This is a genomic window from Bacterioplanoides pacificum (assembly GCF_042648445.1).
GTDB lineage: Bacteria > Pseudomonadota > Gammaproteobacteria > Pseudomonadales > Oceanobacteraceae > Bacterioplanoides > Bacterioplanoides pacificum.
The window spans coordinates 1-115,343 of the sequence record NZ_JBHRYB010000015.1 but is presented as its reverse complement, the minus strand read 5'-3'; the positions used below and the strand labels follow the sequence as shown (position 1 = coordinate 115,343).

103 protein-coding genes, 1 tRNA gene and 1 other RNA gene (1 of these 105 running past the window's edge) are annotated in these 115,343 nt (G+C 50.3%); 36 read left to right on the top strand and 69 right to left on the bottom strand.

Going from position 1 to position 115,343, the window contains the following annotated elements; genetic code table 11:
• From ACFOMG_RS15455 to fliS, 36 genes are all read right to left on the bottom strand, one after another.
• Positions 1 to 618 carry the 5' portion of a protein phosphatase CheZ gene (locus ACFOMG_RS15455; RefSeq protein ID WP_376867943.1) on the bottom strand. The gene continues 168 nt to the left of window position 1, outside the view, so only the first 618 of its 786 coding nucleotides appear in the window; it begins with the start codon at positions 616 to 618; its stop codon lies beyond the left edge, outside the window.
• Positions 619 to 633: 15 nt separating this feature from the next.
• A complete protein-coding gene (gene cheY / locus ACFOMG_RS15450; RefSeq protein WP_449237035.1) occupies positions 634 to 1,008 on the bottom strand; it encodes a chemotaxis response regulator CheY in 375 nt (124 codons plus the stop codon).
• 200 nt (positions 1,009 to 1,208) lie between these two features.
• Positions 1,209 to 1,940, bottom strand: coding sequence for an RNA polymerase sigma factor FliA (locus ACFOMG_RS15445; RefSeq protein ID WP_449237034.1), 732 nt, complete (start codon positions 1,938 to 1,940; stop codon positions 1,209 to 1,211).
• 3 nt (positions 1,941 to 1,943) lie between these two features.
• Positions 1,944 to 2,762 carry a MinD/ParA family protein gene (locus tag ACFOMG_RS15440; RefSeq protein WP_376867940.1) on the bottom strand — a complete coding sequence of 273 codons (819 nt, stop codon included), beginning with the start codon at positions 2,760 to 2,762 and terminating at the stop codon, positions 1,944 to 1,946.
• Between the two features lie 6 nt (positions 2,763 to 2,768).
• Positions 2,769 to 4,115, bottom strand: coding sequence for a flagellar biosynthesis protein FlhF (gene flhF, locus ACFOMG_RS15435; RefSeq protein ID WP_376867938.1), 1,347 nt, complete (start codon positions 4,113 to 4,115; stop codon positions 2,769 to 2,771).
• 48 nt (positions 4,116 to 4,163) lie between these two features.
• Complete coding sequence (gene flhA / locus ACFOMG_RS15430; RefSeq protein WP_376867936.1) at positions 4,164 to 6,371, bottom strand: flagellar biosynthesis protein FlhA; 2,208 nt, start codon at positions 6,369 to 6,371, stop codon at positions 4,164 to 4,166.
• A 75-nt stretch (positions 6,372 to 6,446) separates the two neighbouring features.
• Positions 6,447 to 7,598 carry a flagellar biosynthesis protein FlhB gene (flhB, locus tag ACFOMG_RS15425; RefSeq protein WP_376867934.1) on the bottom strand — a complete coding sequence of 384 codons (1,152 nt, stop codon included), beginning with the start codon at positions 7,596 to 7,598 and terminating at the stop codon, positions 6,447 to 6,449.
• 3 nt (positions 7,599 to 7,601) lie between these two features.
• Positions 7,602 to 8,378, bottom strand: a complete 777-nt coding sequence (gene fliR, locus ACFOMG_RS15420; RefSeq protein ID WP_376867933.1) for a flagellar biosynthetic protein FliR — start codon at positions 8,376 to 8,378, stop codon at positions 7,602 to 7,604.
• 6 nt (positions 8,379 to 8,384) lie between these two features.
• Entirely contained in the window at positions 8,385 to 8,654 is a 270-nt protein-coding gene (gene fliQ, locus ACFOMG_RS15415) for a flagellar biosynthesis protein FliQ (RefSeq protein WP_376867931.1), read from the bottom strand.
• Between the two features lie 8 nt (positions 8,655 to 8,662).
• A complete protein-coding gene (fliP, locus tag ACFOMG_RS15410) occupies positions 8,663 to 9,436 on the bottom strand; it encodes a flagellar type III secretion system pore protein FliP (protein ID WP_376867929.1) in 774 nt (257 codons plus the stop codon).
• The gene (gene fliO / locus ACFOMG_RS15405; protein WP_376867927.1) at positions 9,433 to 9,849 is read right to left on the bottom strand and encodes a flagellar biosynthetic protein FliO; all 417 of its coding nucleotides are present in this window, start codon (positions 9,847 to 9,849) and stop codon (positions 9,433 to 9,435) included. Before fliO ends, fliP begins: the two co-directional genes overlap by 4 nt.
• Positions 9,824 to 10,396 carry a flagellar motor switch protein FliN gene (fliN, locus tag ACFOMG_RS15400; RefSeq protein ID WP_376867926.1) on the bottom strand — a complete coding sequence of 191 codons (573 nt, stop codon included), beginning with the start codon at positions 10,394 to 10,396 and terminating at the stop codon, positions 9,824 to 9,826. Before fliN ends, fliO begins: the two co-directional genes overlap by 26 nt.
• A gap of 12 nt (positions 10,397 to 10,408) precedes the next feature.
• Complete coding sequence (gene fliM, locus ACFOMG_RS15395; RefSeq protein ID WP_376867924.1) at positions 10,409 to 11,377, bottom strand: flagellar motor switch protein FliM; 969 nt, start codon at positions 11,375 to 11,377, stop codon at positions 10,409 to 10,411.
• A 10-nt stretch (positions 11,378 to 11,387) separates the two neighbouring features.
• Entirely contained in the window at positions 11,388 to 11,921 is a 534-nt protein-coding gene (locus ACFOMG_RS15390; RefSeq protein ID WP_376867922.1) for a flagellar basal body-associated FliL family protein, read from the bottom strand.
• A gap of 214 nt (positions 11,922 to 12,135) precedes the next feature.
• A complete protein-coding gene (locus ACFOMG_RS15385) occupies positions 12,136 to 13,377 on the bottom strand; it encodes a flagellar hook-length control protein FliK (protein ID WP_376867920.1) in 1,242 nt (413 codons plus the stop codon).
• Between the two features lie 58 nt (positions 13,378 to 13,435).
• Positions 13,436 to 13,786, bottom strand: coding sequence for an Hpt domain-containing protein (locus ACFOMG_RS15380; RefSeq protein WP_376867918.1), 351 nt, complete (start codon positions 13,784 to 13,786; stop codon positions 13,436 to 13,438).
• A complete protein-coding gene (locus tag ACFOMG_RS15375) occupies positions 13,786 to 15,489 on the bottom strand; it encodes an ATP-binding SpoIIE family protein phosphatase (RefSeq protein WP_376867917.1) in 1,704 nt (567 codons plus the stop codon). The genes ACFOMG_RS15380 and ACFOMG_RS15375 overlap by 1 nt, the downstream gene beginning before the upstream one ends.
• Positions 15,490 to 15,504: 15 nt before the next feature.
• Positions 15,505 to 15,810 (bottom strand): STAS domain-containing protein, encoded by a 306-nt coding sequence (locus ACFOMG_RS15370; protein ID WP_376867915.1) that lies wholly within the window; start codon positions 15,808 to 15,810, stop codon positions 15,505 to 15,507.
• A gap of 58 nt (positions 15,811 to 15,868) precedes the next feature.
• A complete protein-coding gene (locus ACFOMG_RS15365) occupies positions 15,869 to 16,906 on the bottom strand; it encodes a protein-glutamate methylesterase/protein-glutamine glutaminase (RefSeq protein ID WP_376867913.1) in 1,038 nt (345 codons plus the stop codon).
• An 8-nt stretch (positions 16,907 to 16,914) separates the two neighbouring features.
• Positions 16,915 to 17,568 carry a chemoreceptor glutamine deamidase CheD gene (gene cheD, locus ACFOMG_RS15360; RefSeq protein WP_376867911.1) on the bottom strand — a complete coding sequence of 218 codons (654 nt, stop codon included), beginning with the start codon at positions 17,566 to 17,568 and terminating at the stop codon, positions 16,915 to 16,917.
• Positions 17,565 to 18,395, bottom strand: coding sequence for a CheR family methyltransferase (locus ACFOMG_RS15355; RefSeq protein WP_376867909.1), 831 nt, complete (start codon positions 18,393 to 18,395; stop codon positions 17,565 to 17,567). Before ACFOMG_RS15355 ends, cheD begins: the two co-directional genes overlap by 4 nt.
• A gap of 23 nt (positions 18,396 to 18,418) precedes the next feature.
• Positions 18,419 to 20,782, bottom strand: a complete 2,364-nt coding sequence (locus tag ACFOMG_RS15350) for a methyl-accepting chemotaxis protein (protein ID WP_376867907.1) — start codon at positions 20,780 to 20,782, stop codon at positions 18,419 to 18,421.
• Positions 20,783 to 20,839: 57 nt separating this feature from the next.
• A complete protein-coding gene (locus tag ACFOMG_RS15345; protein ID WP_376867906.1) occupies positions 20,840 to 21,394 on the bottom strand; it encodes a chemotaxis protein CheW in 555 nt (184 codons plus the stop codon).
• Positions 21,351 to 23,456, bottom strand: coding sequence for a chemotaxis protein CheA (locus ACFOMG_RS15340; protein ID WP_376867904.1), 2,106 nt, complete (start codon positions 23,454 to 23,456; stop codon positions 21,351 to 21,353). The genes ACFOMG_RS15345 and ACFOMG_RS15340 overlap by 44 nt, the downstream gene beginning before the upstream one ends.
• Before the next feature lie 5 nt (positions 23,457 to 23,461).
• Complete coding sequence (locus tag ACFOMG_RS15335) at positions 23,462 to 23,824, bottom strand: response regulator (RefSeq protein ID WP_376867902.1); 363 nt, start codon at positions 23,822 to 23,824, stop codon at positions 23,462 to 23,464.
• 29 nt (positions 23,825 to 23,853) lie between these two features.
• On the bottom strand, positions 23,854 to 24,141 hold the full coding sequence (locus tag ACFOMG_RS15330) for an STAS domain-containing protein (RefSeq protein ID WP_376867901.1): 288 nt from the start codon (positions 24,139 to 24,141) through the stop codon (positions 23,854 to 23,856).
• Between the two features lie 122 nt (positions 24,142 to 24,263).
• The gene (fliJ, locus tag ACFOMG_RS15325; RefSeq protein ID WP_376867900.1) at positions 24,264 to 24,719 is read right to left on the bottom strand and encodes a flagellar export protein FliJ; all 456 of its coding nucleotides are present in this window, start codon (positions 24,717 to 24,719) and stop codon (positions 24,264 to 24,266) included.
• Positions 24,716 to 26,059, bottom strand: coding sequence for a flagellar protein export ATPase FliI (fliI, locus tag ACFOMG_RS15320; RefSeq protein WP_376867898.1), 1,344 nt, complete (start codon positions 26,057 to 26,059; stop codon positions 24,716 to 24,718). The genes fliJ and fliI overlap by 4 nt, the downstream gene beginning before the upstream one ends.
• The gene (locus ACFOMG_RS15315; RefSeq protein ID WP_376867897.1) at positions 26,052 to 27,014 is read right to left on the bottom strand and encodes a FliH/SctL family protein; all 963 of its coding nucleotides are present in this window, start codon (positions 27,012 to 27,014) and stop codon (positions 26,052 to 26,054) included. Before ACFOMG_RS15315 ends, fliI begins: the two co-directional genes overlap by 8 nt.
• Positions 27,015 to 27,045: 31 nt before the next feature.
• On the bottom strand, positions 27,046 to 28,080 hold the full coding sequence (fliG, locus tag ACFOMG_RS15310; protein WP_376867895.1) for a flagellar motor switch protein FliG: 1,035 nt from the start codon (positions 28,078 to 28,080) through the stop codon (positions 27,046 to 27,048).
• The gene (gene fliF, locus ACFOMG_RS15305) at positions 28,073 to 29,782 is read right to left on the bottom strand and encodes a flagellar basal-body MS-ring/collar protein FliF (protein WP_376867893.1); all 1,710 of its coding nucleotides are present in this window, start codon (positions 29,780 to 29,782) and stop codon (positions 28,073 to 28,075) included. Before fliF ends, fliG begins: the two co-directional genes overlap by 8 nt.
• A gap of 14 nt (positions 29,783 to 29,796) precedes the next feature.
• Positions 29,797 to 30,180 carry a flagellar hook-basal body complex protein FliE gene (fliE, locus tag ACFOMG_RS15300; protein WP_376867891.1) on the bottom strand — a complete coding sequence of 128 codons (384 nt, stop codon included), beginning with the start codon at positions 30,178 to 30,180 and terminating at the stop codon, positions 29,797 to 29,799.
• Between the two features lie 136 nt (positions 30,181 to 30,316).
• Positions 30,317 to 31,672, bottom strand: coding sequence for a sigma-54-dependent transcriptional regulator (locus ACFOMG_RS15295; protein WP_376867889.1), 1,356 nt, complete (start codon positions 31,670 to 31,672; stop codon positions 30,317 to 30,319).
• 17 nt (positions 31,673 to 31,689) lie between these two features.
• Positions 31,690 to 32,907 (bottom strand): sensor histidine kinase, encoded by a 1,218-nt coding sequence (locus ACFOMG_RS15290; protein ID WP_376867887.1) that lies wholly within the window; start codon positions 32,905 to 32,907, stop codon positions 31,690 to 31,692.
• Between the two features lie 213 nt (positions 32,908 to 33,120).
• Complete coding sequence (locus ACFOMG_RS15285; RefSeq protein ID WP_376867886.1) at positions 33,121 to 34,581, bottom strand: sigma-54 dependent transcriptional regulator; 1,461 nt, start codon at positions 34,579 to 34,581, stop codon at positions 33,121 to 33,123.
• A 263-nt stretch (positions 34,582 to 34,844) separates the two neighbouring features.
• Positions 34,845 to 35,303 carry a flagellar export chaperone FliS gene (gene fliS / locus ACFOMG_RS15280; RefSeq protein ID WP_376867884.1) on the bottom strand — a complete coding sequence of 153 codons (459 nt, stop codon included), beginning with the start codon at positions 35,301 to 35,303 and terminating at the stop codon, positions 34,845 to 34,847.
• A gap of 291 nt (positions 35,304 to 35,594) precedes the next feature.
• On the opposite strand from fliS, the gene ACFOMG_RS15275 reads away from it, so the two are divergent.
• Positions 35,595 to 37,619, top strand: coding sequence for a methyltransferase domain-containing protein (locus tag ACFOMG_RS15275; RefSeq protein WP_376867882.1), 2,025 nt, complete (start codon positions 35,595 to 35,597; stop codon positions 37,617 to 37,619).
• 228 nt (positions 37,620 to 37,847) lie between these two features.
• Here the strand turns inward: ACFOMG_RS15275 and ung are convergent, their stop codons facing one another.
• The 3 genes from ung to prfB form a co-directional block, all read right to left on the bottom strand.
• Positions 37,848 to 38,528 carry a uracil-DNA glycosylase gene (gene ung / locus ACFOMG_RS15270; protein WP_376867881.1) on the bottom strand — a complete coding sequence of 227 codons (681 nt, stop codon included), beginning with the start codon at positions 38,526 to 38,528 and terminating at the stop codon, positions 37,848 to 37,850.
• Positions 38,529 to 38,648: 120 nt separating this feature from the next.
• On the bottom strand, positions 38,649 to 40,187 hold the full coding sequence (gene lysS / locus ACFOMG_RS15265) for a lysine--tRNA ligase (protein WP_376867879.1): 1,539 nt from the start codon (positions 40,185 to 40,187) through the stop codon (positions 38,649 to 38,651).
• Between the two features lie 395 nt (positions 40,188 to 40,582).
• A protein-coding gene (gene prfB / locus ACFOMG_RS15260) for a peptide chain release factor 2 (protein ID WP_376867878.1) occupies positions 40,583 to 41,678 on the bottom strand; the annotation gives its coding sequence in 2 pieces (ribosomal slippage) (positions 40,583 to 41,605 and positions 41,607 to 41,678; 1,095 coding nt in all).
• A 277-nt stretch (positions 41,679 to 41,955) separates the two neighbouring features.
• Between prfB and ACFOMG_RS15255 the strand changes: the two genes are divergently transcribed.
• The 6 genes from ACFOMG_RS15255 to ACFOMG_RS15230 all read left to right on the top strand — a co-directional run bounded on the left by ACFOMG_RS15255 (position 41,956) and on the right by ACFOMG_RS15230 (position 47,398).
• Entirely contained in the window at positions 41,956 to 42,150 is a 195-nt protein-coding gene (locus ACFOMG_RS15255; protein ID WP_376867876.1) for a (2Fe-2S)-binding protein, read from the top strand.
• Positions 42,151 to 42,310: 160 nt separating this feature from the next.
• A complete protein-coding gene (locus tag ACFOMG_RS15250; RefSeq protein WP_376867874.1) occupies positions 42,311 to 43,330 on the top strand; it encodes a GlxA family transcriptional regulator in 1,020 nt (339 codons plus the stop codon).
• Positions 43,331 to 43,431: 101 nt separating this feature from the next.
• On the top strand, positions 43,432 to 45,723 hold the full coding sequence (locus tag ACFOMG_RS15245) for a CCXG family PEP-CTERM protein (RefSeq protein WP_376867873.1): 2,292 nt from the start codon (positions 43,432 to 43,434) through the stop codon (positions 45,721 to 45,723).
• The gene (locus ACFOMG_RS15240) at positions 45,720 to 46,178 is read left to right on the top strand and encodes a YbaN family protein (RefSeq protein ID WP_376867871.1); all 459 of its coding nucleotides are present in this window, start codon (positions 45,720 to 45,722) and stop codon (positions 46,176 to 46,178) included. Before ACFOMG_RS15245 ends, ACFOMG_RS15240 begins: the two co-directional genes overlap by 4 nt.
• A gap of 29 nt (positions 46,179 to 46,207) precedes the next feature.
• On the top strand, positions 46,208 to 46,897 hold the full coding sequence (locus tag ACFOMG_RS15235) for a phosphatase PAP2 family protein (protein ID WP_376867869.1): 690 nt from the start codon (positions 46,208 to 46,210) through the stop codon (positions 46,895 to 46,897).
• Positions 46,898 to 47,113: 216 nt separating this feature from the next.
• Positions 47,114 to 47,398: a hypothetical protein gene (locus ACFOMG_RS15230; RefSeq protein ID WP_376867868.1), complete on the top strand. Its 285-nt coding sequence runs from the start codon at positions 47,114 to 47,116 to the stop codon at positions 47,396 to 47,398.
• 291 nt (positions 47,399 to 47,689) lie between these two features.
• Here the strand turns inward: ACFOMG_RS15230 and pnp are convergent, their stop codons facing one another.
• From pnp to rlmE, 14 genes are all read right to left on the bottom strand, one after another.
• Positions 47,690 to 49,792 (bottom strand): polyribonucleotide nucleotidyltransferase, encoded by a 2,103-nt coding sequence (pnp, locus tag ACFOMG_RS15225; protein ID WP_376867866.1) that lies wholly within the window; start codon positions 49,790 to 49,792, stop codon positions 47,690 to 47,692.
• A gap of 296 nt (positions 49,793 to 50,088) precedes the next feature.
• Positions 50,089 to 50,358 carry a 30S ribosomal protein S15 gene (rpsO, locus tag ACFOMG_RS15220; RefSeq protein ID WP_376867864.1) on the bottom strand — a complete coding sequence of 90 codons (270 nt, stop codon included), beginning with the start codon at positions 50,356 to 50,358 and terminating at the stop codon, positions 50,089 to 50,091.
• A 79-nt stretch (positions 50,359 to 50,437) separates the two neighbouring features.
• Positions 50,438 to 51,403, bottom strand: a complete 966-nt coding sequence (truB, locus tag ACFOMG_RS15215; RefSeq protein ID WP_376867862.1) for a tRNA pseudouridine(55) synthase TruB — start codon at positions 51,401 to 51,403, stop codon at positions 50,438 to 50,440.
• Positions 51,404 to 51,408: 5 nt separating this feature from the next.
• Positions 51,409 to 51,810 (bottom strand): 30S ribosome-binding factor RbfA, encoded by a 402-nt coding sequence (gene rbfA, locus ACFOMG_RS15210; RefSeq protein ID WP_376867861.1) that lies wholly within the window; start codon positions 51,808 to 51,810, stop codon positions 51,409 to 51,411.
• 90 nt (positions 51,811 to 51,900) lie between these two features.
• A complete protein-coding gene (infB, locus tag ACFOMG_RS15205; RefSeq protein WP_376867860.1) occupies positions 51,901 to 54,651 on the bottom strand; it encodes a translation initiation factor IF-2 in 2,751 nt (916 codons plus the stop codon).
• Positions 54,652 to 54,676: 25 nt separating this feature from the next.
• Positions 54,677 to 56,173, bottom strand: a complete 1,497-nt coding sequence (gene nusA / locus ACFOMG_RS15200) for a transcription termination factor NusA (protein WP_376867858.1) — start codon at positions 56,171 to 56,173, stop codon at positions 54,677 to 54,679.
• Positions 56,174 to 56,195: 22 nt separating this feature from the next.
• Positions 56,196 to 56,705, bottom strand: a complete 510-nt coding sequence (gene rimP / locus ACFOMG_RS15195; protein ID WP_376867857.1) for a ribosome maturation factor RimP — start codon at positions 56,703 to 56,705, stop codon at positions 56,196 to 56,198.
• A 258-nt stretch (positions 56,706 to 56,963) separates the two neighbouring features.
• Positions 56,964 to 57,049 (bottom strand) — tRNA-Leu (locus tag ACFOMG_RS15190).
• A 17-nt stretch (positions 57,050 to 57,066) separates the two neighbouring features.
• Positions 57,067 to 57,474 carry a preprotein translocase subunit SecG gene (gene secG, locus ACFOMG_RS15185; protein WP_376867856.1) on the bottom strand — a complete coding sequence of 136 codons (408 nt, stop codon included), beginning with the start codon at positions 57,472 to 57,474 and terminating at the stop codon, positions 57,067 to 57,069.
• Between the two features lie 2 nt (positions 57,475 to 57,476).
• Positions 57,477 to 58,223 carry a triose-phosphate isomerase gene (gene tpiA, locus ACFOMG_RS15180; RefSeq protein WP_376867854.1) on the bottom strand — a complete coding sequence of 249 codons (747 nt, stop codon included), beginning with the start codon at positions 58,221 to 58,223 and terminating at the stop codon, positions 57,477 to 57,479.
• Between the two features lie 87 nt (positions 58,224 to 58,310).
• Positions 58,311 to 59,645: a phosphoglucosamine mutase gene (gene glmM, locus ACFOMG_RS15175; protein ID WP_376867853.1), complete on the bottom strand. Its 1,335-nt coding sequence runs from the start codon at positions 59,643 to 59,645 to the stop codon at positions 58,311 to 58,313.
• Between the two features lie 63 nt (positions 59,646 to 59,708).
• Complete coding sequence (gene folP, locus ACFOMG_RS15170; RefSeq protein ID WP_376868079.1) at positions 59,709 to 60,500, bottom strand: dihydropteroate synthase; 792 nt, start codon at positions 60,498 to 60,500, stop codon at positions 59,709 to 59,711.
• Between the two features lie 182 nt (positions 60,501 to 60,682).
• Positions 60,683 to 62,608: an ATP-dependent zinc metalloprotease FtsH gene (ftsH, locus tag ACFOMG_RS15165; protein WP_449237033.1), complete on the bottom strand. Its 1,926-nt coding sequence runs from the start codon at positions 62,606 to 62,608 to the stop codon at positions 60,683 to 60,685.
• A gap of 120 nt (positions 62,609 to 62,728) precedes the next feature.
• Positions 62,729 to 63,349, bottom strand: coding sequence for a 23S rRNA (uridine(2552)-2'-O)-methyltransferase RlmE (gene rlmE / locus ACFOMG_RS15160; RefSeq protein WP_376867850.1), 621 nt, complete (start codon positions 63,347 to 63,349; stop codon positions 62,729 to 62,731).
• Positions 63,350 to 63,439: 90 nt separating this feature from the next.
• Between rlmE and yhbY the strand changes: the two genes are divergently transcribed.
• Positions 63,440 to 63,748 carry a ribosome assembly RNA-binding protein YhbY gene (gene yhbY, locus ACFOMG_RS15155; protein ID WP_376867849.1) on the top strand — a complete coding sequence of 103 codons (309 nt, stop codon included), beginning with the start codon at positions 63,440 to 63,442 and terminating at the stop codon, positions 63,746 to 63,748.
• Positions 63,749 to 63,777: 29 nt separating this feature from the next.
• Here yhbY and ACFOMG_RS15150 read toward each other — a convergent pair whose 3' ends face one another.
• Positions 63,778 to 64,158: a hypothetical protein gene (locus tag ACFOMG_RS15150; protein WP_376867848.1), complete on the bottom strand. Its 381-nt coding sequence runs from the start codon at positions 64,156 to 64,158 to the stop codon at positions 63,778 to 63,780.
• A gap of 158 nt (positions 64,159 to 64,316) precedes the next feature.
• Between ACFOMG_RS15150 and ACFOMG_RS15145 the strand changes: the two genes are divergently transcribed.
• Together ACFOMG_RS15145 and fabA are read left to right on the top strand one after the other, a co-directional pair.
• Positions 64,317 to 65,435, top strand: coding sequence for a beta-ketoacyl-ACP synthase III (locus ACFOMG_RS15145; protein ID WP_376867847.1), 1,119 nt, complete (start codon positions 64,317 to 64,319; stop codon positions 65,433 to 65,435).
• Positions 65,436 to 65,592: 157 nt separating this feature from the next.
• Positions 65,593 to 66,108: a 3-hydroxyacyl-[acyl-carrier-protein] dehydratase FabA gene (gene fabA / locus ACFOMG_RS15140; RefSeq protein ID WP_376867845.1), complete on the top strand. Its 516-nt coding sequence runs from the start codon at positions 65,593 to 65,595 to the stop codon at positions 66,106 to 66,108.
• A 73-nt stretch (positions 66,109 to 66,181) separates the two neighbouring features.
• Here the strand turns inward: fabA and greA are convergent, their stop codons facing one another.
• From greA to carA, 3 genes are read right to left on the bottom strand one after another with little or no spacing between them, the layout of a single operon-like run.
• A complete protein-coding gene (greA, locus tag ACFOMG_RS15135; RefSeq protein WP_376867844.1) occupies positions 66,182 to 66,658 on the bottom strand; it encodes a transcription elongation factor GreA in 477 nt (158 codons plus the stop codon).
• A 39-nt stretch (positions 66,659 to 66,697) separates the two neighbouring features.
• Entirely contained in the window at positions 66,698 to 69,919 is a 3,222-nt protein-coding gene (gene carB / locus ACFOMG_RS15130) for a carbamoyl-phosphate synthase large subunit (RefSeq protein ID WP_376867842.1), read from the bottom strand.
• Between the two features lie 12 nt (positions 69,920 to 69,931).
• The gene (carA, locus tag ACFOMG_RS15125) at positions 69,932 to 71,074 is read right to left on the bottom strand and encodes a glutamine-hydrolyzing carbamoyl-phosphate synthase small subunit (protein WP_376867840.1); all 1,143 of its coding nucleotides are present in this window, start codon (positions 71,072 to 71,074) and stop codon (positions 69,932 to 69,934) included.
• A 579-nt stretch (positions 71,075 to 71,653) separates the two neighbouring features.
• On the opposite strand from carA, the gene ACFOMG_RS15120 reads away from it, so the two are divergent.
• A complete protein-coding gene (locus tag ACFOMG_RS15120) occupies positions 71,654 to 72,262 on the top strand; it encodes a TetR/AcrR family transcriptional regulator (protein ID WP_376867838.1) in 609 nt (202 codons plus the stop codon).
• A gap of 76 nt (positions 72,263 to 72,338) precedes the next feature.
• On the opposite strand, the gene dapB is transcribed toward ACFOMG_RS15120, so the two are convergent.
• From dapB to grpE, 4 genes are all read right to left on the bottom strand, one after another.
• Entirely contained in the window at positions 72,339 to 73,142 is an 804-nt protein-coding gene (dapB, locus tag ACFOMG_RS15115) for a 4-hydroxy-tetrahydrodipicolinate reductase (protein ID WP_376867836.1), read from the bottom strand.
• Between the two features lie 179 nt (positions 73,143 to 73,321).
• The gene (gene dnaJ, locus ACFOMG_RS15110; protein WP_376867834.1) at positions 73,322 to 74,452 is read right to left on the bottom strand and encodes a molecular chaperone DnaJ; all 1,131 of its coding nucleotides are present in this window, start codon (positions 74,450 to 74,452) and stop codon (positions 73,322 to 73,324) included.
• A gap of 191 nt (positions 74,453 to 74,643) precedes the next feature.
• The gene (gene dnaK / locus ACFOMG_RS15105; RefSeq protein ID WP_376867832.1) at positions 74,644 to 76,560 is read right to left on the bottom strand and encodes a molecular chaperone DnaK; all 1,917 of its coding nucleotides are present in this window, start codon (positions 76,558 to 76,560) and stop codon (positions 74,644 to 74,646) included.
• A gap of 130 nt (positions 76,561 to 76,690) precedes the next feature.
• Positions 76,691 to 77,299 (bottom strand): nucleotide exchange factor GrpE, encoded by a 609-nt coding sequence (gene grpE, locus ACFOMG_RS15100; protein WP_376867830.1) that lies wholly within the window; start codon positions 77,297 to 77,299, stop codon positions 76,691 to 76,693.
• Positions 77,300 to 77,510: 211 nt separating this feature from the next.
• On the opposite strand from grpE, the gene recN reads away from it, so the two are divergent.
• From recN to ACFOMG_RS15070, 6 genes are all read left to right on the top strand, one after another.
• Complete coding sequence (recN, locus tag ACFOMG_RS15095; RefSeq protein WP_376867828.1) at positions 77,511 to 79,205, top strand: DNA repair protein RecN; 1,695 nt, start codon at positions 77,511 to 77,513, stop codon at positions 79,203 to 79,205.
• Between the two features lie 140 nt (positions 79,206 to 79,345).
• Positions 79,346 to 80,536: a hypothetical protein gene (locus ACFOMG_RS15090; protein WP_376867827.1), complete on the top strand. Its 1,191-nt coding sequence runs from the start codon at positions 79,346 to 79,348 to the stop codon at positions 80,534 to 80,536.
• Positions 80,537 to 80,749: 213 nt separating this feature from the next.
• Entirely contained in the window at positions 80,750 to 82,306 is a 1,557-nt protein-coding gene (locus ACFOMG_RS15085; protein WP_376867825.1) for a hypothetical protein, read from the top strand.
• Positions 82,307 to 82,560: 254 nt separating this feature from the next.
• Positions 82,561 to 82,872 (top strand): hypothetical protein, encoded by a 312-nt coding sequence (locus ACFOMG_RS15080; protein ID WP_376867823.1) that lies wholly within the window; start codon positions 82,561 to 82,563, stop codon positions 82,870 to 82,872.
• A 119-nt stretch (positions 82,873 to 82,991) separates the two neighbouring features.
• Positions 82,992 to 86,630 (top strand): beta strand repeat-containing protein, encoded by a 3,639-nt coding sequence (locus tag ACFOMG_RS15075; RefSeq protein WP_376867822.1) that lies wholly within the window; start codon positions 82,992 to 82,994, stop codon positions 86,628 to 86,630.
• Positions 86,631 to 86,808: 178 nt separating this feature from the next.
• On the top strand, positions 86,809 to 88,578 hold the full coding sequence (locus ACFOMG_RS15070; protein ID WP_376867820.1) for a hybrid sensor histidine kinase/response regulator: 1,770 nt from the start codon (positions 86,809 to 86,811) through the stop codon (positions 88,576 to 88,578).
• Between the two features lie 4 nt (positions 88,579 to 88,582).
• On the opposite strand, the gene ACFOMG_RS15065 is transcribed toward ACFOMG_RS15070, so the two are convergent.
• Positions 88,583 to 89,245: a response regulator gene (locus tag ACFOMG_RS15065; RefSeq protein ID WP_376867818.1), complete on the bottom strand. Its 663-nt coding sequence runs from the start codon at positions 89,243 to 89,245 to the stop codon at positions 88,583 to 88,585.
• 103 nt (positions 89,246 to 89,348) lie between these two features.
• Positions 89,349 to 89,753, bottom strand: a complete 405-nt coding sequence (gene fur, locus ACFOMG_RS15060; protein WP_376867817.1) for a ferric iron uptake transcriptional regulator — start codon at positions 89,751 to 89,753, stop codon at positions 89,349 to 89,351.
• Positions 89,754 to 89,885: 132 nt separating this feature from the next.
• On the opposite strand from fur, the gene ACFOMG_RS15055 reads away from it, so the two are divergent.
• Complete coding sequence (locus ACFOMG_RS15055) at positions 89,886 to 90,308, top strand: outer membrane protein assembly factor BamE (RefSeq protein ID WP_376867815.1); 423 nt, start codon at positions 89,886 to 89,888, stop codon at positions 90,306 to 90,308.
• A gap of 3 nt (positions 90,309 to 90,311) precedes the next feature.
• On the opposite strand, the gene ACFOMG_RS15050 is transcribed toward ACFOMG_RS15055, so the two are convergent.
• The 3 genes from ACFOMG_RS15050 to ACFOMG_RS15040 all read right to left on the bottom strand — a co-directional run bounded on the left by ACFOMG_RS15050 (position 90,312) and on the right by ACFOMG_RS15040 (position 92,542).
• Positions 90,312 to 90,647: an RnfH family protein gene (locus tag ACFOMG_RS15050; protein ID WP_376867813.1), complete on the bottom strand. Its 336-nt coding sequence runs from the start codon at positions 90,645 to 90,647 to the stop codon at positions 90,312 to 90,314.
• Positions 90,634 to 91,071, bottom strand: a complete 438-nt coding sequence (locus ACFOMG_RS15045; RefSeq protein WP_376867812.1) for a type II toxin-antitoxin system RatA family toxin — start codon at positions 91,069 to 91,071, stop codon at positions 90,634 to 90,636. Before ACFOMG_RS15045 ends, ACFOMG_RS15050 begins: the two co-directional genes overlap by 14 nt.
• Before the next feature lie 109 nt (positions 91,072 to 91,180).
• Positions 91,181 to 92,542, bottom strand: coding sequence for a sodium-dependent transporter (locus tag ACFOMG_RS15040; protein ID WP_376867811.1), 1,362 nt, complete (start codon positions 92,540 to 92,542; stop codon positions 91,181 to 91,183).
• 278 nt (positions 92,543 to 92,820) lie between these two features.
• Here ACFOMG_RS15040 and smpB point away from each other — a divergent pair, with 278 nt between their 5' ends.
• Positions 92,821 to 93,300 (top strand): SsrA-binding protein SmpB, encoded by a 480-nt coding sequence (gene smpB, locus ACFOMG_RS15035; RefSeq protein WP_376867809.1) that lies wholly within the window; start codon positions 92,821 to 92,823, stop codon positions 93,298 to 93,300.
• Between the two features lie 117 nt (positions 93,301 to 93,417).
• Positions 93,418 to 93,777, top strand: a transfer-messenger RNA (tmRNA) gene (gene ssrA / locus ACFOMG_RS15030).
• Positions 93,778 to 93,871: 94 nt separating this feature from the next.
• On the opposite strand, the gene ACFOMG_RS15025 is transcribed toward ssrA, so the two are convergent.
• Together ACFOMG_RS15025 and ACFOMG_RS15020 are read right to left on the bottom strand one after the other, a co-directional pair.
• Positions 93,872 to 94,873 (bottom strand): phage integrase, encoded by a 1,002-nt coding sequence (locus ACFOMG_RS15025; protein ID WP_376867807.1) that lies wholly within the window; start codon positions 94,871 to 94,873, stop codon positions 93,872 to 93,874.
• Positions 94,873 to 95,592, bottom strand: a complete 720-nt coding sequence (locus tag ACFOMG_RS15020; protein ID WP_376867806.1) for a helix-turn-helix domain-containing protein — start codon at positions 95,590 to 95,592, stop codon at positions 94,873 to 94,875. The genes ACFOMG_RS15025 and ACFOMG_RS15020 overlap by 1 nt, the downstream gene beginning before the upstream one ends.
• 380 nt (positions 95,593 to 95,972) lie before the next feature.
• On the opposite strand from ACFOMG_RS15020, the gene ACFOMG_RS15015 reads away from it, so the two are divergent.
• The 15 genes from ACFOMG_RS15015 to ACFOMG_RS14945 all read left to right on the top strand — a co-directional run bounded on the left by ACFOMG_RS15015 (position 95,973) and on the right by ACFOMG_RS14945 (position 110,932).
• The gene (locus tag ACFOMG_RS15015; RefSeq protein ID WP_376867804.1) at positions 95,973 to 97,214 is read left to right on the top strand and encodes a phage/plasmid replication protein, II/X family; all 1,242 of its coding nucleotides are present in this window, start codon (positions 95,973 to 95,975) and stop codon (positions 97,212 to 97,214) included.
• Positions 97,215 to 97,229: 15 nt separating this feature from the next.
• Positions 97,230 to 97,511, top strand: coding sequence for a single-stranded DNA-binding protein (locus ACFOMG_RS15010; RefSeq protein ID WP_376867802.1), 282 nt, complete (start codon positions 97,230 to 97,232; stop codon positions 97,509 to 97,511).
• A 126-nt stretch (positions 97,512 to 97,637) separates the two neighbouring features.
• A complete protein-coding gene (locus tag ACFOMG_RS15005) occupies positions 97,638 to 97,790 on the top strand; it encodes a major capsid protein (protein ID WP_376867801.1) in 153 nt (50 codons plus the stop codon).
• Positions 97,791 to 97,981: 191 nt separating this feature from the next.
• Entirely contained in the window at positions 97,982 to 99,097 is a 1,116-nt protein-coding gene (locus tag ACFOMG_RS15000; protein WP_376867800.1) for a hypothetical protein, read from the top strand.
• Positions 99,090 to 99,362 carry a DUF2523 domain-containing protein gene (locus tag ACFOMG_RS14995; RefSeq protein ID WP_376867799.1) on the top strand — a complete coding sequence of 91 codons (273 nt, stop codon included), beginning with the start codon at positions 99,090 to 99,092 and terminating at the stop codon, positions 99,360 to 99,362. Before ACFOMG_RS15000 ends, ACFOMG_RS14995 begins: the two co-directional genes overlap by 8 nt.
• 2 nt (positions 99,363 to 99,364) lie before the next feature.
• On the top strand, positions 99,365 to 100,282 hold the full coding sequence (locus tag ACFOMG_RS14990) for a zonular occludens toxin domain-containing protein (protein WP_376867798.1): 918 nt from the start codon (positions 99,365 to 99,367) through the stop codon (positions 100,280 to 100,282).
• Positions 100,283 to 100,380: 98 nt separating this feature from the next.
• The gene (locus ACFOMG_RS14985; RefSeq protein ID WP_376867796.1) at positions 100,381 to 100,767 is read left to right on the top strand and encodes an HNH endonuclease; all 387 of its coding nucleotides are present in this window, start codon (positions 100,381 to 100,383) and stop codon (positions 100,765 to 100,767) included.
• A 111-nt stretch (positions 100,768 to 100,878) separates the two neighbouring features.
• On the top strand, positions 100,879 to 101,196 hold the full coding sequence (locus ACFOMG_RS14980) for a hypothetical protein (RefSeq protein WP_376867795.1): 318 nt from the start codon (positions 100,879 to 100,881) through the stop codon (positions 101,194 to 101,196).
• Positions 101,197 to 101,577: 381 nt separating this feature from the next.
• Entirely contained in the window at positions 101,578 to 102,825 is a 1,248-nt protein-coding gene (locus tag ACFOMG_RS14975; RefSeq protein ID WP_376867793.1) for an integrase domain-containing protein, read from the top strand.
• A gap of 154 nt (positions 102,826 to 102,979) precedes the next feature.
• Positions 102,980 to 103,384, top strand: coding sequence for a hypothetical protein (locus tag ACFOMG_RS14970; RefSeq protein WP_376867792.1), 405 nt, complete (start codon positions 102,980 to 102,982; stop codon positions 103,382 to 103,384).
• 128 nt (positions 103,385 to 103,512) lie between these two features.
• The gene (locus ACFOMG_RS14965; RefSeq protein WP_376867790.1) at positions 103,513 to 104,784 is read left to right on the top strand and encodes a TolC family protein; all 1,272 of its coding nucleotides are present in this window, start codon (positions 103,513 to 103,515) and stop codon (positions 104,782 to 104,784) included.
• Between the two features lie 74 nt (positions 104,785 to 104,858).
• Positions 104,859 to 106,274 carry an efflux RND transporter periplasmic adaptor subunit gene (locus tag ACFOMG_RS14960; RefSeq protein ID WP_376867788.1) on the top strand — a complete coding sequence of 472 codons (1,416 nt, stop codon included), beginning with the start codon at positions 104,859 to 104,861 and terminating at the stop codon, positions 106,272 to 106,274.
• Between the two features lie 63 nt (positions 106,275 to 106,337).
• Positions 106,338 to 106,589: a hypothetical protein gene (locus tag ACFOMG_RS14955; protein WP_376867786.1), complete on the top strand. Its 252-nt coding sequence runs from the start codon at positions 106,338 to 106,340 to the stop codon at positions 106,587 to 106,589.
• Positions 106,574 to 109,798, top strand: coding sequence for an efflux RND transporter permease subunit (locus ACFOMG_RS14950; RefSeq protein ID WP_376867785.1), 3,225 nt, complete (start codon positions 106,574 to 106,576; stop codon positions 109,796 to 109,798). The genes ACFOMG_RS14955 and ACFOMG_RS14950 overlap by 16 nt, the downstream gene beginning before the upstream one ends.
• A 183-nt stretch (positions 109,799 to 109,981) precedes the next feature.
• Entirely contained in the window at positions 109,982 to 110,932 is a 951-nt protein-coding gene (locus tag ACFOMG_RS14945; protein WP_376867784.1) for a cation diffusion facilitator family transporter, read from the top strand.
• A 322-nt stretch (positions 110,933 to 111,254) separates the two neighbouring features.
• Here the strand turns inward: ACFOMG_RS14945 and ACFOMG_RS14940 are convergent.
• A protein-coding gene (locus ACFOMG_RS14940; protein WP_376867783.1) for an IS3 family transposase occupies positions 111,255 to 112,366 on the bottom strand; the annotation gives its coding sequence in 2 pieces (ribosomal slippage) (positions 111,255 to 112,129 and positions 112,129 to 112,366; 1,113 coding nt in all).
• 287 nt (positions 112,367 to 112,653) lie between these two features.
• Here ACFOMG_RS14940 and ACFOMG_RS14935 point away from each other — a divergent pair.
• Positions 112,654 to 115,176, top strand: coding sequence for a heavy metal translocating P-type ATPase (locus ACFOMG_RS14935; RefSeq protein WP_376867781.1), 2,523 nt, complete (start codon positions 112,654 to 112,656; stop codon positions 115,174 to 115,176).
• The last annotated feature ends 167 nt before the right edge of the window (positions 115,177 to 115,343 follow it).

Here is a 115,343-nt window from a genome sequence, read left to right as displayed (position 1 = left end):
ATCAACATGGCCGGCCATAGCCACCAGATTTACCAGACGGATCTCCACATCCCTTACCAGCTCTGCCACTTTATGAATGACTTGTCCGGTAAGGTCCTGAAAGTCCTGCGCCAGCATGATGTCGGATAGCTGTCCCTGCAGTTTATGAGACTGTAATGCGCTGTCTTTCAGAAACGAATTAATGGATTTCGATAAAGCCCGGAATTCATCCGGCTTCAGTTCTTTATTGAGAAAACGCTGCCACTGGTGTGACAACTCCTCTGCCCGACTGTTGATATCAGACGCCAACGGCAGACTGGCATCGACCAGATCCATAGTGCGATTGGCCGACTTATCCGTCATTTCAACAACATAGGCCAGCTTGTCGGTTGCATGTTCAATTTCTGAGCCTGCTCCCACAGAGTCAATTCTCAGATTTTTGATGGATTCATGCAGCGCCCGCGTCAGTCGGCCAATTTCGTTATAAAGCGTTTGATCCCGCAGTTGATTCAGGTCGTTTACTAACGCAACGGCTTTCCCCAAATCGCCACTTTCCAGCTGTAGCAGCATATTTTCTGCCAGCGATTTGATTTCCGAGCCTACTGCAGCGTCATCCGTATTTGATTTGATGTCTGCCATCGGTTCGCCTTCCCGTCAGCCTTCGACGCGTTCAAAAATTTTATCAATTTTTTCTTTCAGAACGGCCGCAGTAAAAGGCTTCACAACATAACCATTCACGCCAGCCTGGGCTGCCGCTACGATTTGGTCGCGTTTGGCTTCTGCCGTTACCATCAGTACCGGCAGGGTTTTAAGGCGCTCATCTGCGCGCACTTTTTTCAACAGATCCAGGCCCGTCATTCCCGGCATGTTCCAGTCGGTTACCAGAAAATCAAAGTCACCGTTTTGCAACATCGGGAGCGCCGTGGTGCCATCATCCGCTTCCGCGGTGTTGGTAAACCCCAGATCACGCAGTAAATTTTTGACAATACGCCTCATCGTAGAAAAATCATCAACGATGAGAATCTTCATATTTTTGTCCAAAACGACCTCCACTAGTCGACTTTGTATATTCCAAGTCGTTACTAAGAATTAGTGTAGACCCTGTTATCGCTTTATCCAGAAAGAGATTGTGGCAATAGCGGATATCGGGAAATAATTTATCAGGAACCCGACATTACTCAGGTTTCCTTCAAAATCAGGGAGTTAGAGAAGTGAAACAAAGTAGAAAATCAGTTAAGCCAATCGGATAACCGGGCACGCAGACGGGCAGCAGCCTGGCTGTGTAACTGACTCACACGACTCTCACTTACCCCAAGCACGGCCCCGATCTCTTTCAGGTTCAGTTCTTCGTCATAATATAACGCCAGCACCAGCTGCTCTCGCTCAGGCAGGCCCTTAATCGCTTCAGCCAGGTGTTGCTGGAAAGCCCCTCGCTCGATGCCTTCCAGCGGATTCGGATTTTCTCCGGCAAACACATCAGCGCCAGCGTCATTTTTTTCCAGCACTTCTTCATAGCTGAATAAACGGCAACCGGCACTGTCCTGCAGAATAGCGTGATATTCCTGCTGTGAGATGCCCAGATGTTCCGCCACCTCACCGTCTTCAGCATCCCGCCCTTTGATACTTTCAACCTGCTTAATCGCTTCGGAGATGCGCCGGCTGTTGCGATGCACAGAACGTGGCGCCCAGTCTCCACGACGAATTTCGTCCAGCATCGAGCCACGGATACGAATACCGGCATAAGTCTCAAAACTGGCACCTTTGCCCCCATCATACTTACGCGATGCTTCCAGCAGGCCAATCATACCCGCCTGAACCAGGTCTTCCAGCTGCACACTCTCAGGCAAACGCCCCAACATATGATGAGCGATGCGCTTCACTAAGGGAGCGTGCTGGCGCACCAGCTCGTCCGCGTTATTATTCTGAACTTCGGTATACACCAGACAACTTCCAGCTACCACAAATCAAGCCCCGGTTTCCTGTACCAGGCGGTCAACAAAAAACTCCAGATGACCGCGAGGAGTCGATGGCAACGGCCAGGAATCCACTTTTTTAGCCAGCGCCCGGAAAGCCGTCGCAGCCTTCGAGCGCGGGTACGCATCCACAACGGCTTTTTGCCGCTGCACCGCCCGTTTAACGGCATCATCCTGAGGAATAGCGCCGACATATTGCATCGCTACATCGAGAAAACGGTCGGTTACCTTGGTCAGCTTACCAAATAACGCGTTACCTTCCTGTGGAGAGCGCACCATGTTGGCAATAATACGGAAACGGAATACACCGTAATCACGATTCAGCAATTTAATCTGAGCATACGCATCGGTGATTGATGTCGGTTCATCAGTGACCACCATCAGAACCTCCTGAGCAGCCCGCACAAAACTCATGACGGTATCGGAAATACCGGCGGCCGTATCAACAATCAACACGTCAACATCATCGCCAATATCACTGAATGCCTGAATCAGACCCGCGTGCTCCATACTGTTCAGCTGAGACAACTTCTGAGTTCCTGAGGACGCCGGAACAATACGAATACCACCCGGGCCACGCACCATCACTTCGCGCAGGTCACATTCACCCTGCAGTACATTTTCGATGGTTTTATTGGAGCTGATACCTAACAGAACATCGATATTGGCGAGGCCCAGATCGGCATCCAATACGACGACGCGCCGGCCCATTTCGGCCAGTGCAATTGCCAGGTTCACCGATACATTACTTTTGCCAACACCACCTTTACCACCGGTGACAGCGATTACTTGTACGGGATGCCTAGACATTCTCGATTATGCTCCTTGTTGGAAACGGGATTGAGTGGCCAGATGCATCGCATCCGCTGCCTGCCAGCGGGTACGTGCCATTCTTGCCATTTGTTCAGCCAGCTGCACCAGTTTAGCGGCATCCGGATAATGCACATCATCCGGTATATGCGGCCCATCAGTAACCAGTGTCACCGGCAGCTTGGTTAACGCTGCCACACTCATCGCCGGGCCCAGACTGAAACACTCATCCAGTTTGGTAAATACACAGCCGACCAGGCCAGCTGCTTTAAAATGTTCGTAGTTTTCCTGCAGGCAACGCCCCTGACTGGTCAGAGGCAGTACCAGCAATTTTTTCAGGCCAGCACCCGTTCTTTTAAGCATAGACAATTGTGTCTGAAAATGTGGGTCCTGACTGGCTAAACCGGCACTATCAATCAGTACCAGCTTTTTATTCTGGGTTTTCAGCAGCGCCGCTTTAAGATCTTTTTCGTTACCGACCTTATGCAACTCCACACCTAATAAACGGGAAAAAGTGCCAATCTGATCATGAGCAGCAACGCGGTAGTTATCGAGCGTGATCAGGGCAACGGAGTCAGCCCCGTGGTGAATCACAAACTGCGCCGCCAGCTTACCAATGGTTGTGGTTTTCCCGGCACCGGTCGGACCAACCAGCGCATAACGACCACCGCGTTCAAATAACTCCGGCGCCGCCACCGGTAAATCACGGGCAATCAGTTTCAGCGCCTGTTGCCAGGCCTGCTCCACCGATTGCTCATCACTGATCTGGCTGGCGATGCGATCCGCCCAGGCGGGCTCCAGGCCAACATCCTGACACCGCTGCCACAACTGCGATTGTTGCCAGGTCAGCGGTCGGCTGGTATCCCAGGCACTGCCCTGGTGGCTGACCATCCAGTTTTTGAGCTCACGTAATTCACCACTCATCGCGTGAATAACATTATTGTAGTGTGCCTCACGCCCGGCCTGATCCACGGCATCATCACCACTTTCCAGCCCGGCTTGTGGCGCGCGATCATCGCTGTAACGTTTGTCTTTTAAGCCCTGCAGCACATCTTTCAGGCCCGCCGACGAGCTGACATCCGATTGCCGGGCATAATCCAGCCGCTGCTCACGTTCCTGACTGCCCTGCTGACGGCTGGCTTTGGCTGCCTCCAGCTCACGCTGTAATTCCAGCTGACGCTCTACCTCCGGATTTTCGGTGCTTTCTCCGGTCTGGTAATCCAGCGCTGCCACCACCTCAAAACCATCGTCGACTTTTTTGCTCGACATAATGACCGCATCAGCCCCCAGCTCCTGCGACACCTTGCGCAGCGCGAGTTGCATATTAGCAGCGACGAAGCGTTTTACTTTCATAGTCAGACTCCGGTCATCCAGCGGTTCATTAACAACCTATTCGTTACATCAATTATTCTGAGCGCCTACGTTGGCAACAATCGTAATGCTCTTGTTATCCGGTATTTCCTGATACGCCAGCACAGTCAGAGACTCAATGCCGTTACGGATAAACTCAGCCATCGCAGCCCGCAGTTGCGAGGTCACCAGCAACACCGCCGGACGACCCGCGACTTCCTGCTCCTGAGCCGCTTCTGCAAGAGAGCGTTGCAGGTTTTCTGCCATACCCGGTTCGAGGATCAAACCGTATTGCGCGCCTTGCTGTGCACTCTGCTGAAGAGTCTTAAGCAACAACTGTTCCAGCCCTGGTTCCAGCGTGATGACCGGCAGCTCATCCTCATTACCAAAGACGTTTTGGACAATCATGCGGGATAACGCCAGACGAGCGGCAGACACCATGGTGGCGGTATCTTGACTCTGACCGCCCATATTCGCCAAAGACTCGGCGATTGAACGCAGGTCACGTACCGGCACTCCTTCTTTTAACAGTGACTGCAGTACATTCAGCAACTGGCTGACACTGACGGTATTCGGCACCAGTTCTTCCGCCAGTTTCGGGGAGGTTTTAGCCAACATATCCACCAGCTTCTGCACATCTTCGTGGCCGATCAGCTCGTGTGCGTGCTTCTGTAATTTCTGATTAATATGAGTCGCCACCACAGTACTGGCATCCACCACGGTATAACCCAGCGTCTGGGCACGATCCTTTTGTTCCGCATCGATCCAGAAAGCTTCCAGGCCAAAAGCCGGATCACGAGTTGCCAAACCATCAATTTTGCCAAACACCTGGCCCGGATTAATCGCCAGCTCACGCTCGGGGTAAATCTCCGCTTCGGCCAGCGTCACCCCCATCAGGGTTACCCGGTATTGATTCGGCATCAGATCCAGATTGTCGCGGATATGCACCGACGGCATCAGAAAACCCAGATCCTGCGATAACTTACGCCGCACGCCCTTGATGCGATTGAGTAACTGCCCACCCTGATTTTTATCCACCAATGGGATCAGACGGTAACCCACCTCCAGGCCAACCCGGTCAACCGGTTCCACGTCATCCCAGCCCAGTTCTTTCACTTCCATTTGTTTGATTGCGGCTTCCGCCTGCTGCTGTGGCGCCGCCAGCGCATTGCCCGCCTCAGCACCGGCACCCGCAGCCGCCACTCTGGGCTGAGTACCAAAGCGCTGGGCGATGGCGTCGCCCAGCTTGCCACCTTCTTTTTTCCAGTGAGATAAATACGCCGCTGCCGCTGCCGCAAACGCGGCACTGAGAAATACAAAGTGTGGCATCCCTGGCACCACCCCCATCAGAAACAACAGCCCGGCCGTTACTCCCAGGGTTCTGGCAGAACCAAACACCTGGCCCATCACCTGGTCACCCATGCCTTCTTCACTGCCATTACGAGTCACCATGATGGCAGTGGCAGTCGACAATAACAGCGACGGAATCTGTGCCACCAGGCCGTCACCAATCGCCAGTAAACTGTACGCGGCGATGGCATCTCCAAACCCCAGCGCGTGCTGGCCCATGCCAATCGCCAGACCACCGACGACGTTGATAATCAGAATCAGAATGCCGGCAACCGCATCGCCTTTGACGAATTTACTGGCGCCGTCCATAGAACCGTAAAAATCGGCTTCGGCAGCAATGTCGGCACGCCGGGTTTTGGCTTCATCGGCTTCAATCAGGCCCGCGTTCAGGTCGGCATCAATGGCCATTTGTTTACCTGGCATAGCATCCAGAGTAAAACGGGCACTGACTTCAGACACCCGGCCGGCACCTTTGGTCACCACCACAAAATTGATAATCACGAGAATGGTGAACACCACTAAACCCACCGCGTAATTCCCGCCAATCAGCACTTCACCAAAGGCTTCGATCACTTTACCGGCAGCATCGCCGCCTTCATGGCCGTACAACAGCACTACCCGGGTAGACGCCACATTCAGCGCCAGCCGTAACAAGGTAGCCACCAGCAAAATGGTAGGGAAAATAGCAAAATCGAGGGGGCGCTGGGCATAGACACTCACCAATAACACCACGATCGACAGTGTGATATTAAAGGTGAAAAACATATCCAGCATAAATGGCGGTAACGGCAGGGTCATCATTCCCAGTAAGACCAGCACCATAACCGGAATACCGAGGTTGCCCTGCCCTAACAGCCCAACTGCCTGCTTCAGCTGTCCTGTTACCTGTTGCCGCGAAGTGACCGCCATATTGTTGCCCGTCAGAAAAACATCATTGCAACGACTACTGCAAAAAGCTTTCCTAAAATGTCCGGTTACGACAAATTATTCACTACTGGCATCCGGATCCACGCGCAAATCACGGGGGATCGGCATGTCCGGCTGGCGTTCAGGTTTGGCTCCCTGACCTTTAACGAACATATCCATCTGATAGATATACGCCAGTACCTGAGCCACTGCGACGTACAGACCTTCGGGGATTTCCTCACCCACCTTGCCATGGGTAAACAACGCCCGTGCCAGGGGTGGCGCCTGCATCTGAGCAACATTATGCTGTTTAGCAATTTCACGGATTTTCAGTGCCACCTGATCACTGCCCTTCGCAACCATCACCGGTGCCTGCATCGCCTCAGCCGAATATTTCAGTGCCACGGCGTAATGAGTTGGGTTAGTGATAACAACATCCGCATCCGGCACATCCGCCATCATGCGGCGCTGAGCCACCTCACGCTGTAATTGCCGGATTTTACTTTTAACTTCAGGCTTGCCTTCCGTTTCTTTGAACTCATCCTTAATTTCCTGCATCGACATACGCAGCTTTTTAGTGTGGCTGTAGATTTGCCAGGGCACATCAGCAATAGCGATCAACAGGGTGGAAAAACACAAAAAAATAACCGACCAGAGAATGATGTCTACTGTATGAGCAACCGCCGGCCGTAACGGTTCCTGACGAATCGACATTGCCTCATCAAAATACAGCCACAACACCAATACTGCGACGCCCCCCACAACCAGCACTTTAGCCCAGGCTTTAATCAACTCGACCAGCGAGTTCATAGAAAACATACGCTTCAGGCCACTCAGTGGATTCAGCCGGTCCAGTTTTGGGGTGATCGCTTTGGTCGAAAATAACCAGCCACCCACCCCCAAAGGGCCGGCAAAAGCAGCAATTAACACCAATACCAGCCACGGAGCCAGCGCCAGCGTAGCCTGCCAGACCGCCGCTGCCAGCTGATTCGACATTACCCGGGGGTCAAACAACGCATCACGCTCCAGCGCAAAGCTGGCACGGGCAATGGCATTAATCTGTTCCGCCATCCAGGGTCCAAAGGCCAACAGGCCCAGCGCTCCGATAACCAGCACCAGCGTGGTCGCCAGTTCTTTCGAACGGGGAACCTGACCTTCCTCTCTGGCTTTATCAAGGCGCCGGGTGGTGGGTTCCTCGGTTTTTTCCTGACTGGAATCTTCTTCGGCCATACGCTATTGCAACGTCAGTTTTTTCAGGAATTCAAACAGGCTGTCCATATACTGCTGAAAGCCCGTCGCCATTTCACCAACACTCAGCCACATGATAAATAAACCAACAATCATAGTGACCGGAAAACCCAGGGCGAAAATATTTAACTGTGGTGCCGCCCGGGTCATTACCCCAAACGCCAGGTTAACAATCAGTAGCGCCGCCAGAGCCGGCAATGCAATCACCAGTGCTGCAGAGAACATCCAGCCGCTCCAGCGCACGATCAGACCAAAATCATCCGCGCCAAAACCCTGCATTCCTACCGGGAGCGTGGAAAAACTGTCGATCAGAATTTCAATCAGCACCAGATGACCATTCAGCGAAATAAACACCAGGCTGACCAGAAATAAAAACCACTGTGATATCACCACCACCGACGCTCCCTGACTGGGATCAACGGTTGTTGCAATCCCCAGGCCGGTTTGCATAGCAATCAACTGGCCGGTTATAACAAATACCTGGGTCAGCATTTCGACGATAAAACCCATGGCAATGCCGATTAACAGCTGCTGCAAAATAATGATAAAAGAGGCCAGTGAGATCGCATCCACCTTCGGCATCGGCGGTAACACAGGTACAACGGCCAGTGTGATGGCGACCGCCAGAAAAATCCGTACCCGCTGAGACACCATACGGCTGCCAACCAACGGCATCACCATTAATAAACCCGATATACGTGCAAACGGGTAGATATAACGGCTGATCCAGTGGCTAACGTCCAGCGCATCAATTTCTAGCATCCGGGGTCAGCCAATAATAAAAGGAATGTTCATATAAATCTGACGGGTGAAATCCAGCACCATGCTCACCGCCCAGGGCCCGAACGCCATAATCGCCAGCAAAGTAACAACCAGCCTTGGCAGAAAACTCAGCGTTTGTTCGTTGATCTGAGTGGCGGCCTGAAACGTACTCACAACCAGACCAATAATCAGACTGGGAACAATCATCGCAACCACAATCACCAGGACGATATACAAAGCATGGGTGAATAAATCACCGATTTCTGCCGGTGTCATACGACCTCCTAAACCGTTCCGAAACTGTTGGCCAGCGTTCCCATAATCAACGCCCAGCCATCAATTAACACAAACAACATAATTTTAAACGGCAGTGAAATAATAATCGGTGACAGCATCATCATCCCCATCGCCATCAGAATACTGGCGACCACCAGGTCGATAATCAGGAAAGGAATAAAGATCAGGAAACCAATCTGAAATGCGGTTTTCAGTTCGCTGGTAATAAATGCCGGAATAAGAATATGAATTGGTGTTTCATCCGGGCTGGCGATGTTCTTTTCACCACTGATACGGATAAACAGATTCAGATCTGTTTCTCGGGTTTGTGCCAGCATAAACTCATGTAAAGGCTTCACCGCCCGTTCCGCCGCTTCCAGCGGAGTGATCTGTTCGGCCAGATAGGGCTGAACCGCATCAACATTAATAATACGGAACACCGGCATCATAATAAACAGCGTCAGAAATAACGACAGTCCTAACAGAATCTGGTTAGAAGGCGTTTGTTGTAAGCCCAGTGCCTGACGCAAAATCGCCATGACCACAATAATCCGGGTAAACGAAGTCATCATGATCAGCAACGACGGCAATACCGTCAGCACCGTCATGATTGCCAGCACCTGAATGGTTATGCTGTATTCACCGCCAGAATCATTGGCTTCGTATATCAGGGCAGGAATTCCCAGATACGATTTCTGAGGCTCACCCTCGGCAGCAAACGCCGGTACAGACAGGCATAAAAGAACGATAGCAACAAGCCGGATAACAACCGATTTATTCATGAGCGAATCGCTTTTTTTAACAGCTCAGAAAAAGCCATTTTGTGGTTATCGTTTTCCTCCGTCAGCGGTGTCTCCAGCTCGGTCAGGCAGGTAATCTGCTGCGGTGTGATACCAACAACTAATTGCTTATCCCCCACCTGTATCACCGCAATTTTTTCTTTTATGCCCAGCGGTAATACGCCAAGTGTTTTAAGCTGAGCACTGCCAGCATGCCCCTGAAATGCGCGGGTTTTTCCCGCCAGCCAGGCCAGCAATACAATCAGACCAACAATCAATAGTAAAAACACAATCACCTTGGTTGCCGAGGCCATTGGGTCAATGGCCAGTGTATTCGCCTGATCACTTTCAGCCGCCCGTACCACCAGCGGCATTAAAAAAAAGCCCGCTTTAACGCAGGCGCTGAATACGTTCACTCTGGCTCACCACATCCGTCAGGCGGATACCAAATTTATCATTGACCATAACCACCTCACCGTGGGCGATCAGAGTCCCGTTAACCATCACATCCAGTGGTTCACCGGCCAGCCGGTCAAGCTCGACCACCGATCCCTGATTCAGTTGCAGCAGGTTGCGGATCGGAATCTGAGTCGACCCCACCTCCATAGAAATCCGCACCGGGATATCCAGAATGACATCCAGTTCAGGACCATCGGCGTCAATTTCTTTCCGCAAAGAACGGTCATCCTGCAACGGGTCTAGTGCCATTCTCTGAACGTCATCAGCTTCTTCGGCATCGTCACCGCCTTCACCGGCTTCCGCCATCGCGGCCGCCCAGTCATCTTCTGCATTATCGCCATCACCGGATTCTTCCATCGCCGCGGCCCATTCATCTGCCAGCGCCTGATCACCAGATGCCTCTTCCATACCGTCAGCAACACTGTCCGCCAGCGCATCGGCATCGGACGCCGGTGTGGTATTCGGTTCTTCGGGCGTTTGGTCCGGGTTATTTTCATCACTCATAAACTGTCTCCATCAACGCCGTCTGTGACTCACCTGATCGATAATTTTTACCGCCAGGTTTTCATTTGATATCCCCATTTTTCCGCGAAAAACAGGAATACCATTCGCTTCTAATACAAATTCTTCCGGCATATCGACCGGGATAATATCGCCGGCCTGCAGCTCTGCCACTTCGCGTAAAGTAATCTGACGATCCACTAACGTGCCATGCACCGGCACCCGCGCATCCATAATGTCGTCGCGCAAAGATTGGGTCCAGCGTTCATCAATATCATCAATATCACTTTGTACACCAGCATCCAGTACTTCCCGGATCGGCTCAATCATGGAATAAGGAATGGTAACGTGGAAATCCCCACCGCCACCGTCGAGTTCAATATGAAACGTACTGACCACCACCACTTCGCTGGGGCTGACAATATTCGCCATCGCCGGATTCACTTCTGAGCCGACGTATTCAAACTCCACCGGCAATACCGGTTGCCAGGCTTCTATCATGTCGTTAAATATCTGGCTCAGTACCAGCTGTACCACACGTACTTCGGTAGGAGTAAATTCACGGCCTTCAATTTTGGCGTGACGACCATCACCGCCAAAAAAGTTATCCACCAGTTTAAAAACCAGTTTGGCATCCATGATAAATAAAGCTGTGCCTCGCAGCGGGCGCATTTTCACCAGATTCAGACTGGTTGGTACGTACAGGGTATGTACGTATTCACCAAACTTCATAATCTGAACCCCACCGGATGCCACGTCGGCACTGCGTCGCAAAAAATTAAACATACTGATACGGGTATAGCGGGCAAATCGTTCGTTGATCATTTCCAGCGTTGGCATACGGCCACGCACAATGCGGTCGTTGCTGGTCAGGTCATACGATTTGACACCCGCTTCATCAATATCCTCTTCCGGTTCGATATCACCATCATCGACCCCGTGAAGAAGCGCATCAATTTCATCCTGCGACAGTAAATCTTGCACGCATCAATTCCTACTGCATTACAAAGTTAGTAAATAACACGGCTTCAACACCTTCGCTGCCGGCTTCCCGCTGCATTGCACCGTCCAGATGCTGCTGCAGTTTCTTCTGCAGTGCCACACGACCTTCTGCCGTGCGTAACTGATCAAATTCCTGCTCACCGATAATGCGGATAACATCATTGCGAATCATCGGCTCATGCAATGTCAGGGCATCAACTATTTCCTGTTTGCGGGTCATCACTTCGATGCTGACCTGCAGAAAACGTTGCCTTGGCCCCACCTGAAAACTCACAACAAATTCCGGTTTAAGCACTACGTATTGCGCCGGACCTTCCGGTTCTTCGGCCACAGATTCTTCGGCAACGGTTTCGCTGGTCTCACTGTCGGCATCACCAGCGCTGAGAAAAAACCAGGTAGCGCCAACAGCGATGGCAACCAGCAATAACACACCAACGATGATCAGAATCAGCTTTTTTTTGCCTCCGCCAGCGCCACCGGCTTCTTCGGTTGCACCATCCAGTTTTAAGTCCTGCTCTGCAGCCATGACACTTTTCTCCCGTCTTACGTCAAATTAGCAATAGCCGTGCCAGCGTTTTTCGTCAAAAAAACGACAAAGCCGCGGATTTCGTTGCATTTAGTTTAGAAGATTCTGCAATAAGCGCTGGGGAGTCAGAGGAATTTTATGAATATTTGAGAGCCACCGGACAGTGGCTCTGCGGGGTCAGTACGAACGGATATACAGCCGCTAACCCGACCGCTCAGGCATAGGCATCCAATAACGACCGGGATTCCTGAGCCGGACTGACAGTTTCACCGGCCGATTCACCGGCAGCCAGCACCGCGGCTTCCGCCGCCGGGTTATCGTCAGTTCCCTGACCATCCCCCTGTGACTGACCCTCCTGGTTAGTCTGCTGCTGACTGACGTCAAAGCCGGCTAACTCCAGTCCTTGCTCAGCCAGCGCTTCGCGCAGGCGCTGAGCATTGGCTTCAAGAACATCGCGCACTTGTGGATTCTGCGCTTGTACCTGAACACTGGCCTGATCCTGGTTCACCTGCAGCTTAATCTCCAGCGATCCTAACTCCGGCGGATCCAGATGTATTTCTGCCTGCTGCACATTGTCTGCCACCATCGTCAGAATACGGCTGCCCATCGCAGGTGCCCAGCGCTCTTTGTCACGGCCAAACTCCAGCCGCTCTTTGTTGTCTGTTAACTGTTGTTGCTGCTCAAGTTGTTCGGCTTCCGCTTCCGTTACCAATACCGAATCCCCCAGCACCGTTGCTTCTGTCTGGGCAGCAGGAGGCTGAACAGCCACTGACACGACCGCTGGCTGCGTATCTGTCATTGCTGCCGGAGACGGCGTTGCCGTTCTGAGCGGCTCATTCACACTTTGGTTGTCAGCTTTAATCCGGGTTACCTGTCGACCCTGTGCATCCGCATCAGCACCTTCGTTCAGGAGTTCAGCTTCTGCCGCAGTCTCATCCCCGGCCACGCCGTCCGCCAGTGCTTTCCCGGCGCCTGGTACCACGCCCGGTACCACACCTTTCACTAACGCAGCCTTGTCAGCGGTTGCAACTGCCGGTGACTGAGTAGTAGCGGCTGATGTCAGCGGTCTGACAGCAGCGCCCACCGGGACAGCAGCCCCGGACAGAGTTAACACAGTCGCGCCATCATCCGCTTGCTGAGATTCGGGAATCGCTTCCATGCCAGGAAGTTCAGCCGCCAGACGTTTGCTCGCACTGGTTGCTTCACGGATCCCGGCTAACAAACCAGCTGGCTGTAATGCCGTGAAATCGATCGCCGTTTGTTGCGGCAACGGTTGTCCTTCCGGCGGCAAAGATTCGACCGTTTGGTCACTGGCTGTTAACGCCGTTGTCAGACCATCCAGCAACGACGAAAAATCACTGTCAGCCGCGTCACCAGCGGCAGACAGAGGAGTTTGTAACGTAGAAAAAGAAGGTAACAGACTGAATAAGCCCTGACTGACATCGGTCGGGTTCATGCCGCTCTCCATTAATATAAAATGACCTGAAGAGTAATCAGCAACAGTCGGGCCAGTTTCAGAGGGATAATTGAGATTGCAGGAAGTTTTTAACCCAGCGGTATTCACCGACTATCTGATCCAGCGTTTGCTCCAGCCCATCCAGCTGCTCGTCACGGCCAGCCTGCTCCAGTTGCCGGCAAAGTTCCGTTAACGTCACTGCACTGATATTACTGCTGGCACCTTTAAAGCTATGCGCTAATTCCCGCAACTCAGCAGCATCAGCGGCTGTTAACGCTTGTTGTAACTGCGGTAAACGTCGGTCGGAATCTTCGATATAGACCTGGATCAGGTCATCAAATTCATCTTCCATAACATCTTTCAGCATTTCGAAGGATTCGAGATCAAAATGATCTGCTGCAGATTCCATCAATGGGTCCTCTTATCAGGGCTGACTGGCCAGCGTATCACGGCTTCCACAATATTGCCTTTGCCAAGATAATTCAACGATTCACACACCTGACTGATCAACGGAATCCCACGTCCGGAATACGGGTTTTTCTGCCCCTGAATACCGCCATAATCAAATCCTGTACCGCTGTCTTCAATGCGAATTGTCAGAGCACCGGAACGGCCATCTCCCTGGTGACTGAGCGTAATATGGATATGGCCCTGCTGTAACGCCTGCAGTTGTTTTTCGCGCTCCCGATAATACTGCACAAAACCATCCGCGCTGTTTTTCAGAGACGAGTCCAGCCCTAAAACACCGTGCTCAAAGGAGTTGGAGAACAGTTCAGCCATCACGGTATACAACTGCCCCCCCATCGCCCGCAGACCCGGAACTTCCATCATAATATGAATCATCAGTGGTAGTGGATTGAAGTTTTTCAGGGTATCCGGGCCTAAGCGGTATTCCATTTCCCAATCAATGGGCCCGGATAACGGGCCGGAGTCCAGATGCATGTCCAGATCGGTACGGATACTGTCCTGCAGCATCCGGACTTCAATCAATGTCGTATCGTCGTCACGTTCACTACCGGCGGTAAATTGCGCCAGCTGTTGCTGAATCTGTTCAAATACGTCCAGCTCGGCATGGGCATGATCAAAAATATGACGCAGCCGCTGTTCACCGAACATTTCACCGTTCTGGTTACGAGCTTCAAGAATTCCATCCGACCACAAAAATAACCGGTCTCCCTCGGCCATCGGGAATTCCGTCAGATCGTCATTAAATTGTTCATTACTGAGCACCCCGAGAGGCAAATAGCGTGATGTCAGTGTTTCCACTTTGCCGTTATTACGTAACAAATAACAGTCCGGCACACCGCCCATCCAGACACTGGCATTTTTACGTTCAATATTCAGATCCACCACGACTGCACAACAAAAAAAACCCACCGGCAATATGCCTTTTAACTTCAGGTTAATTTCGCGCAGAATTTCACGGATGGCAAAACCCTTGGCTGTCATGCCATAAAAAATTTCTGCCAGAGGCATAGCCCCGATCGCCGCCGGCAAACCATGCCCGGTAAAATCCCCCAGCAATACATGCATTCCACCAGCGGGTTTTTTGGCAGCCAGCAATACATCACCGTTAAAAACCGACAAAGGTGACAACATATAACGAATATTATCAGCCGACAGACAACCATCGTGCGCTACGTTGTCGAACACCGCTTTGGCAACCTGCTGTTCATGCATCAGGTGTTCATTATTACTGGCTATCATATCGCGCTGATGCTGCAGCGTCTGATGCATCTGGCGCATGCGCGAAAAAGAGCTGATCTTAGCCTGAAGAATGGTGGGGTTATACGGTTTACTGAGAAAGTCATCGCCACCGCTGCCAAGACAGTCGGCCAGGCTTTGAGCATCGGTTAATGAGGTAAGAAAAATAATCGGGACAAAATCTTCACCGGCATTGGCTTTAATATGGCGGGTTGCCTCCTTGCCATTCATTTCCGGCATCATGACATCCATCAGGATCAGATCCGGACGAAAGCTGCTGTAGCCCTCAATTGCTTCAACACCGTTAGCAACCTCATACACTTCATGTCCCTGGTTGCGAACGATGCGAGACAGCACCATACGATCTATCTGATTATCATCGGCGATCAGTATTCTGATGGCATCCATACACCTGTATTCCGGCTACTGGATTTTAAACAACTGTTCGAAATTGGAAATCGTCAGTATTTTCCTAACATCCTGATTGCAGTTAACGATGGTCACATCCGCACTGTCACCGCCCGCGTGATCACGCAGCAGCAGTAACATCCCCAGCGCAGAGCTATCGAGATAAGACGTGCCACCCATATCCACGGTGTAGCAGTTCACCTGTGAAGACACCCCCTCATAAGCATCACGAAATTCCTGATGTGCACTGAAATCAAAGCGACCATCAATTTTAATAGTCAGTTCGCGCCCATTCCCTGCGAGAGAAGCCTGAACCGTCATCGGTTACCTCCAGCAAATATTTTTGTTCCTTTTATTTTTAGCACAAAGCTGGCGATTGTCATGCTTGTTGCGCGGCTTCGAGCATCCGGCCAGCAATTTTCGGCAGTGCAATCAGGTGATCGACTGCACCAGCCTCACTGGCAGCTCCGGGCATTCCCCAGACCACGCTGGTTGCTTCATCCTGAGCAATCGTCAGCGCTCCGCTATCATGCATCCGTTTCATGGCCTCTGCACCATCCCGTCCCATTCCAGTCAGCATAACTGCAACTATTTTCTTAGCTGAGACAACATCCGCAAAGGCATCGAACATGACGTCAACCGACGGCTTATGACGATTCACCCGTTCAGCGTCGCTCAGCTGACAAACAATGCGGTGCTGCTCTCGCCGGAAGGTCAGGTGGCGATTGCCTTTGGCGATGATGACCCGGCCGGCACACACTTCCAGGCCATCCCGGGCTTCCAGCACTTCCATCGGCAATGCTGCGTCCAGCCGCATCGCAAACGAGGCACTGAACACTTCCGGAATATGCTGGGTGATCACAATCGGCGGACAGTTGGCAGGGACTTCATTTAATACTTCACGGATGGCTTCGGTGCCACCGGTCGAGGCGCCGATACAAATCAGTTTGTGGTACTCGGCTGCGGAAGTCTGACGCACCCGGGGGATAGTATTGCCGGTGTACGGTCTGACCCGGGCACGGGCCGCCATCAGAACTTTTTCTTTCAGGTTTGCAGCAAACTGCGAAAACTCTTCTTCACTCCGCGCCCTGGGCTTTTCCAGAAAGTCCACGGCACCGATTTCCAGTGCCTCAAGGGTTTCCGGCGCACCACTTTCCGTCAGTGTTGATACCATCACCACTGGCATAGGACGCAAGCGCATCAGATTCAGTAAAAACTGCAGACCGTTCATACGAGGCATCTCAACATCCAGCGTCAGTACATCCGGATTGAGACGTTTGATTTTGTCGCGGGCTATATACGGATCAGCCGCCATCCCCACAACTTCAATTTCATCGCTGGCTGAAAAAACATCGGCCAGCATGTTACGAATCAGTGCCGAATCATCAACAATCAGCACCCTGATTTTATCTGTCATGTCATCTCTCAGAACAGGTCGATACTACCTGCCGCTGCTGCGGGTGGTTGTTCCACAGTTTTCTGATATTCCGTTTCACGTTTCACCAGGGTGTCGTTATTCAGCTGTTTAATACGGCGAACTTTTACACAACCGGTATCCGGAAAATACAGTACCTTACGGGCAAAAATATCACCAACATCTGCTGCCGTCACTTTCAGACCTTCATTAGCCAGATAGTTATAGGCAAACAGAATATTGCGCTGACCAATGTCCGTCATCGACGCAATCATCTGGCCACCACCAAACAATTTGACCTCAAGATTTTCGCGTTTTCCACCACGCTTAAGAATTTCATTAATCAGGTATTCCATCGCCCAGTTACCATAACGCGACGCATGTGTTAACGGATTTGAACCCCAGATATCCGACGAGAACTCCCCCTGAGCCGGCAGCATAAAATGATTCATACCACCAATCCCACGGACCTTATCGCGAATGCACGCTGCAATGCAGGACCCCAGCACCGTCACCACCATTTCACCGTGGGTAGACACGTAGAATTCACCGGGCAGAATCTTGGCAGCCCAGACATTGTGTACCGAATCCCAATAACGATTAACGTACTCAAAACCGGCACTCGCCGGCGGCTGTACAGATCTGGGGGTGCTCAGATTACTCATTGAATTTTCCGGTAAATGGTATTACCCAGACTTTCAAACCGCTGTGAAATACCGTTCAGGTTTTCCGAATGACCAATAAACAAATGACCACCAACCGGCAACATCTCAGCATAACGATCAAACAGAGTTTTCTGAGTATCTTTGTTAAAATAAATCACCACATTGCGGCAGAAAATAATGTCGAACGGCCCTTTCATCGGCCAGCTCTCAAGCAGGTTCAGACGCTTAAAGGTGACCAACTGGCGCAACTCTTCCTTGATCTGAACCGAACGCCCGTCACCACTGCGGCGGAAAAAACGTTTCATTAGCTGAGGGTCGATACTATCGGTGTGTTCAGCCGGATAAATACCAGCTTTACCGGTGGCCACAACATTAGAATCCAGATCGGTTGCCAGCAATTTAATATCCCAGTCTGGCGAAAAACCACACTGTTTCAGTGTCATCGCAATAGAATAGACCTCCTGGCCAATAGAACAGCCGGCAGACCAGATACGCAGCCGCTTACTGTGCTGATTAGCGGATTTAAGAGCGGGAAATAATTCGTCCTGCAGATAACTGAAATGATGCGCCTCGCGAAAAAACGACGTCAGATTAGTCGTCAGCGCATTAATAAACTCTGAAGCTTCGGTATCATGATGCTGCTGCAGATAATTCAGATAAGCATCAAACGTGGTTATTTTCAGCGCCCGCAGACGACGGGCAATGCGGCTGTACACCATATCACGCTTATGTTGCGCCAGTACGATGCCGCTGTATTCCATCGCCAGAGAGGAGATGCGCTCAAAATCAGCCTGAGTCATAGTAAACTCGCGTTCATCCGCTGCCATGGTTGTTTCCGCACCCACCGCCGTCAGAATTCCTGCCACTCGTCATCATCATCTTCACTGAACGAGATTCCGCCCTGTGAGCTGGCGGCCGGTACCGCTGCCAAACCGGCAGGCTTATTAGCCACCGCTGCCGGAGCAGCCGGAGCTGGTGCCGTCAGGCCTTCAATGTTGAAAAACTCCATCATCTGCATCATCGACTGTGCCTGTTCCGCCATAGCTTCACCGGCTGCCGATGCCTGTTCAACCAGTGCCGCATTCTGCTGCGTCATTTCATCCATCTGGGCCACCGCACTGTTCACCTGTTCGATGCCTGACGATTGTTCACGCGCTGCGATACTGATCTCACCAATCATATCCGACACCCGATCCACCGACTGAATAATATCGTTCAGTGTTTTACCGGATTCATTCACCAACGCCGTTCCGGCATCCACTTTATCGACACTGTCGCGAATCAGGTCCTTAATTTCCCGTGCTGCGCCGGCAGAGCGTTGCGCCAGATTGCGCACTTCACCGGCTACTACAGCAAAGCCCCGTCCCTGTTCGCCGGCCCGGGCCGCTTCCACCGCGGCATTCAGAGCCAGCAGGTTTGTCTGGAAAGCAATCTCATCGATTACACCGATGATATCGGCAATTTTTTTACTGGCCTGGTTAATATCTTCCATCGCATTAACCGCCTTACTCACCACTTCACCACCCGACTGAGCTTTATTTTTTGCCGAATTAGCCAGCTCATTGGCGTGAATTGAGTTATCGCCGGTTTGTTTTACCGCACTGGTCATTTCTTCCATACTGGAAGCGGTTTCTTCCAGACTCGAAGCCTGGGACTCTGTGCGTCTACTCAGATCAGCATTGCCCTGCGCAATTTCACTGGCGCCGGTAGAAACGGTCGCGGCAGCCTCGCGGATACGGGTAATGATTTCAGTCAGACGCTCTACCGTACTGTTGGCATCCTGTTTCAGCTTATCAAATGCACCTTCATATTCAGCATCAATGGTGCGGTTAAGGTTGCCGTGCGCCAGGGCATCAAATACCCGGATAGTGTCTGACACCACACTGTCAGCGATCCCCAATAATTTGTTCAGCCCCTCGGCCAGATTCAGGAAGAAGCCATGTTTATCACTCAGATCAATACGCTTAGACAAATCCCCGAGCGCAGCCGCTTCAACAATGCAATCAATTTCGCGTTCTGCCGATACTTCATCAGTACGGTCTTTCCACTCAACGATCGTACCAATACGTTCGTTATTATCATTAAAAATAGGATTGGCAATCAGTCCGAACGTACGGCCACCCACGTTAATTTCGGTGCGGTATTCATCCGCCAGTGCGGCCAGCATCTGGCGCTGATGAGCTGGTTTTTTGTGAAAGACGTCAATATTCTTTCCCACCAGTTCACTGGCATCAAAACCGGGGATATCACGGCGGATATCGGCCTCCGCATTCTGCATCATTTCCAGCACAGCGCTATTCATATACACAATGTGCAGATCATTATCGGCAATCATGGCATTGGTCGATACCACGTCCAGCGCCTGTTTTACCCGGGCATTGTCATTAGCGATCAGTTTAGCGGCATTCTCTTCTGCCAGTTTTTGAGTGATATCCTGCCATTCAATCACAGTCCCCAAACGCTCCCCCTGGATATTGGCCCAGGGGGAGGCGATCAGTGAAAACGTTAAACTCCCGACCTTGATCTGAGTGCTCAGCGGATCATTCAGAGCCGCAATCATTGAACGCTGGTGTTCCGGTTTTTTATGAAATTGATCGACACTGCTGCCAATCAGCTCATTAACACGAAATTCAGGAAACACTTCCCGTATCTGTTGCTCCCGCTCCGACAACACTCTCTGCAGCTGATCATTCATGTAAACAATGACCATATCGGTATCCGCCAGCATGACATTGGTCTGACAGATTTTCAGCGCGTTAGCGATATTACTGTTACTGCGATTAACTAATTCTGCCTCCTTCTGTTCAGTAATATCGTAGGCACACTTGATGACTTTATAGGGGCGACCGGCCTCATCCAGAACCGGGTTATAAGATGCCTGAATCCAGACATCTTTTTCATTCTTTCCAAGTCGTTTGAATTCACCGCTGAAAAAATTACCACGATTCAGCTCATTCCAGAATTCCAGGTATTCGGCACTGGCAGCATATCCGGGCTCAACAAACATGCGGTGATGTTGCCCCTGAATTTCATGCAGATGATAGCCCATTACAGCAAGAAAATTGGCGTTAGCTGTGATAATAGTGCCGTCCATATTGAACTCAATCATAGCCTGACTTTTATCCAGAGCGGCAGTCTGGGCACGCAGCTCTTTAATTAAGGCTGCATCTTTTTCAGCCTGTTCACCAGAAAAAAGTGTTTTGAATATACTCATAGCCAAGCCCTTCAGGTTCTTGCTGCCCGGTAAATTCCGGTATAAATCACATTATTTTTACTGTTCGGTTAAACAGCTTTCGAGTTCCTGAGCTTCAAATTTCAGAAGCTTTTCGACATCCAGAAGGATAATCATCTTTTCATTAATCGTAGCCAGACCACGTATAAACACTGAGTTTTTATCTTCACTGAGTTCCGGTGGGCGGCGTGCTTCCTGATCAGAAATCGCATAAACATCCGAAACGGCGTCGACAACAATTCCCATAACACGCTCACCTTTTTCCGACTGATATTTAAGAATAATAACAACAGTCACCGGGCTGTATTCGACCACATCCAAGCCAAATCGGGAGCGCAAATCCATTATTGGTACAATGGTTCCGCGTAAATTGATCACCCCTTTGATATACGCGGGCGCATTCGGTATCAGTGTTGATTCTTCCCAGCCACGGATTTCCTGAACGGCCAGAATATCGACGCCATATTCTTCCCCTGCCATGATGAAGGTCAGGTACTGTTGTTCGGCATCACTATTAGTGATGACCTGATCATTTGTTATTTCCATAATTTCAGGCTGCCTTCCCGGAGTTATTGCTGCTACCTGGAGTATCATATCCCCGGCCAATGCTTGATATATCGATGATCAGCGCGACGGTGCCATCACCAAGAATTGTTGCTCCGGAAATTCCGTCAACACGCTGATAGTTTTGTTCCAGGCTTTTAATTACAACCTGTTGCTGACCTAATAAATCATCAACAACCAGTCCGATTTTTTCGTTATCACTTTCAACCACCACCAGCATCTGTTCATCACAGTCTTCTGCTGAGCGCTCCAGGCTGAAAACTTCATCCAGTCTGATAATCGGAATGTACTCATCACGCAACTGCATCACCTGACGGCTGCCCGTGATGTTATTAATAAACTTCTTATCCAGCTGAATAGATTCCACAATGGAAACCAGTGGGAAGATATACGTTTCATCTGCTACTTTGACCAGCTGCCCGTCCAGAATCGCCAGTGTCAACGGCAGACGAATTGTAAAAGTCGATCCTTCTCCGGCCACCGAAGTCACATCAATGGTGCCATTCAGCTCATTAATATTCCGGCGTACCACATCCATACCCACACCGCGGCCGGATATATCCGTTACCGCATCGGCGGTAGAAAATCCCGGCAGAAAAATCAGATTGTGAATTTCTTCATTGCTCAGGTTCTGTTGCTCTGACACCAAACCATTCGCGATGGCTTTTTGCAGTATTTTTTCTTCATTAAGCCCGGCACCGTCATCCTTGATTTCAATCACGATATTGCCACCCTGATGAAAAGCATTCAGGGTAATGATGCCGGTTTCAGGCTTACCACTGGCCAGTCGTTGTTCAGTCGTTTCCAGCCCATGATCCAGTGAGTTACGAACCAGATGAACCAGAGGGTCACCGATTTTTTCCATGACCGTTTTGTCCAGTTCAGTATTTTCTCCCAGCATAACCAACTCAACTTTTTTCCCCAGCTGGCCACCAAGGTCACGTACCAGCCGGGGAAATCGGCTGAAAGCAAAACTGATCGGCATCATGCGGATTTTCATCACGCTTTCCTGAAGTTCCCGGGTGTTTTGCTCCAGCTGAGACAATCCTTCCTGCAATTTCGCCAGTTTGCTGATATCAAAATCCTGCCCCAGCTGCCCCAGCATCGACTGCGTAATAACCAGCTCGCCAACCATATTAATCAGGCTATCCACTTTATCGATGGATACCCGGATCGAAGAATTTTCGCTGGCTTTAACCGGTGCCACTTTAGCCATTGCAGGTTTTACCGCTACCTTTTCCGGCGCCAGCGCAGAGGATGGTTGGGCTGCTTCGCTATCTACATCATGTTGTTCTGTGGCTACGGCATCCGCTGCGCTAACGGGTTCCGGTTCATCCTCTGACACTGCGGTTTCAGCAGTATTGCTGTCTGCCGTCAGTGGCTGATAGCTGATGTCACACTCATCTTCAACCCATTCAAATACCGGAGCGATTTCGTCCACCGGAATGTTACGCCGGACATACAGCTCCCAGGATAAATAACAGGCCTCAGGGTTGAGGCTGGTAAAATCCGGCAGTTTGTCGAAGCAGGGAATAATTTCCAGAGCATCAGCACCAACAATATCGCGCAGCTCACGAAACATCCGGAAGGGATCATTACCGGTACGTAAGATATCGTTATCCGGCCGGAAGCAGATTTTCCAGCCTGCTGCTGAGCCTTCTCCGGGCGTATCGTCAGCAACGTCCTCTGCGTCTGTCTGTTCTGCAGCTTTCAGAATTTTTTCAAATTCCAGCTGTAGCTCATGTGCCCGGGACAGCTCAGCTTCTTCACCTTGTTGCAGACTGGATAACATTGAACGTAAGCAATCCACCGACAGTAAAAACAAATCGACGTGCTGCTGTTCTATCGCCCGCTGACCGGAGCGAATTTCATCAAGCAGTGTTTCCACCACATGCGTAAAATCTGAGATCTGCATAAAACCAAAGGTGCCGGCCCCGCCTTTAATCGAGTGGGCCGCACGAAAGATGGTATTAACCATTTCACCGTCGACTGCTGCCGGATCCAGTTCCAGCAGCTGGCTTTCCATAACGTCCAGGCCTTCAAAACTTTCTTCGAAGAACACCTGGTGGAATTGTGAAAGGTCAACACTCATAACAACTATCCTAAAACGCGTTTGATGGTGCTGAGCAGCTGATCCGGATTAAAAGGTTTAACAATCCAGCCGGTTGCACCTGCCTGCTTACCCTGCATTTTCATATCCCCGGCCGACTCCGTTGTCAGCATCAGGATAGGGGTAAATTTATAATCGGCCAGCTGGCGCAGCTCTTTAACCAATTCGATGCCATTCATATTCGGCATATTGACGTCTGACAGCACCAGGTCGAAGCGATTTTGCCTGGCAATGCTTAAGGCCTCATTCCCGTCGCAGGCTTCCATCACCTGATAACCGGCGCCTTTCAGAGTAAAAGACACCATCTGTCTCATGGATGCGGAATCATCGACAGCTAAAATACTTGCCATGTGGGAGAACTCCTGTTCGTTCTGACTACTTAATTGGGTGCGTTTAATCCGAGTGACTGGCATAGCCCGAGATAGGCCGATGTTTCGCGCAGGTTATCGCTGACAGCGCTCCAGTGAACGCCATGGCCTGTTTTCTCCGCTTCACGTTTCAGGCTGATCAACAACTGCAGTCCGGCGGTGTCACAAAAACCAACATCGGCGGCATCCAGTTCGATATCAACGTCAGAGCTCAAAGCACCTTCCATTGCACTATAAAGTTGCTCGACATTTTCGATGCTGAGGCGTTCGCCACAGTGGATACTGATTTTTTCAGGCATATACATCCTCTGGTTTCTATCCGGTCACTCACCAGTAAGATTAGACGCCAGCAGCAAAGCTGCTAAAAAAACAGTAAAGGAATGGAGTTTTTATCGGCTTTTCTCAGGGGAAAGCGGACATTTCAGGAACTTCCGGAGCGAAATGCCATCCGGTTAGCCCACTCATCCGCTTGCTTCTGAGCATTTTTCTCTTGCTGCTGGTCAAATTCGGCGTCCAGTTTTTCCAGCAGGTTGTGCAAAGCTTTCAGCTTGCCATGCTGTTGCAGATAACGTTGCTGCGCATGTTCCACCTGCTGTTGCAGCAGGATAAGTTGCTGTTGCTGCTGGCTCAGTGCCTGGCGGATCTGGCCGATAAACCCCAGCGCATTCTGAATATTGCCGCCGTTCAGTTTACGCTCGGAAGGTAAGGCGATGGCGCGCTGGTATTCGGCCACATAGCTGTCGAGCTGTTGTTTTTTATCTTCTTCCTGCTGCAGCTGCTGCTGTAACCGTCCCCACTCCGCCAGTGCCTGTTGCTCAGCTTTTTCAGCCAGATCAACCACCAGCTTCAGCCGTTTTGCCCGCGGATGGCGGTTCATGCATTAGCCTCGGCTTGCGCCGCCGGGTCAGGAAACAGATTCTGCAGCTGCTGATAACTTTCCGTTAACGAGGCCCCTTCATCCAGCCCCTGACGTAACATGGCTTTAATGGTCGGCATACGTTCAATGGCAGCATCCAGTACCGGATCACTGCCAGCCTGATAAGCACCAACACTGACCAGATCCTGATTTTCGCGGTAATGAGCCATCAGATGTTTGCACAGCTGTGCTTTTTGCAGCCAGGAGGTATCCACAATCTGTGGCATAACCCGGCTGACGGAGGCTTCGACATCAATCGCCGGGTAATGACCTTCTTCTGCCAGCTTACGCGATAACACGATATGACCATCCAGAATCGCCCGGCTGGCATCCGCAATCGGGTCCTGCATATCATCGCCTTCGCTCAGAACCGTATAAAATGCCGTAATAGATCCGCCACCAGCTGCGCCATTACCGGTTCTCTCGACCAGCTTCGGTAGTTTGTTAAACACCGACGGTGGATAGCCTTTGGTTGCCGGAGGCTCTCCGACCGCCAGTGCGATCTCCCGCTGGGCCTGGGCATAACGGGTTAGTGAGTCCATCAACAACAGGGTATTTTTACCCTGGTCACGAAAATATTCGGCCACGGAGGTGCAATATTGTGCGGCCCGCAACCGCATCAGCGGCGAATCATCGGCCGGCGAGGCGACCACCACTGAACGCTTCAGGCCCTCCTCACCAAGAATTTCATCGATAAATTCTTTAACCTCACGACCACGCTCACCGATCAGGCCAACCACCACCACATCGGCATCGGTAAACCGGGTCATCATGCCTAACAGTACCGACTTACCGACACCACTGCCGGCAAACAGGCCGATACGCTGACCACGACCAACCGTCAGCATGCTATTGATCGCCCGAATGCCGACGTCTAACGGCGTCCGTATCGGATCGCGGTGCAACGGATTGATCACCCGCCCCTGCAGATTACCGGGCAGCGGGTTATCCAGCGGACCTGCTTCATCCAGAGGCCGGCCGGTACCATCCACGACCCGGCCGAGCAAACCATACCCCACCGGCACATGTGAGCTGGCATGCAGCGGCCAGACCCGGGCTCCCGGGCGTAAGCCATCCAGCTGTTCGATGGGCATCAGAAAAATTCGTTGTTCGTCAAACCCGACCACCTCCGCTTCGACATCTTCACCGGCGTCACGCTGCACCATACAGCGATCACCAACGCGGACATTCAGACCAACAGCCTCGAGCGTCAGTCCTACCATTCGCACCAGCTGACCCGCCACTCTGGGGTGGTAATCCGCCTCTGGTACATCAACGGCCCGCCAGCGCTGACTAAGCATCAGCTTCTCGATCGCTTAGGTCTGAAGGTTGACTGAGGTTCTCCTGAGAGGCAGCGGTTAGCGGGATGTCGTCGTCGGCTGAAACATGCGTTGCATCGTCTTTAGCCGGCAGTGGCTGATCTAAATCCGGCTGTGGGTGTTCGGCTGCTTTAAGCAACGCAGGGATAAAACCCTCCAGCAACTGAGTCAGCGCCTGAGGTGCTGAATAGTCGATCAGGGTATGGCGGGTTTCAACACGGCACTCACCGGGCTGCAGCGCCGGATCGGTATGAAAATGCAGGTCACTGGCAAACGCGCTTTTATCCACATGAGTGATATCGTTGCTACTGAGATACACCTGAATATCACTTTCGCCGCCAGGCAGCTGCTGTAACGCCTGATGCAGATAACGATTAATCGCACTCTGGCTGACCGTCAGCTCATGTTGCAGTACCTGCTGACAGAGCTGAGAGACCAACCCGGTTAATACTTCCGGCAGTTGCTGATCACGCTCGATCACTCCGGCCTGCAGTACCCGGGTTACCTGAGCCAGTTGCTGGCACTGTTGATCGATCTGTTGCTGCCCTTGTTGCAACCCCTGAGCTTCACCCGCCTGAAAGCCCTGCTGGCGGCCTTCCTGTTCGCCTTTTGCTCGGCCTTCGTCCAGTCCCTGCTGCAACCCCAGCTCATGGCCCTGTTTTTCCCCCTGTTGACGCCCTTCCACCAACCCTTGCTCCAGGCCGGCGTTATAGGCATCGCGACGGATATTTTCCAGCTCTTCGGCGGTGGGCAGTGCTAACTCAGACTGTGCCTCCTCATTCGCCTGCTGCTGTGTCTGCTGCTTTTCCTGCTGTTCTTTCTCAATCAGCCAGGCAGGTTTTTCCGTCCAGAACGGCAAACGCCAGGGTTTAACGTCTTCTTTGACTTCATCCTCATGCAGCGGATGGTAATGATGTGGCTGGCGAATTTCGGTCATGTCTGTGCTCCGTGATCACAACATTGCGTTATCACAACATCGCTTCGCCACCACCACCCAGAACAATCTCGCCGGCATCGGCCAGACGACGGGCAATGGTAAGGATCTCTTTTTGCGCACCTTCCACTTCGCTGACCTTGACCGGCCCTTTGGCTTCAAGGTCATCACGCAGCAGTTCGGCAGCCCGTTTCGACATATTTTTGAAGATTTTTTCCTGCACTTCCGGTGCGGCGCCTTTTAATGCCACCACCAGCAGGTCGGTGGATACTTCGCGCAACAGTGCCTGTACCCCGCGGTCGTCGATATCCACCAGGTTGTCGAACACAAACATCAGATCCTGAATCTGGGTCCCCAGATCTTCGTCCACTTCTTTGATCTGTTCCAGCAGATCGTTGGCGATGGTACTGTCGACCATATTGACAATATTGGCCGCCACTTTGACGCCCCCCATTGTTGTGGTCTGGCCACCGGCATTGCCGGTAAACTGGCGCTCCAGAATGTCGTTTAATTCCTGTAACGCAGCGGGCTGCACCGCTTCCAGTGCAGCCACCCGCATGACGATGTCGAGACGCACTTTTTCGTCGAAGTTGGTTAACACTTCTGCCGACTGATCAGAGTCCAGATAGGACACGACAATGGCCTGAATTTGTGGGTGTTCGTGACGAATAAGATCGGAGACCTGGCGCGGTTCCATCCATTTAAGCGAATCCAGTCCGGTGGTATTACCGCCCAGCAGAATACGATCAATCAGGGCACCGGCTTTATCGGATCCCAGAGCCTGAGTCAGCATATTACGGATGTAAGCATCAGAGCCGAGCCCCATACCGGTCTGGCCACTGACAGATTCCAGAAATTCAGCCACCACACCTTCAACCTGAGCCTGATTGACATTGGTTAGTGTGGCCATGGTGGTGCCCACTTTCTGCACCTCTTTCGGACCCATGTGCTTGAGAATTTCAGCAGCATCCTGCTCACCCAGCGTCATCAGCAACACCGCTGCCCGCTCAACCCGGTTGAGTGTGCCCAGTGCTGTTTCGCCGTTTTCTGCTGCATTTTCCTCAGCCATCGCTTTCATTCACCCATTTAATAACGGTTTGCGCTACCCGCGCCGGATCTTCGGCAATCAGGCCTTTCAGAGCATCCAGCTGCCGTTCAAAGCTTTCTGAGGCACCCGGTAACAAAAATTCATCCATGCCAGCCAGCGTGACTTTTTCTTCATCCAGACCCGCTTCAGCATCCTCAAGCTCTTCCAGCAAACTCAATTGCTCGTCATCGCGGCCACGATTGGCAATACTTTTAATAGTAGGCCGAATCACACCAAAAATAAGTACCAGAATAAATAGTCCGGCAAGAATTTGTTTCATGATTTCCCAGAACCACGGCTGGGTCCAGAAGTCCGGATCACCGAGAGAAACCTCACCGGATCCCATAAAGGCCGAGTTAATCACATTGACGCTGTCTCCCCGGGCAGCACTGAAGCCAACAGCATCCTTCACCAGTACTTCCAGGCGCTGCAGATCGGCTTCCTGCCAGGGCACATAAACCGTATCACCATCAGCGTTCAGGGTTTCGCGATCATTGACCACCACAGCAACCGTCAGACGGCGGATGCGGCCTACCTGATGCTGTTTAAAACTCAACGTACGATCGACTTCATAGTTGCGTGTGGCTTCCGAGCGGCGGTTGACATTGGCACCAGCAGCGCCACCAGCACCCGTGGCCTGTTCAGGAGCGGCGGCGTCCTGTGGCGGCTGATTCGACAATGCTCCCGGAATACCGCCATTCTGCTTACCGCTGTTTTCTTCATCAATTAACTGCTCACTGCGCAGGGCAATTAAATCCGGGTTATACAGCTCTTCGGTTTGCTCCTGTACGGTAAAATCAATATCGGCCGAGACTTCGGCTTTGTAGTTTTCCTGACCCAGCACCGGACGCAGAATATTATTCACCGCCTGAGCCACAGAATCCTCAACTTTTTCGGTGTATTCCAGCTGTCTGGTGGCCAGCATTTCTTCGCTCTGTTCTTCGGCTTTAGACAACAGATTACCGTGCTGATCAACCACTGATACATCAGCCCGATCCATTTCCGCCACACTGGAAGCAACCAGGTTAACAATCGCCTCAACCTGATTTTTTGACAGTTCCCGGCCTGGGTATATTTCAACAAAGACCGATGCTCTGGGTTTGCGATGGTCGCGCACAAACACCGACTGTTTTGGCAGCGCTAAATGTACCCGGGCATTACGCACCGCTTTTACCGACGTAATCGTGCGCGATAATTCACCTTCTAAACCACGCCGATAACGGGCATTTTCAATAAACTGCGAGGTGCCTAATTTGCTGTCCTGATCAAGTACTTCCAGGCCCACGGTTTTATCATCGATCAGACTGGCTGATGCCAGCACCATGCGCGCGTCGTGCAGGTCACCGGCCTGCACCAGCAGAATCTGCGAGCCGGGATCAATTTCAAACGGAATACCTTCACGCTGCAGGACTTCAATAATATCCTGGGCGTTATGGTCCTGCAGACGGGTAATTAAGGGTTTATAAGTCGGATCCTGAGACCAGATCATAATGGCAATCGCCAGCGCAATCACCAGTGCCACACCGGCGATAACCCCGACCTGGCGGACGATGGTCAGTTTATTAAAACCACTCAGTACCGGATGAGCGCCGTCTTCCGGAGCGCTATTCTGAGCCGGTAAATCCGGATCGGTACTGGCCGGATTATCGCTGCCGGGCTGGGTTTGTGCCGGAACGTTTTCCATAGCTTAACCCCTGCTTACACCGGCATATTCATAACGTCTTTGTAAGCTTCAACCAGTTTATTACGCACCTGGGTCATCGCCTGAAAAGACACTGAAGATTTTTGCATAGCAATCATAACTTCCGGCAGATCCACTGATGGATCCCCCTGTTCAAAACGCTGCTGCAAATCACCGGAGGTTTTCTGATTTTCGTTGACGGTATTAATGGCATTGGTAAACATCTGCTGAAAATCCGGTGCACTGTTTTCCGTGCTGGCGGTTTTTTCCAGCCCGGAAACGGCCTGTGGCCGTACCTGATCCACCTGACTGGCCTGATTTTCGTGATTACTGCGGATCTGGTCTTTAACCTGACGCATCTGCATCAGTACGGCATTCACATCAACACGATTATTAACCATAACCCTTACCTCACTGCCCTGATGGGAAATCAACTATTTAATGACGCAGCTTTATAAAATAAACGTCATTTTTTTAACTCTTATTCGTTGATTGCAAACAGCTTGCCAAAAATCAGATTTTTATTGCCGGCCTTTTTCAGGCCAGCACCATAGTCTCAACATCAATACCCTCATCGCGCAGCCGCGCAACCTTATAACGCAGTGTCCGTGGGCTGATCCCCAGCCGGTCGGCGGCTTCTTTACGACTTGGTTCTTCTTTCAGGGCACGAACAATCAACTCAACTTCGCGGTTTTTCAGGTCGCTGCCAAGCTGCCCCTCATCCAGCGTCATCATTTCGGTGGTTGAGACATTATCGAGCTGACGGTTTTTAGGCACAGGTGTCAGAATAAAATCATTGGCCTGCAGTTGCGGGCCGGTCTGAATAATCAGCGCCCGTTGCATCGTGTTGTCCAGTTCACGGACATTCCCGGGCCACGGATGAGATAACAACTTCTGCTCAGCTTCGGGCAGCAGTTGTGGTACCGGACGCTTCATTTTTTGTGCATGATGGGCTAACAGCCGCATTGCTAGAGGCAGAATATCGTCACGCCGTTCACGCAGAGGCAACCATTGCAGAGGGAACACACTGAGGCGGTAATATAAGTCTTCCCGGAAATTACCGTCCGCCACATAGTCTGCCAGTTCACGGTTAGTGGTTGCGATAATACGCACATCCAGATCGATGACCTTTTTCCCACCCAAGCGCTCAACCTGACGTTCCTGCAATACGCGCAATAATTTTGCCTGCAGACCCATGTCCATTTCGGTAATTTCATCCAGCAATAAGGTGCCACCATCCGCCTGCTCGAATTTTCCCGGCATCGCATTATAGGCCCCGGTGAAGGCACCTTTTTCATAACCGAACAACATAGCTTCCAGCATATTCTCCGGAATGGCGGCACAGTTAATCGCTACAAACGGCTGGTTTTTCCGTTCCGATTGCTGATGAATATAACGCGCCAGTACTTCTTTACCGGTACCACTTTCACCACTGATTAATACCGTAGAGTCCGTTTGAGCGACGCGCTGTGCCAGCTGAAATAACTGCTGTGAAGCCACCGCCTCACATACCGGTTCAGAATCATTACCGCTGTCCGCACTGTGATTAAACGGTTTTAATAACGCATCCAGCTCGGCCAGTTCAAACGGCTTCATCAGATAATCATTCGCGCCACGCTGCATGGCTTTCACTGCCTGCCCCACATCGCCGTAGGCTGTCATCAATACCATGGGCAACCAGGGATGTGCCTGCTTAACGCTATCCAGCAACTCCAGGCCATCCATTCCCGGCATATTGATATCCGATAACACCAGATCGAGACTCTGCGCCTGCACCATAGCCATACCCTCAATACCGTTTGGTGCCTCTAATACCTCATGACCTTTAATCATCAGAGTGTCAACAATAGCCTCACGCAGCCGCGGATCATCTTCTACCACTAAAATACGCATATTTTTCTCCTCTGCCGTCAGGCCTGTTGTTGTCGGATAATCGGCAACGTCAGCCCGGCCGATACACCACCCAGCTCACTGCCGGATAACTGAAATTCACCCTGATGGGCCCGCACAACCGCCTGAACCACAGCCAGCCCAAGGCCGGTGCCATTACTTTTGGTGGTATAAAACGGCTCCATCATTTGTCGCATCTGTTCTTCATTCAGACCCGGGCCGTTATCCATCACCTGAATCTGTAACTGCCCCTGATCACAGCGGAAGCGAATGATCAGTTCAATCGGATATTCACCGGATTCCAGTGCATTGTTCACCAGGTTCATCAAACTGCTGATTAACGCATCTTTATTACATACCAGCTGCAGCTCACCCAGCTGATTGTCGATCTGGCAGCGCGCCTGATACTGCTGCACAGCAATTTCCATCGCCCCTTCCAGCCCGGTAATTAATTCCGTCAGGCTGATGGCATCATTCAGCGGGGCTTCTCCACGGGCAAAAATCAGCATGTCGCGTACCTGGTTTTCCAGGTGACGCAGACGCTCCTGCAATTTTCCGGCAAAGCGGCTACGGGTATCATCGTTAAGAGAGTCAGTCGCCAGGTGACCGGCATACAAGGTGGCGGCAGCCAGCGGGGTACGAATCTGATGTGCGAGAGAAGCCACCATTTTCCCCATCGCTGATAAACGTTCATGCTGACTCAGCTGAGACTGTAACGCCCGGGTTTCAGTCATATCCGTCAGCAGAATCAACTGGCCGTAGTTGTTCGCCATTGCCGCCGTGCGCAGATTAACCTTACGACCATCAACCAGTGAGATTTCATGACCATCGTCACTCTGAGGTTTAAAACAGCGCTGGATCAGATGTACCCAGCGTTGTCCTAATAAGGTGGGGGACGCACTGGCGGATAATAATAAATCGTCAGCGGCCGGATTGGTCTGGCGCACAAACCCATTTTCATCCAGCACCAGCACTCCGGCCGGCAGCATGGTTAATAAGCTTTCCAGCCGGTCGGCCAGCTGTTCTTTTTCCGCCAGCTCATGCATCCGTTGGGCTGACACACTGGCCAACTCGCCACTGAGTTGCTCAACTTTATTTTCCAGAAAGGCGTAGGAATCGGTCAGCTGCTGCGACATTTCGTTAAACAGGTTAAACGCCTGTTTCAGTTCAGCCCGGCCCAGCTGTGGCTCGTTCAGCGCAACGATGTCATTGTCCTGACGCAAAGCGGCATTCGCCATAACTACTCCTTACGGATTGTCGGTTATTCGACACAAAAATAATCAGTAAGGACGTTGAGCAATTAGTGTGCCGGGTTTTCAACACCATTCTCAGAGAATCACGGCAATAAAATGTCGTTCTGTATTAACTCTCCGGCTTCAAGACATAAAAAAACCTTCGCAATGGTAAGATTACGAAGGTTTTCAGCGCCCGGATAAGTCCTGAAAGAAGCTTCAGGCGGTATCTTTTTCTTTTCTGGAAATATTGTATTTACGCATTTTTTCGACCAGCGTAGTACGGCGAATATTCAGTTTTTCTGCCGCCCGCGCCACAACACCATTGGCATCGTCCAGTGCCTGCTGAATCAGAGAACATTCAAGATCGGATAAATATTCACGTAAATCCAGTCCGTTAACCGGTAACAAAGCTGGTGAATCGATACCTGCCAACCCGCTTTCGGTTTGCGTAACATCGGCGACCACCGGCATGCTAAAGTTTTCATCGGTGTCATCAACATGGCGGAATTTTTTCGGCAGTTCGTTAACACCCACCACACCATAGGGATGCAGAATCGCCAATCGTTCTACCAGGTTTGCCAGCTCACGAACATTACCGTGCCAGTCATGACGACATAACGACATAATGGCGGCGGAATTAAAACGAATGGAGCCACGCTTTTCATTTTCCAGGCGCGACACCAACTCATTCAGCAGTAAAGGTAAATCCTCAACCCGTTCCCGTAATGATGGCATGTCGATGGGGAAAACATTCAGGCGATAATACAAATCTTCCCGGAAAGTACCTTCTTCAATCATGCTTTCCAGGTTTTTATGAGTTGCGGCAACAATACGCACATTGGCATTCAGGGTTTTGTTACTGCCGACCCGCTCAAACGTATGTTCCTGCAGCACCCGCAGAATTTTTACCTGCATATTCAGAGGCATATCGCCGATTTCATCGAGAAACAGCGTCCCCCCTTCGGCCATTTCAAAGCGTCCCGGGCGACTGTTAATCGCCCCGGTAAACGCGCCTTTCTCATGGCCAAACAGTTCACTTTCGAGTAATTCGGCCGGGATAGCGCCACAGTTAACCGGTACAAACGGCTTATTACGGCGATGGGAATGGTAATGCAGATTACGGGCAACCACTTCTTTACCGGTGCCGGACTCTCCCTGAATCATCACGCTGACATCTTTATCGGCCACCTGCATAATCAGTTCACGAACATGCTGAATCTGGCGACTGGTACCGACCAGGCTGCGGAACAACTGAACCTCTCGACGCTCACCCCGGCTGCGGTTATGCGTGTACTGTTCACGGTACACCTGACAGCGGTGCAGACTATCGAGCAACTTGTTGTAGCTGGGTGGCATTTCCACCGCAGCCAGCACGGCACGACGGATATTTTCCGGCAGGGCTTCAGCCAGAACAGCACTGCCCAGCGATAAAATCGGAATGCCTTTATCCCAGGTCAGCAGTGCTTCAATAACGTCTGCACTGGGAATGCTGTGACTGTCACCCAGTAACACCGCGCTGATTTCGGTGCTATCCTCAATTTTGTCGTCAACTTCCCGGCGCCAATCGGCCGGGCCAGCCAGGATGGCCTCCTCTCCGAGGAAATCGAGAATAACCTTCAGATCATGACGTCGTTGCTCATCGTCATCGATCAACAGAACTTTTATTTCTCTCCACATGGCGACCAGCCCTTTTCTTCCCAACCTGACTCTGAGGCATTAAAAATCTGAATGTTATGGCGTCAGTTGTTTGACTTACGTTACAGCAGTTAAGTACTGAACTCCCGCCAAGTCAATCTTCTGACGTTATTATTTTTGAGTCGTAAAATTTTACAAACGTGTCACTTTATATCTGAATCTGTCGTCAGAAGACAGGGCACTATAGTGTGAATTTCCCGTTAAATTAGCCACTTAGCGCCTTCAGGGAGAGAATTTAACAAGAATCAGACAGTTATCTGGCTGGCCAGCCGGGATTCTGAGTCTGCCTGAGAAACGCTGCTGTGAGATTGAGTTGATTGCAGGTATTCCTGGCGAATACCATCCCACCCCTGTTTCACTTCCAGCATCAGCCCCATCACTTCATCAATCATATCGACATCGTTAAGACGGCTGGCTTCCAGCAGGCGGCGGTTCATATAGTCGTATAAGCGTTCAAAATTATCGGCGATATCACCACCCTGAGAATGATCCAGACTATCCTGTAATGTCTGAATGATTTCCATCACCCGGCCTAGCAGATTGGCTTTGGTATCCATCTCCTTGCGGTCAATAGCGCCTTTCGCCTGAGACATACGGGTCAGCGCGGCTTCCATCAATAACTGAATCAAGCGGTGGGGGTCTGCATCCAGTACTTCAGAGGTTCGGTTTACCTGCTGATACTGCTTCGCACCTGAGTTGTACATGAGTATGTCTCCTGAAAAATTCGCCTCACTTTTCAGTATGACGGCACCACACCAGATTTCTTTAGCGGATTTGTAAGTAAAAAAGGACTTTTACCACTCAGCAGCGGCAACAGCGGCAAATGACCGCCTCTGCAACAACCTGGCTTTGCCCCTGGTAGCATCAATTCGAAAACAAAAAACCTTTAAAATCAACAACTTAATAGTTGGCACGGGCTGTGCTAACCCTATTTCAGACAGCATATTCCATTCATCCGGCAGCCTGCCGCAGATTCGCGACACAGGGGCACGACCATGGCAACGGCACAGCTTAATCTCGACAACCATCCGCAGGATGCCGGTCAACACCAGCACCTGTACCAGCTGGCAAATAAGTTTTATCAGGAGGCCAGTGGCCACCACGATCCCCGCCTGCTCAGGGATGCTGACCAGCTGGCCAATATGGCCTGGCAACAACGTCCGGACTATCTGCCGGGTATCAACCTGCTGAGTCGCATTGCCCTGCTGCAGGAGAATTACAGCAAAGCCTGGGAGTGGATTAATCTGGGTCTGGGTAAAAAGCCCGACAGCATTAACCTGTTGTACAGTGGCGGCCTGGTAGCCCTGGCAGAAAATAATCTCGATCAGGCAGAAGACTATTTCAGCCAGGCTTACCGCATCTCCCGGGTGGCAACAAAAGCAGCCAACTACCTGGCTCGCATCGCCCTGCTAAAGGCCGACTATTTATTAGCGTTTCAGTATTACCGCGAACTGGTTAAAACCCAGAGTGACGACCCGCAGATCCGTGCCGGATTATTTAATGCCGCAGAACAACTGAGTGCCGATTTTTATTCCGAAGAGCTGGAACAGGACCTGCTGCGCTACTTTGATTTCAGCGACGTTGATTATTCCCAGCTGCGGCCATTAGCGACCAGCCTGTTAAAACACAAATTTCAGTTATCGGAATCCGGCTGCCCACTGCAACTTGAATCGCTGGCGAGCGATACGTTATTGCTGACCTGCCTGGAAAAGTTTTACTTCTGCGATCCGCTCATGGAAAAACTGCTGATTACTTTGCGTCAGAGTATTTTCATTTCCAGCAGCTCGCGTTTATCCATTGCCTCAGAGCTGATTCCTCTGGCCACTGCACTGGCCTGGCAAACCTGGCTGAATGAATCCGTCTGGTATCAGACCGAACAGGAACACAAACTGCTCGACCAGCTCAGCCAGCTGGCCAGTCGTATGACACGCCTGGCAGATATCAGCAATCAGGACCTGTATCCGGTATTACTGTTGTTGTTTATGTATCAGCCCCCTCAACACAGCATTATCGCAACACAACTGGATGCCCAGGCACTGGCCTGGCCGGTTGATTTTGGCAGGCTGGTTGAAACCGCGTTATTGCAACAACAACGAATGCAACGGCAGCAGCAATTACTGGCCAGCTTTGGCAACAGTCAGAATAGTATTTCTGCCCGGGTGGCCGAGCAATACAATAACAACCCTTACCCTCGCTGGACGGATATCGGCTACAGTCAGCCAAGCAGCTATCAACAAGCATTGGTGCGATTATTTCCCCAGGCATTACAGGGCTATCAACTGGCCTCACCGGCCAGCGTTCTGGTGGCAGGCTGTGGCACCGGGCGACACGCCCTGCGTCTGGCGCGTTATTTTTATAATATGAACGTCACCGCCATCGACCTCAGCCACAGTGCACTGGCGTACGCCAAAATAAAAGCGGATGAATACCGGGTTAATAATATTCAGTTTTTGCAGGGGGATTTATTACTCAGCGAACGCATTGGTCAGCAGTTCGATGTTATCGAGTGCTCCGGTGTATTACACCACATGCAATCCCCGTCAGCCGGTTTGGCCGCTATTAAACGGCAACTAAAACCGGGTGGATTAATTAAAATTGCCTTGTACAGCAGCGCCGCACGGAAAGCCATCAAACAGTTACGTCAGCAACTGGGGGAACAATTACCGGTCAGCGCAGATGATATGCGCCTGGTGCGTGAAGCATTATTGCAAGGGTCTTTAGCCGGAGACTGGCAGGAGCTGTTCCAGTCGGCAGATTTTTACAGCCTCAGTGCCTGTCGCGATTTATTATTCCACCAGCAGGAGCACACCTTTACTTGCCTGGAAGTTCAGCAACTGCTGAATGATAACGGGCTGGAGTTTATCGGTATGATTCCGCAAGGTGATTCCGAACAGCTGGCTCGCCAACGGTTTAACAAAGCCGGGCATCAGCTGACACTGGCTGAGTGGCATCAGGTTGAGCAACAGAAACCTGGCTTATTTGCCGCGATGTATCAATTTTATGTGCGTAAGCCGTTGTGATACTAACGCCTAAGAAGCTAAAACAAACTTACGTCTCATTACCACGCAGAGCGTGGGAACGAGGCCGGTAGCAACATCATAAAACTCACTTAATGTTGAAGCCGTGCTGTGTTTTTCCAAAGCAGCAGCAGGATGCTGCGGTAGCGCGGCAGGGCCATGGATGGCCCTTCGGCGCGGCGGCTGAAAAATTCAGGGCGGATACAACAGAGGAACGTTACTTAAGTATCACTACAGTTGCCAGTTGATCGGTGCCTGGCCCTGATTGACTAAATACTGATTAATGGTCGAAAACTGACGCTGACCAAAAAACCCCCGATGCGCTGACAGCGGCGACGGGTGAACGGACTTCAGCACCAGGTGTTTATTCTGATCAATCACCGCACCTTTCTTCTGGGCGTAACTGCCCCACAATACAAACACCAGACCCGTGCGTTGTTCGTTTAATGCTTTAATCGCTGCATCGGTGAATTCTTCCCAACCCTTCTTCTGGTGAGAGCCTGCTTTGCTGGCTTCTACCGTTAACATAGCATTGAGCAATAATACGCCCTGATCCGCCCAGGGTGTCAGATCACCTGTACCAGACATCTGAATACCCAGGTCGGCATTAATCTCTTTATAGATATTCACCAGTGACGGCGGAACTTTCACACCATCCGGCACAGAAAAACTGAGTCCCATTGCCTGGCCGGGGCCGTGATACGGATCCTGACCAATAATCACCACCCGCACCTGATCAAACGGCGTATGGTTAAAGGCGTTAAAGATTAACGGACCCGGAGGATAGATTTCTTTACCCGCCTGCTTCTCCGCCCGCAGAAATTCACGCAGATTATGCATATAGGGTTGCTGCAGCTCGTGGCCCAGCACCTGCTGCCAGGAAGGATGAAGTTCGCCCGCTTTGGCCATCATAAATTCCTTGAAAAAAGTCGGATAAAAAAACAGGCAGCTTAAGCCACCTGTTTTTATAATATTCACCCCAGCGATCCGTTCAACTGAATCGTTAACGAGGCCCCGGTAACCGGATTAGATTCAGTCCGCTAATGGCTTCATATGCGGGAACAAAATCACGTCTTTAATGGTATGACTGTTGGTGAATAACATCACCAGACGGTCGATACCAATTCCCTGACCAGCTGTTGGTGGCATACCGTACTCCAGCGCACGGATATAGTCGTCGTCGAAGTGCATCGCTTCGTCGTCGCCTGCGTCTTTTTCTTCCACCTGCTTACGGAAACGTGCTGCCTGATCTTCGGCGTCATTCAGCTCCGAGAAGCCGTTGGCCAATTCACGGCCACCGACGAAGAATTCGAAACGGTCAGTCACAAATGGGTTATCGTCGTTACGACGCGCCAATGGCGATACTTCCCATGGGTATTCGGTAATAAAGGTTGGCTGATCCAGCTTTTCTTCCGCGGTTTCTTCGAAGATTTCACAGATGTATTTACCTGGGCCCCAGGCCGCTTGCTTCGGAGAATCCGGCACACCCACTTGTTTGGCGTAGGCTTTTAACTGCTCGAAGTTTTCTTCCGGGTTATTAAAGACAGTGACGTCAAATTCCGGATTGTACTTCATCACCGCTTCCACCATAGTCATACGCTGGAATGGCTGAGCGAAGTCGTATTCAGACTCACCGTATTTAATGGTGGTGGTACCCAAAACCGTTTCTGCAATAGTACGCAGCATATCTTCGGTCAGGTCCATCAGATCATGGTAAGTTGCATACGCCTGATAGAATTCGATCATGGTGAATTCTGGGTTATGACGTGTGCTCAGACCTTCGTTACGGAAGTTACGGTTAATTTCGAACACTTTATCGAAACCACCCACAACCAAACGCTTCAGATACAGCTCCGGCGCAATACGCAGGAACATATCAATACCCAGTGCATTGTGGTGGGTTTCGAATGGCTTGGCCGTTGCACCACCCGGGATGGTTTGCAGCATTGGCGTTTCTGCTTCGATATAACCGCGCTGCGACAGATAGAAACGCATGGTTTCAATGATCTTCGAGCGGATCATAAAGGTGTTGCGGGTTTCTTCATTAATGATCAGATCGACATAACGCTGGCGGTATTTCATTTCCTGATCCGCCAGGCCATGGAATTTATCCGGCAGCGGGCGCAACGATTTGGTCAGAATAACAAAGTCATTCAGTTCTTCGATCTGAACGTACAGTTCACCTTTCCCGGATAATTGCAGTGTACCGCTGGCGCCAATGATGTCGCCGATATCCAGCTTCTGCCAGGCGTCACTTTCTTTCTGCAGTGGTTTACCCATGTAAACCTGCAAGCGGGACGTGCTGTCCTGAAAACCAACAAACGGACCACGTTTGCCCATCACACGCCCGGCAACCGAGACTTTAATGCCGGCTTCGGCTAATTCTTCTTTAGTCTTGTCGCCGTATTGTGCTTTTAACTCCGCCGCCAGATTTTCACGCTTAAAATCATTGCGATGGCCATTGGCTTTGCAGTTTTCACGCATTTGCTCAAGCTTCTGACGACGCTCGGCAATTAACTTATTTTCTTCTGCGTTTTGAACTTCAGGAGCAGGAGTGTTTTGATCTGTCATATTGAATTCCAAATTCTGTTCTGTGCCGAATTCTTTTAAGCCTTCAGGTAATGATTTATTTCATTTTCAATTGAAGACTGCACAAGCACTTCACAAGATTTTTTCACTCGCACCCATCGTAAGGCCCATCCCTGTGCCTGCGATGGGCACGCAACATCCTGTTGCTGCTTTGAAAAAACTTCTGAAGTACTTATTGTTTATTAGCTACGTTTGCTACAGTGTTCTGCCTTTAATCAAAGACCCTGCTTTAAACTTGCCTCAACTCTTTACCTGTTTTTATCGAGGCTACGTTTGCCGCAGCGTTCAACCTTTGATTAAAGACCCTGCTTTAAACTTGCCTCAACTCTTTACCTGTTTTTATCGAGGCTACGTTTGCCGCAGCGTTCAACCTTTGATTAAAGACCCTGCTTTAAACTTGCCTCGATAAAGGCATCTAAATCACCGTCCAGTACCGCCTGGGTATTACGGTTTTCGATACCGGTGCGTAAATCTTTAATACGAGCGTCATCCAGTACATAAGAACGGATCTGGCTGCCCCAGCCGATATCAGACTTAGTGTCTTCCAGCGCTTGCGCTTCCGCACTGCGCTTTTGCAGTTCCAGCTCGTATAACTTCGCCTTTAACTGCTTCATCGCCTGATCTTTGTTTTTGTGCTGCGAACGGTCGTTCTGACACTGAGTCACAATATTGGTCGGTAAGTGAGTAATACGTACCGCCGATTCCGTCCGGTTAACGTGCTGACCACCCGCACCGGAAGCACGGTATACGTCAATCCGCAAATCCGCCGGATTAATTTCGATATCAATATTGTCATCCACTTCCGGCGACACAAAGACAGAAGAGAATGACGTATGACGACGGTTACCAGAATCGAATGGTGATTTACGCACCAGACGATGAACACCGGTTTCAGTGCGCAACCAACCGTAAGCGTATTCACCTTCGACCCGAATGGTGGCGCCTTTAATACCAGCGACTTCACCCTCGGAGACTTCCATCAGCTCACCTTTAAAACCATGCGCCTCAATCCAGCGCAGGTACATACGCAACATCATGTTGGCCCAGTCCTGCGCTTCGGTACCGCCCGAACCTGACTGAATTTCAACATAACAGTTGTTTTCGTCCAGTTCGCCGGAGAACATGCGGCGGAATTCCAGCGTTTCTAACTGAGCCTGCAGAGCGTTCAGCTCTTCCCGAACATCATCAACCGTACCTTCGTCGTCTTCTTCAACCGCCATATCCAGCAGATCACGACTGTCATTCAGGCCGTTATCGAGGGTATCGATGGTTTTAACCACGGCTTCCAGTGACGAGCGTTCTTTACCCAGTTCCTGAGCACGTTCCGGATCATCCCAGACATCCGGTTGTGCCAGTTCCTGTTCTACCTCTTCTAAACGCTCAGTTTTGGTAGCGTAGTCAAAGATACCCCCTAAGCACGTCCGTACGCGCTTGCAGGTCTTTAATCTGTTCGACGATCGGATTGATTTCCAAAGCTCGGCCCTACTTCTGTCTGGTTGTGGAGTCACCGCCTGGCTGTACAGCGGCGGTCAAAAGAGGCGGCATTTTACCTGAGCTGAGGCCAGGATGCGACCGTCTCACCGACCACGGTTTCAATCTAGATAAGCCAGGGGTATCAATACGAATAAGCTGTCATTTACGAAACTGATTACAAATGCGAATACAAACTTATTGCAAATTCTTCGCATTCCCCTTAAAGTTCAATCCATAGTCATTCTCATTCAGATTTTCATCAGGACTGGCCGCATCTATGTACGTGTGTTTATGCAAAGGCATCACTGAACAGCAACTGCAACAAGCCGTCGAACAAGGCGACAGCTATGCGCAGATCCGTCAGAAAATGGGCGTTGGCACCGACTGTGGCTGCTGTGGCCAGAGTGCCAAGCAAATGATTCGCGAGCACATCAACAAAATGCCGGTTTGTGAATTTGCCGAAGCCAGCTGAAGCGAGACGCTAACCCCAAAAAACCAGCCCAGTGCTGGTTTTTTTGTTTCTGCCACATACGTTTTATGGCCAAAACCGTCACTTTCAGCTTGATAAGTGCTTGATAAGACAAACAAGCCCGGGCAATATGGCCACTTAACCTGTGAATAGTGACACCCGTATGCTGCAAGATAGCGCCAACAGCCAGACCGATCCACAGTTACTCAATATCGTGGTGGCCGGTTATGACAAAGCATTAGCCTCGGCCATTACCGGTGTTACCGATTTATTTGGTCTCGCGGGAGTCACCTGGAACTTAATTGAGGGCACAGAGCCAAAGCGTGCGTTCAGTGTGCGCATCGCCAGTAAAGACGGCCAACCGATTAACTGTATTAATGGCTTACAGCTGGGCGCTCATCTGAGTTTTGATGATATCGACCAGGCCGATGCCATTATTATTCCCACTATTGGCGGCCCGATTGACGACGTGTTAAATGACACACCAGAATTACAGGCCCTGCTTAAGCGCGCTAATGAACAGGGCTGGACCATCGCCGGCAACTGCACCGGTAACTTTCTGCTGGCTGAAGCCGGCATCCTGAATGACAAAACGGCCACCACCCACTGGGGCTTTAAAGAGCAGTTTCAGCACCGTTACCCACAAATTGAGTTAAAAGCCGACCAGCTGATTACCCGCTCAGATAACATCTACTGTGCCGGCGGCGGGTTGGCCTGGTTCGATCTTGGCCTGCATATCATCGAACGTCAGATTGGCTTCGAAGCGGCACTGCAGACCGCCAAAGCCTTTGTCATCGATTACCGCCGCGATACCCAGCTGTCTTATTCCCTGATGCGGCTGGCCAAACCCCACAAAGACGACCTGGTCCGGGAGGCGCAGGCCTGGCTGGAACACCATTACGCTGAACAATTCACCGTAGAAGATCTGGCCGAACGCTTCAGTATCTCCAAACGCACCCTGATCCGGCGCTTTAATGCCGCGTTGGAAATGCCACCCAATACCTATGTCCAGAGCCTGCGTATCGAAGCCGCTCAGAAGCTGCTGGAAGAAACCGAACGTACCGTCGATGTGGTGATGAATGATGTGGGCTACGAAGACGCCAGCTCCTTCCGCCGCCTGTTCCGTAAAAAAACCGGCCTGACACCCACCGAATACCGCCGTCGTTTTGCCCGGAGATTGTAAAATCTGATGAAAGCTTGATCAGGGACGGCGTTTGAGCGTTTCAGACAATAGGCGCAGTGTGACGAATTCAGTACACTAGCCCGAGCATTCGGGAGGCTAAAATGCGCGTAGTTGTATTATTTTTATCGATTCTGTTTTCCATTCCAAGCATCGCTTATTGGGATTGTCATTGGCCATTTCGCACGCCAGTGACCATCGCAGCGACAGCAGCTCTACCGAATGAATACCAAGTACCTATCGCCATTGATGATAACCTCTATCCTGGTTACAACTGGAGTAATGATGGCCGGGACCTTCGAGTACTGGACAGCGACGACGCAACCGAGCTGGATTTTTACCTCGATAACTGGAATGCCGCGAATAAAACCGCAACGCTTTGGGTACGCTTACCCTCCGCTACCAGCGACAGAAGCCGCACAATATACCTGTATTATGGCAACCGTAACGCCAGCCCCAGCGCACAGGTGCCACCGGTGTTCACTTATCCCGGTATTCGTTTTCATACCCGAAATACTGCAGCCAACCCACGCTCTTATTCTGCCGCCGTTTCCCGCTTCGAATCAGCAACAGATGGCCGTAATGGCTACGGCTGCAAATTTATCACTAATTTCGACGGAATCAGTAATGCCAACCAATTCCCCCCCGGAGGCAGCAACTTCGGCGCCCGCTCTGAGAGTTATTTTGAGGTAAAGCCCGGCGAGTCAGGAGTCTGGGAATTTCGCTATGGCTCTGACTTTGGCCGCGGCGGTGGGTTATTTATTGACAGTGTCGGCTTAGATCAACGGTGGAACACAAACCTGTGGTGGAATAACAGCTGGTCAAACCGCGATGTACTGCAAGGCAGCATAGACCTGACAGCAGGCTACCACAAGCTCGAAGTACTGGGTTTTGAAGACTGCTGTGACGGTGGTATCACAGTACAATTTAAAAAACCCGGAGGCCGCTGGCAGACATTCACTACCAGTAATATTGATATCCGCTCAGCGGCCTGTCCAGTAGAAACAAGCATCGCCTTTGGTAACCATGAAGTCTGCGAGGCTGAACTGCAGCTGATCCCCTTTGGCAACAACCTGAGCGACAGCAAGGCACCAGATATGTGGGTAGTTAACAGTCCACGCGAACTTGTATTAAAAAGTCGTAATAACGGCAGTAAAGCAACATTAACAAATACCAGCCTGGCCCTGTCAGTACCCACAAACTTACGCCTTTCTAACTACAGCGGTAACGGCTGGAACTGCAATGGCAGCCTGGGTAATATTGATTGTCGCTATGCTTCGGTTGTGCCTGCTAACACTGCCTTTCCCGACCTCAGCTTACATATTGAAGCCCGGTCTGATTCTCCCGCATCGGGCACCGTAACGGCCACCCTTACAGGCCATCAGTTTGATAGCAATACCACCAACAATAACATCAGTATCAACCGTGAAATTCTCCAGCTGATCCTGCCTTCCGGTTTAACTGCCGGCTGTGGCCAGAGCAGTGGTCTGCTGACCGGATTTTTTGACACCCGCAGCAACCCGGACAGCGATGGCTGGGCAAACAGCTTCGCGGAAATGAACACACTGGAACAAAATTTCGCCACAGCAGACTACCTCTACGGCTATACCCGACTGCCAAATGTGGATGGCAGCAACAACCCTTTTGGTAATGACGAAGGTTATCTGACGCTGTTCGACGGCTTTATTTATCTGCAACAGGATGGCAATTATCGCTTCGCCGTCGACGGTGACGATGCGGTGGAACTGACGTTATTCGATCAGCAGGGCACAGCCCACCGCGCCAGCTGGTATGGCGGCCACGCGGCCGTGAATAGGCCGTCTGGTACTATTCTGGAGGATGGTTTTGCCCGGGGTTATTATCGCTTCCGCTTCCGTCATCAGGAAAATGTGGGGGGTGATGTCTATACCGCCTTCTGGCAGCAGCCCGCCGCCAGCAGCTTTGAGATTATTCCCGCCAGCCAGTTCAGCAACTGCCAGGGAGGTCAGAGTGTGACCTTAAGCAGCAGCAGCAGCGTTATCAGTGACCCGATCAACAGCAATAACTTTAAAGCCATTCCAGGTGCCGTCATTGAGTACCGGGTGGTGGCACGTAATAACGGTGTTATCAGCACCGACCTGAACTCCACCTCTCTGCAGCAAACGATTGATGATGGCAGCGAATTTAAAGTGGGTTCGTTAACCCTGAGCGATGGCACTGGCAACAGTGCCAGTGGTCTGGATATCGCCACAGCCAACATCGAATACCTGGACGGCAGCGGCGCCGTTATTATCCCTAATGGCGAATTCGATCCGGCTGTACGCGCTTTCCGTCTGAGTTTTGATGGGACTTTTAGACCTGAGTTCGATAGTCTGACACCTGAATTCAGCTATCAGTATCAGATCCGGTTACAGTGACGTCTAAACGACCTTCCGACACCAGCACAACGGTTATCCGGCAGCCACTCCTGCGGCTGCTGATTCTGGCTGTCGGCTGGCTCAGTGTGGCACTGGGCGTCGTCGGAATTTTTTTACCGCTGTTACCCACCACGCCGTTTTTGTTATTGTCAGCCGCCTGCTTCCTGCGCACCTCCCCGCGCTTTTACCATTGGTTAATTAACCACCCCAGGCTGGGTAAATACGTTATTTATTATCTTGATGGTAAAGGCCTGCCACTGAAGGCCAAAATATTTACCCTGCTGCTGATGTGGACAACGTTGCTGAGCACAGCATTTTTGCTGGTCCCGCGCACCAGTCTGCAGATTCTGCTGCCGCTGATCGGCTGTGGCGTCAGCCTGTATATCCTGCGCCAGCCAACATTGCAGCTGCCGGCAGCGACAAACAGGGATGACGATAACGAGGTTAATCGTTAAGCTCTCGTTTTTAGTTTATTAGGGTTGTTATGAACACATTGCTGAAACATCATGCTGACTGGCTCAGTCTGTTAATTCTGGCCGCTGTTTTCGTCTGCTGGCCACAAATCGACTTAACGGTCAGCAGCTGGTTTTTCGATACTGAATTGCGTAACTGGCCACTCAAAGATCACCCGGTCAGCGCCTCTGTTTATGCCTTGTTCCGCTATATGCCACATTTTTTGTTGCCATTGATGCTGGTGATTCTGGGCCTGACTTTCTGGCGTCATGGTATTTGCAAAGATCACCGCAAACCCTGGTTATATCTGTTTCTGGTGTTGCTGATTGGCCCCGGCATCATTGTGCATGGCGTATTCAAGGAAGGCTTTGAGCGGCCACGGCCACGCCAGGTACAGGAATTTAACGGTAACAGCGGTTTTACCCCGGCGTTTGTGATTTCCGACAGCTGCGAAAAAAGCTGTAAGTCATTCGTCAGCGGCCATGCTGCCATGGGCTTTTTCTTTATTGCACTGGGCTGGGTGTTTCGTTCACGGCGCTGGTTCTGGTTTGGTATCAGCATGGGAGTAATCAGCAGTGTCGGCCGCATCGTTCAGGGTGGCCACTTCCTCAGCGATACCCTGTTTGCCGGTTTTGTGGTGTATTTCACCTGCCGTATTCTCGGTTATTGGCTGTTAGGCCACAGTCGCATCAGCCCACCGGAAAAAGCTGGCGCACATTAACACACACGGCGGCTCAAAACGGCCTGGCAGCAATCGCAACCAACAGGCAAACTGCCGCCGGGTTCTGAAGTGGCGTGACATCGGACCATCACTCCCTCAGGAATCCTGATCTCTTTGTGTATCACAACACAACATTTACCCAGCCTGCGGCTGGGTTTTTTTATCCTGACGGTATTCTGCTGCTATAGTAAAAGCCTTAACCCGCTGGCCAGCATTATGAATATTCAATCACCTGCCCTCAGCCCGGTAACAAACTCAGACCTCACGAATCCCCACAGCGCTGCTAAAACCCGCGACATTGTCCGCGAACCGAGCAATCGCCGTATCAGTGATGGTGAATTTGTCCCGGCCGACATCAGTGATGCAGCATTTCAGGCGCAACAGCTGGCCGAGCAGCGCCAGCAACAACAGCAGCTCAGCCGGGAAAGCCAACAATTTATGACGTTACAGCAACTGGATGGTGATAGCCGTAAAGGCCGTTTTATTGATATTCAGGTCTGACGGGCAGAGGCGTCTGCAATAGTGAAATATTAACTTCCGTTACCACACTGTCAGGTTGTGAGAACCCGACCCAATACGCCAGCCAGGCAGCCAGAATAAAAAACAGAATCAGCAGTAATTTAGGCATAAGCGTTATTTGTTATTGTTGTTTGCCTTAAGACTACTCCGCAAGAATCAGACTTTCAACGCCAACTGTCAGTTTTTTTACCTTTTTAGTGGTGCCATTTACCAGTCATAAAAAAACCGCCCGGGCTTTAACAGCCGGGGCGGTTTTTCAGAACAGGCCTGAACTTATTGTTCAACGCCCTTCATGGTCAGCTTCACACGACCTTTCGGATCCACGTCCATCACGTGTACCTTAACTTTCTGACCTTCGGTCAGGTGGTCAGATACGTTTTCCACACGCTCTTCGCTGATTTGCGAGATGTGCAGCAGGCCATCTTTGCCTGGCAGAACGTTAATGAAAGCACCAAAATCAACGATTTTGCTAACGGTACCGTCGTAAGTAACACCCACTTCGATTTCTGCCGTGATGGCTTCAATCATAGCCTTGGCCGCGTCGGAACCGGCTTTATCAGCGGCAAAAATCTTGATTTCGCCGTTGTCGTCGATATCCACAGAAGCACCGGTTTTTTCGGTGATATCACGGATAGTCGCACCGCCTTTACCAATCACGTCACGAATCTTGTCAGAGTCGATCTTCATCATGCTCATGGTTGGTGCGTTTTCAGACAGCTCAGTACGTGGCTCAGCAATCACCGCGTTCATTTGCTCCAGAATGGTGAAACGGGCTTTCTTAGCCTGTGCCAGAGCGATATCCATGATCTCTTCGGTGATACCTTCGATCTTGATATCCATCTGCAGTGCCGTGATACCTTCATCGGTACCGGCTACTTTAAAGTCCATATCGCCCAGGTGATCTTCATCACCCAGAATATCGGTTAATACGGCGAATTTTTCGCCTTCTTTCACCAGACCCATTGCAATACCGGCAACCGGTGCTTTAACCGGAACACCCGCATCCATCAGCGCCAGAGAAGCACCACATACGGAAGCCATCGAAGAAGAACCGTTGGACTCGGTGATCTCAGATACCACACGGATGGTGTACGGGAATTCATCATGCTCTGGCATCATCGCCTGAATACCACGACGAGCCAGACGACCATGACCAATTTCACGACGACCCGGTGAACCCATACGGCCAGCTTCACCGACCGAGAACGGAGGGAAGTTGTAGTGGAACAGGAACGGATCGGTTTGTGTGCCGTGCAGGAAGTCGATCATTTGTGCATCACGGGCGGAACCCAGCGTGGTTGCCACAATCGCCTGAGTTTCACCACGGGTGAACAGTGCAGAACCGTGAGCCGTCGCCAGTACACCGGTTTCAATCGTCAGTGGGCGCACGGTTTCGTTATCACGACCATCAATACGTGGCTGACCTTCAATGACGCGGTTACGCACCACTTCGTATTTCAGCTCACCAACCATAGCGGCAACTTCGTCCGCTGATGGGCCTTCTTCGCCTTCGCCGGCAGCCAGTTTTTCAACCGCAGCGGCTTTCACTTCATCAATTTTGGCGTAACGCGCCATCTTGTCTGAGATGCTGTACGCTTCGCCAATACCGGCAGCCGCTTCCGCTTTAACCGCTTCATACAACGCTTCATTACGTGGCTCTGCAGTCCAGTCCCAACGTTCAACCTTCAGCTCTTCAGCCCACTCGCTGATTGCAGTGATGGCGCTCTGGAACGATTTGTGGGCAAACAGTACCGCACCCAGCATTTCGTCTTCGGTCAGCTCGTCGGCTTCGGATTCAACCATCAGTACCGCGTCTTTTGTACCGGCAACAACCATGTCCAGCAGCGAATCTTCCAGCTGGGTGTAGGTCGGATTCAGCAGGTAACCGTCTTCATCGGTAAAACCAACACGGGCTGCACCAATCGGGCCGTTAAACGGTACACCAGAAACGGTCAGAGCTGCCGATACCGCGATCATGGCACAAATGTCCGGATCAACGTCTTTTTCAGAAGCGATAACCGTTGGAATCACCTGAACTTCGTTCATAAAGCCGTCAGCGAACAGCGGACGAATCGGACGGTCGATCAGACGAGAGGTCAGCGTTTCTTTTTCAGAAGGACGACCTTCACGCTTCAGGTAACCACCCGGGATACGGCCAGCGGCGTACATTTTTTCCTGGTAGTGAACAGACAGCGGGAAGAAGTCCTGGCCAGGTTTGGTGCTTTTAGCCGCAACGACCGTTGCCAGAACCTGAGTTTTACCAATGGTTGCCAATACCGCACCGTCAGCCTGACGAGCGATACGGCCGGTTTCTAACGTGACGGTCTGACCGCCGAATTCAAATGTTTTGGTTAAAGCAACTGGTTTAGTGCTCATTCAGAATTTCCTTAATAATCAATAGTTCACCAGTTCTGACTGCCGGTGCTTCTAAGCATTAACCCTCCCGCAAGCCGCATATAGCAGCCAGACCGCAAAGGCGAATGGTTAGAAGCACCACCATGAGAGATTAACCGGGTTACCGCAGCGGTAACTGAATCTCATGGGGTTGGCACCACAGCTCAGCAACTGAACAATATGGAGTCTCAGACAGAAGCATTGTGCTGAGAACAGCTATAGTAGCTGATAATGAAAACAACAAAAGCCCCGGAGGGCTTTTGTTGTAAAGTGAGATCTTAGCGACGCAGACCCAGACGCTTGATCAGCTCTAAGTAACGGTTAGCATCTTTGCCCTTCAGGTAGTCCAGCAGCTTACGACGCTGGTTAACCATACGGATCAGACCACGACGAGAGTGGTGATCTTTACCGTGCTCTTTGAAGTGACCTTGCAGACCGTTAATGTTATGAGTCAGCAGAGCTACCTGTACTTCAGGGGAACCGGTGTCGCCTTCAGCCGTTTGGAACTCTTTTACAATCTCAGCTTTCGTTTCAGCAGATAATGCCATCTGTATATACTCCAGAGAATGTGCGTAAAAAAACATCACCACCGTGCACATTAACAGTGGTATGCGCGCCGCTTTGCGGCTATCCGTTAACAGGCAACAGTTCAACCTGTAACAAACGCTGCGGACGTATGCCACCGCGTTCGATCCGGCCAATGCCGATCAGTTGTCGCTGCCCAGATTCAACGGCCCATAATTGTACTGAAGGCGCCGGCTTTAAGCCAGTGCTCACTGCCTGTCCGTGCAGTATTTTATCCGCTTGCTGATGACTTAACTCCACCACTGGCCAGCTGTCCGGCAATGCCGTCTCAATCGGTAACAATAACTGATCGAGAGCGGCCAGATCCTGCTGCTCCGCCAATGCTTCCAGCTGCTCCAGCGTTACCATCTGCGCAGCATGGTAGGGACCGGAATGGCTGCGCCGTAAGCGCGACACATAAGCGCCACAACCCAGCTGATCGCCAATGTCTTCGACCAGCGTGCGGATATAAGTGCCTTTAGAGCAACGCACAGACAAGTCCAGCTCGCGTGGCCGCTGATCCGTTAAGGTCAACTGGTGAATCTGGATAGTACGGCGCTTCTTCTCCGCAATCGCCTGAGCCTGTTCCGCGCTCATCCCCTTACGGGCCAGCTCATAAAGCGGCTTGCCGTCGAGCTTTAACGCCGAAAACATCGGTGGCACCTGTACCACATCACCACGAAACTGCTGCAATACCGCTTCCAGCTGCCCGGCAGAAAATTCGCCTACCTCTGCCGTTTTGATGACTTCCCCTTCGGCATCGCCGGTGGAGCGCACTTCGCCCAGTGTTGCAGTGGTGTCATAACCTTTGTCGGACTCCAGCAACAGTTGAGAGAACTTGGTTGCTTCGCCCAGACAAATCGGCAACACACCGCTGGCCTGCGGGTCCAGCGCACCGGTATGACCGGCTTTCTGTGCCTGGTAAAAACCTTTAACGCGCTGTAACACCTGATTGGAACTTAATCCCAGTGGTTTATCCACCACCAGAATGCCGCTGACCGCACGGCCTTTCTTTTTGCTACGTCCCACCTGGCTTACGACTCCGCAGAATCATCATCGGTGTGTGCGTCATCCTGCTGCCGCGCTTTTTTAATCAGCCCGGTCAGATGATGACCACGTTCCAGTGTTTCGTCATAGTGGAAACGTAACTGCGGCGTTACCCGGGTGGTCAGAATACGGGCAAGCTGGGAGCGCAGGTAACCGGCCGCATCATTTAAAATGCTTTCGGTCTGTTCACGGATCTGTTCATCCGTTTCCCCTTTGGCGCCCATCACGGTGAAATAAATATCGGCATAGCCCAGGTCTTTAGCGACTTTAACCTGATTTAACGTCACCATCCCCAGGCGAGGGTCTTTCATTTCAAACTGGATCATTTGTGCCAGTTCACGCTGGATTTGTTCACCCAGTCGCGAAGTACGGCTGTAATCTTTTGGCATGTTTTATTCTCTTTCAGAAGCAGCAAAGCCCAGTCTGAAACAGACCGGGCTTTGATCGGGTATTAACTACCCAGGGGCATAAAAGCCAGCTTACAGTGTACGTGCAACTTCGCGCACATCGAACACCTCAATCTGATCGCCTGGGCGAACATCCTGATAGTTCTTAACACCGATACCACATTCCATACCCTGGCGAACGTCTTGTACGTCGTCTTTGAAACGACGCAGAGACTCCAGTTCACCTTCGTAAATCACAACGTTTTCACGCAGAACGCGGATCTTCTTATTGCGGTAGATCGTACCGTCAATCACCATACAACCAGCGATCTGGCCAAACTTCGGTGAATTGAACACGTCACGGACTTCGGCAATACCCACGATTTCTTCGCGCAGTTCCGGTGCCAGCAGGCCACCCATGGCTTGCTTAACATCGTCCAGCAGATCGTAGATCACGCTGTAATAACGCAGATCGACTTCGTTGGCTTCGACCACTTTTTTCGCTGCGTTATCGGCACGAACGTTAAAGCCAAACACCACCGCACCCGAAGCAACCGCCAAGGTTGTGTCGGTCTCAGTGATACCACCGACACCAGAAGATACGATGTTGACCTTCACTTCGTCGGTTGCCAGCTTCTCAAGCGAAGCCGCAATCGCTTCCAGCGAGCCACGTACGTCGGTTTTCAGAACGATGTTCAGATTCGCCTGCTCACCTTCAGACATACCGGCAAACAGAGCATCCAGTTTGGCTTTCTGCTGACGTTGCTGAATTTGTTCTTTCAGCTTGGCTTCACGGTGTTCTGCCACTTCACGCGCTTTCTTCTCGCTTTCCACGACCATAAACACGTCGCCGGCATCCGGTGTACCACCCAGACCCAGAATCTCGACCGGAATTGACGGGCCGGCTTCTTCAGTCGGTTTACCGTTTTCATCCAGCAGCGCACGGGCACGGCCATAATAGGTACCCGCCAGAACGATATCGCCTTTTTTCAGAATACCGTTCTGAACCAGCAGAGTCGCAACCGGACCACGGCCTTTGTCGAGGCGTGATTCAACCACCACACCCTGACCCGGACCGGTAAAGTGCGCTTTCAGCTCCAGCAGTTCAGATTGCAGCAATACGGCTTCCAGCAGAGTGTCAATGCCTTCACCAGTGTGTGCAGATACCGGCACAAACGGAACATCACCACCCCAGTCTTCCGGGATAACATCACGCGCAGCCAGTTCGTTTTTAACCCGATCCGGGTCAGCCGACTCTTTATCCATCTTGTTGATGGCAACCACAATCGGAACACCCGCTGCTTTTGCGTGCTGTACCGCTTCTTCGGTTTGTGGCATCACACCGTCATCGGCGGCCACCACCAGAATCACAACGTCAGTTGACTGAGCACCACGGGCACGCATCGAAGTAAACGCTGCGTGTCCCGGCGTATCCAGGAAGGACACCATGCCATGGTCGGTATCAACGTGGTAAGCACCGATATGCTGGGTAATACCACCGGCTTCACCGGATACCACACGTGACTTACGGATGTAGTCGAGCAATGAGGTTTTACCATGGTCAACGTGACCCATAACGGTAACAACCGGTGCCCGGGTGGTTTCTTCGCCATCGTAAGAAACCGATTCAGTGACGGCTTCTTCCAGCTCATTATCAGAGATCAGCTTAGCCACTTTGTGACCCATCTCTTCCACCACCAGAGTGGCTGTGTCCTGATCCAGAGTCTGGTTAATGGTCGCCATAACGCCCATTTTCATCAGCTCTTTGATCACTTCACCGGCTTTAACCGCCATTTTCTGAGCCAGATCACCAACAGTGATCGCTTCCGGTAATTCAACTTCTTTAACCACAGGTGCGGTTGGTTTGCTGAAACCGTGCTCATTATTCGCATTCGCCGCCTGGTTTTGCTGACGACGCGCAGCGCCTTTCAGCTTGCCTTTGGTGCGGCCTTTGCGGTTGCCATTACGATTCTGTTCAGAACCATCAACAAAACGACGGTCACGATCATCGTCGCTACGACGCTCGTTTTTACCGCGCTTACGACCGGAATCATCCTGACGCGCCTGAGCCGCTTCCGCTTCTGCACGCTTCTGAGCCGCTTCATCTTCGTTTGGTTTCTGACGAACTTTAGCTACCGGCTTGCTTGGCTTGGCACGACGATCTTCCGTCTGCGTAACCTTCACTTTTGGCTTAGCGGTCGCTTTTGGTTTGGCTTCAGCTTTTGGTTTCAGAGTCGCCGTTGGCTTTTTCTCTTCCACTTTTTTCGCCACAACACGCGCGGTTGGTTTCGCGCTTGCCGTTGCTTTTGGCATTTGTGGAGCCTTAGGCGCTTCTTTTTTCGCTCGCGCTTCCACTTTGGCGGCTTTGGCCTCTGCCGCGGCTTTTTCGGCGGCGGCCTTATCTGCGGCAGCTTTTTCGGCTGCTGCTTTTTCAGACGCGGCTTTTTCAGCTGCTGCCTGTTCGTTTGCCTGCTGAGCGGCCAGTTGCTGCTCGTCTGAAGTCACTTCTTCAGGCGCTTCAACTGCTGCTTCTTCAGCCGCTTTTTGCGGTGTTTCTTCACGTTTCACGTAAGTCCGCTTTTTACGGACTTCAACGTTCACTTGTTTTTTACCACCCGCACTCAGCGTGGTGGTTGCCTTGCGCTTCAGCGTGATTTTCTTTGGCGCTTCGCCCGATTCACCATGACTGGTCTTCAGAAAAGCCAGTAATGTTTGTTTCTGCTCATCGGAAACTGCGTCTTCAGAGGCGGACTGTGGCAGTCCGGCTTCTTTCATCTGAGACAGCAGTCTATCAACGCTGGTATTTACCACGTCGGCGAGTTCTTTAACGGTTACATCTGCCATACGTTTCTCCTGTGCCGAGCGTTAATTACTCGTTGCCCTCAAACCAGGGCTTACGGGCCGTCATAATCAGGTCGGCCGCTTTCTCTTCGGTCATGTCTTCGATATCCAGCAGGTCATCGATGGATTGCTCGGCGAGATCCTCCATCGTACTAATGCCCTTGCTGGCCAGCACCAATGCCAGGTGCTTGTCCATGCCGTCCATTGCCAACAGATCTTCTGCCGGCTGCGCCGCTTCCAGTTGTTCTTCTGACGCAATGGCCTGGGTTAACAGGACGTCTTTGGCGCGGTTACGCAGCTCATTAACGACTTCCTCATCCAGACCTTCGATCGCCAGCATCTCTTCCATGGGCACGTAAGCGATCTCTTCCAGAGAAGTGAACCCTTCCTCTACCAGCAGCAGAGCGAAGTCTTCATCAATATCCAGAGAATTCATAAAGGTGTTGATATAAGCAGACGCTTCCTCGTCCTGCTTGTCGGCGGCTTCCTGCTCGGTCATCACGTTGATTTCCCAGCCGGTCAGTTCAGAAGCCAGACGGACATTCTGACCGCCACGGCCAATGGCCTGTGCCAGATTGTCTTCAATCACAGCAACATCCATCGAATGGGTTTCCTCATCCATGATGATGGAAGCCACTTCCGCCGGAGCCATCGCATTGATCACCAGTTGTGCCGGATTGTCATCCCACAACACGATATCAATACGCTCGTTACCACCCAGTTCATTCGTGACAGCCTGAACACGGGCGCCACGCATGCCGACACAGGCACCAACCGGATCGATACGCTTGTCGTTAGTTTTCACCGCAATTTTGGCGCGTGAACCCGGATCACGGGCAGCCCCTTTAATTTCGATGACTTCTTCGGCAATTTCCGGCACTTCAATGCGGAACAGTTCGACCATCATTTCGGAAATAGTACGACTCAGCATCAGCTGAGGACCGCGGTTTTCCGGACGGATATCAAAAAGAATGGCCCGTACGCGGTCACCCATACGCAGGATCTCACGACCGATCAGGTGATCTTTCGGCAACATACCCTCGGCATTACTGCCCAGATCAACAATGACGTTGTCACGGGTAACTTTTTTCACGGTGCCACTGATCAGTTCACCGACACGGTCCTGATACAGTTCTACAATCTGGGCACGCTCAGCTTCACGTACTTTCTGTACGATAATCTGCTTCGCAGCCTGGGCAGCAATACGTCCAAAATCCGGGTTTTCAACCTGAGTTTCGTAGGTATCGCCCGGTTGCAGATTTTCATCGATCTCGTGCGCTTCTTCCAGAGTGAGTTCATCACCCAGGCCAGGCACGACATCATTGCTTACTACTAACCAACTGCGGAAAGTTTCATAATCGCCGGTCTTGCGGTCGATATCTACGCGAATGGTGGCTTCTTCGTCTTCGTAACGCTTTTTAGCTGCCGCTGCCAGCGCCGACTCGATTGCTTCAAAAATAATTTCTTTTGAAACGCCTTTTTCGTTGGATACCGCTTCCGCGACCAGGAGAATTTCTTTGCTCATCTTCTAGCCTCGCTCTGCAACCTTAGTCCTTGAATTGTGGAACAACATTCGCCTTCTCAATCAGCTCAATCGGCAGCAGATATTCGTGACCGTCTACAAACAACACGACATCCTCCTGCTCAACACCAATCAGTTGGCCCTTAAATTTTCTGCGGCCGTCAAACGGCATACGCAGGCGCAAATCAACAATGTGATTGGCATAACGCTGAAACTGTTCGAGGGTAAACAGTGGACGATCCATTCCCGGAGAGGAAACTTCCAGGGTGTAATCCTGAGAAATCGGATCTTCGACATCCAGCACACTGCTGAGCTGGCGACTGACTTCGGCACACTGGTCAATGTTAATGCCGTTTTCATGGTCAATAAAAATTCGTAGCAGGGTATGGCGCCCCTGTGCGCTGTACTCAAGGCCCCAGAATATAAAGCCCATTGACTCCACAACCGGAGCCAACATTTCAGTTAACTGAGTATCTTTGGCCAAACAATTACCCTCAATACAAACAAAAACTGGGCACAAATGCCCAGTCACCATTCAAAACAGACGCTTGGGGTCTGCCTTGCCATGTCCGTTACTGCCGTCACACTGGCAGACCCGATCAACCCTGTGAGGATGGATCCAGGAGAAACACCTGCATACAACTCAGCGACTGTGTCGCGAGTACGAAAAAGCCCCTGACTCGAGGGGCTTTTAAGCAAGTGTTCTGTAAAAAGCAGGCGCATTATAGGTGCTTTAAACAGAAAAAGCGAACTCTGTTCGCTTTTTAACTAATACTGCCCGATTTCAGAAATTTGGTGCGGATGGCGAGACTTGAACTCGCACGAGCTATGCTCACCACCCCCTCAAGATGGCGTGTCTACCAATTCCACCACATCCGCACTACATTCTGACGAACTTACTGATCAGCCTTGTCTAATACAGGCTCATCAGAAACTGACGCATCCAGCTCCGGCGCATCGCCAAGATCAGGTACATCAGAAACTGGCGCGTATTCTTCCACAATTGGGGTGTCTTGCTCAAGCTTTTCAATCACTTCCTGACTAGGAATACCCACTTCAGCAGCACCAACTGCTTTTTGTTTAGCCACAACCGCCAAACCCAGGCTGGTTACAAAAAATAAAGTGGCAAGAATTGCAGTGGAACGGCTCAGGAAATTACCGGAACCCTGACTGCCAAACACCGTCTGAGAAGCGCCGCTACCAAACGAAGCACCGGCATCCGCACCTTTGCCCTGCTGCAGCATGACAAAACCGATAATACCCAGCGCAAACAGAATGTGAGCGATTAAAATAATTTGTTCCATATTCAACCTATTGAACGACAGATTCCCAAAAATTCTTCAGCCGTCAGCGAAGCTCCGCCAACCAGACCACCATCAATATCCGGCTGAGCAAATAACTCGGCCGCATTAGCAGCTTTCACACTGCCGCCATACAAAACCCGGGTTTCATCAGCCACTTTCTGACTGACACCCGCCAGCAGCGAACGGATAAAGGCATGCATCTGCTGCGCCTGCTCCGGTGTTGCGGTTTCACCAGTACCAATTGCCCAGACCGGTTCATAAGCGATCACAACCTGTGACCACTGAGCCTCTTTCAGCTGATGCAACAAAGCGGATAACTGCTGTTTAACAATCAGCTCAGCATTACCCGACTGACGTTGTTCCAGTGTTTCACCAACACAGACCACCGCCGTCATATCCTGGGCCAGGATTTTTTCGGTTTTCGCCAACACCACCGCGTCCGTCTCATGGAACAGGGCACGACGCTCAGAGTGACCAACCAGTACCAGCTGGCAACCCACATCCTGCAACATGGCAACCGATACTTCACCGGTATAAGCGCCACTGTCTGCCGTGGCACAATTTTGCGCCCCTAACTGAACAGCAGCATTACTCAGGCGTACACCTGCCGCAGCCAGATACGGAAATGGCGGAAATACAGCCACATCACAGCTCTGGATATCAGCGGTCAGGATATCGGATAACAAGGCTTCAGCCATGCTGCTGGAAGCGTTCATCTTCCAGTTTCCGGCAACTAACAGTCGACGCATGAGTTTTCCCAAAATTCAAAGAGCGCAGATACTATCTAAGAAGCATGACAGACACAAGAGACAAAGATGCTCTGTTGCCCGCCCGGATCAGGCTAATACGCCTTCAACAACGTCCGCCAGCTGCCGGGTTAACTCCCTGACCTGTGCCGCGTTTTCACCTTCCACCATCACCCGTACCACCGGCTCAGTACCCGATGGCCGCAACAATACACGGCCACGACCAGCCAGTGTCTGCTCAACATCGGCCACCGCCGCCTGTACGGTTTTATCCGCATTAACATCGATATCTTTATTACGACGCACATTAATCATGGTTTGCGGGCACTTACTCATACCCTGCTTCAGATCCTGCAAAGACTGGCCAAAATCCTGCAGTGCCATCATCACCTGTAACGCAGATACAATGCCGTCACCGGTCGTGGTGGAATCCAGACATAACAAATGGCCGGAAGATTCACCACCAAAGCGCCATTGATGTTCTTTTAACTGCTGCATCACATAACGGTCACCGACTTTCGCACGCGCAAAGCCAATGCCTTTTTCTTTGAGTGCCAGCTCCAGCCCAAGATTCGACATCAGCGTGCCGACCACTCCACCGCCCAGGCGACCGCGACTCTGCGCATGAACAGCCATGATATATAACAGCTCATCCCCGTCGACGATGGCACCATTACCATCCACCATAACAACCCGGTCGCCATCACCATCAAAGGCGATTCCGAGGTCGGCACGGGTTTCCACCACCTTCTGCTGCAATGCTTTTGCGGAGGTTGAACCAACGTCCTTATTAATATTCAGCCCGTCCGGCTGAGCGCCAATCACAATGACCTCAGCACCCAACTCACGGAACACTGCCGGTGCAATCTGATACGTAGCGCCATGAGCGCAATCCAGCACAATACGCTGACCTTTCAGATGCAGGCGGCGTACGGTACTTTTGCAGAATTCAATATAACGCCCGGCCGCATCATTGATGCGAAACGCTTTACCCAGCTGGTCAGAGGAAACCGTCGTCATCGGCTGATCCAGATAATCTTCAATCGCCCGCTCGATGTCGTCATCCAGCTTGGTACCCGCTGAGGAGAAAAATTTAATGCCGTTATCATGGTACGGATTATGAGAAGCACTGATTACAATGCCGGCATCAGCTCGGAAAGTACGGGTCAGATAAGCAATTCCTGGCGTTGGCATCGGGCCTAACAAACCACTGTCAACACCCGCGGCCGACAGCCCCGCTTCCAGTGCAGACTCGAACATATAACCGGAAATACGGGTATCTTTACCAATCAGAATGGTGCTTTTACCTTCGCTGGCAAACACTTTACCGGCGGCCCAGCCCAGCTTCATCACGAAGTCCGGAGTAATCGGAAACTGGCCTACTTCACCACGAATACCATCGGTACCAAAATATTTTCTCGACATCGTCTGTCCTTGTCCGCCCCACAATGGGCACTAATCAAAAATGCTCGCCGACGTTGCGGCCTGTTAAATTGTCATCCCCTGGCTGAGGGTGGCATTCACCACCGCCAGCGCCTGAACCGTTTGTCGCACATCATGTACTCGCAGAATCCGCGCCCCTTTCATGGCACTGACTACCGCCCCGGCAAGACTGCCAGCGACCCGCTCAGCAGGCTCATCACAACCGCTTGCCTGTCCGATCATTCGTTTGCGCGACAGGCCAATCAATAACGGTAAATCCAGCCGTTGTAATAACTCCAGCCGGTTCAGCAATTCGAAATTATGCGCAAAGGATTTACCAAAACCAAATCCGGGATCAAGCAAAATACGGTCACGGCTGATGCCGGCATTTTCACATAAGGCAACACGACGTTCGAGGAAGTCGATCACTTCCAGCACCACATCCAGATAATCCGGATTCTGCTGCATGGTCTGCGGATCCCCCTGCATATGCATCAGGCACACCGGCAAACCACTGTGTGCCGCGGCGGCTAATGCCCCTTCGCGCTGTAACGCCCGCACATCATTGATCAGATGTGCGCCCGCCGCCGCCGATTCACGAATAACCGCAGCGGTACTGGTATCCACAGAAATCAGGACATCCAGCCGACGGGCAATGGCTTCAACCACCGGGATTACCCGTTCCAGCTCCTGTGCTTCAGATACCGGTTGTGCGCCCGGGCGCGTGGATTCGCCCCCGACATCAATGATGGCTGCACCATCGGCCAACATCTGTTCAGCCTGACGCACGGCCGTATCCAGCGTATTAAATCGCCCACCATCGGAAAATGAGTCCGGCGTTACATTTAAAATACCCATCACCCGGGCCCGGGATAAATCCAGCGTACGCTGGCCACATTGCAAAATCACGTTTTTCACTTACTGGTCATGAAGCGGAATCACAAGCTGCTACGAAAATTAGTCCATAGCGCAGACAACAAGATCTAAAGAAGAAACAAAAAAGGCGGCCAAGCCGCCTTTTTATTAATCAAGCAAAGCCATTAAGAATTCTGCTCTCCGGCAGCATCACCAATGGAGTCATCGCTATCATCTTTCGCCAGATCATGACTCTCAGCCACCGGTGCCGCCGGCCCTGAGCCATTATCATCCCAGGATTTGGGTGGGCGAGGTTTTTTACCCGCCATAATGTCGTCAATCTGGTCAGAATCGATGGTTTCATACTCCATCAGAGCATCCTTCATCAATTCCAGCTTGTCACGGTTATCTTCCAGCAAAGCTGCCGCACGGTTGTAGCAACGATCCAGCAGCTCCTTCACTTCCGCATCAATAATACGCGCGGTTTCATCCGACAGGTGAGACAACTGCCCACCACCGGAAGACCCCAGATAACTTTGCTGCTCTTCTTCGCTGTACAGCTGAGCACCCAGTTTGTCCGACAGCCCCCACTTGGTCACGTAGTTGCGTGCATATTTCGTGGCGCGCTCGATATCGTTAGAAGCACCCGTAGTCACACCATCTTTGCCCAGCGTCATCTCTTCGGCAATACGGCCGCCGTACAGCGAGCAGATATTACTTTCGATACCACGCTTACTGATCGAATGGCGATCCTCTTCTGGCAGGAACATAGTCACACCCAGTGCACGTCCACGCGGGATAATCGACACCTTATAAACGGGATCATGTTCCGGCACCAGACGGCCGACAATCGCATGACCCGCTTCGTGATAGGCGGTATTGGTTTTTTCCGCTTCCGACATCACCATGGTCTTACGTTCAGCGCCCATCAGGATTTTATCCTTGGCCTTCTCGAACTCTTCCATAGTGACCAGGTTACGGTTAGCACGGGCAGCAAACAGCGAGGCTTCGTTCACCAGGTTCGCCAGGTCAGCACCAGAGAAACCCGGGGTACCACGGGCAATCAACGAGGCGTTCACGTCATCTGCCAGTGGTACTTTTTTCATGTGCACTTTCAGAATCTGCTCACGACCACGAATATCCGGTAAACCAACCGTTACCTGACGGTCGAAACGACCCGGGCGTAACAGCGCCGGATCCAGTACATCCGGGCGGTTAGTTGCTGCGATGACGATGATGCCATCGTTGACTTCAAAGCCGTCCATTTCAACCAGTAACTGGTTAAGAGTTTGTTCGCGTTCATCGTTACCACCACCGATACCAACACCACGGGAACGGCCAACGGCATCGATTTCGTCGATAAAGATAATACAAGGGGCCTGCTTCTTGGCCTGCTCGAACATATCACGCACACGGGAAGCACCAACACCGACAAACATTTCAACGAAGTCAGAACCGGAAATCGAAAAGAACGGCACCCGCGCTTCACCGGCAATGGCTTTTGCCAGCAGGGTTTTACCGGTACCCGGCTGCCCCACCATCAACACACCGCGCGGAATTTTGCCGCCCAGACGCTGGTATTTACCCGGATCCTGCAGAAACTCAACCAGTTCTTTAACGTCTTCTTTGGCTTCGTCGCACCCGGCAACGTCTTCAAATGTGGTTTTAATCTGATCTTCGCTCAGCAGCTTGGCCTTGCTTTTGCCAAACGCCATCGGGCCGCCCTTGCCGCCCGCACCGCCTTGCATCTGGCGCATAAACAACATAAATACCGCAATGATGATCAGGATCGGCAGTGACGCCAGTAATAACTGGGTAAAGAAACCCTGCTTCTCAGGCTTTTCACCCACAACCTGAACCCGATTGTTCAGCAGGGTATCCATCAGCTTGTCATCATAGACCGGCAGGACTGTTTCAAATGCCTGACCGTCTGAGCCAATACCACGAATGCTTTGTCCGGAGATGGTGACTTTTTCCACCTGTCCGCTTTCCACGGCCGTGATGAACTCCGAGTAGGAGTATTCTTTACCGCGACTGACGTTCTGGAAATTGTTGAACACCATCATCAGTACGGCGGCAATCACTGCCCATAAAATGAAATTCTTTGCCATGCGTGGCATACCTCTGCTCTTAACCCAAACAACCATCCAACGATGCAGCGAATATCCCATGATTGCTACAGCACGAATGGCGAACCTGTGATCCTCAGTCCCTAGCTTAGCAAGCAATCGCTAAGCACGAAAACCTTTGCCGACGATGTACACCTCACGGGATCGTGCCCGGGAAGCTTTAGGCTTACGAATCAGCACCTTAGAGAAGGACTGACGCACATCGGCCAGGTATTCATCAAAGCCTTCTCCCTGGAACACTTTGGCAACAAAATTGCCCCCGGGTTTCAGGGTCTGGCGTGCCATATCCAGCGCCAGCTCTACCAGGTACATGGCCCCGGGCTGATCGATAGACGACATACCAGACATATTGGGGGCCATATCTGAAATTACAAGGTCTACCGGACGACCATCAATCGCTGCCATGATTTCGTCAAACACGGATTCTTCGGTAAAGTCCCCCTGAATAAAAGTCACATCGGCAATATTGTCCATTGGCAGAATATCTGAAGCGATCACCACGCCATTGCCATCCAGCTGCTGCGCCACCACCTGTGACCAGCCGCCCGGCGCAGATCCCAGATCCAGCACCGTTGCGCCCGGTTGTAATAACTTGTCCTTTTCATCCAGCTCCAGCAACTTATAACTGGCCCGGGTACGATAGCCATCCTGCTGCGCCATCTGTACGTATTGATCATCAACATGTTCTTTCAGCCAGCCAGCACTGGTTTTTGAACGCGCCATGCGGGTTTTACTCCAAGGTCAGGTATACTATGCGTTAATCACGCTCTTCATTCTTTAAGAGCGCAATTCTAACACTGAAACAGAAGCTTTATGGCATTAACAAACGAACAGAAAAAAGCGTACCGCTCGATCGGTCACAACCTCAATCCGATTGTTACCATCGCCGGTAACGGCCTGACAGAGGGCGTCATGGAAGAGCTGAACCGCGCACTGGACGATCACGAGCTGATTAAAATCAAAATCGCCGTGGCTGATCGCGAGGTAAAACAGGCAGTTATTACAGAACTGGTACAGCTGACCGGTGCAGAGCTGGTTCAGCAGATTGGTAAAGTCGCCCTGCTGTTGCGCCAGAATCCAAAAGCCAACCCTAAGCTGTCTAACCTGCAACGGCCACAATAAACGTCCGCAGCCCTGTGCCGCCGCAAGAGTCAGTGAGAGGCGTTATCACGCAACACCACTGACCGCGGCGATATCAGCAGCCAGATCAGCCCCAGCACAGATAACGCATGCAGCAACATCATCTGCAGTTTCCACCAGGGCAATAAGGCAAAATACATCAGCGATGCCAGCGTCATCACCAGCAACAGCTGTTGCGGCAGCTGACGCCAGTCGAACAGATGCCGAACCCAGGTAGTCAGCAACATCATTACTCCACAGACAAAACCAACGCCGACCAGCACATGTAATACGTCCATACCGTGGAACGGGAAATAGCCGTTTTTCTCCAGCACCGGGCGTACCACATAGACGCCCGACCACAAACTTCCAAGCCACAAAGTACGGAATAACATCAGGTATTGGCGCAGCATTGTTCCTCCGGATGGCAATTTTGGCCTTCTACGACTAATTCAGCAGTTGGAAGGGCGAGCAGTAACAGGGATAATGGGGCAAATCTTTCTGCTTCGCCAGTTGGATATAACCCATGGCGCAGCCATTTCAGATAGTTATAACAAAGGTTTCATCAGGCATGTCGAATATTGTTATTTCCGGTACCGGACTTTTTACCCCCCCACACACCATCAGCAACGATGAACTGGTGGCTGCGTTTAATCAGTATGTCGACAAGTTTAACGCCGACAACGCCGCCGCCATTGAAGCAGGCGAAGTGGAAGCCTTATCCCACTCCAGCTCAGAATTTATCGAAAAAGCATCCGGTATCAAATCCCGCTATGCCATGTATAAAGACGGCATCGTTAATCCGGATATCATGCATCCGGTATTCCCGATGAGCGAAGAAGGCAGAACCCCTGAAATTGTGCAAATGGGGGTCGCCGCGGCCAAAGACGCCATGGCTCAGGCCGGCAAAACCGCCGAAGATATCGACATGGTGATTGTTTCCAGCACCTTCCGGCAGCGCGACTATCCGGGTATGTCAGTCGAAATTCAGCGTGATTTAGGCATCAAAGGTTTTGCTTACGATATGGGCATCGCCTGTTCCTCCGCCACCTTCGGCATCATCAACGCCTTCACCGCCCTGAAAGCCGGCACCGCAAAATGTGTATTGTTTGTTAATCCGGAATTCACCACCCCCGGACTGGACTTTAAAGATCGCGACAGCCACTTTATTTTTGGCGACGTCGCCACCGCGGCGATCCTGGAACCGGAGGAAAACGCCAAACCTGAAAATGCGTTCCGTATCCTCGATACCAAACAACAAACCGAGTTCTCCGACAACATTCGCAGCGACTCCTCTTATGCCGACTATTGTTTTGATAGTCTGCCGGCTAACCGCTACGCCTTTAAGCAACGCGGCCGTAAGGTATTCAAGGAATTACTCCCACTGGTAACCAATTTCATTGGCGAGCAATTGCAGGAAAACAGTATTGCCGCCGAGGAAATGAAGCGCATGTGGCTGCACCAGGCCAATATAAACATGAACAACTTCGCCGTCAAAAAGCTGCTCGGCCGTATGCCAACTGAGCTGGAAGCACCGGTGGTACTGGATGAGTTCGCCAACACTGCGTCATCCGGTTCTGTTATTGCATTTCATAAATACAAAGACGACTTCGTCAGTGGTGACCGCGGCCTGATCTGCTCATTTGGTGCCGGTTATTCCATCGGCTCGTTACTGGTTGAAAAAGTCTGACCCACAATCTTGGTTATCCGGATATCCATCCGGGTAACCATTTTCTATCCAATCGTCAATTCGATTTGTGCCATTAGGTAAAAAAACCTTCATTAGCTTAACGGCGCCGTCTGTGTCAGTGTTGCCTCAGTGACAGAATGATTATGAGGAAAAACTGATGTCTCAACCCAGCTCTTTTGAGCGTGACCAACTGCTGGCCTGCGGACATGGTGAAATGTTCGGCGAAGGTAACGCCCGCCTGCCATTGCCAAATATGCTGATGATGGATCGTATCGTCCATATCAGTTCAGAGGGCGGTGCTAATGGTAAAGGCGAAATTATCGCTGAACTGGATATCGATCCGTCGCTGTGGTTTTTCGACTGCCATTTTGAAGGCGATCCGGTCATGCCCGGCTGCCTGGGTCTGGATGCCATGTGGCAACTGGTTGGCTTTTTCCTGGGCTGGCGCGGTAACCCGGGCCGTGGCCGGGCATTAGGGTGTGGCGAAGTAAAATTCCGTGGCCAGGTATTACCCAGCGCCAAAAAAGTCACCTACCGCATCGATATCAAACGGGTGATGGAACAGAAACTGGTCATGGGAATCGCTGATGCCCGCATGGAAGTCGACGGCCGGGAGATTTATCAGGCCAAAGATCTGCGGGTTGGTTTATTCACCTCCACTGAAGATTTCTGATATCCACAGAACATAAAAAGCCCGCATTACCGAAGAGGTATGCGGGCTTTTTATCGACAACTAATAACCTGAATCAGAGATGTTTTACCTCATCGATCTCGTATTCCACAGCGCCTGCCGGCACCTGAACAACGGCAACATCACCTTCTTCTTTACCAATTAATGCACGTGCAATCGGAGAAGAAACAGAAATCTTATTCTGTTTAATATCCGCTTCGTCATCACCAACGATCCGGTACTGCACCTGCTCATCGGTATCCAGATTAATCAGGCTGACGGTAGTGCCGAACAACACCTTGCCAGAATGAGGGATCGACTTAATATCAATGACCTGAGAATTGGATAACTTTCCTTCGATATCCTGGATACGGCCTTCGATAAACCCCTGCTGTTCACGTGCAGCGTGATACTCGGCGTTTTCTTTCAGGTCACCATGCTCACGCGCTTCAGCAATATCTTTAATTACCGCTGGGCGAGCAACGGTTTTTAATTCAGTCAGCTCAGCCTGCAACGCCGCTTCACCTTCGACTGTCATAGGGTATTTTTGCATAATTCTATCCCTTACTGTTCTCAGCCAGCGAAGCGGTGCTTAAGCACCGATCGCCGCATGAATTTCCTGTAAACGACGCACCTGCTTCAGGCCTTCTGAACGCAGACCTTCTACCACGGCTTCAGCACCTGCCAGCGTAGTGGTGTAATACACTTTATGCTGCAGTGCGCTGCGGCGAATATCTGCCGAGTCCACAATTGCCTGGGTGCCTTCGGTCGTATTGACAATCAGAGCGATTTCGTCGTTCTTGATCGCATCCACCACGTTTGGACGTGCTTCGTTTACTTTATTAATACGTTCAACATCCAGTCCCGCTTCTGCCAGCTTGGCGTGCGTACCACCGGTTGCAACAATGCTGAAACCAAGGTCAGCGAAACCTTTCGCCACGGCAACCACACCGTCTTTATCGGCATCGCGTACAGAGATGAATACTTTGCCTTCGGTTGGCAATTTCTCACCGGCACCCAGCTGAGCTTTGTAGAACGCTTCACCGAAGGTAGCACCGGCGCCCATGACCTCACCGGTGGATTTCATTTCCGGCCCTAAGATAGGGTCAACGCCCTGGAACTTGTTGAACGGGAATACCGCTTCTTTCACCGAGAAATGCTCTGGAATGATTTCTTCGGTAAAGCCCAGTTCAGCCAGTGTTTTACCTGCCATGACTTTCGCTGCAATCGCTGCCAGAGAGGTACCGATACACTTAGATACGAATGGCACCGTACGGGATGCACGAGGGTTCACCTCGATCACGTAGATTTCACCGTCCTGCCATGCCAGCTGAGTATTCATTAAGCCAACAACGCCCAGTTCCAGCGCCATTTTCTTAACCTGCTCACGCATCTCGTTCTGAACATCTTCAGGCAAGCTGTACGGAGGCAGAGAACAGGCCGAGTCACCGGAGTGAATACCCGCTTGCTCGATGTGCTGCATGATAGCGCCGATCACAACCTGTTCGCCGTCACAGACGGCATCGATATCCACTTCAACTGCACGGTTCAGGAAGTAGTCCAGCAGTACCGGAGAATCGTTAGACACCTGTACCGCTTCACGCATGTAGCGACGCAGAGATTCTTCGTTGTTGACGATTTCCATCGCCCGACCACCCAGTACGTAGGAAGGGCGTACCACCAGCGGGTAACCGATTTCGTTGGCTTTAACTACCGCTTCTTCAGCAGAGGTTACCGTCGCATTAACCGGTTGCTTCAGACCCAGACGCTGAATCATTTGCTGGAAGCGCTCACGGTCTTCGGCGCGGTCGATGGCTTCCGGAGAAGTACCAATAATCGGCACACCTGCGGCTTCTAATTCGTTCGCCAATTTCAGTGGCGTTTGACCACCGTACTGAACGATCACGCCTTTTGGCTTCTCTTTGTCACAGATCTCTAAGACATCCTCAAGTGTGAGAGGCTCGAAGAACAGACGGTCCGAGGTATCGTAGTCAGTCGAAACCGTTTCAGGGTTACAGTTAACCATGATGGCTTCGAAGCCTTCTTCTTTCGCCGCCAGTGCAGCGTGCACACAGCAGTAGTCGAACTCAATGCCCTGACCAATACGGTTAGGACCGCCACCCAATACGATGATTTTTTCACGATCGGTTGGGTTGGCTTCACACTCTTCTTCGTAGGTGGAATACATGTACGCCGTGTCGGTAGCGAATTCAGCGGCACAAGTATCAACGCGCTTATAAACAGGGCGGATATTCAGCTTCTGGCGCTGCTTACGGAAGGCTTTTTCAGATACACCCAGCAGTTCTGCCAGACGTGCATCGGAGAAACCTTTGCGCTTCAGACGATAGATGCGGTCTGCATCCAGAGCATTGAGGCTGCTGGCAGCTACTTCTGCTTCATCTTTAATAATGTCTTCGATTTGCACCAGGAACCAAGGATCGATACCTGAGTGCTTATAAATTTCATCAACCGACAGACCTGCACGGAAGGCATCACCCACATACCAGATACGATCAGCACCCGGCGTAGTCAGTTCAGAAATAATCTTGTCTTTTGCACCTTCAACCGACAGATCCACCTTAGGATCAAAACCAGTCGCACCCACTTCCAGGCCACGCAGTGCTTTTTGCATAGACTCTTGCTGGGTACGACCAATCGCCATCACCTCACCCACAGATTTCATTTGCGTGGTCAGACGACCATCGGCATGCGGGAATTTTTCGAAAGTGAAACGAGGGATCTTAGTCACAACGTAGTCGATGGACGGCTCGAAAGAAGCCGGAGTCGCACCACCGGTGATGTCGTTTTGTAATTCGTCCAGGGTATAACCGATGGCCAACTTAGCCGCGACTTTAGCAATCGGGAAACCAGTTGCTTTAGAAGCCAGAGCGGATGAACGAGATACACGAGGGTTCATCTCGATCACAACCATACGGCCGGTTTTTGGATCCAGACCGAACTGAACGTTAGAACCACCGGTTTCTACACCGATTTCACGCAGTACTGCCAGAGAGGCATCACGCATGATTTGGTATTCTTTATCGGTCAGAGTCTGAGCCGGTGCTACCGTGATGGAATCACCGGTGTGAACACCCATGGCATCGAAGTTTTCGATCGAACAGATGATGATGCAGTTGTCGTTCTTATCACGAACAACTTCCATTTCGTATTCTTTCCAACCAATCAGGGATTCGTCGATCAGCAGCTCGCTGGTTGGCGACAGGTCCAGACCACGCGTACAGATTTCTTCGAACTCTTCTTTGTTATAGGCGATACCACCACCGGTACCACCCATGGTGAAAGAAGGACGAATAATACACGGGAAGCCTAAGTCCTTCTGAACTTCGCGCGCTTCTTCCATGCTATGAGCGATACCCGCTTTCGGACATTCCAGGCCGATTTTCTTCATTGCCTGGTCGAAACGGTTACGGTCTTCGGCTTTGTCAATCACATCGGCGTTAGCGCCAATCATTTCAACGCCGTACTTTTCCAGTACGCCAGCAGATTCAAGGCCCAATGCACAGTTCAGTGCGGTCTGACCACCCATGGTAGGCAGCAGTGCATCCGGACGCTCTTTTTCAATGATCTTGGTGACAGACTCAACCGTGATTGGCTCAATGTAGGTCGCATCCGCCATGGATGGATCCGTCATAATGGTGGCTGGGTTAGAGTTCACCAGAATAACTTTGTAGCCTTCCTCACGCAGGGCTTTACACGCCTGTGCGCCGGAATAGTCGAATTCACAGGCCTGGCCGATGACGATCGGGCCAGCACCAATGATTAAAATGCTTTTTATGTCGGTACGTTTTGGCATGACTCAGTCCCGTTAACCTTTGGCTTTTTCAATCAGTTCAATAAAGTGGTCGAACAGAGGCGCAACATCGCGCGGACCAGGACTTGCTTCCGGGTGACCCTGGAAGCTGAACGCAGGCTTATCAGTGCGGGCAATACCTTGCAGCGTGCCATCGAACAGCGACTTGTGAGTCGCTTTCAGGTTGGCTGGCAGCGTTGCTTCCTCTACTGCGAAACCGTGGTTCTGAGACGTAATCATGACCACACCAGAATCCAGATCCTGAACCGGGTGGTTACCACCGTGGTGGCCGTGCGGCATTTTCACGGTTTGGGCGCCCGATGCCAGAGCCAGCAACTGGTGACCCAAGCAGATACCGAACACCGGAATGTCGGTTTCTAAAATTTCTTTAATCGCTTCGATGGCGTAAGTACACGGTTCTGGGTCACCCGGGCCATTGGACAGGAAGATACCATCAGGATTCATCGCCAGCACTTCAGACGCAGGCGTCTGAGCCGGAACAACGGTCAGCTCGCAACCACGCTCGGCTAACAGGCGCAGAATGTTGCGCTTCACACCGAAGTCGTAAGCAACCACTTTGTACTTGCCATCTTTCAGTTCGCCGAAGCCTTTACCCAGCGTCCAGTCTTGCTGAGTCCAGCTGTAGCTCTCAGTAGTCGTGACTTCTTTCGCCAGGTCCATGCCTTTCAGGCCAGGGAAACCTTTTGCAGCTTCAATCGCTTTAGCGATGTTTTCCTCAGAACCCGCATCCGGACCGGCAATGATGCAGCCATCCAGAGAACCTTTTTCACGCAAGATGCGCGTCAGGCGACGGGTGTCGATATCCGCAATACCGAGAATGTTGTGTTCTTTCAGATATTCATCCAGAGCTTTTTCGCTACGGAAGTTGGAAGCGATCAGTGGCAGATCACGAATCACCAATCCCCTGGCGAAAATACCGCGTGACTCTTCGTCTTCGCGGTTAACACCGTAGTTACCGATGTGTGGATAAGTCAGGGTAACAATCTGGTTGGCATAAGATGGATCGGTCAGGATCTCCTGATAACCGGTCATAGAGGTGTTGAATACCACCTCCCCAACTGACAGACCTTCGGCACCAATAGCGGTACCTTTGAAGATGCTGCCGTCCTCAAGAGCTAGAATGGCTGGCGTAGACAAGGCTTAAATCCCCGAGAAGTAAGAACAATCTGGCGGCGCAGATAACACAAAAGTGGCGGCTCAAGTCGCAAAAAAGCGGGATGGAACCCTGATGGCTTCATCCCGCTTTTTTACTGAATTCTGAACTGCATGGCTGCTACGGCAATAGTCGTTTGTGTTACATGCTTAAACTAACACTAAATGATACTGAAAACAGAGGCTTATGTCCATTCCCTGTGGACAACAACCCGAATCCGCCAGCCAACTCCCGCTTCTGACTGAACAGTCAGTCAAAATATTATAAAAAACGCCATAACAAGCACTTAACCCACTCTGTCTAAAAACAGGCTAAACAAGTGCAACACAATGCTTTAACATACAGTTACATTTTGTAACATACAATTTGAAACCCGAAAAAGCTTCACTAACTACTCTGTAATGTTTTTTATTAAATAAGTATTGAGAGAAGTAACACTGTGATGCTGAGTTACAGTGATAACACTCAACAAAGCAAATCGGTTAATCATAACCGCGGCTGCATTACCCGGGGCAATGCAGTCAGTAACAATTAAAAAACCAAAAAATAAATGAGGTTTAATTATGCCAGTAGCCGTTGATGGTCGTCGTCGTTTGCAACCGGAAGAACGCAGACGTTTACTGTTAACCTATGCCGTCGAAGTGTTTGCACGTCGGGGGATCGGCCGCGGTGGGCATACGGAAATTGCCGAGATGGGTGGCGTTTCAGTCGCTACCGTTTTTAACTATTTTAAAACCCGTGAAGCACTGGTCGAAGCTGTGCTGGGCGATGTGGAAAATTACCTCATTTCCCTGGCTGAAGAGGTGTATGCCACGGAAGACAACCCGATTCAGGCGATCCGCACTCATATCAAAGGATTCCTGAATGCCTGTGAAGAGAATCCGTCTTACATCAAAGTCTGGCTGGAATGGAGCGCTTCTGTGCGTGACGAAACCTGGCCATCCTACCTGGAATTCCAGAATCGTTTATTAGAAATGATTGCCAAACAGGTTGATAAAGGCGTTAAAAAAGGCCTGCTTGAACCCGGCCTGGCGCCGAAAGAACGGGCACGCTGGGCATTAGGTAATGCGCAGATGCTGGTGTCTATGGTATTCGATCCAAACGGCAAACCACGCGGCATGGAAAAAATGGTCGAGCGTGGCTTCGACCATATTCTGGGTGTTAAAGAATAAAAGTTTATTCAGCCAATAAAAAAGCCGGGCGTTGCACATCACAACGCCCGGCTTTTTTATTGCTCCGGGGAGCGTATCAGAAGCCCAGCACGTCCGACATATCGTACAGACCATGAGTTTGCTCACATACCCACTTAGCACTGCGTACCGCGCCTTTGGCGAAGGTCATACGACTTTGTGCCTTATGAGTAATTTCCACCCGCTCACCCTCAGCGGCAAACATCACGGTGTGATCGCCAACCACATCACCACCGCGAATGGTTTCAAAACCAATCTGTTTGTGTGGCCGGGCACCGGTCTGGCCTTCACGGCCATAACAGGCCACTTCATTTAAATCCCAGCCCATGGTTTCTGCCACCACTTCACCCATACGCAAAGCGGTACCCGATGGAGCGTCCACTTTGTGCTTATGGTGCATTTCGATCACTTCGATGTCGCTGTCGTCACCCATTACTTTGGATGCCATACGCAACAGGTTCAGACACAGATTCACACCCACCGAATAGTTCGGGGCAAACACAATACCCATATCTGCAGACGCCTGCTGTAAGCGAACTTTTTGTGCCTCATTCAGGCCAGTGGTACCAATCACAATGTTTTTGCCATGGCTGCGGCACAGCTCAACATTCTCCATGGTGGCTTCGGGTGCGGTAAAATCAATCAACACATCAAAGTCATCGATCACCGATGCCAGGCTCGTTGCTGTTTTGACGCCCATCTCTTTACCCAAGCCCGCCAGTGCGCCGGCGTCGATACCCGCCATCGGATCATCGGCCAATACAACAGTGGCACCCAGTTGTGCGTTTTCGTCAGCGGCAACCGCTTCAATCAGTACCCGGCCCATACGGCCAGCCGCTCCGGTAATTGCAATACGAGTCATGGTGTTTCCTGAATTTAAGGAGATTAATATTTTAAGGAAGTATACAGGGAAAGAGAGAGCCGAGCTGTAGCGATGTTTTCAAAAGCAACGACAGGATGTCGTGATAGCGCGGTAGGGCCAGGGATGGCCCTTCGGCGCGGCGGCTGAAAATATCGCTACAGCTTTGGTGCGAACGGAAGTTACATTTCTTCGAAGAAACGTTTCACGCCTTCAAACCAGCTTTTCTTTTGCGGCGAGTGCTTATCACCACCCTTCTCACCGTTCAGGGACGCCTGAAACTGTTGTAACAATTCTTTCTGCTCTTTGGTCAGGTTAACCGGGGTTTCCACCTGAACACGGCATAATAAATCACCAGCAGAGCCACCGCGCACCGGTACAACACCTTTGCCGCGCAGGCGGAATAATTTACCGCTTTGTGTTTCAGCCGGAATCTTCAGCTTAACGCGACCATCCAGAGTCGGCACTTCCAGTTCACCACCCAGCGCCGCATCAACAATACTGATCGGCACATCACAGTACAGATTACGGCCATCACGGTGGAATAACTCGTGCTCACGCACACTCACCTGAACATACAGGTCGCCGGCCGGACCACCCATGGCACCCGCTTCACCTTCGCCAGACAGACGAATGCGATCACCGGTATCAACCCCCGCCGGGATTTTCACTGACAGGGTTTTGGTTTCTTCCTTAACACCACGGCCATGACAGCTGTTACAAGGATCTTCGATAATGGTGCCCTGACCACGACAGGTCGGACAGGTTTGCTGTACCGAGAAGAATCCCTGCTGCATACGTACCTGACCCTGGCCATGACAGGTCGAACAGGTTTTTGGCTGAGAGCCTTCTTTCGCACCCGAACCATCACACACATCACAGGTCGTTAACGTAGGCACGCGGATTTTTTTCTCCACTCCACGAACCGCTTCTTCGAGTGACAGCTCCAGCGTGTAACGCAAATCAGAACCGCGCTGTGGGCCACCACGACCGCCGCGGCCACCCCCACCAAAGATATCGCCGAACACATCGCCAAAGATGTCACTAAAGTTGCCACTGCCACCACCAAAACCACCGCCGGCCTGACCGTCTACACCGGCGTGGCCGTACTGATCATAAGCGGCACGTTTTTCGTCATCACCAAGAACTTCGTACGCTTCGGTGGCTTCTTTAAATTTTGCATCCGCTTCCGGGTCATCCGGATTACGGTCCGGGTGGAATTTCATCGCAATTTTGCGATACGCGCGCTTCAGCTCTTTTTTATCGACGCCTTTGGATACACCAAGTACTTCGTAATAATCTCGTTTCGACATGATTTTGCTCGTTTTTATGGCAAAAAACGCGGGTAGTTTTCTAGCCGCGTTTGATTCAATCAGAAGTGGTGAAGTGTTGTTTCCAAATAGCAGCGACAGGATGTCGCGGTAGCGTAGCAGGGCCAGGGAAGGCCCTTCTACGCGGCGGCCTGGAAATTACCTTTACCGCTTCAAAGGTTCGTAATTAAAAATTACTTGTCTTTAACTTCTTCGAACTCAGCATCCACAACATCGTCATCCTGACCACCCTGCTGCGCATCCGCACCACCTTCAGCACCTTGTTGTGCCTGAGCCTGCTCAGCGTACATCTTCTGCGCCAGCGAGCTGGATGCTTCTGTCAGAGCGGCAGTTTTTGCTTCAATATCCGCTTTGTCGTCAGTTTTAAGCGCTTCTTCCAGATCAGCAACGGCTTTTTCAATCGCTGCTTTTTCTTCGTCAGTCGCTTTATCACCGGCTTCTTCCAGCGTCTTCTTCGTCGCGTGGATCAGGCCATCAGCGGTGTTACGCACCTGGATCAGCTCTTCGAACTGCTTATCAGCTTCGGCATTCGCTTCCGCATCAGCAACCATTTTTTCGATTTCGTCATCACTCAGACCAGAGGACGCTTTAATCACAATCGATTGCTCTTTACCGGTCGCTTTGTCTTTCGCGCTGACGTTCAGAATACCGTTGGCATCAATATCGAAGGTCACTTCGATCTGCGGTACACCACGTGGTGCCGGCGGAATATCAGCCAGATCGAAACGACCCAGTGATTTGTTCTGTGCCGCTTGCTTACGCTCACCCTGAACCACGTGAATGGTTACCGCAGGCTGGTTGTCGTCGGCGGTTGAGAACACCTGTGATTTCTTCGATGGAATCGTGGTGTTTTTCTCGATAACCGCGGTAGCAACACCACCCATGGTTTCAATACCCAGCGTCAGCGGCGTTACGTCCAGCAGCAGTACGTCTTTTACGTCACCAGCCAGTACCGCACCCTGAATCGATGCACCCACAGCAACGGCTTCATCCGGGTTCACGTCTTTGCGTGGCTCTTTGCCGAAGAACTCAGCCACTTTAGACTGAACCAATGGCATACGGGTCTGACCACCCACCAGAATCACTTCATCGATTTCGCCGGAACTCAGACCAGCATCTTTCAGTGCAATGCGGCAAGGTTCCAGAGAACGGGCAACCAGTTCGTCAACCAGAGACTCCAGTTTGGCACGGGTCACTTTCACATTTAAGTGTTTAGGACCGGTCGCATCTGCTGTGATGTACGGCAGGTTTACGTCAGTTTGTTGTGCAGAAGACAGCTCAACTTTTGCTTTCTCAGCGGCTTCTTTCAGACGCTGCAGAGCCAGCGGGTCGTTGTGCAGATCGATACCGCTTTCTTTCTTAAACTCGTCAGCCAGATATTCAATCATGGCCATATCGAAGTCTTCACCACCCAGGAAGGTATCACCGTTGGTTGCCAGTACTTCGAATTGTTTTTCGCCATCAACATCCGCCACTTCAATAATGGAGATATCGAACGTACCACCACCCAGGTCGTAAACGGCGATGGTGCGGTCACCACCTTCTTTATCGATGCCGTAGGCCAGTGCAGCTGCGGTTGGCTCGTTGATGATACGTTTTACTTCCAGACCCGCAATTTTACCGGCGTCTTTGGTCGCCTGACGCTGAGAGTCATTGAAGTAAGCCGGAACGGTAATCACGGCTTCCGTTACTGCTTCACCCAGGTAGTCTTCTGCAGTTTTCTTCATTTTTTTCAGAACTTCTGCAGACACCTGCGGCGGTGCAAATTTGTCATCTTTTACCTGAACCCAGGCATCACCGTTATCCGCTTCGATGATTTTGTATGGCACCATAGAGATGTCTTTCTGAACCACGTCATCTTTAAAACGACGGCCGATCAGACGTTTGATCGCGAACAGTGTGTTATCCGGGTTGGTTACCGCCTGACGCTTAGCCGGCTGGCCCACCAGAGTTTCACCGTCGGTGTAAGCGATAATGGAAGGCGTGGTGCGATCGCCTTCTGCGTTTTCTAACACTTTGGACTTTTCGCCATCCAGTACCGCAACACAGGAGTTGGTGGTGCCTAAGTCGATACCAATAATTTTACCCATAATATTTATCTCCAATGCCGGGCGGCACAGGCCGCCTCTGATCTAATAACAATTCAGTTTATGCTGATTTATTTTGTTAATTTCTATATAAGTCCGGTTAGCGCCCTTTCAAGGCCAAACCGGCGAAAAATTACGCGTTTTCGTCGATTTGTGGCGCGCCTTTGCTGACCATCACCATTGCCGGACGCAACAGCCGCCCCTGCAGGGTGTAGCCTCTTTGCATCACCGCGATCACAGTGTTAGGTTCAGCGTCAGCGCTTTCTACCATCGACATCGCCTGATGCAGCTCCGGGTTGAAGGCTTCTCCCATCGGATCAACCACTTCTACTTTGAATTTCTCCAGCCCGGCCAGGAAACCGCTGAGGGTCATTTCCACCCCTTCCCGCAACGGCTTGGTCGCGTCATCGTCTCCGGCCGCTGCCAGCGCCCGTTCCATATTGTCGGCCACGCTCAGCATCTCGTTGGCAAACTTTTCCACACCAAATTTATGAGCCTTTTCGACATCAGCCTCGGCGCGGCGACGCACATTCTGCATCTCAGCCTGGACCCGCAACATCTGCTCTTTCAGGTCGGCTATTTCCTGTTGTGCCTGTTCCAGCTGGGCGGTCAGCTCTTCACTGCCTGACTCAGCCGATGCCTCAGCAGTCTCTTCCACGGAAGGCTCAACAGCTTCTGTAGTGTCGTTTTGTTCCAGGGTTTGTTCGTCGGTTTCGCCCTGAACTTTCTGCTCTTCAGACATCATTTTTCCTCAATCAGTTGATTCATTGGGGTTAACAGCCATTAATTGCTGAACTCTATATGGGAACAGAAAACACAGTTTCAAGAGCATAAAAGCCGCAGAATCTGATTATTTTCTTGACAGCTCGCGATACTGTACATATAAACACTGTATATACATTCAGCCCTTTAGTCAGAGCCCTGCCTCGCAGGAAAAGATACAGGAGCCGCGTATGCTGTCTCATCTGTCGATTCATCAGTTTGCTTTAGTAGACCAGCTGGAGCTTGAGTTTAAACCGGGTATGGCCGTTATCACCGGCGAAACCGGTGCTGGTAAGTCCATCCTGCTCGGTGCTTTAGGATTAGCACTGGGCCAGCGGGCCGAAGCTGACAGCGTACGCCAGGGTGCCGAAAAGGCCGAAATCAGCGCCAGCTTTACCCCGAATGACAATGCCCGTCAGTGGCTGGACGAGCGCGACCTGCCTGCCAATGACGACCAGATCATTCTGCGCCGGGTGGTTTCTGCCGAAGGCCGTTCACGGGGCTATATTAATGGCCGCCCGGCCTCCGCTAACGATCTGAAAGAACTGGCCCAGACTCTGATCGACGTTCACTCCCAGCATGCCCATCAGCGTTTATTACAGAAAGATACGCCACGCCAGCTGCTGGATGCCTTCGCCGGCCTGAGACCCGTCGCCGGTAAAGTAAAACAGGCGTTCCGCCAGTGGCAGCAGAGTGCCCGCCAGCTGCGTACCCTGACCGAAGAAAGCAGTGAAATTCAGGCGCAGCGGCAACTGCTCAGTTACCAGGTCGAAGAATTACGGGAACTGAACCTGAGTGAACACGAGCTGGAGGAACTCGAAGCCGAACACAAACGTCTGGCCAACGCAGAAACCATGTTACTGTCCGGCCAGCAGGCCATGGTGGCCTGCCTCGGTGATGACAACAGTGACACTGCCGCGACTCAGCTGGCCTATCAGGCAATCCAGTATCTGGAGCAACTCGACGATCAGCATCCGATCCTGCTGGAAGCACGGGAATTATTGCAGCAGGCTCATATTCAGCTGGAGGAAGCCGGCTCGTCATTGCAGCGTTATCTGGAACAGGTGGACATCAACCCACACCGTTTACAGCAGATCGAAAACCGCCTGGGAGAGATTTTCTCCGTCGCCCGCAAACACCAGATCCAGCCTCAGCGATTGTACGCTTACTGGCAGGAGCAGGAGCAGCAACTGGCACAGCTGAACCTCAGCGACGATGACCTGCTTGAGTTGCAGCAACAGGTAGAACAACAAAAGACACACTTTTTAACCCTCGCACAACAGCTGTCAGAGCAACGCAAAAATGCCGCCCGGCAACTGGATCAGCAGGTCGAACAACACTTTGATTCGCTGGCGCTGGGGCGCGCCCGGTTTATGACTCAGGTCGAGGTACTGGATGACCAACAAGCCAGCCCTCACGGCATTGACCAGATCAGCTTTCACGTACAAACCAACCCAGGCATGCCATCCGGACCACTGGCCAAAGTGGTTTCCGGCGGTGAATTATCACGTATCAGCCTGGCGATTCAGGTCGTAACAGCCGCCACCAGTCAGATCCCGAGTTTAATTTTTGATGAAGTAGATGTCGGTATCGGAGGTGGTACAGCAGAACGGGTTGGCCGCTTAATGCGCTCACTCGGCCAGTCTCCGGATGGCGAAAAAATTGCCGGCCAGGTGATGTGTGTCACCCACCAGCCACAGGTTGCGGCACAGGCGCATCAACATTTTCAGGTGAGTAAAATCAGTGGCGACCATTCCACTCACACCCAGATCCGTGAACTGAGCGACAAACAACGTTCTGAAGAACTGGCCCGTATGTTGGGTGGTGTCGATATTACCGAACAAACCCTGGCCCATGCGCGGGAAATGCTCGATTTAGTGCAATAACGACACATTGTTAAAAAGTTTAAAATTCTGACGTTTCCGTCCGGTTTTTATCCGCCTTCGCCCGAAAAGGTGAAGCCGGATACGCCCTTCATTTTTACACTGCTGACTGAATAACAAACGATCTATTTCAGGAATCAGTGATGAAACTAACCACTCCCCTGCGGGCTTTAACGGCAACATCATTAATAACACTCAGCGCCTGTGGCGGCAGCTCAGGGTCGGGCGATAACTCAACTCGTGATGACGACTCCGCGGCCGGCGGCAGCAGCCCAACATTATTAACCGACAACAGCTGGAGTGCCGGCCAGGATCGGATACTGGGACTGAGCTACGGCGGTACAAAAGACAAGCCGATCATATCAATGCTTAAAGCGAAACCGGTAACAGGTCAGGACGGCGATGCTTTTTCATTTCAGTCCGTCATTTACCCACAAACTGAATTCAACGAAACTCATGCGATAGATAACCTGAATGATCGCCAGGACTATCAGGAGTTTGACATCATTGATGGCTACGTCATCGCCTGCCAGGATGGCAATAATTCAACGGGTTATGAGCAGGCAACCAAACTGCATATCTGGCAACGCGACACCCCGGATAAAGTTGCAACGCTTCAGCTGCGTGATATCGGTAACAACTTTGTGCTGCGCGACTGTAACAGCCTGGATGCACACTTTACTCAGGGCAACAGTACCGCAATGGCGGCACAGGTGTATGTGGTGGGTTACAGCGAGCCGGTTGGCACTGGCTATGGCGGCGATCGTCTGGTGCGTGTCGAAATGACGATCGATACCACCAAAGCCATTATTGATGACGGTGCCATTTCATTTTCATCAGGCAGCAAGCAAGCGGCAGCCCAAAGTCTGTATCAGGCCAACCCAGGGGACAGCCTGGACGCCGTAGCCGCACATTGGAACGATGTCTATTTCTTTCGTTATGACGATAACGATGCCTACAACAGCCTGTATTATCTGAATGCAGCTCCTAATAATTCAACCCCGGTAGTGGTGTCACAATCGGTTAACGATGTATTTGCCGGTATGGATCAACGAATGTCGGTTAAAGATATGACCCTGGTTAAAGGCGTCAACAATCACGACCTGATTTATCTGGTGTCTGACGACGATGTACCCGGCATTGCTGTTGCTGGCTATCGTCCTTTCGTTAATGTGCCAGCACTTGAACTGGCTAAAACGTCAGACACACTGGCTCAGCGCTGCAGCGATGCGATAACGGCTAATCCGAAAAATGGCCGTGGCCAGAAAATGTGGTGTTATGACTCAACCGATGCCGGAAAAATCATCGAGCTTCCAGCACCGGTTTATCCTTAAAATACATAACGTTTGCCTTCACAAACGCGATCCCTGTTATTAGGTATCGCGTTTTTTTATGCCATCGCTAAATGTTAAAAATGTAAAATCCTGACGCTTTAATCGGCTTTTATTCCTCCTTAACCCGAAAGGGTGAAGTCAGTAAACAGTGCAATTTTTACACTAACTCCGGATCTGAAGGTTCAGCAGAACCTTATTTATCAGGAGATAATCATGGAATTAAAACAATTAACCCTCGCCATTATGGCGGCCTCCACTCTGACGCTGGCCGGCTGTGGCAGTGACTCAGATTCCGCCAACGCAGGGCAACAAAATGGCGATAATCAAACGTCAGCCCGGCAATGGTCAACCCCGGTTGCGCTAACCGATGGCAGTAACTACAACAGCCTGGAAATGTTCGATGGCGCAGGCAACAAGCCCATGATGGTGACCCAGAAACTCTCAACGCTTTATAGTCGTGAATTTGATGGCAGTAACTGGAGCGATGAGACTCAAATCAGCCCAATCGACCCAAATCAGCAACTTAACTGGGATATCAATAGCAACGGCAAAGCCATCATGGCCCTGTCAACGCAACCGGTCAATACAAGCAACAATTTCAAGGAGTGTGCATTAACCTACTTACGATATGATGGCACCCGCTGGGATAGCGACTCGGTCACCACTCGGCTGTTGGGTAACACCAATGCCAACTACTTCTGCACCGATATTGAAGACTTAAATGTTGCTTTGGCAGGTGATGACAGCCTGCTGATGACCTGGCGCCGCCGGGACCTTGATAATTCCTATTATCAATTTTGTGGTAGCAACAACCAGTGTGCAACCGCTCCGGAAGCACAGGCCAACCCTATCGGGGTTCGTTTTACCCGAGGCATTGGCCTGGGTCATGATGGCAAAGGGCATGTGTTAAAATTGAATTTACCAGCAACGGGCCATATATCCGTATCGATTGCCGGGTTTGATACTGCCCCGGGTAAAGGTCTGGGTTCTTCCACGCTTGCGTCTTCAACTTCGACCAGTTCAAGAGCGGCCAGCATGGCCGTTAACGATGCCAGCCACGGCCTGGTAGCATTTGGTGAAGGCAGTAGTACTTTACAAGCTCGCTTCCACAATGGCAGCAGCTTATCACCAGCCGTCACACTTGCCGACGATTTACCTGAACACGGTGACCCAATACTACAAACTTACCTGAGTGATGGTAGCGATTATGGTTTAACGCTCTGGCGAGAGCTCGATAACACGACAGAGACAGGGAAAACACGTTTACGTAGCAACATCTCTAGCGCCAGCGTATTTAAAGCCTCCAGTACCCAACATCAACCAGAGGGAGAATTTACTCACGATAGATTTTCCGGCGATATCAATGACAATGGTAAAGCTGTGATTGCCTGGTTTGGTTATTCTTTAGATGCAAACAACGATCGTGGGCCTGCCACCTTGTACAGCCGTATCTACGATGGCAACCGCTGGCTGGATGTTGAAGTAATCGACAACAGTATCGATACCAACGATTTATCAACTTTAAAGATAGGTGTTTATATCGATAACTCCGACGATGTGACGTTAGTGTACACCGCCAAGAAGACAGATCAGGATATCCTGACTGAACCAGCCGCTAAGTTATTTTATAGCCGCTTTAGTACGAGCAATAGCCATATTGCGGCTGCCAGATTACAAAATAACAGCGACAAGCAGGGCGCCAGCAAAGAAGAGGCCGAACAAATTAAAGCCGAACTTGAAGGTGCTGGAGCTGAAGTAGAAGTGAAATAATGACATTATTCAATTCTATTTAATCCTCTGATAAAGCCAGTCCAACCAAATAGGAAGGCTGGCTTTTTTACGCATTTTTCATGCGTTTTTAAAAAACGCCAATCTCATCACACCTCCTGTCAACTGCGTTGCAATTCTTCTATATGAGGGAATCGGCATTGCCGCACAGGATCAGGGGATTATTTTTGACGAGCTTGTTCAGCTGAACAACCCGGGCCGCAACGCCAAAAAAGGCTTCGGCTTAGGATTATCAATTGTTCATCAGGCAGCAAGCAAGCGGCTGCCCAAAGTCTGTATCTGGCCAACGCACAGGGAGCCTGGACGCCGTAGCCGCATATTGGAATGATGTCTATTTCTTTCGTTATGACCATTACAATGCCTACAACAGCCTGTATTATCTGAACGCAGCTCCTAATAATTCAACCCCGGTAGTGATGTCACAATCGGTTAACGATGTATTTGCCGGTATGGATCAACAAATGTCGGTTAAAGATATGACTCTGGTTAAAGGCGTCAACATCGTGTTTTTTATGCCATCGCTAAATGTTAAAAATGTAAAATCCTGACGCTTTAATCGGCTTTTATTCCTCCTTAACCCGAAAGGGTGAAGTCAGTAAACAGCGCAATTTTTACACTAACTCCGGATCTGAAGGTTCAGCAGAACCTTATTTATCAGGAGATAATCATGGAATTAAAACAATTAACCCTCGCCATTATGGCGGCCTCCACTCTGACGCTGGCCGGCTGTGGCAGTGACTCAGATTCCGCCAACGCAGGGCAACAAAATGGCGATAATGGCGGTCAGAGTAATCTTGACCGGACACCGGATACATTCAGTTTCAGCAGCCTGACGGACGCAGAGCCAGGCAGCATTATTGAAAGTGATAGCGTGACGGTGACTGGCTTCGATGGCCAGCTGAATATTGCTGCCAGCGATGGCGAATTTCAGGTCAATGGTGGCAACTGGGTAACCTCCGCCAGCATCTCGGCTGGCGATACCCTAAAAGCACGACTGACAGCCCCGAGCGACTTTGCCACATCAGCAAGTGTGACGATCGACATTAATGATGTATCGGCTACCTTCAGTATTACCACTCGCGCACAGGATACCGAGCCTGATGCTTTTACTTTTACAAGCCTTAGCGGCAGTGAATTAGGGCAGAACACCTGTAGCGACGCAACAACCTTAACCGGATTCGACGGCCCGCTGTCCTCCAGCATCAGTAATGGTTGGGTATTACTCAATAATGCTCAGCAACCCACTACCGGGTCGTTCAACGTTAATCCGGACGATAAACTCAAGGTATGCCAGCAAGCTGCCAATGCGTTTATGACCGATAACATCACCACGCTGACCCTTGGAACGAATCCTGGTATTACGTTCACCACCACCACCCGTGCAGCAGACACCACACCAGATGCGCCGAATTTTGCTGCTCAAACGGATGTTGAACCAGCGCAGGCTATTCATAGCAACGAAATCACACTGACAGGCTTTGATGGCCAGCTGCCATTACGTGCCAATAATGGCGCGATCTTAATTGTTAATGACACGCCGCTTGCCGCAGGTGCGTCGGCCAATGTCAGCAGTGGCGATCGGGTTAAAGTCCGCCTGACCAGCGCTTCCAGTTTTGGTGGCCAGACTTCAACGGTTATCACCCTGGGCAGCGCACAAACGACGTTTGCTATCACCGTGCGTGATCAGGACAGCACTCCTGATGCGGTCACCTTTACCTCACTCAGCGATGCTAACCCGGGCGATACCCAGACCAGTAACGCAGTAACGCTGACAGGCTTTGAAGGCAGTCAGCCGGTTACCGTGAGTGGTGGCGAACTGCAAATTAATAATGGCGGCTGGGTCAGCAGTGGCTCGGTGAGCAGCGGCGACAGTGTACGTTTACGTCATACCGCCTCGTCGGATTTTAATACCATCACAGTGACCAATATGACGGTTGCCGGTGCTGCCTTTGCCGACTTCAGCAGCACCACCCGTGAGCGGGATATAACACCCGATGCCATGGTATTCACCAGTCTGATTGATCAGGACACAGACACCGTAGTGACCAGTAATGCCGTCACCGCCGATGGTTTTGAAGGCAGCCTGACAGCCAGCGTCAGCAATGGTGAAATGCAGGTTGGTTCCGGCGCCTGGACAACCAGTGCGACTATTCAACCAGGGGATACCCTGACCCTGCGTCAAACCACCGCTGACGACTACGAAACCGCTAAAATCACCAGCCTGCTGGTCGGGGACGAAAGTTACACCTTTACCACCACCACCAAGGTACAGGACACCACACCGGATAACTTCACCTTTTCTGCCTTAACCGATGTTCAGCCCGATACACTGCAAACCAGTAATGCCGTTACCCTGGCAGGTTTTGATGGAACACTGACAGCCAGCGTCAGTAATGGTGAAATGCAGATTGGTTCCGGCGCCTGGACAACCAGTGGGACTATTCAACCAGGGGATACCCTGACCCTGCGCCAAACAACTGCCAATGACTACGAAACCGATAAAACCACCACTCTGATGGTCAATAGCGAGAGCTATACCTTTACTACCACCACCAGGGTACAGGACACCACTCCCACGCCAGTCACATTTACTGCGCAAACGGACGTCTCTCAAGGTCGCGAGGCAATCAGTAACTCCGTGGTCCTGACCGGCTTTGATGGCAGCGCCACACTCAGCGTCACTGATGGTGAATATCAACTGAATGGCACAGGCAGCTGGTCGAATTCAGCCACCAACATCACTGCGGGTACCAGTATTCAGCTGCGGACACGAGCCGGTAATGGTTACTACCAAACCACCGATGTGGTACTGACGGTCAACTCCTCAACATTCACCTTCTCCGTTACCACTCCGGCCGCGCCAGACCCGGAGATTAGCAACCCTAACGGCTATAACATTGGCGGCACGCCGATTCTACCGAATGAACTGGGTTCACAGTTGATCGCTGCCCCTCAAGACGTAGCCATTGAAAGCAGTTACACCCTTGATTCCGCCGTTAACGGCACGCCAATCAATGTGTATAACGGCGAGTATCAAATTAACTACGGCAACTGGGTACCCGGCACAGCAACGTCAGCTACGGATATCGGCAACTACAGCCATACCGTGAGAACCGATGATATTGTTAGAGTTCGTCACACCTCCGGCAGCAGTGATCGTGAAACCATCACCAGCACACTGATGATCGGCGGTGCTAATGGTGCCAGCCTGGAGACTCGTGATTTAACCAGCCGTACCTTTGATAAAGACTTTTATAAGGCGGCCATTAACGATAGCGGCTGGAGCGCTGGCCAGGATCAGTTACTGGGCATGGAAGTGCCACTCGGTTACCAGCGTGCTGAACTGACCGAAGACTTCCCGCTGTACAGCGCCAAAGCGACGGCCAGCGGCACGGAAATTCTGAAAGCCCAACTGACCAGCAACCCGGGTTCAATCGATATGACCAGCGTTATCTCACTACCGAACGTTGATATCGCTGATCTGACGGCGATCAAGGTCGCTGACGGCGAAGACCTGTTAATCCACTGTGATAACAGCACAACGCCAGCCAAAGCGGTATTACGCCTGGCTTCCGCAGCCACCGACATTGTTGAACTGCCACTGCAAGACGCTACCAACTGGAGCATCAACAGCTGTCAGGATGTTGCGTTAACCGATGTCACCCGCAACGCTAACAGCGTTGAATTTAACCTGGCCATCGGCGGTAACGGCGTCAGCGGTACGGATAGTGGTTACCTGATTACCATGGCCAACCTGACGTTTGACAGCAGCATCAGTGGCGGTCTCAGCTCAAAACTGGCAAGCAACAGCCACAATATGCTGACCCGGGTTGATACCAGTAACAGCCGTACCGTACAGGCAATGGCCGCATTAACCGCCAGCCAGGTGGTGTATGCGGTCGCTCAGCCGAATGAAACGTCATACGGCGACAGCGCGTTATATCGCTACAACAGTACGACTGATGATACCCGTCAGATTATTGGTTCTTATGTTGAGCCGTTCCGCAGACTGACCGGAATCGTCTGGGACGTGGCTGACATTGTTGTCTGGCGTAAACCAAATGCCGATGACATGCTGTATCTGGTATCGGAGGATAACGGCATGGTGAAAGTGAACCCCGATAACGGCAACCTGGGCGACTTCACCCAAATCACCAGCGGAGGTGGCCAGAACTGTACCGGAGCAGTGTCGATTCTCAGCTGGTACAACAGTGCTTACAACTACAATCGGGGGCGCCATGAAGCCACCCTCTGGTGTCAGGATAACAATAATCTGAGTAGCCTGATGAATATGGAGGCGCCATAAACCGTCCGAGTCATTGTATTCGTGACTGACAACACCGCTCTGACTGCTTAACAACAGCCGTCAGAGCGGTTTTTAGTATTTTCCATTCCCTTTAACACTCCCTTTGCGGAAGAATTCCGTTATGCTCCCATTCAGCCATTATCATGATAAAACGGATCACACCGGCACAGGGTCGAGCATGTTCAGCCGTCACAGCTTTAAACAACATCCACTGAGAAACGAAATCGAGCTGGAACGTCACCAGCTGTTTAATAAAGAAGTCAGTAGCCGCATGGTAGCGGGAGTGATTACCGCCATCCTTGTCGGTACCTTTTTTGTGACCACCGCGAGTCTGTTATCGTTACTGATCTGGTACTGTGCCATTGCACTGGCATCCTTCAGTTCCTGGCGTATTCTGCGGCGCCGACAAAGCAGTGATGCCCGGCCAACCCAGGGCTTTATTCTGCGCTGGCACATACTGAATTTATATATGGCGCTGTTGTGGGGCGGACTCTGGGCACTAACGCCGTTTTTATTTTTCCCTCACGCCACCGACGTACAGATTTTTTCGCTGATTCTATTAGTGATCCTGATTTCCTCCACCCCCTCCGTCACCATGGGTTGCTACCCGGATATTTATATCGCATTTTTAACCCCGGTATTTTTCTCCTTCGCCTGGCAGCTGTTTTCGGTTTATCAGGAACAAAGCTGGCTACCGATTGTCGTTATTCCCATCACCTATGTCTCGCTGGTGGCATTCAGCCTGATGATTCATCAGACTCAGATGAATTTTATTGTGTTGCGGCTGGAGCATAACCGGGACAAAGAAAAAGCCGAACGCGCCACCCGGGAAAAGCATCACTTTCTGGCTACCGCCAGCCACGATATCCGCCAGCCACTGCAGGCGGCTTACCTGTACAGTCAGGCGCTGGATCCTCAACAGATGAGCGACCATAACCGCGACATCAGCCAACGCTTGTCACAGAGCCTGGCCAGCGCCAGCGATTTACTCAGCCGTTTACTGGATATGTCGAAGCTGGAAACCCGTAGCGTCGGCGCTCAACTGCAGTGCCAGTCGCTCACACCTGTGTTGCATAAACTGTGCGAACGTTACCGCCCACAGGCGGAACAACAGGGACTGGCCCTGACGTTATACACAGAGCCTGGCCTGGCCGCCCGGTTTGATAGCGTATTACTGGAGCAGGCATTAACCAACCTGATCAGTAATGCGCTGCGTTATACCCAGCAAGGTGAAATCAGCGTCTCCGCCCGGCGCCAGTCGCAACAACTGCTGATAGAGATACGCGACACCGGTATCGGCATTGCCGCACAGGATCAGGAGATTATTTTTGATGAGTTTGTTCAGCTGAACAACCCGGGCCGCAACGCCGAAAAAGGCTTCGGCTTAGGATTATCGATTGTGAATCAGGCCTGCAAGCTGCAACACATCGGATTGTCACTGGATTCAGAACAGGGCCACGGCAGTTGTTTTACCCTGCAACTGGAAGCCTGCGATCCGGCCGCTGTGGTAGCAGCAGAAACAGCGGAAATCACAACCGTGAGCCAGGAAACCAGCAGCAAGCCGCCGCAGGTACTGATTGTTGAAGACAATGAAACCGTACTCGAAAGCCTGAACCTGACTCTGGTGGGCTGGGATTGTGATGTCTGGTGTGCCACCAACCTGGAACAATTACAGCAACAGCTGGCACAGCCCGGCTGCCGCCCGGATGTGTTAATCAGCGATGATCTGCTGGCCAACGGCGAATCGTCCGATCAGGTTATCCGGCGGGTCAGTGATCATCTCGGCCAACCACCAGCGACGATTATCCTGACCGGCAATACCCAGCCTGAACGAATGCAACAGCTGAACGGACAGCAGGCGTTATTACTGCATAAACCCGTCGACCGGCAACAATTACAGCAGGCACTGCAACAACTCACCGGTTATTGCGCCACAAGCCCGGCCTGACCGGCTACAACAGACCTAAACGTTCGGCAATGGCCAGGCAATCGAGGCGGTTTTTAGCGCCGATACGGTCATACATCATGCGCAAATGGGTTTTGACTGTGTTCGGGCTGATATCCAGCATCCTGGAAATTTCAGCATTGTTATAGCCGTGTTTTAGCAAACGTAAAATCGCCAGCTGACGGTTAGACAGACTTTTATGCGCCGGCGGCTGAACGCCTGGCGCTACCGGCCGGAACTGCTCGTCCACATATTGCTCACCGGCCATCACCCGCTGCACTGCGGCAAGCACATCTTCCGGCCCCTGGGTTTTGCTGATAAAACCATCCGCTCCGGCCTGCAAGACCGCACTGACCGCCTGATCACGGGTGTCGGCAGAGCAAACCAGCACATAGGGCACCCCGCTTTGTTTTACCAGCTCAACCAGGCTGATGCCGTCCATATCCGGCAACCCTAAATCGATCATCACCAGCGGGTAGGCCGGATTGTGCTCCAACATGGTTAACGCCGCCGCCGCACTGTGCGCCACATCAATGTGCAGCTCGGCTGCCCGGGCAGTCAGCGCCATCACCAGTGCATCGGCAAACATGCGATGGTCATCGACCAATAACCAACGCTTTGGATCAGAGGTGACCACCGCCGAAAGAGGGGTTAAAACATCATCAGACACGATACATTCCCTGAACTTGACTGAACTACTTCAGCGAAAAACAAAAAAGGCCCGTAGTAAAATACTGCGGGCCTTTTTAGTGGTTTACAACACGATTTTGCCGTTACTTCTTACGAACATACAGCACGAGGCTGTGATCAACCAGTTCAAACCCGTGCTGCTCGGCAATTTCATGCTGCAGACGTTCGATTTGTTCATTGGAAAACTCAATCACAGTGCCGTCTTCCACGTTTACCATATGGTCATGATGTTCACCGCGAGCCAACTCAAATACAGAGTGTCCACCATCAAAATTATGACGCTCAACCAGACCCGCACTTTCAAACTGAGTTAACACCCGGTAAACGGTTGCCAGACCCACATCTTCCCCGGCGTCAATCAGAGAACGGTACACATCTTCCGCGCTCATGTGGGCGTCCGGATTACTTTCCAGAATGCTCAGGATTTTTACCCGCGGCAGCGTGACTTTTAACCCTGCTTTCCGCAACTCCACATTTTGATCGGACATGCTTTCCTCGAATATTTCACAGCCAGTTGGTTTATCAGGTATTATCGCTGCTCCGGGCCATCGTACGCAACTGACAAGCGTTTCATAACGGATAAAGCCCCAACCCGAGCAAGACGACACAGCGAGTTTTTTATGCGATTGCTAATTCTGACTATTTTAATAGGTTTTGCAACCCTGAGCGGCTGCGCCTTCCCCGGGGTTTATAAACTGAACGTACAGCAGGGCAATATCGTTACTCAGGATATGCTCGATCAGCTTGAGCCGGGCATGACGGAACGTCAGGTAAAATATGTGATGGGCACCCCGGTGATTCAGACACCTCTGCCACAGGCCAGCAATATTCAGGCGGGCCGTAAGCCACAACGCTGGGATTACATTTACACCCTGGAGCAACGCGATAAAGTCACCAAGCAATACCATATCCGGGTGTTCTTCGACATTAACGGCCAGTACAGCCACTACAGCGGTGAGCTGCCGGCCGACAGCCGCAAAGAAAAATCACAGGACCTGCCCGCCGAAGCGGAAAAAACCAACCTGCTGGATACCAGCGAATAGCGGCTATTTTTTTGCTTTGGCGGCGCGGTTCGCCCGTGCCTGTTTCGGGTCGATAATCAACGGACGATAAATTTCGACCCGGTCCCCGGGCCTCACTGTGTCACTCTCCGGCGCCCGTGAGGCTTTACCGAAAATACCGAACTTGGCGTCATCCAGATTCAGGCCGGGAAATTCTTCCACAATGCCCGACTGACGCACGGTGTCCAGGATGCTTGTCCCGTCTTCCACCTGCAGTGCCAGTATTTTCTGTTTTTCCGGCAGCGCGTAAGCTACCTCCACGTCGATCATGGTTACCTCGTCCACCACTTGCTCCTGTCGTTGTTGCTCAGCCACGGCCATAAATCTCATCAGCACGTTTTACAAACGAATCCACCATCATATTAGCGACCTGTTTAAACACCGCCCCCATCGCCAGATCCGTGATCCGGCCACCCATCTCAAACTCCAGCTGCAGCGACACCTTACAGGCTTCGTCCGATAACGCATCAAAGCACCAGATACCATGAAAGTGACTGAACGGGCCATCCAGCAGATTCATCTCCATACGTGATGGCCGCTGATGAGTATTATGTGTGGAAAAACGCTGGTGTACGCCGGCTTTGGCAATGCTCAGCTCGGCTTTAATAAAGTCATCACCTTCGTCAATCACCTCGGTGGCTTCACAACCGGCGAGAAACTCCGGGTAACGGCGAACGTCGTTCACCAGATCGAACATCTGTTCTGCGGTGTGCATTACCAAAGCACTGCGGGTAATGGTGGTCATCAAACATTCCAAACAAAAACGCCGGAGCGGGATTATACCCGCTCCGGCGTTTCAGAGCATTAGCTGCTCTGCCTGTAAAACACTCAGCGTTTACGAGGCAGTTGGTCCATTACCCAAACACACCCAGGCCATTCAGGAAGATATAACCGACGGCAATCGGCGATACAAAACGCACCATCACCCGCCAGATGTTATAGAACACCGAACGTTTGCTATCTACTTGCGCCGCAGTGTGGCTTTCTTTCATAAACCAACCCACGAAGATCGCGATCAGAATTCCGCCCAGTGGCAGCATGATATTAGACGACAGGAAGTCGAGGTTATCGAAGATAGTCTTACCGAAGAACTTCACTTCCGACCATTCGTTAAACGACAACACAGTACCGATACCCAGCAGCCAGGCCAGAGTACAGATCACTACCGCTGCCTGCACACGACTCAGACCACGCTCAACCGCCCAGGCGACGGCTGGCTCAGCAATGGAAATCGCAGAAGACCAGGCAGCAATCGCAACCAGTACAAAGAACAACACGCCGAGGATATCACCACCCGGCAGGCCACCCAGTGCCAGCGGGAAAGTTACAAACATCAGACCCGGACCGGAACCCGGCTCCAGATTATTTGAGAATACAATTGAGAACACGATGATACCGGCCACCAGCGCCACCAGCGTATCGAGGAAACCAACGGTTAATACGGTTTTACCAAGAGACTCTTTTTCCGGCATATACGCGCCGTAAGCCATGATGGCACCCATACCCAGCGACAGGGTAAAGAAGGAGTGACCCAGCGCCACCACAATACTTTCACCAGTCAGTTTGCTGAAATCGAAATCAAACAGGAAATGTAGCGCCTGAGTGAAACCCGGCGTGGTCATGGCATAACCCAGCAGCAGGATCAGCATGATAAACAGCAACGGCATCAGAATACGGATGGTATTCTCCAGACCTTTATTTACCCCGCGGGCGATCACGTAACCGGTCATCAGCATAAACACCGTGTGATATACCGTCAGCATCACCGGGTTACCTAATAACGCCTTAAACACTGCACTGGCTTTATCACCATCTGCCCCAGTAAAGGTACCGGACGCCATTTCGCCGATGTATTCCAGTGTCCAGCCAGCAATCACGCTGTAGAAAGACAAAATAAAGAAACCCGCTAAGGCACCCATCCAACCGATCACCCGGAAGAACTTGGGTGCATCGTATTCGCTGGTCATGGTTTGTAGTGCATGAATCGGGCTCAGACGTGATTTACGGCCAATCAGTACCTCTGCCAGCATCACCGGGATACCGGCCGCCAGAATACAGAGCAGATACATTAAAACGAAGGCACCACCGCCGTTTTCACCCGTGATATATGGAAACTTCCAGATATTCCCTAAACCTACAGCAGAACCGGTTGCCGCCAGAATAAATGTCCAGCGATTGTTCCAGATCCCGTGCATTCCCCGCTTGTCGTTATTCATAATATTATTATCCGCTTATCGGTTAGACCGGGCGTATTGTTAAAGATTTATGATGCGTCCTCAAGCACGAAACCGGCCAGAAGCCCAATAAAATCCGCAGTTGAGCAGGTTTTAACCAGTTAGTCAGGTTTGGGCCGATATTCCGGCCATTTAGTAACAAAACCATCATCAAAATCAGACACTTAGCCGGCTGCCAGGCAGCCTTCTCAGCCTCCGGAAAGGAATCCGTTGCATGTCGTTCTCGTCTACGACGCCAACCTCGTTTATACTGCCCCGCCATGAGCAAGAAGAAAGCAAAACCCAGCGGCAATACCATTGCCCTCAATAAAAAAGCCCGCCACGACTACTTCCTGGAAGATAAGCTCGAGGCCGGCATCGCCCTCACCGGTTGGGAAGTAAAATCCCTGCGCCAGGGTAAAGTGCAGCTGGTCGACAGCTACATCGTGTTCCACAAAGGTGAAGCCTGGCTGACCGGTGCGTTAATCACGCCACTGAAAGAAGCCTCCAGCCATGTGATTTGTGAACCACGGCGGGAACGCAAACTACTGCTGCACCGCAAAGAACTCGACCGTCTGCAGCAGAAAATTTCTGCCAAAGGTCACACCTGCGTCTGCACCGCGTTGTACTGGAAAGGCCCGAACGTCAAAGCGGAAATTGCTTTGGCCAAAGGGAAACAGCACCACGACAAGCGGGCGGCCACCAAAGACAAAGACTGGAACAAACAGAAAGAACGCATCATGAAGCATTCGGTGAGATAACGTGTTAATATTCAACGCGTTACACCACTACAGGGTTGAAATCCGGAAATCCGGCCTCATAACTGTAGACAGCGCCACCTGAGAACGGCGCGACCTGGCTGGTAAGCACAAGAATTCGGGGATGATTAGGATTCGACGTTGATTACAAAGCTATGGATGCATGTCGAGAGGGTATGACGATCTCGTTAATAAACGTTGTACATTAGTTATAGTCGCAAACGACGAAAACTACGCACTAGCGGCTTAAGCCCGCTTACATCAGATCCCGGGTGGCTATAGCCGGGTGACGATGGCATCGTCTTATAGCCTCGCCTCGCGGACTTCGCTCGTAGTCCAACAGGTTAAAACTTAATCGAGACAGCTCCGAACACCCTGCCCCTCGGGTCGTGACGAGTTAAATCAATAGAGACGGCTAAGCATGTAGATTCTCTAGTGGAGGATTGGCGGACGGGGGTTCAAATCCCCCCATCTCCACCACACAAAGAACCCTAAGCAATTGATTTGCTTAGGGTTTTTTACTTTCTAACACCCGGGAAATTCAAAACGTCCATTTATCGTCCACCACTTCTACCTACCCCTCTGCAACTTTGCTCAAAGGGTTTAAAGTGACTGCATCCAATAAATGGTCTGGCGAAAGGTGTGCATAGCGCATTGTCATCGCTAGCGACGAGTGACCTAGTATCTTTTGAAGAGTTAAAATATTGCCGCCATTCATTACGAAATGGCTTGCAAAAGTATGGCGTAAAACATGCGCGGCCTGCCCTTTCGGCAATTCTATTTCCGAGCGATCTAGTGCTCTTGAGAATGCACTTCGTGAAAAGGTAAATTCTTTATACTCACTAAGATGACTATGAAGGCGTGCAAACAAATCATCAGATATAGGCACACTACGGCTTTTACCTGACTTAGTTCCATGAAAACTCACTTTTCCGTCACGCACATGACGAAGTTTCAATGACTCTGCCTCTCCCCACCTAGCCCCCGTCGATAAACATATCTCTGTAAGGATCTTTACATGTGGGTTGTCCGATCCATCAAGTACAGATAATAAGTGCCGTATTTGATCATGCGTCAACCAAGCCAGCTCTTGTTCATCTATCCGAATAGCATCGACACCAGATATGGGATTTGGATACTCAATCTCCCCAGCCTTCACCAATTGATTAAAAACAGCTTTCAGATACCCAAGCTCGTTGTTTAGCGTCTTTTCAGACGTACCACCTTCCAGCCTACTGGCGCGATAGTCAGCAAAAGAAGTAGGTCTCATTTCTACTGCAACAGGATCATTGAGTGAGTCACAAATATACCCAAGGTATCGTCTCCTTTTTGGCCCATCTTTCAGATGAATGCCTTTAATTTGCCACCACAGCTCTATTAAATCAGACAGATGGCGACTGTCTTTGCGTCTGCCACCATTCCACTCTTGACCACCTGCAACCTTTGATAAAACCAGTTTTTCGTATCGATTCGCCTCAGCTTTTGTGTCAAATAACTTCCGAATACGCCTACCACCAACACCATTTGGCCGCAGATCGACAACCCAGCGCCCATCATCCGTTTTTCTGACAGCCACTACTTAAAATCCTGCCAACCGTATTTTGGATCATAATCCTTCCCTTGATGCCTCCAAGCTGAAAAATTTAGATGCGTTTTTTTCAGAACATTAGATTCACCAATATCAGGCAAAATTAGTGCTTTTTCGCTTATTTCGCTTCGCTCATACAAGTAGTCAATGTAATGATCCTCTACAATTCTTAACTCACTTGTTCGTATCAGGTCTTCACGGCCAACCATAGACAGATAGCCAGCCAACCGTCGAAGTCCTTTCATTCCAGAATCCTGGCTTGGCCAAGTCAGATCATCACTAATTAACACAGCTTGCTTTAGCATTGGCATCGGCTCTGTCTTCAACAAAATTAAACATTCCATTCTTGAAGCATCAGAAATACTTTGAACAAACAAGACCTTTTCAAACCAGTCTGGGTTAACCATGAAGTTCGTTTCCTCTGGGCTTGGACGGCATAAGCGATCACATATCCTGATAACGTTGAATTCATCCATTAACGGTTTCAATTGAGAGGGTGGCTCCACCGAATCAGTCAATAACCACAATGCATACATTGGCCATCGCTTCGCTACTTTAAGTAAGACATCCCCCCCAGGAGTCTTCCCCTTATTTTCAATCCCTTCGATTGTTCTTGCAGAAATGCCTATTTCGTCAGCAAAAGCCTGACGACTCATACCGTTCGAATCCCTTATCAATCGAATTTTTTCCGGCAAAAGATTTGACATAAAGAAAATACTCCTTTAAAACTCACACCTACTCCCTTGGGAGTAAAGATATACATAACCAATCTCAGTCTATCAGGATTTTTGTATGCATGAGGCAAAGCTAGTTTCTCACGCTCCGGCAGTTCAACCGCCCGGCCCTCTTGTGACACGATTTTTGTTTGCTCAAATGTCTGGCCTTACTCCTGATCACGTTCGCGGAATGATCGACAGGGGCTTACTTCCCACAGTCAAGCTTGGCCGCCAACGTCTTATCAATCTTGCACTTCTAACCCAGCAATGTCTTGAGGAGGAGTTCTAATGCATGCATTAGTAATGAGCCGCGCTAGCGGCTCGTCCACATATTTTAATAGTGGACTCTTCTCCCATATTGGGAATATCGCATGATTGATCGCCTCGTCATCCATATTCCATTCCTAGACACATATGTCGTAAACGGCAATGGTGAAGACACTGGCATCATGGACGTGGCACAACTCCTCAACACTGAAGCCACAGTTGCAGGTCGCACCGTCAATCGCACCAGTGATGGCAAAGTCACTGTGGAAGACCTGTACCACCCCTACGAGTCCATTCCATCATGGGCTTCTGGCATGGCTGTTAAGTCATTCACCCGTCCAATGAACTCTTGGCCATATGTGGAGCTAAAGGCCAGCCCCGCAAAACTGCTCCAGGGTCACAATGTTTATGGAACTGAGGACTACAAAAAGTGCGTATATGAAATGCTTGGATTGCTGGCAATTTCATTCCCAAAGCTGAACACCATGCTTGATGTTCAAACAGCACACATATCGAGTATCGATGTCACATATTCAGTTAAAGCAGCATCTCAGCAAATTGCAGATCAATTCATAAAATACTGTGCGTCACTTAGATCAGGACAAACAAAATCCAGAGAACAGTATCCGACAACCGTCTACTTCGGAAAACGCGATTCTCGGCATAAACGCCTTAAAATCTACTTAAAGCACTACGAGTTGAAAAATTATATTTCAGAATTAAAGAAAAAAAATATCGACGGCGAGTACGATGAAGCTATTGCCATAAACTCATCTCAAGACCTCATAGAATACACGAGAGGACTGATTCGATTCGAGGCAACCATAAGAAAGCGTTGGCTATCTGATCGGGCTATACCAGTAGGCTTAATCGAACTCGGAAACTTCGCAAAAAAATACTCAGAAGAAAACGCAAAGTCTTTATGGAAGCAACTACATGAAGAAGCATTTAAAGACGTGTTCAAAACATTCGAAGGCGGGCAAGTTATGGATTACTCAGACGATCATGTATTGGATATATTAAAAGCTAAACATTCAAAGCCAAGAAAAAATGGTTCTATGAACCACTCTGTAGCACTTCGAGCATTCAGATTCTATCGATCGATTGCAAGCGAGGGATATGACGAGATCCAGGCGACTACTCCCAGCAGCACATTTTATCGGCAAATTGGACACCTAAAAGATGCCGGAATCCCTCTGGCCAACTTACAGAACCTTCACAAGATCAAGTCAAATGTAGTCCCGGTCATTCAATTGATAAAAATGGATTACGAGAATCAGCACCCTGCAATTTATCAAGAACCGGTATCCGGCTTGAATCGCCCAAAACTTTCACTAGTCAGTTAATAAACGGAGATCGTTATGCTTAAAATTTCAATCATCGAAGGCCATCACCTGGTACAACAGCGTCAGACCAAGAACGGCGTTCGATACTTTCAAGAAGCTTATGTACATCTCGGTGGAGCTTTCCCTCAGCAAATCGAAATCCCACTTCGTGCTCCCACAGATGGAAAACCTATTGGCGATTACGAACTCGACATATCTACCTTTCAGGTAGGCCGCTTTAAAAACCTCGAACTCAATCCGTTCGAGCTGCGTTTGAAGCCTGCTGATCAGCCTCGTGCGACTTCAAAGGCCTCATAACGTGTTTCCTGAAGTTGACCCTGCACAGGCCATTGAATTCGTTCAATCGGTGGGTCTTCTCTGGGCTTCTGCCTGGGTAATTGTGCAAATCAAAAAAGCAATTTAACTCTCATTGGAGAATTCAAAATGGAAGACAATTCAAATGCAGGTTTAGACCTGACCTCTGTAACCGACACCATCGCCTCATCTGTTGGTGATGTTCAAACTGTTGGTTTAGCAATTCTTGGCGTAATCGTCGGTATTGCAGCTTTTAAGTGGATTCGTCGAGCAATTGGCTAAATCCAGCTTCGAAAGACAATAATGGGGCGTTCGCGCCCCGTTTTTCATAGGAGACAAATATGGAATGCATCAGCCCATCAGATTTTGAAAATATAATGACGAATATTATGTATAGTGAGATTGCAATTTTTACTGCAGTTCAGTTCGTATTTATTTCCATATTTTCTATTCGACAAAAGGATTGATATGGAATGGTCTATTTATATCGCTGTTATGCTTGTTGCTTTTTATATCTTATTTCGCAGTTAAGTTACGGACTTGTAGATACAAGTTTGTTTCCGGGTGCCAATACCGTTCCAACCAGTAACGGGAACACTGCTCGTCTGGCTGGCGTAACATCAATCAACAAAACTGGGCGAGACGCTAATCTCGTACTCGACCTGAGGGATAAATATGGAAACCCCATTCGGGTTTTCAAAACAGCAAAATTTAACCCGTTAAAGTTGAAATCTTATATTACGACTTGCGTTCGAAACCCTATTGCTTGTGGCGCATCTGCGGCGCTCACTTCAGCACTATTATACTACGGTTACACCTTAAATTCGGATGGCGTCATTGTGTTACCGGGTGCCGCTGGATCATACAGTGAATGTGTTGAGAAACCTCATCCTTGGAATGATGAGGGTGGCGTAGTAACAGCAAATGGCCCAATCCCTTGTGCTGTTGGCCCCAATTACGCAGGCAAGTACATTCTTTACACCTTTGAGCCGCTACCTCAATACCCTGATCTGCCGCCAAATGGGGATTTACCGCAGGGGGTTGTGAGGTTGTCTGGCTATGTGTATTCACCATCTCTTGGCGAATATGCTGAAACTAAGGTGAATTATCAAAACTGGTATGACTTGGCTCCTGTCCAGCCAGCACTTGAGCAGGAAATATCAGCTGATCAGGCAACAGAGATAGCATTGGCATCTCCCGAACTATTACAAATCGAAGCTGGTGCGTATCCCGATGTATTTGAGCCTGTAGAGGTAGCTGAAACTGCAACAGATGGTGATTTCTCTGACACCCCTGTAGATCCTGACCCAACCGACACAGACAGCCCTGAGCCAACAGAACCAATGATTGGCATGGATTATGTAGAAGAAGAAACCGTTGACCTTTCTGAATACTTCGACTTTGGAGTCGGATGGCTTCCCAAGACTTGTCCAGCAGATAAAGATCTTCTGACAATAGGAGACAAAACATTCACTTTCGAATACGGAATACTGTGCTCTTTGCTCGCCGACTACGCTTCGCCATTTATACGCTTTGGTGCGGTATTAAGTTTTATTGCAATTATCTTTGGGGGTGTTCGTAATGAGTAGCTTATTTCTTCATTTCACAGCTCTAGTTGCTGGACATGTTGTGGCAAGGATTTTACTTGCTCTGGGAATTTCGTTTGTCACCTTTCAGGGGCTGGATTACATACTCTCCCAAGTGGTGACAATGGTTCACGATATGTTTACTGGCTTGCCCGGTGATGTTGCAGCCTTGCTTGGCTTGGCTGATGTTGATCTAGCCATCAACCTGATTGTTTCCGGCTATACCGCTCGGATCACCATGATGTCGCTACGTCAGATGAGATTTTAACTATGATTCATCTGATTACTGGTATTCCTGGGTCTGGAAAGTCTTTGTTGGCTGTCGAGTTGTTATATAAGAATTCAATGTCTCCGCAAATAAGACCGGCATATACCAATATCTCAGGCATTGAAACCGACTCTTTACGTTGCTTTGAACTGGATGATGTTGAACATTGGTACGACCTGCCAGACGGCTCCCTGATCGTTATAGACGAGTGTCAGCGATGGTTTAGGCCAAGAGCCAATGGTTCGGCTGTACCTGAATACATAAGCCGGTTTGAAACCCACAGACACCAAGGGCTGGATATTATCCTGATTACTCAGCACCCTGGTCTCATTGATCGCAATATTCGTAAGCTGGTTGAACTGCATCAGCATATGTACCGGGCTTTCGGGATGAATCGCCGGACAGTCCTTGAGTGGAACACGTGCAACGAAAATCCAGAACCCGCCCACTCATCATCCGATGCTGCAAAAAAGAACAAACCTTTCGATAAAAATCTTTTCCAATTTTATAAATCAGCCACCATCCATACGCACAAGCGCCGGTTACCATGGAAAAAGATTGGTACTTTGGTTGGAGCAGTAGTAGTGGTTGCCTATTGCATTATCAGTCTGTACTCCTCCTTTTCTGCGAAAGCCAATCCAGTTAAACCGCAAACAGAGCCTTCGCCCAAGCCTGAGTTGGTCACAGATCCTTTTCCAGGGAAGCAGTTACTTGTGACCACTGATAATCATCTCGAATACAGAGGTTTTCAGCGCAGTGGCGCAGAGTTGACTGTGTTTCTTGAAGATCCTGCCTCAGGCCAATATTTCACGCTTCAAGACTTTGATGGTTACCGAATACAAGGGGTTGATGTTGTTTTTTATATCTCTGATTTCAATTACCGAGTCAGAGATCGTGACTTACTCAGCATATTGCCCTGATAGCGGGGCAGACGGGCGCTTGCGGACGTCTGACACGCTATGGGGCTTTTGCTTCAGTTTCGCTAGCGAAATTCACCTACACTCATGGAAAGAAATATATGAAAGTCGAAACACTGCTACACCGCCAGGGTGGGCTTTGCTTTTACTGCCGGAAACGACTTCCTCGCCATGCTGCATCCATTGAACATATTGTTCCTCAAGTCATGGATGGCGCGGAAGGGTTCAACAACCTTGCTGCTTGTTGCAAGTCAATGAACTCTCATCTCCAGGGCATATCTCCAAAGCACAAGATCGAACTTTTACTCAATCACTGGGGTGGGTGCCCCTGCCCTGACCCGAGTTTGCATAACCCTACATCTCAAACCATGCCCGTCTTATTCACTGACTTTGATGACCCCGGTGATGTATGCGCCTCTGATTATGCAACGGTCGTAGACAGCGTAGAGGTCCCTGATGATCCAGCTTTCGGCCAAACAGAAAACTAAACTTTGATGGCCTTCATGTTTTAATTTTCATGTGTTAGCTTTCTATGCGCCGTTTCTACTGATTAAAGGTGCAGCTGTGAACGGTATCAGTAACTTGTTCAAGGAAAGACAATGAAAAACACATCTATCTTGGTAATCAGCCTTTTACTGTCTTTTAACTCTTATGCTTCCGTAAAGTGCGGTACTGAGAGGGTCAAGGGGGTTCAGATCAAGAAATCTGGGGAAATTCTCTATACCTCAACAGACGGTGTGCGCCGCTTGGCTTCTGTGCCAAACTCACCCAGCGGATCTTTTACCCTAGAAATACTCCTGAAGGCAGTAGAAAAGAAATACCTGGTGCAATCAGCATTTCCTGACGGATACGATTGCAAAAGCAGCAACAACAAGATTCCAGCGGAATGGATCTACATGCAAGACCCTATGTCCTGATTAACCAGCCCCGCGGCGATTGAGCGCCTACCGGGGGTATGGGGGCGGTAGCGCCCCATGATTGCCATATCCCAGTTGTGGCAACGTCCACATTCTGTCCATATCACTGTGCTTGAGTGTGCTTCTCTGTGGTTCAACTTATTGAAAAATAAGGACTTTAACCACACTCAGCCACACGGAAGCACATAGACACGGGTTCAAATCCCCCCATCTCCACCATATTGAAGTCCAAGCAAGTCCACGGACTTCCTAAAAGGCCCTTAACCACGCGGTTAAGGGCCTTTTTTGTGTCTATCTCAGTCCATAGGGATCTATCTAAATCTATGGCTCAATGTTACATTGATTGTTACACCAGCTCAGAAGCAGGCCCTCAGTGTAACAATGGCAAACAAAACCACACCGCTATCCGACACGGAAATCAAAAAGGCCAAACCACGGGAGAAGGAGTACATCCTTGCCGATGGTCGCGGGCTCTCATTGCGAGTTAAGCCTAACGGCTCTAAGAACTGGATATTCAACTACAAACCTCCCTTCGCCAAGAAACGCACAAATATGGGCTTTGGTGCTTATCCTGAGGTAACACTGGCTCAGGCGCGAACAAAGAGAGAAGAAGCAAGACAGCTGCTCGCCCAGGAGATTGACCCCAAAGAGCATAAGCAGGCCACTTATGCGCAGAAGGACGCCGAACGCAACAACACCTTCGAAAAAATTGCAGCTGAGTGGTTAGAGGTGAAACGCCCGTCAGTTACAGAAGGCCACGTCATTAGCACCTGGAATTCCTTAAAACTTCACATTTTCCCTGAAATTGGCGACTACCCAATCAACAAGATTACCGCCCAAAAAGCTATCTCGGTGCTTAAGCCAATCGCGGCAAAGGGAAACCTGGAAACTGTTCGCCGCCTATGCCAGCGAATTAACGAAATCATGGTCTTCTCTGTAAATACCGGACTTGCTGAACACAATCCCCTGGCAGGCATTGGGAAGGCATTTTCTGCACCAAAGAAGCAAAACATGACAACCATCAGACCAGAGGAATTACCAGGCCTGATGCGTTCCATCAATAGGGCCAGTATTAAGTTCGTTACCCGCTGTTTGATCGAATGGCAGTTACATACCCTATCCCGGCCCAGCGAAGCCGCTGGAGCAAGGTGGGAAGAAATTGATTTCGAAGAAAAACTTTGGGTTATTCCTGCAGAACGAATGAAAAAACGCCGTATACACAGCATTCCGCTAACACCACAAACATTGGCAATCTTAGAAGAGCTTAAACCGATCAGTAGGCATAGAGAGTACTTGTTCCCCTCAGACAGGAACCCGAGAACTCACATTAACGCCCAAACGGCTAATATGGCAATCAAGCGCATGGGCTATGAGAAAAAGCTGGTGGCTCATGGATTACGCGCTTTAGGCAGTACAACATTGAACGAACAAGGGTTCGACTGCGACTTAATTGAAGCAGCCCTTGCCCATGTGGATAAAAATGAAGTCAGAGCAGCCTACAACCGCTCTGACTATGTTCGACGCCGGATTCCGATGATGGAGTGGTGGTCTGAACATATCGAAAAGTGCGCCACAAATGTCACTCCGATAATGAACACCACCTTCAGCAGAAGTACAGAGACAAATTGACTGCACATTCTGAAGTGCTTAAATTCACCGAATGCAGATCGACTGTTACCGACCCACTCTTCTTTACTTTAAAATCATAGACTCCTAGTATTAGGTAACTACAATCTTATTGTTCAATATTTGCGCAGAGCCAAAATTCCTGATGACACGCTATATGCCCACCTTACTGATGACTTTACTGATTGCTCTGCAATCGGTGGTTGCCAGTGCGGATGTGCATCCGCTGTTTGATGAAACGACTGAGCATAACGCCGCTGCGCTGGAGCATCGCCACGGTGATGGCCAGCCATTACATGGTCACCAAGAAAATGATGACCATGATTCCAGCCCCCTACATTCCCATGCTTTTGAAACACAATCGGATGCCGACAACATGCAGAGTGGTGGAGAAAGTTGCCAACACTGCTGTCATTGTCATTCACCCGGATTTTCTTCAATGGTTGATAAAGGCCTTGCGCTGAACCTTTCTCAGACTCGTAGTCTATTAACCAGCGGCCAACAATACTGGCCATCTCAGCCTTATTCTCCTGCCCTACGCCCTCCGAAACACCCTGCTTAACCTGTTTTCACGGTAACAGACAACGCTTTACGTCATAAAAGATTCATTATGTGAATCGACCTGAATTGTGCGCGAGAAAAAGCGTTCCTGTCCTGTTGCTGATCATTGACGTTAATTAGGGCAACGATATGAAACCCTCTTCAAGAATTAAAAAGCCAGCGTTCAGACACAGTCTACAAACACTGGCAGCAATCAGTATTTTCACGCTAATTACTCCACAAGTAACGGCTGCAGAACCAACCAATTCGATGGGCTGGATTCGTCAGCAAATTGAGCGACTGCCAGACTTGCAAGCAGCAAGAGAAAAACGCAATGCAACCTTATCCCAGGCCAATGCCTTAACCCAGCCTCTATATAACCCTGAGCTGGGAGCAGGATACGAGCAAGAAGGTAGTGCTGAAAATTATCAGCTGACACTGAGCCAGAAAATTGACTGGTGGGATCAGCGTGGTAAGCAGAGTGAACAAGCGGAATTATTGCGCGTTAAAGCAGAGCAAGAATATCGCCGGAATTACCAGCAAACTCTAAGTAGTACGCTTCAGGCTTTAGTTAACTGGCAGGCCAGCCGTGAACGCTACCAATTAGCCATGGAACAGGAACGACAACTAGATCAACTAATTAATCTAGTACAGGATCGCCAGCAAAGCGGCGATCTAGGACAGATTGATGTTGAATTGACTCTGCTGTCGTTATCTCAAACTCTGGCAGATACTGCTGAGGCCGTGGCCGCCTATCAGAGCAGTGAGAATGAAGTCCGCCGCTGGCTACCAAACTGGCAAGCAAACAGGTCACTCCTGAATAAACAATTCTGGCAGCGACTATCACAGTTACTGCAGTCCAGCTCTGACAAAAAGCCAGACCAGTTCCTGAATACGCTACCGGAGTTGCGCATCGCTAAAGCGGAGTGGGAAATTCAACGTGCCGCTGCTGAGCAATTGCAACTCAGCAATAAACCTGAACCCAGCATCGCCATCAATGCAGGCCGTAATGGTGAGGATGATGTAATCGGTTTAAATTTGTCGATCCCGCTCAACATCCGCAATGGTTATCAAGACGTTAACCAAGCAGCCTTACAGCAAACCTTTGCCGCAGAAGCCAGGTATCTAGCCATCAATCGCGAGTTACGCTATCAACTGGATTCCAGTCGCGCACTGGCAGAGCAATACAGACGGCAGAAACAACGCTGGCAAACCATCATGCAAAGCAGTCAGGCCAATAGTGGCGAATTATTACGCCGTCAATGGCAAACAGGGGACCTCGGCACCAGCCAATATCTACAGGCGTTAAAACAACGCAATGAGGGGATCAATGCTGGTATTACCCTTACCCATGAAAGCCGTTTGGCCATGATTACCTGGCTCTATAGCAGCGGCCAAATTAATCAAGTATTTAATTTTTAAACGAACTTCAGATTTTTATCATTGTTGCCGAAATTGACATTGTAACCAGGCAACAAACCATGTGGATATACATTATGAATACTACACGTAAAACAACATTAGCTCTGGTCATCAGCCAATCCTTGATATTGTCAGCTGTAGGCACTGCCTCACTCTCTTTTTCGACTCTGGCCAGTGCCTCCGGCGACCATTCCTCGGGGTACAAAGAGGAACACGATGGTCATAACCATGAAAAAGAAATGGGTCATACACTGATCCAATCATCAGAAGACGAACATGATAACAAAGACAAAAATCACGACCATGGCGCTGAGAGGCCAGTGAAAGAAACAGACGACCATCGCGACCATGACCACGAAAAAGAAATGGGACATGCATTGGAAGAACATGATGAGCATGATGAAGAGGACAAGGATCATGATCACAGTGCTGTAGGGACAACAGGTGAAGCAGCGGAAGATCACGGCGAAGGAGGTGTCACTCTAAGCCGACAACAGATGAAGTTGGCTGGGATTAAAAGTACGCCAATCCAGCCCCGGAAGATTGAATTCAGCCGCTACGCTCCGGCAGAAGCGAAAGCCAACGGTTATACGAGTTACCTGGCTACGCCTCGCGTGGATTCAATCGTTGTTAAACGACACGCCAATCTGGGTGATCACGTCATTAAAGGTCAGCCACTGGTGACCTTATTCAGCGAAACCGTAGCCGATGCCCAGGCGCAATATTTATCCGCAAATGCAGAGTGGAAACGTGTAACTCAGTTAGGCCGCAAAGCCGTGGGTGACAAGCGCTATATAAGTGCCAAGGCTGAATATCAGGCCGCCACCAGCCGCCTATTAGCCTTTGGTCTGGATAAACAATCGATCCGCGCACTGACCAAAAATCAGGGTAGTAATTCATCCTCAGTACTCGGTGAATATACCTTAACAGCACAAATAAACGGTGCCGTGCTATCGGATGCTTTCCATCAGGGCCAGCGTGTAAATGCTGGCAGTGAATTAATGGATTTGGCCAATGAAAGTGAAGTTTGGGTAGAAGCCCGCCTGCCAGCTAATCAGAGTTTATTATTACCTGCTGGTACTGAAGCCATCGTAAAAGTCGCCGATGAAAGCTTTGTTGGAACCGTCACCCAAGAAGCACACACTATTGATGAGCGTACACGCACACGGGTGGTACGCCTGTCTGTTAATAACATTGGCCACCGCTTACACCCCGGCATGTTTGCTGATGTTTACTTTCAGTTTAAAAGTGATCAACCAGTGATGGCAGTAAATGAAGGTGCAATTTTACGTGGTGCGGATGGTGATTGGACTGTGTATGTCGAAGATCACCCAGGAGAATTTTTACCAGTAGAAGTAGAGATTGGTCAGACGCTTGGAGAGCTACGCGAAATAAAAGGGGTAGCCGCTGGTAGCAAAGTGGTGACTTCAGGTGCATTTTTTGTCGCCTCACAAATCGCCAAAGGTGGGTTCGATCCCCACAATCACTAAGCTAATTCATAGTTATAAATATGGCAAAGATCCATTCATAAACCTGAGTGACTGGAATAACAGATGATGAATAAGCTGAGCTTTGATTTAAGAACACAATCAACGACCGCAGGGGTTGGCACATGCCAAACCTCTGAATTTCATCATGTAAATACAACAGCAGGCTGTGGTAAACCATTGGCCACTATCGACAAAACTCGCGATAGGCATCTACCAATAGTTTCTCTTATGCGTTCAGCGTTTTTGTCCCAAAGTCCTCAGGGAACTGAAAATACTTCCTTTTATAAAGTGACACCATTATGTTTAATAAAATAATTGATTGGTCGGTCTCGAATCGATTGCTCGTTCTTATTGCGCTGATGACATTAATTGTCGGCGCTGTATTCACTATTCCAAAATTAAATCTCGACGCTTTTCCCGACGTTACCAATGTTCAGGTAGCCGTAAATACCGAAGCACCTGGTCTGGCAGCTGAAGAAGTCGAACAATTAATCACCTACCCCATAGAAGCTGTAATGTACGCCCTGCCCGACGTAGAAGAGGTGCGTTCCATTTCCAAAACCGGATTATCCGGCGTCACTGTCGTGTTTAAAGAAGGCACGGATATTTATTTCGCTCGCCAGCTTGTATTTGAGCGCTTGCAAGCTGCTAAAGAGCTTATCCCACAAGGAGTTGGGACACCGGAAATGGGGCCGAACACCTCGGGCCTGGGCCAGGTTTATCAATATTTATTAGTCGCCGATGAAGAATACACAAATCGCGAAGGCTATTCGGTCATGGACTTACGTAGCCTTAATGACTGGGTGGTTAAACTCTTAATAATGCCGGTCGACGGCGTAACCGATGTATTATCGTTTGGCGGTGAAGTTCGTCAATATCAGGTCAATATTAACCCGTCACGTTTATTAGCTTATGAATTAAGCCAGCAAGACATCGCTGAAGCTCTGGAGAAAAACAACTCTAATGTCGGCGGCTGGTACATGAACCGCGGTCAGGAACAACTAGTTATTCGTGGTACTGGCTGGTTATCTGCTGATCAGAAAGGTTTACAAGAAATTCGTCAAATTCCAGTAAAAACCGTCGACGGAACCGTAGTTACAATTAACGATGTTGCCACCGTTTCTCTCGGCAGTGAAATCCGCCAGGGTGCGGTTACTATGAGCCGTAAGGACAGCAATGGTGAAATAAAGAACCTCGGTGAAGTAGTGTCAGGCATCGTGCTAAAACGCATGGGCTCAAACACTAAAGCGACTATTGATGGCATTAATCAACGTGCCCAATTAATTAATCAGGCGCTACCAAAGGGCGTAAAATTTCAGACTATTTACGACCAGGCAGATTTAATCAGCAAAGCTGTTGATACCGTAGTAAATGCCCTATTACTGGCCTTTGTTTTTATCGTTGTTGTGCTTGCACTGTTTCTAATGAATCTGCGTGCAACATTCTTGGTATTGGTGTCCATTCCCATTTCTATCGGTATCGCATTAATGGTGATGTCTTGGTATGGCTTATCCGCAAACCTAATGTCGCTAGGCGGTATTGCCGTAGCCATAGGCATGCTGGTCGATGGTTCCGTGGTGATGGTAGAAAATATGTTTAAACATCTCAACGCCCCTCGTTCCCGTGGACACAAAGAAGAAGACTCCGATGATAACGATGATGGCATTGCTCTGCGCTTGATGCAGGCTGGTCGCGAAGTAGCTCGCCCGGTGTTTTTCGCTACTTCCATTATTCTTGTGGTCTTTATGCCTCTATTCAGCTTTGAAGGTGTAGAGGCAAAATTATTTCAGCCTATGGCAATAAGTATCATGCTGGCCATGGTTGCTGCGGTATTAGTGGCATTAATAATCGTCCCTGCACTGGCAACCTTTTTATTCCGTACACCGATAAAAGAAAAAGAAAGCTTTGTACTAAAACCTCTAGACCGATTATACCGTACAGGCCTGAACTGGGCGATGGAACGTAGCAAGGCAGTGATTGGCGTTGCGCTGGCATTAGTCATTTCCGCCATCGCACTAGTACCAAACTTGGGTACCGAGTTCGTACCAGAGCTGGAAGAAGGCACCATTAATTTACGAGTGACGTTAGCCCCTTCTTCCAGCCTGGAAACTGCATTAAGCGTGGCCCCAGAGCTGGAAGCCATGTTGCTAGAATTTCCTGAAGTCACTTACGCTCTAAGTCGCATCGGCCGCGCTGAAATTGGTGGTGATCCAGAGCCAGTCAATAACATTGAAATTTACATTGGCCTAGTACCGATCAGCGACTGGAGCTCTCTAACCAACAATAGCGGTGTCAGCAGCCGTTATGAGTTACAGGCCAAGATGGAAGAAAAACTGGAGCAATTTCCCGGGCTATTACTCAACTTTTCACAGCCGATCGCTACTCGGGTTGATGAATTGTTGTCAGGTGTAAAAGCACAACTAGCGATTAAATTGTTCGGTAAGGATCTGGATATATTGGTTGAAAAAGGTCAGGCGATCGAAAATGCGGTTAAAACCGTCAGCGGTGCCCGCGACGTAGCCATGGAACAAATCGCCGGTGAAGCCCAGCTTGTAGTTAAACCTAAAAGACAGCAATTATCGCGGTATGGCTTAAGTGTAGGTGACTTAATGGCTGTGGTTCGTGATGGCTTAGGTGGCGTTTCCGCCGGACAAATCATTAATGGTAACGAGCGTTATGATATCTATCTTCGTCTGGCACAGGAGTTTCGCAACAACGCAGAGAGCATCGAAAATTTACGTTTGCAATCCCCAACTGGAGCCTGGGTACGCCTAGCTGACATCGCCGAAGTGTCAATTGAATCCGGCCCACCGCAGGTACGCCGGGATGACGTACAGCGCCGAGTGGTTATTCAAGCCAATGTCCAGGGTCGCGATATGGGGAGTGTGGTTGCCGATATCCGCAAAATCATCGCCGCTCAGGTCGATCTACCAGCGGGGTATTCTGTCGATATTGGCGGTCAGTTTGAAAACCAGCAACGTGCACAAAAACGACTGTCTTTAGTTGTTCCTGTGTCTTTGGCGCTCATTGCTCTTCTGTTGTATTTCGCGTTTTCTTCCGTTGGTCAGGCTCTGTTAATTCTGGTGAATGTTCCTCTGGCGGTTATTGGTGGCATCTTCTCTTTGTATATCTCCGGCCAATATTTATCGGTACCCAGCTCAGTTGGTTTTATTACCCTGTTTGGTGTAGCAGTATTAAACGGCGTGGTAATGGTAGAAAGTATCAACCTGCGTGTACGTGAAGGATTAACCAAAGCAGGCGAGACGCTGGAAGACAGAATCCGTACTGCGGCTTATGACGGTGCCATTTCTCGCTTACGCCCGGTATTGATGACCGCTATGACCTCAGCACTCGGTCTGATCCCGATGTTAATGTCAAACGGCGTGGGGGCTGAGATTCAGAAACCGCTTGCCAGCGTTATTGTTGGTGGCCTGGTCACAGCCACGTTATTGACCCTGTTTGTTTTACCCGTGTTATATCCGTTTTTCTCACGCAGAAAATTGGAGAGTGAACAGCGCGGTTAAACACCAACATTCGTGCCCAGACAGAAGCTGGTAACAGCTTCTGTCTGGTGTAATAACCAGATTTCAAGACATTAAGATCACAGAATTAAAGTCAGCAAAATTAACAGTATGTAATTATTTTCTTGCCTGCGAGTAACTCACAGGTTTTACCATAAGGTTAATTATCACTAAGGAGGGAAATACATGGGACAGTCATCTCACTCTGATCATAACCACAATCACGACGCAGATCACAAACATGCTCCAGGTGCAAGTCACAGCCACCTACCCCTGGATGCCAGCTCCGCGCGTATCACTTGGGCATTTATTCTAAATCTCAGTTTTACCATTATCGAATTTATTGGCGGCTGGTTAACCAACAGTACCGCCATCATGTCGGATGCGGTTCACGATCTGGGTGATACCTTATCAATCGGCAGCGCCTGGGTATTAAATAAACTGGGGCGTAAAAAAGCGACGGACGACTTTAGCTATGGCTTTCGCCGTTTGTCGCTATACGGTGCCATGATTAATAGCCTGGTACTTATTGCAGGTTCGGTTTTTGTCTTAACGGAAGCTGTTCCCCGGTTATTTAATCCGGTCATGCCCGACGCCCAAGGCATGTTAGGTCTGGCGATATTGGGCGTAACCGTTAATGGCTTTGCCGCTTACCGCTTAAGTGCTGGCCAGAGTCTGAACGAAAAAGTATTAAACTGGCATTTATTGGAAGATGTATTAGGTTGGGCAGCGGTATTAGTTGTTTCCATCGTATTGATGTTTATCGATATGCCGATTCTCGATCCACTACTTTCAATCGCTTTTACTCTGTTTATTTTAGTAAATGTAGCACGTAACTTTTGGACAACATTAAAGCTATTTGCGCAATCAGTACCCGATGGTGAGCTAAGACTAAAAATCCTAGATGCCCTATCTACAGTGGATAAAGTTGAAAGTATTCATCATATGCACTTATGGTCATTAGATGGAGAGCAGCATGTATTAACCGTACATCTAAAAGTTAAAGATGAACTAAGCAGCTCCGAACACTTTGAAATAAAGAAACAAATCGATATTAATCTGAAACCATTCAGCCTAGAGCATACAACAATTGAATTAGAGTGGCCTTCTGAGTCATGTAGAGATTCTGAACACTGATAAAGAAGCTAACTTTTCCCTGATCAGCAATAAACTCAGCTCTATGCTACGTTTCATTGGAGTGGTCAACTCATTACGGAAACAGTTTTAAGTTTTTCTTTGGATGCTTGGGGGCTGATTCCCCCATTTTTCTAATGCAGCCATTTCTGGTTGTAATAGTTCAACAAGCAATAAGTAACATCTATTTTAGCTTCATTAAATGATTGATAGCTATACTCCGGTACCCACTCAGTTTTCAGGCTGCGGAGCACCCCTCCATTGGAGTATTTGAATCGTAACCAGTTCACTAGACACTATTCTGCTCCATAAAATATTGCTGTTGTTACTTTACCGGTGACAGCATTCCATTGGAACCATGACGACGGCTCGTATTGTAAAACATCTCGATATAATCAAATAAATCTATCCTTGCGGCTTCGCGGTTTGGATAAATTTTCTTTTTTACCCGCCCACGCTTCAGTAATTGGAAAAAACTTTCAGCAACAGCGTTATCGTGGCAGTTCCACCTTCGACTCATGCTGCCTTTTAAATTGTGCTCCTTCAAAAAATCACTCCAGTCATGGCTGGTATATTGGCTCCCCTGATCTGAGTGAATCAGCACTTCTTCCTTTGGATTGCGACGCCATACCGCCATGAGTAACGCATCCAGTACCAGTTCCTTCGTCATTCTTGGTCCCATTGCCCAGCCAATGATACGCCGTGAAAATAAATCCATGACCGCCGCTAAATACAGCCAGCCTTCGTGAGTTCGAATGTAAGTAATATCCGTTACCCATGAGTGATCTGGTTTATCAGGGTTAAACTGTCGGCTCAGCGTGTTAGCTGTGACGACGTGGCTTTCTCCGGATTTATGACGCGGTTTTCGGTAGCCAACCTGGGCTTTTAGGCCTTCTTGCTTCATGAGTCGATGCACGCGGTTAATACCGCAACGTTCACCATGATCACGAACATCCAGGTGGATTTTTCGATAACCATAAACACCGCCAGACTCTAACCAACACTGTTTGATTAAGCCGGTTAGCTGCTCATTGCGCTTTTGTCGTTTCGACTTGGGCTTCTGCAGCCAAGCGTAATACCCGCTAGGGTGAACATCAAATAGCGAGCACAACCGCCGCAAAGGCACTGTGCTCTGATATTCACGGATAAAGGCGTATCTTAATCGGGGTGCTTTGCAAAGTACGCCGCGGCTTTTTTTAACAGATCACGCTCCTCGGTGACTCGCTGAAGTTCTTTATTCAGGCGGCGAATCTCTGATGCTTCTGCTGCAGCTTGATTATGTTGGTCAGCATCAGGGCCGTAGCGTTTAATCCAGGCGTACAGGCTGTGAGTAGTGGTTCCAAGTCGCTCCGCCACATCGGCAACGCTATGACCGGCAACCGTCACTTGCTTCACAGCTTCAATCTTAAATTCTTCGGGATATCGTTTGTTGCTCATACACACCTCTGTTTGAGTCATTTTCTCTAACTAAAAGGTGTCTAGCAAACTGGTGGCGATTCACTAAAACAATCAGCCAATTGATATCTCCAACCTCAATCAATAGAAAATATTACATACTCGTAATGTTCACGTCACCCAAGTGACAGGTTCATCACACTACGATAATTGTTAGAGCCAAGTTTCATTTCCGGCTTGACTTAAGAGTAACTCACAGGTGTTTAAATCAAACATAGACACCTTCGGTGAAGATGTTGAACGTAAATATTAGAGAGGGAAAGTGAGTCATGCAGGAATCAGTTTTACCAGCTAGCGAACAGCAAGAAGCCGTAACAGAAGATATGCGAATGGTTGTACCGGGTATGGGGAGCAATCATTGTTCAGGTCTTGTAACTGCCTCAATCGAAAGACTCCCCGGCATATCAGAAATTCAAACTAATATTGCGAATCACCTGGTAGATGTTTCATTTGATCCATCTCAGGTTAGTTTGGAAAAAATTCGGATCGCAGTTGAAAAAGCTGGGTACGACGTTGCCTCTGCACAGCTATCGCCGGGCAATAATGTCAAAAGTGTAACTATTACCGTTCCGGGAATGGGCAGTAACCACTGCGCTGGTCTTGTACGTATGTCACTTGAGCGTTTACTAGGTATCGCCCGAATAGAAACTAATATTGCCGCCCACCAGGTTAGCGTCAGCTTCGACCCACAAAAGTTAAATACTACGACCTTAAAAGAAACTGTAGAAAATGCTGGATATGACGTAGCAAGTGTAGAAAGTTCAGAAAGCGATTCCCATAAAGTCGCCGAAGAAGCAGAAGAGCAATATTTAGATCAGGCCAGGAAAAACCTGTGGTTCTCGGCGATACCAACAACACTGATTATGTTGTTAATGATCCCTCAGATGTTCTGGCAACCCATTCCGGGCTATCTTGTGATTGTTGCCCTATTAGCATTCCCTGTCGTCTTTTTAAAAGGTGGACTCTCTACTCACCGGTCCGCATGGCGCTCGTTAAAAAATCGTACCGCCAATATGGATGTATTGATTTCATTGGGAAGCCTGCCCCCATACCTGATCGGTTTAATTGGGTTTGTCTACCCAATGACTTCATTTATTGAAATGGCCTCTACCATCATGACCTTCCATATGCTCGGTCGTTATCTCGAAACTCGAGCGAAAGGAAAGGCATCACAAGCAATCAAAAAATTGATTAAGTTGGGAGCCAAAACGGCCATCGTTTTGCGTGACAACAACGAAGTTGAAGTTCCGGTTGAAGATTTACAAATCGGAGACGTCATAATCATCAAACCTGGCGGCAAAGTGCCCACGGATGGTGAAATCATTGAGGGCCACAGTCATCTAGATGAATCAATTGCAACTGGAGAATCTGTACCGGTTGAAAAAGGTCCGGGAGATTCCGTAATTGGCGCAACAATTAACAAGGAAGGTTTATTAAAAGTCAGAGCGACTAAGGTTGGTGCCGATACCTTTCTATCCCAGGTTATTAAATTGGTTGAACAGGCTCAGGGATCAAAAGTTCCGATTCAGGAATTCGCTGACAGAGTTACCGCAACCTTTGTTCCTGCGGTGATCGGCATTTCATTACTAAGCTTCTTATCCTGGCTAATTTTTGCCGATACCCTGCGCCCTGTATTAAATTGGGGAGGTGGTTTCCTGCCTTGGGTTGATCCAACTTTAACGCCTCTGATTGCAGCAATTCTTGCCGCTGTTGCAGTACTCGTCATTGCATGCCCCTGCGCATTAGGTTTAGCAACACCAACAGCAATTATGGTTGGTTCCGGTATGGGCGCTGAACGAGGGGTATTAATCCGCTCAGGGGAAGCCATTCAAACCTTAAAAGACATCAAGGTAGTTGTACTGGATAAAACCGGCACAATCACAGCAGGTAAACCCTCATTAACAGATGTCCTCCCCGTTTCAGGTTTTACCGCCGATGAACTATTAGCAGCAACCGCTGCGGTAGAAGCTGGATCGGAACATCCTTTAGCCCAGGCAATTGTCCAAGGAGCCAAAGATAAGGACCTGCCTATCCCAACCTTAAACAACTTCCAGTCTATCACCGCCCGGGGGGTAGAAGGAGAAGTTAATGGGAAGTTGGTGCACGTAGGAAGTCGCCGTCTTCTTGCAGAGCAAGGAGTAGAACTGAATGATCTGGACAAGATATTAGAGCCACTCGAGGTACAAGGAAAAACAGCCATGTTGGTGGCAATAGACAGACAAGCAGCGGGAGTGGTCGCTGTCGCCGACACAATCAAAGAGGACTCTAAATCAGCCATCAAGGCCATGCACGATTTGAATATCCACGTGGTAATGGTAACTGGAGATAATGAAAGAACCGCTAAATTTGTCGCTGAGCAGGTAGGTATTGATGAAGTTCTGGCTAACGTATTGCCTGAAGGAAAAGTGGATTCGGTTAAACAACTACAAGCCAAATACGGTAATAGTGTAGCAATGGTAGGAGACGGCATCAATGATGCACCTGCATTGAAGCAAGCTAATGTCGGCATTGCTATTGGGGCAGGTGCGGATGTTGCGATCGAGGCCGCAGAAGTGACTTTGGTTCAGGGACAACTAACCAAACTCGTGGAAGCAATTTTGCTCTCTAAGGCGACCTTTAGAAAAATTGTTGAGAACCTGTTTTGGGCATGGTTTTACAACTTAGCTTCGATCCCGGTAGCAGCTCTGGGGCTACTTCATCCGATGATTGGTGTTATCGCCATGACAGTTAGCTCGTTATCAGTTATCGGAAACTCCATCCTTCTGAAACGCGCCAAGATCACCGTTAAATAGCCCGGGGGTAACTATGAGCCAACATTCATCATCATTTTGGTGTAGTAGTTCAGACTCGATCTGACAGTCGCCCGTTTTAAGCTGGTGTCTGTCAGATTAAATCTGGGTTAATTTCTTTTCAGCCCAGATTCGTTTTCCATCAAGTAATGTTTCCAACGGCGTTCTAC

Coding starts and splice junctions, on each gene's coding strand:
- cheY (WP_449237035.1), bottom strand. CDS start 1,008: ATGAAGATTCTCATCGTTGATGATTTTTCTACGATGAGGCGTATTGTC.
- ACFOMG_RS15440 (WP_376867940.1), bottom strand. CDS start 2,762: ATGTCTAGGCATCCCGTACAAGTAATCGCTGTCACCGGTGGTAAAGGT.
- flhF (WP_376867938.1), bottom strand. CDS start 4,115: ATGAAAGTAAAACGCTTCGTCGCTGCTAATATGCAACTCGCGCTGCGC.
- flhA (WP_376867936.1), bottom strand. CDS start 6,371: ATGGCGGTCACTTCGCGGCAACAGGTAACAGGACAGCTGAAGCAGGCA.
- flhB (WP_376867934.1), bottom strand. CDS start 7,598: ATGGCCGAAGAAGATTCCAGTCAGGAAAAAACCGAGGAACCCACCACC.
- fliR (WP_376867933.1), bottom strand. CDS start 8,378: ATGCTAGAAATTGATGCGCTGGACGTTAGCCACTGGATCAGCCGTTAT.
- fliQ (WP_376867931.1), bottom strand. CDS start 8,654: ATGACACCGGCAGAAATCGGTGATTTATTCACCCATGCTTTGTATATC.
- fliP (WP_376867929.1), bottom strand. CDS start 9,436: ATGAATAAATCGGTTGTTATCCGGCTTGTTGCTATCGTTCTTTTATGC.
- fliN (WP_376867926.1), bottom strand. CDS start 10,396: ATGAGTGATGAAAATAACCCGGACCAAACGCCCGAAGAACCGAATACC.
- ACFOMG_RS15390 (WP_376867922.1), bottom strand. CDS start 11,921: ATGGCTGCAGAGCAGGACTTAAAACTGGATGGTGCAACCGAAGAAGCC.
- ACFOMG_RS15385 (WP_376867920.1), bottom strand. CDS start 13,377: ATGAACCCGACCGATGTCAGTCAGGGCTTATTCAGTCTGTTACCTTCT.
- ACFOMG_RS15380 (WP_376867918.1), bottom strand. CDS start 13,786: ATGGAATCTGCAGCAGATCATTTTGATCTCGAATCCTTCGAAATGCTG.
- ACFOMG_RS15375 (WP_376867917.1), bottom strand. CDS start 15,489: ATGGATGCCATCAGAATACTGATCGCCGATGATAATCAGATAGATCGT.
- ACFOMG_RS15370 (WP_376867915.1), bottom strand. CDS start 15,810: ATGACGGTTCAGGCTTCTCTCGCAGGGAATGGGCGCGAACTGACTATT.
- ACFOMG_RS15365 (WP_376867913.1), bottom strand. CDS start 16,906: ATGACAGATAAAATCAGGGTGCTGATTGTTGATGATTCGGCACTGATT.
- cheD (WP_376867911.1), bottom strand. CDS start 17,568: ATGAGTAATCTGAGCACCCCCAGATCTGTACAGCCGCCGGCGAGTGCC.
- ACFOMG_RS15355 (WP_376867909.1), bottom strand. CDS start 18,395: ATGGCAGCGGATGAACGCGAGTTTACTATGACTCAGGCTGATTTTGAG.
- ACFOMG_RS15350 (WP_376867907.1), bottom strand. CDS start 20,782: ATGAGTATATTCAAAACACTTTTTTCTGGTGAACAGGCTGAAAAAGAT.
- ACFOMG_RS15345 (WP_376867906.1), bottom strand. CDS start 21,394: ATGATACTCCAGGTAGCAGCAATAACTCCGGGAAGGCAGCCTGAAATT.
- ACFOMG_RS15340 (WP_376867904.1), bottom strand. CDS start 23,456: ATGAGTGTTGACCTTTCACAATTCCACCAGGTGTTCTTCGAAGAAAGT.
- ACFOMG_RS15335 (WP_376867902.1), bottom strand. CDS start 23,824: ATGGCAAGTATTTTAGCTGTCGATGATTCCGCATCCATGAGACAGATG.
- ACFOMG_RS15330 (WP_376867901.1), bottom strand. CDS start 24,141: ATGCCTGAAAAAATCAGTATCCACTGTGGCGAACGCCTCAGCATCGAA.
- fliJ (WP_376867900.1), bottom strand. CDS start 24,719: ATGAACCGCCATCCGCGGGCAAAACGGCTGAAGCTGGTGGTTGATCTG.
- fliI (WP_376867898.1), bottom strand. CDS start 26,059: ATGCTTAGTCAGCGCTGGCGGGCCGTTGATGTACCAGAGGCGGATTAC.
- ACFOMG_RS15315 (WP_376867897.1), bottom strand. CDS start 27,014: ATGACCGAAATTCGCCAGCCACATCATTACCATCCGCTGCATGAGGAT.
- fliG (WP_376867895.1), bottom strand. CDS start 28,080: ATGGCTGAGGAAAATGCAGCAGAAAACGGCGAAACAGCACTGGGCACA.
- fliF (WP_376867893.1), bottom strand. CDS start 29,782: ATGGAAAACGTTCCGGCACAAACCCAGCCCGGCAGCGATAATCCGGCC.
- fliE (WP_376867891.1), bottom strand. CDS start 30,180: ATGGTTAATAATCGTGTTGATGTGAATGCCGTACTGATGCAGATGCGT.
- ACFOMG_RS15295 (WP_376867889.1), bottom strand. CDS start 31,672: ATGCGTATTTTAGTGGTAGAAGATGATCCGCGGCTGCGTGAGGCTATT.
- ACFOMG_RS15290 (WP_376867887.1), bottom strand. CDS start 32,907: ATGGCGAATGCCGCTTTGCGTCAGGACAATGACATCGTTGCGCTGAAC.
- ACFOMG_RS15285 (WP_376867886.1), bottom strand. CDS start 34,581: ATGTGGAGAGAAATAAAAGTTCTGTTGATCGATGACGATGAGCAACGA.
- fliS (WP_376867884.1), bottom strand. CDS start 35,303: ATGTACAACTCAGGTGCGAAGCAGTATCAGCAGGTAAACCGAACCTCT.
- ACFOMG_RS15275 (WP_376867882.1), top strand. CDS start 35,595: ATGGCAACGGCACAGCTTAATCTCGACAACCATCCGCAGGATGCCGGT.
- ung (WP_376867881.1), bottom strand. CDS start 38,528: ATGATGGCCAAAGCGGGCGAACTTCATCCTTCCTGGCAGCAGGTGCTG.
- lysS (WP_376867879.1), bottom strand. CDS start 40,187: ATGACAGATCAAAACACTCCTGCTCCTGAAGTTCAAAACGCAGAAGAA.
- ACFOMG_RS15255 (WP_376867876.1), top strand. CDS start 41,956: ATGTACGTGTGTTTATGCAAAGGCATCACTGAACAGCAACTGCAACAA.
- ACFOMG_RS15250 (WP_376867874.1), top strand. CDS start 42,311: ATGCTGCAAGATAGCGCCAACAGCCAGACCGATCCACAGTTACTCAAT.
- ACFOMG_RS15245 (WP_376867873.1), top strand. CDS start 43,432: ATGCGCGTAGTTGTATTATTTTTATCGATTCTGTTTTCCATTCCAAGC.
- ACFOMG_RS15235 (WP_376867869.1), top strand. CDS start 46,208: ATGAACACATTGCTGAAACATCATGCTGACTGGCTCAGTCTGTTAATT.
- ACFOMG_RS15230 (WP_376867868.1), top strand. CDS start 47,114: ATGAATATTCAATCACCTGCCCTCAGCCCGGTAACAAACTCAGACCTC.
- pnp (WP_376867866.1), bottom strand. CDS start 49,792: ATGAGCACTAAACCAGTTGCTTTAACCAAAACATTTGAATTCGGCGGT.
- rpsO (WP_376867864.1), bottom strand. CDS start 50,358: ATGGCATTATCTGCTGAAACGAAAGCTGAGATTGTAAAAGAGTTCCAA.
- rbfA (WP_376867861.1), bottom strand. CDS start 51,810: ATGCCAAAAGATTACAGCCGTACTTCGCGACTGGGTGAACAAATCCAG.
- infB (WP_376867860.1), bottom strand. CDS start 54,651: ATGGCAGATGTAACCGTTAAAGAACTCGCCGACGTGGTAAATACCAGC.
- nusA (WP_376867858.1), bottom strand. CDS start 56,173: ATGAGCAAAGAAATTCTCCTGGTCGCGGAAGCGGTATCCAACGAAAAA.
- rimP (WP_376867857.1), bottom strand. CDS start 56,705: ATGGTGACTGGGCATTTGTGCCCAGTTTTTGTTTGTATTGAGGGTAAT.
- secG (WP_376867856.1), bottom strand. CDS start 57,474: ATGGAACAAATTATTTTAATCGCTCACATTCTGTTTGCGCTGGGTATT.
- tpiA (WP_376867854.1), bottom strand. CDS start 58,223: ATGCGTCGACTGTTAGTTGCCGGAAACTGGAAGATGAACGCTTCCAGC.
- glmM (WP_376867853.1), bottom strand. CDS start 59,645: ATGTCGAGAAAATATTTTGGTACCGATGGTATTCGTGGTGAAGTAGGC.
- folP (WP_376868079.1), bottom strand. CDS start 60,500: ATGGGTATTTTAAATGTAACGCCGGACTCATTTTCCGATGGTGGGCGA.
- ftsH (WP_449237033.1), bottom strand. CDS start 62,608: ATGGCAAAGAATTTCATTTTATGGGCAGTGATTGCCGCCGTACTGATG.
- rlmE (WP_376867850.1), bottom strand. CDS start 63,349: ATGGCGCGTTCAAAAACCAGTGCTGGCTGGCTGAAAGAACATGTTGAT.
- yhbY (WP_376867849.1), top strand. CDS start 63,440: ATGGCATTAACAAACGAACAGAAAAAAGCGTACCGCTCGATCGGTCAC.
- ACFOMG_RS15150 (WP_376867848.1), bottom strand. CDS start 64,158: ATGCTGCGCCAATACCTGATGTTATTCCGTACTTTGTGGCTTGGAAGT.
- ACFOMG_RS15145 (WP_376867847.1), top strand. CDS start 64,317: ATGTCGAATATTGTTATTTCCGGTACCGGACTTTTTACCCCCCCACAC.
- fabA (WP_376867845.1), top strand. CDS start 65,593: ATGTCTCAACCCAGCTCTTTTGAGCGTGACCAACTGCTGGCCTGCGGA.
- greA (WP_376867844.1), bottom strand. CDS start 66,658: ATGCAAAAATACCCTATGACAGTCGAAGGTGAAGCGGCGTTGCAGGCT.
- carB (WP_376867842.1), bottom strand. CDS start 69,919: ATGCCAAAACGTACCGACATAAAAAGCATTTTAATCATTGGTGCTGGC.
- ACFOMG_RS15120 (WP_376867838.1), top strand. CDS start 71,654: ATGCCAGTAGCCGTTGATGGTCGTCGTCGTTTGCAACCGGAAGAACGC.
- dapB (WP_376867836.1), bottom strand. CDS start 73,142: ATGACTCGTATTGCAATTACCGGAGCGGCTGGCCGTATGGGCCGGGTA.
- dnaJ (WP_376867834.1), bottom strand. CDS start 74,452: ATGTCGAAACGAGATTATTACGAAGTACTTGGTGTATCCAAAGGCGTC.
- dnaK (WP_376867832.1), bottom strand. CDS start 76,560: ATGGGTAAAATTATTGGTATCGACTTAGGCACCACCAACTCCTGTGTT.
- grpE (WP_376867830.1), bottom strand. CDS start 77,299: ATGTCTGAAGAGCAGAAAGTTCAGGGCGAAACCGACGAACAAACCCTG.
- recN (WP_376867828.1), top strand. CDS start 77,511: ATGCTGTCTCATCTGTCGATTCATCAGTTTGCTTTAGTAGACCAGCTG.
- ACFOMG_RS15090 (WP_376867827.1), top strand. CDS start 79,346: ATGAAACTAACCACTCCCCTGCGGGCTTTAACGGCAACATCATTAATA.
- ACFOMG_RS15085 (WP_376867825.1), top strand. CDS start 80,750: ATGGAATTAAAACAATTAACCCTCGCCATTATGGCGGCCTCCACTCTG.
- ACFOMG_RS15075 (WP_376867822.1), top strand. CDS start 82,992: ATGGAATTAAAACAATTAACCCTCGCCATTATGGCGGCCTCCACTCTG.
- ACFOMG_RS15070 (WP_376867820.1), top strand. CDS start 86,809: ATGTTCAGCCGTCACAGCTTTAAACAACATCCACTGAGAAACGAAATC.
- fur (WP_376867817.1), bottom strand. CDS start 89,753: ATGTCCGATCAAAATGTGGAGTTGCGGAAAGCAGGGTTAAAAGTCACG.
- ACFOMG_RS15055 (WP_376867815.1), top strand. CDS start 89,886: ATGCGATTGCTAATTCTGACTATTTTAATAGGTTTTGCAACCCTGAGC.
- ACFOMG_RS15050 (WP_376867813.1), bottom strand. CDS start 90,647: ATGGCCGTGGCTGAGCAACAACGACAGGAGCAAGTGGTGGACGAGGTA.
- ACFOMG_RS15045 (WP_376867812.1), bottom strand. CDS start 91,071: ATGACCACCATTACCCGCAGTGCTTTGGTAATGCACACCGCAGAACAG.
- ACFOMG_RS15040 (WP_376867811.1), bottom strand. CDS start 92,542: ATGAATAACGACAAGCGGGGAATGCACGGGATCTGGAACAATCGCTGG.
- smpB (WP_376867809.1), top strand. CDS start 92,821: ATGAGCAAGAAGAAAGCAAAACCCAGCGGCAATACCATTGCCCTCAAT.
- ACFOMG_RS15020 (WP_376867806.1), bottom strand. CDS start 95,592: ATGTCAAATCTTTTGCCGGAAAAAATTCGATTGATAAGGGATTCGAAC.
- ACFOMG_RS15015 (WP_376867804.1), top strand. CDS start 95,973: ATGATTGATCGCCTCGTCATCCATATTCCATTCCTAGACACATATGTC.
- ACFOMG_RS15010 (WP_376867802.1), top strand. CDS start 97,230: ATGCTTAAAATTTCAATCATCGAAGGCCATCACCTGGTACAACAGCGT.
- ACFOMG_RS15005 (WP_376867801.1), top strand. CDS start 97,638: ATGGAAGACAATTCAAATGCAGGTTTAGACCTGACCTCTGTAACCGAC.
- ACFOMG_RS15000 (WP_376867800.1), top strand. CDS start 97,982: ATGGTCTATTTATATCGCTGTTATGCTTGTTGCTTTTTATATCTTATT.
- ACFOMG_RS14995 (WP_376867799.1), top strand. CDS start 99,090: ATGAGTAGCTTATTTCTTCATTTCACAGCTCTAGTTGCTGGACATGTT.
- ACFOMG_RS14990 (WP_376867798.1), top strand. CDS start 99,365: ATGATTCATCTGATTACTGGTATTCCTGGGTCTGGAAAGTCTTTGTTG.
- ACFOMG_RS14985 (WP_376867796.1), top strand. CDS start 100,381: ATGAAAGTCGAAACACTGCTACACCGCCAGGGTGGGCTTTGCTTTTAC.
- ACFOMG_RS14980 (WP_376867795.1), top strand. CDS start 100,879: ATGAAAAACACATCTATCTTGGTAATCAGCCTTTTACTGTCTTTTAAC.
- ACFOMG_RS14975 (WP_376867793.1), top strand. CDS start 101,578: ATGGCAAACAAAACCACACCGCTATCCGACACGGAAATCAAAAAGGCC.
- ACFOMG_RS14970 (WP_376867792.1), top strand. CDS start 102,980: ATGCCCACCTTACTGATGACTTTACTGATTGCTCTGCAATCGGTGGTT.
- ACFOMG_RS14965 (WP_376867790.1), top strand. CDS start 103,513: ATGAAACCCTCTTCAAGAATTAAAAAGCCAGCGTTCAGACACAGTCTA.
- ACFOMG_RS14960 (WP_376867788.1), top strand. CDS start 104,859: ATGAATACTACACGTAAAACAACATTAGCTCTGGTCATCAGCCAATCC.
- ACFOMG_RS14955 (WP_376867786.1), top strand. CDS start 106,338: ATGATGAATAAGCTGAGCTTTGATTTAAGAACACAATCAACGACCGCA.
- ACFOMG_RS14950 (WP_376867785.1), top strand. CDS start 106,574: ATGTTTAATAAAATAATTGATTGGTCGGTCTCGAATCGATTGCTCGTT.
- ACFOMG_RS14945 (WP_376867784.1), top strand. CDS start 109,982: ATGGGACAGTCATCTCACTCTGATCATAACCACAATCACGACGCAGAT.
- ACFOMG_RS14935 (WP_376867781.1), top strand. CDS start 112,654: ATGCAGGAATCAGTTTTACCAGCTAGCGAACAGCAAGAAGCCGTAACA.